The 112,568-nt window shown below is 72.4% G+C and carries 114 protein-coding genes, 4 tRNA genes, 2 pseudogenes and 1 riboswitch (2 of these 121 running past the window's edge); of the genes and pseudogenes, 19 read left to right on the forward strand and 101 right to left on the reverse strand.

Going from position 1 to position 112,568, the window contains the following annotated elements:
* Together AB0883_RS05645 and AB0883_RS05650 are read left to right on the forward strand one after the other, a co-directional pair.
* On the forward strand, positions 1-2,564 hold the 3' portion of the coding sequence (locus AB0883_RS05645) for an FtsX-like permease family protein (protein WP_366639714.1). Its footprint begins 265 nt before the window's first position; only the last 2,564 of its 2,829 coding nucleotides appear in the window; its start codon lies off the left edge, out of view; its stop codon occupies positions 2,562-2,564.
* Between the two features lie 2 nt (positions 2,565-2,566).
* Positions 2,567-3,313, forward strand: a complete 747-nt coding sequence (locus tag AB0883_RS05650) for an ABC transporter ATP-binding protein (RefSeq protein WP_366639716.1) — start codon at positions 2,567-2,569, stop codon at positions 3,311-3,313.
* 196 nt (positions 3,314-3,509) lie between these two features.
* Here AB0883_RS05650 and glmM read toward each other — a convergent pair whose 3' ends face one another.
* The 7 genes from glmM to AB0883_RS05685 form a co-directional block, all read right to left on the reverse strand.
* Positions 3,510-4,865, reverse strand: coding sequence for a phosphoglucosamine mutase (gene glmM, locus AB0883_RS05655; protein WP_366639718.1), 1,356 nt, complete (start codon positions 4,863-4,865; stop codon positions 3,510-3,512).
* Between the two features lie 110 nt (positions 4,866-4,975).
* A complete protein-coding gene (gene rpsI / locus AB0883_RS05660; RefSeq protein ID WP_121399850.1) occupies positions 4,976-5,443 on the reverse strand; it encodes a 30S ribosomal protein S9 in 468 nt (155 codons plus the stop codon).
* Between the two features lie 20 nt (positions 5,444-5,463).
* Positions 5,464-5,907, reverse strand: a complete 444-nt coding sequence (gene rplM / locus AB0883_RS05665; protein ID WP_154941857.1) for a 50S ribosomal protein L13 — start codon at positions 5,905-5,907, stop codon at positions 5,464-5,466.
* Between the two features lie 191 nt (positions 5,908-6,098).
* Positions 6,099-7,460, reverse strand: a complete 1,362-nt coding sequence (locus tag AB0883_RS05670; protein WP_366640307.1) for a nitrate/nitrite transporter — start codon at positions 7,458-7,460, stop codon at positions 6,099-6,101.
* A 152-nt stretch (positions 7,461-7,612) separates the two neighbouring features.
* On the reverse strand, positions 7,613-7,906 hold the full coding sequence (locus AB0883_RS05675; protein WP_121399853.1) for a type II toxin-antitoxin system PemK/MazF family toxin: 294 nt from the start codon (positions 7,904-7,906) through the stop codon (positions 7,613-7,615).
* Positions 7,896-8,153: a DUF6364 family protein gene (locus AB0883_RS05680; protein ID WP_366639721.1), complete on the reverse strand. Its 258-nt coding sequence runs from the start codon at positions 8,151-8,153 to the stop codon at positions 7,896-7,898. Before AB0883_RS05680 ends, AB0883_RS05675 begins: the two co-directional genes overlap by 11 nt.
* Entirely contained in the window at positions 8,150-8,899 is a 750-nt protein-coding gene (locus tag AB0883_RS05685; protein WP_366639723.1) for a methyltransferase domain-containing protein, read from the reverse strand. Before AB0883_RS05685 ends, AB0883_RS05680 begins: the two co-directional genes overlap by 4 nt.
* A gap of 148 nt (positions 8,900-9,047) precedes the next feature.
* On the opposite strand from AB0883_RS05685, the gene AB0883_RS05690 reads away from it, so the two are divergent.
* Genes AB0883_RS05690 through AB0883_RS05710 form a run of 5 tightly spaced genes read left to right on the forward strand, consistent with a single transcriptional unit; the run spans position 9,048 to position 16,671 of the window.
* Complete coding sequence (locus tag AB0883_RS05690; RefSeq protein ID WP_366639725.1) at positions 9,048-11,171, forward strand: molybdopterin oxidoreductase family protein; 2,124 nt, start codon at positions 9,048-9,050, stop codon at positions 11,169-11,171.
* Positions 11,172-11,208: 37 nt separating this feature from the next.
* Complete coding sequence (locus AB0883_RS05695) at positions 11,209-12,648, forward strand: FAD-dependent oxidoreductase (RefSeq protein ID WP_366639727.1); 1,440 nt, start codon at positions 11,209-11,211, stop codon at positions 12,646-12,648.
* Entirely contained in the window at positions 12,645-15,179 is a 2,535-nt protein-coding gene (nirB, locus tag AB0883_RS05700) for a nitrite reductase large subunit NirB (protein ID WP_366639729.1), read from the forward strand. Before AB0883_RS05695 ends, nirB begins: the two co-directional genes overlap by 4 nt.
* A gap of 58 nt (positions 15,180-15,237) precedes the next feature.
* The gene (gene nirD / locus AB0883_RS05705) at positions 15,238-15,582 is read left to right on the forward strand and encodes a nitrite reductase small subunit NirD (RefSeq protein WP_366640308.1); all 345 of its coding nucleotides are present in this window, start codon (positions 15,238-15,240) and stop codon (positions 15,580-15,582) included.
* Complete coding sequence (locus AB0883_RS05710; RefSeq protein WP_121399859.1) at positions 15,583-16,671, forward strand: uroporphyrinogen-III synthase; 1,089 nt, start codon at positions 15,583-15,585, stop codon at positions 16,669-16,671.
* Between the two features lie 27 nt (positions 16,672-16,698).
* Here the strand turns inward: AB0883_RS05710 and AB0883_RS05715 are convergent, their stop codons facing one another.
* The 4 genes from AB0883_RS05715 to AB0883_RS05730 all read right to left on the reverse strand — a co-directional run bounded on the left by AB0883_RS05715 (position 16,699) and on the right by AB0883_RS05730 (position 21,363).
* Positions 16,699-17,322: an ATP/GTP-binding protein gene (locus AB0883_RS05715; protein ID WP_088998389.1), complete on the reverse strand. Its 624-nt coding sequence runs from the start codon at positions 17,320-17,322 to the stop codon at positions 16,699-16,701.
* On the reverse strand, positions 17,303-17,668 hold the full coding sequence (locus AB0883_RS05720; RefSeq protein ID WP_091627805.1) for a DUF742 domain-containing protein: 366 nt from the start codon (positions 17,666-17,668) through the stop codon (positions 17,303-17,305). Before AB0883_RS05720 ends, AB0883_RS05715 begins: the two co-directional genes overlap by 20 nt.
* 87 nt (positions 17,669-17,755) lie before the next feature.
* Positions 17,756-18,163 (reverse strand): roadblock/LC7 domain-containing protein, encoded by a 408-nt coding sequence (locus tag AB0883_RS05725; protein ID WP_067359650.1) that lies wholly within the window; start codon positions 18,161-18,163, stop codon positions 17,756-17,758.
* On the reverse strand, positions 18,160-21,363 hold the full coding sequence (locus tag AB0883_RS05730) for a sensor histidine kinase (RefSeq protein ID WP_366639732.1): 3,204 nt from the start codon (positions 21,361-21,363) through the stop codon (positions 18,160-18,162). Before AB0883_RS05730 ends, AB0883_RS05725 begins: the two co-directional genes overlap by 4 nt.
* A 446-nt stretch (positions 21,364-21,809) precedes the next feature.
* Between AB0883_RS05730 and AB0883_RS05735 the strand changes: the two genes are divergently transcribed.
* On the forward strand, positions 21,810-22,991 hold the full coding sequence (locus tag AB0883_RS05735; RefSeq protein ID WP_366639734.1) for an ABC transporter substrate-binding protein: 1,182 nt from the start codon (positions 21,810-21,812) through the stop codon (positions 22,989-22,991).
* Positions 22,992-23,100: 109 nt separating this feature from the next.
* On the opposite strand, the gene AB0883_RS05740 is transcribed toward AB0883_RS05735, so the two are convergent.
* Positions 23,101-23,946, reverse strand: coding sequence for an ABC transporter permease (locus AB0883_RS05740; protein ID WP_366639736.1), 846 nt, complete (start codon positions 23,944-23,946; stop codon positions 23,101-23,103).
* 97 nt (positions 23,947-24,043) lie between these two features.
* Positions 24,044-25,075 (reverse strand): ABC transporter substrate-binding protein, encoded by a 1,032-nt coding sequence (locus AB0883_RS05745; protein WP_366639738.1) that lies wholly within the window; start codon positions 25,073-25,075, stop codon positions 24,044-24,046.
* 266 nt (positions 25,076-25,341) lie between these two features.
* On the opposite strand from AB0883_RS05745, the gene AB0883_RS05750 reads away from it, so the two are divergent.
* From AB0883_RS05750 to AB0883_RS05765, 4 genes are all read left to right on the forward strand, one after another.
* The gene (locus AB0883_RS05750; RefSeq protein WP_366639740.1) at positions 25,342-26,127 is read left to right on the forward strand and encodes an ABC transporter ATP-binding protein; all 786 of its coding nucleotides are present in this window, start codon (positions 25,342-25,344) and stop codon (positions 26,125-26,127) included.
* A 2-nt stretch (positions 26,128-26,129) separates the two neighbouring features.
* Positions 26,130-27,080 carry an LLM class F420-dependent oxidoreductase gene (locus AB0883_RS05755; protein WP_366640309.1) on the forward strand — a complete coding sequence of 317 codons (951 nt, stop codon included), beginning with the start codon at positions 26,130-26,132 and terminating at the stop codon, positions 27,078-27,080.
* On the forward strand, positions 27,077-27,379 hold the full coding sequence (locus AB0883_RS05760) for a cupin (protein ID WP_366639742.1): 303 nt from the start codon (positions 27,077-27,079) through the stop codon (positions 27,377-27,379). The genes AB0883_RS05755 and AB0883_RS05760 overlap by 4 nt, the downstream gene beginning before the upstream one ends.
* A 76-nt stretch (positions 27,380-27,455) precedes the next feature.
* Positions 27,456-30,029, forward strand: a complete 2,574-nt coding sequence (locus tag AB0883_RS05765) for a hypothetical protein (RefSeq protein WP_366639744.1) — start codon at positions 27,456-27,458, stop codon at positions 30,027-30,029.
* Positions 30,030-30,184: 155 nt separating this feature from the next.
* Here AB0883_RS05765 and thiC read toward each other — a convergent pair.
* From thiC to AB0883_RS05820, 11 genes and pseudogenes are all read right to left on the reverse strand, one after another.
* Positions 30,185-31,776: pseudogene (thiC, locus tag AB0883_RS05770) on the reverse strand (phosphomethylpyrimidine synthase ThiC).
* Between the two features lie 17 nt (positions 31,777-31,793).
* Positions 31,794-32,582: a bifunctional hydroxymethylpyrimidine kinase/phosphomethylpyrimidine kinase gene (thiD, locus tag AB0883_RS05775; protein WP_366639746.1), complete on the reverse strand. Its 789-nt coding sequence runs from the start codon at positions 32,580-32,582 to the stop codon at positions 31,794-31,796.
* Entirely contained in the window at positions 32,579-33,253 is a 675-nt protein-coding gene (locus AB0883_RS05780) for a thiamine phosphate synthase (RefSeq protein ID WP_366639748.1), read from the reverse strand. Before AB0883_RS05780 ends, thiD begins: the two co-directional genes overlap by 4 nt.
* Positions 33,254-33,336: 83 nt before the next feature.
* Complete coding sequence (locus AB0883_RS05785; protein ID WP_366639750.1) at positions 33,337-34,107, reverse strand: thiazole synthase; 771 nt, start codon at positions 34,105-34,107, stop codon at positions 33,337-33,339.
* 4 nt (positions 34,108-34,111) lie between these two features.
* Positions 34,112-34,312 (reverse strand): sulfur carrier protein ThiS, encoded by a 201-nt coding sequence (thiS, locus tag AB0883_RS05790; RefSeq protein ID WP_132230919.1) that lies wholly within the window; start codon positions 34,310-34,312, stop codon positions 34,112-34,114.
* Positions 34,303-35,472, reverse strand: a complete 1,170-nt coding sequence (thiO, locus tag AB0883_RS05795) for a glycine oxidase ThiO (protein ID WP_366639752.1) — start codon at positions 35,470-35,472, stop codon at positions 34,303-34,305. The genes thiS and thiO overlap by 10 nt, the downstream gene beginning before the upstream one ends.
* On the reverse strand, positions 35,466-36,092 hold the full coding sequence (gene thiE, locus AB0883_RS05800) for a thiamine phosphate synthase (RefSeq protein WP_366639754.1): 627 nt from the start codon (positions 36,090-36,092) through the stop codon (positions 35,466-35,468). Before thiE ends, thiO begins: the two co-directional genes overlap by 7 nt.
* Positions 36,087-36,195, reverse strand: a riboswitch (TPP riboswitch). Its footprint overlaps the gene before it by 6 nt.
* Positions 36,196-36,592: 397 nt before the next feature.
* A complete protein-coding gene (locus AB0883_RS05805) occupies positions 36,593-37,555 on the reverse strand; it encodes an aldo/keto reductase (protein WP_366639756.1) in 963 nt (320 codons plus the stop codon).
* 147 nt (positions 37,556-37,702) lie between these two features.
* Entirely contained in the window at positions 37,703-38,500 is a 798-nt protein-coding gene (locus AB0883_RS05810; protein WP_366639758.1) for a nucleotidyltransferase domain-containing protein, read from the reverse strand.
* Positions 38,497-40,176, reverse strand: a complete 1,680-nt coding sequence (locus AB0883_RS05815; RefSeq protein WP_366639760.1) for an ATP-binding cassette domain-containing protein — start codon at positions 40,174-40,176, stop codon at positions 38,497-38,499. The genes AB0883_RS05810 and AB0883_RS05815 overlap by 4 nt, the downstream gene beginning before the upstream one ends.
* A gap of 41 nt (positions 40,177-40,217) precedes the next feature.
* Entirely contained in the window at positions 40,218-40,823 is a 606-nt protein-coding gene (locus tag AB0883_RS05820) for a methyltransferase (protein WP_366639762.1), read from the reverse strand.
* A gap of 209 nt (positions 40,824-41,032) precedes the next feature.
* Between AB0883_RS05820 and AB0883_RS05825 the strand changes: the two genes are divergently transcribed.
* The gene (locus AB0883_RS05825) at positions 41,033-42,127 is read left to right on the forward strand and encodes a hypothetical protein (protein ID WP_366639763.1); all 1,095 of its coding nucleotides are present in this window, start codon (positions 41,033-41,035) and stop codon (positions 42,125-42,127) included.
* Between the two features lie 99 nt (positions 42,128-42,226).
* Here AB0883_RS05825 and AB0883_RS05830 read toward each other — a convergent pair whose 3' ends face one another.
* The 63 genes from AB0883_RS05830 to AB0883_RS06140 all read right to left on the reverse strand — a co-directional run bounded on the left by AB0883_RS05830 (position 42,227) and on the right by AB0883_RS06140 (position 92,516).
* Positions 42,227-43,279, reverse strand: coding sequence for a P1 family peptidase (locus AB0883_RS05830; protein ID WP_366639764.1), 1,053 nt, complete (start codon positions 43,277-43,279; stop codon positions 42,227-42,229).
* A 143-nt stretch (positions 43,280-43,422) separates the two neighbouring features.
* The gene (gene truA / locus AB0883_RS05835; protein WP_366639766.1) at positions 43,423-44,253 is read right to left on the reverse strand and encodes a tRNA pseudouridine(38-40) synthase TruA; all 831 of its coding nucleotides are present in this window, start codon (positions 44,251-44,253) and stop codon (positions 43,423-43,425) included.
* Positions 44,254-44,323: 70 nt separating this feature from the next.
* A complete protein-coding gene (gene rplQ / locus AB0883_RS05840) occupies positions 44,324-44,884 on the reverse strand; it encodes a 50S ribosomal protein L17 (RefSeq protein WP_366639767.1) in 561 nt (186 codons plus the stop codon).
* A gap of 34 nt (positions 44,885-44,918) precedes the next feature.
* Positions 44,919-45,941, reverse strand: a complete 1,023-nt coding sequence (locus AB0883_RS05845) for a DNA-directed RNA polymerase subunit alpha (protein ID WP_013735931.1) — start codon at positions 45,939-45,941, stop codon at positions 44,919-44,921.
* 98 nt (positions 45,942-46,039) lie between these two features.
* Complete coding sequence (gene rpsD / locus AB0883_RS05850) at positions 46,040-46,666, reverse strand: 30S ribosomal protein S4 (RefSeq protein WP_121399881.1); 627 nt, start codon at positions 46,664-46,666, stop codon at positions 46,040-46,042.
* 13 nt (positions 46,667-46,679) lie between these two features.
* Positions 46,680-47,087 carry a 30S ribosomal protein S11 gene (rpsK, locus tag AB0883_RS05855; protein WP_014440747.1) on the reverse strand — a complete coding sequence of 136 codons (408 nt, stop codon included), beginning with the start codon at positions 47,085-47,087 and terminating at the stop codon, positions 46,680-46,682.
* A 17-nt stretch (positions 47,088-47,104) separates the two neighbouring features.
* Positions 47,105-47,485, reverse strand: a complete 381-nt coding sequence (gene rpsM / locus AB0883_RS05860) for a 30S ribosomal protein S13 (protein WP_088998365.1) — start codon at positions 47,483-47,485, stop codon at positions 47,105-47,107.
* 262 nt (positions 47,486-47,747) lie between these two features.
* Positions 47,748-47,861, reverse strand: a complete 114-nt coding sequence (gene rpmJ, locus AB0883_RS05865; RefSeq protein ID WP_012184307.1) for a 50S ribosomal protein L36 — start codon at positions 47,859-47,861, stop codon at positions 47,748-47,750.
* 93 nt (positions 47,862-47,954) lie between these two features.
* Positions 47,955-48,176 carry a translation initiation factor IF-1 gene (gene infA, locus AB0883_RS05870; protein ID WP_007073013.1) on the reverse strand — a complete coding sequence of 74 codons (222 nt, stop codon included), beginning with the start codon at positions 48,174-48,176 and terminating at the stop codon, positions 47,955-47,957.
* Between the two features lie 228 nt (positions 48,177-48,404).
* A complete protein-coding gene (locus tag AB0883_RS05875; protein ID WP_366639770.1) occupies positions 48,405-48,941 on the reverse strand; it encodes a DUF1707 domain-containing protein in 537 nt (178 codons plus the stop codon).
* 162 nt (positions 48,942-49,103) lie between these two features.
* Complete coding sequence (gene map, locus AB0883_RS05880; RefSeq protein WP_121399883.1) at positions 49,104-49,955, reverse strand: type I methionyl aminopeptidase; 852 nt, start codon at positions 49,953-49,955, stop codon at positions 49,104-49,106.
* 93 nt (positions 49,956-50,048) lie between these two features.
* The gene (locus AB0883_RS05885; protein WP_091627746.1) at positions 50,049-50,702 is read right to left on the reverse strand and encodes an adenylate kinase; all 654 of its coding nucleotides are present in this window, start codon (positions 50,700-50,702) and stop codon (positions 50,049-50,051) included.
* Positions 50,703-52,031, reverse strand: coding sequence for a preprotein translocase subunit SecY (gene secY, locus AB0883_RS05890; protein WP_121399884.1), 1,329 nt, complete (start codon positions 52,029-52,031; stop codon positions 50,703-50,705).
* Between the two features lie 235 nt (positions 52,032-52,266).
* On the reverse strand, positions 52,267-52,710 hold the full coding sequence (rplO, locus tag AB0883_RS05895) for a 50S ribosomal protein L15 (protein ID WP_121399885.1): 444 nt from the start codon (positions 52,708-52,710) through the stop codon (positions 52,267-52,269).
* Positions 52,710-52,892 (reverse strand): 50S ribosomal protein L30, encoded by a 183-nt coding sequence (gene rpmD, locus AB0883_RS05900; protein WP_074314584.1) that lies wholly within the window; start codon positions 52,890-52,892, stop codon positions 52,710-52,712. Before rpmD ends, rplO begins: the two co-directional genes overlap by 1 nt.
* On the reverse strand, positions 52,892-53,506 hold the full coding sequence (gene rpsE, locus AB0883_RS05905; protein ID WP_007073019.1) for a 30S ribosomal protein S5: 615 nt from the start codon (positions 53,504-53,506) through the stop codon (positions 52,892-52,894). Before rpsE ends, rpmD begins: the two co-directional genes overlap by 1 nt.
* Before the next feature lie 33 nt (positions 53,507-53,539).
* Positions 53,540-53,917 (reverse strand): 50S ribosomal protein L18, encoded by a 378-nt coding sequence (gene rplR, locus AB0883_RS05910; RefSeq protein WP_172894548.1) that lies wholly within the window; start codon positions 53,915-53,917, stop codon positions 53,540-53,542.
* Positions 53,918-53,925: 8 nt separating this feature from the next.
* Complete coding sequence (gene rplF / locus AB0883_RS05915) at positions 53,926-54,468, reverse strand: 50S ribosomal protein L6 (RefSeq protein ID WP_121399887.1); 543 nt, start codon at positions 54,466-54,468, stop codon at positions 53,926-53,928.
* Between the two features lie 16 nt (positions 54,469-54,484).
* Positions 54,485-54,892 (reverse strand): 30S ribosomal protein S8, encoded by a 408-nt coding sequence (gene rpsH / locus AB0883_RS05920; RefSeq protein WP_013288624.1) that lies wholly within the window; start codon positions 54,890-54,892, stop codon positions 54,485-54,487.
* Between the two features lie 118 nt (positions 54,893-55,010).
* Positions 55,011-55,196: a type Z 30S ribosomal protein S14 gene (locus tag AB0883_RS05925; protein ID WP_088998358.1), complete on the reverse strand. Its 186-nt coding sequence runs from the start codon at positions 55,194-55,196 to the stop codon at positions 55,011-55,013.
* Between the two features lies 1 nt (position 55,197).
* Complete coding sequence (gene rplE, locus AB0883_RS05930; protein ID WP_121399888.1) at positions 55,198-55,767, reverse strand: 50S ribosomal protein L5; 570 nt, start codon at positions 55,765-55,767, stop codon at positions 55,198-55,200.
* Positions 55,767-56,087 carry a 50S ribosomal protein L24 gene (rplX, locus tag AB0883_RS05935; protein WP_172896341.1) on the reverse strand — a complete coding sequence of 107 codons (321 nt, stop codon included), beginning with the start codon at positions 56,085-56,087 and terminating at the stop codon, positions 55,767-55,769. The genes rplE and rplX overlap by 1 nt, the downstream gene beginning before the upstream one ends.
* On the reverse strand, positions 56,084-56,452 hold the full coding sequence (rplN, locus tag AB0883_RS05940) for a 50S ribosomal protein L14 (RefSeq protein ID WP_007465279.1): 369 nt from the start codon (positions 56,450-56,452) through the stop codon (positions 56,084-56,086). Before rplN ends, rplX begins: the two co-directional genes overlap by 4 nt.
* A gap of 97 nt (positions 56,453-56,549) precedes the next feature.
* Positions 56,550-56,825: a 30S ribosomal protein S17 gene (rpsQ, locus tag AB0883_RS05945; RefSeq protein WP_088998356.1), complete on the reverse strand. Its 276-nt coding sequence runs from the start codon at positions 56,823-56,825 to the stop codon at positions 56,550-56,552.
* Positions 56,822-57,058, reverse strand: a complete 237-nt coding sequence (gene rpmC, locus AB0883_RS05950; protein ID WP_007073028.1) for a 50S ribosomal protein L29 — start codon at positions 57,056-57,058, stop codon at positions 56,822-56,824. Before rpmC ends, rpsQ begins: the two co-directional genes overlap by 4 nt.
* Entirely contained in the window at positions 57,058-57,483 is a 426-nt protein-coding gene (gene rplP, locus AB0883_RS05955) for a 50S ribosomal protein L16 (protein ID WP_007465292.1), read from the reverse strand. The genes rpmC and rplP overlap by 1 nt, the downstream gene beginning before the upstream one ends.
* Positions 57,484-57,486: 3 nt before the next feature.
* Entirely contained in the window at positions 57,487-58,344 is an 858-nt protein-coding gene (gene rpsC / locus AB0883_RS05960; protein WP_088998355.1) for a 30S ribosomal protein S3, read from the reverse strand.
* A complete protein-coding gene (rplV, locus tag AB0883_RS05965) occupies positions 58,344-58,811 on the reverse strand; it encodes a 50S ribosomal protein L22 (protein WP_091627711.1) in 468 nt (155 codons plus the stop codon). Before rplV ends, rpsC begins: the two co-directional genes overlap by 1 nt.
* Before the next feature lie 40 nt (positions 58,812-58,851).
* Positions 58,852-59,133: a 30S ribosomal protein S19 gene (gene rpsS, locus AB0883_RS05970; RefSeq protein ID WP_088647003.1), complete on the reverse strand. Its 282-nt coding sequence runs from the start codon at positions 59,131-59,133 to the stop codon at positions 58,852-58,854.
* 12 nt (positions 59,134-59,145) lie between these two features.
* Positions 59,146-59,985: a 50S ribosomal protein L2 gene (rplB, locus tag AB0883_RS05975; RefSeq protein WP_088998353.1), complete on the reverse strand. Its 840-nt coding sequence runs from the start codon at positions 59,983-59,985 to the stop codon at positions 59,146-59,148.
* A 12-nt stretch (positions 59,986-59,997) separates the two neighbouring features.
* Positions 59,998-60,300 (reverse strand): 50S ribosomal protein L23, encoded by a 303-nt coding sequence (rplW, locus tag AB0883_RS05980; protein ID WP_088998352.1) that lies wholly within the window; start codon positions 60,298-60,300, stop codon positions 59,998-60,000.
* Entirely contained in the window at positions 60,297-60,947 is a 651-nt protein-coding gene (gene rplD, locus AB0883_RS05985) for a 50S ribosomal protein L4 (protein WP_101412800.1), read from the reverse strand. The genes rplW and rplD overlap by 4 nt, the downstream gene beginning before the upstream one ends.
* The gene (rplC, locus tag AB0883_RS05990; protein WP_366639777.1) at positions 60,944-61,609 is read right to left on the reverse strand and encodes a 50S ribosomal protein L3; all 666 of its coding nucleotides are present in this window, start codon (positions 61,607-61,609) and stop codon (positions 60,944-60,946) included. Before rplC ends, rplD begins: the two co-directional genes overlap by 4 nt.
* Before the next feature lie 11 nt (positions 61,610-61,620).
* Entirely contained in the window at positions 61,621-61,929 is a 309-nt protein-coding gene (gene rpsJ, locus AB0883_RS05995) for a 30S ribosomal protein S10 (protein WP_007073037.1), read from the reverse strand.
* A gap of 350 nt (positions 61,930-62,279) precedes the next feature.
* Positions 62,280-63,473, reverse strand: a complete 1,194-nt coding sequence (tuf, locus tag AB0883_RS06000; RefSeq protein WP_088998349.1) for an elongation factor Tu — start codon at positions 63,471-63,473, stop codon at positions 62,280-62,282.
* 219 nt (positions 63,474-63,692) lie between these two features.
* Positions 63,693-65,789 (reverse strand): elongation factor G, encoded by a 2,097-nt coding sequence (fusA, locus tag AB0883_RS06005; RefSeq protein ID WP_366639779.1) that lies wholly within the window; start codon positions 65,787-65,789, stop codon positions 63,693-63,695.
* A gap of 75 nt (positions 65,790-65,864) precedes the next feature.
* On the reverse strand, positions 65,865-66,335 hold the full coding sequence (gene rpsG / locus AB0883_RS06010; RefSeq protein WP_077938296.1) for a 30S ribosomal protein S7: 471 nt from the start codon (positions 66,333-66,335) through the stop codon (positions 65,865-65,867).
* Between the two features lies 1 nt (position 66,336).
* Complete coding sequence (rpsL, locus tag AB0883_RS06015) at positions 66,337-66,711, reverse strand: 30S ribosomal protein S12 (RefSeq protein WP_014440718.1); 375 nt, start codon at positions 66,709-66,711, stop codon at positions 66,337-66,339.
* 492 nt (positions 66,712-67,203) lie between these two features.
* Positions 67,204-67,551 (reverse strand): hypothetical protein, encoded by a 348-nt coding sequence (locus tag AB0883_RS06020; RefSeq protein ID WP_366639781.1) that lies wholly within the window; start codon positions 67,549-67,551, stop codon positions 67,204-67,206.
* Between the two features lie 504 nt (positions 67,552-68,055).
* Positions 68,056-68,427: a hypothetical protein gene (locus AB0883_RS06025; RefSeq protein WP_121399892.1), complete on the reverse strand. Its 372-nt coding sequence runs from the start codon at positions 68,425-68,427 to the stop codon at positions 68,056-68,058.
* A gap of 109 nt (positions 68,428-68,536) precedes the next feature.
* The gene (locus tag AB0883_RS06030; protein ID WP_358091973.1) at positions 68,537-72,424 is read right to left on the reverse strand and encodes a DNA-directed RNA polymerase subunit beta'; all 3,888 of its coding nucleotides are present in this window, start codon (positions 72,422-72,424) and stop codon (positions 68,537-68,539) included.
* 83 nt (positions 72,425-72,507) lie between these two features.
* Positions 72,508-75,939 carry a DNA-directed RNA polymerase subunit beta gene (locus AB0883_RS06035; protein WP_121399894.1) on the reverse strand — a complete coding sequence of 1,144 codons (3,432 nt, stop codon included), beginning with the start codon at positions 75,937-75,939 and terminating at the stop codon, positions 72,508-72,510.
* A gap of 569 nt (positions 75,940-76,508) precedes the next feature.
* Positions 76,509-76,898, reverse strand: a complete 390-nt coding sequence (gene rplL, locus AB0883_RS06040) for a 50S ribosomal protein L7/L12 (protein ID WP_101412803.1) — start codon at positions 76,896-76,898, stop codon at positions 76,509-76,511.
* 54 nt (positions 76,899-76,952) lie between these two features.
* On the reverse strand, positions 76,953-77,498 hold the full coding sequence (gene rplJ, locus AB0883_RS06045) for a 50S ribosomal protein L10 (RefSeq protein ID WP_121399895.1): 546 nt from the start codon (positions 77,496-77,498) through the stop codon (positions 76,953-76,955).
* A gap of 429 nt (positions 77,499-77,927) precedes the next feature.
* Complete coding sequence (locus AB0883_RS06050) at positions 77,928-78,617, reverse strand: hypothetical protein (RefSeq protein ID WP_366639784.1); 690 nt, start codon at positions 78,615-78,617, stop codon at positions 77,928-77,930.
* On the reverse strand, positions 78,614-79,468 hold the full coding sequence (locus AB0883_RS06055) for an ABC transporter ATP-binding protein (protein ID WP_366639786.1): 855 nt from the start codon (positions 79,466-79,468) through the stop codon (positions 78,614-78,616). Before AB0883_RS06055 ends, AB0883_RS06050 begins: the two co-directional genes overlap by 4 nt.
* A 76-nt stretch (positions 79,469-79,544) precedes the next feature.
* On the reverse strand, positions 79,545-80,261 hold the full coding sequence (gene rplA / locus AB0883_RS06060; RefSeq protein WP_121399897.1) for a 50S ribosomal protein L1: 717 nt from the start codon (positions 80,259-80,261) through the stop codon (positions 79,545-79,547).
* An 80-nt stretch (positions 80,262-80,341) separates the two neighbouring features.
* Positions 80,342-80,773 carry a 50S ribosomal protein L11 gene (rplK, locus tag AB0883_RS06065; protein ID WP_121399898.1) on the reverse strand — a complete coding sequence of 144 codons (432 nt, stop codon included), beginning with the start codon at positions 80,771-80,773 and terminating at the stop codon, positions 80,342-80,344.
* Positions 80,774-80,956: 183 nt separating this feature from the next.
* The gene (gene nusG / locus AB0883_RS06070; protein ID WP_357872431.1) at positions 80,957-81,679 is read right to left on the reverse strand and encodes a transcription termination/antitermination protein NusG; all 723 of its coding nucleotides are present in this window, start codon (positions 81,677-81,679) and stop codon (positions 80,957-80,959) included.
* A gap of 38 nt (positions 81,680-81,717) precedes the next feature.
* Positions 81,718-82,110, reverse strand: coding sequence for a preprotein translocase subunit SecE (gene secE, locus AB0883_RS06075; protein ID WP_366639789.1), 393 nt, complete (start codon positions 82,108-82,110; stop codon positions 81,718-81,720).
* Positions 82,111-82,323: 213 nt separating this feature from the next.
* A tRNA-Trp gene (locus AB0883_RS06080) sits at positions 82,324-82,396 on the reverse strand.
* Positions 82,397-82,524: 128 nt separating this feature from the next.
* A complete protein-coding gene (locus AB0883_RS06085; protein ID WP_132230891.1) occupies positions 82,525-82,917 on the reverse strand; it encodes a MaoC family dehydratase in 393 nt (130 codons plus the stop codon).
* Between the two features lies 1 nt (position 82,918).
* Positions 82,919-83,365 (reverse strand): MaoC family dehydratase N-terminal domain-containing protein, encoded by a 447-nt coding sequence (locus tag AB0883_RS06090; RefSeq protein WP_151453320.1) that lies wholly within the window; start codon positions 83,363-83,365, stop codon positions 82,919-82,921.
* 126 nt (positions 83,366-83,491) lie between these two features.
* Positions 83,492-83,659, reverse strand: a complete 168-nt coding sequence (gene rpmG / locus AB0883_RS06095) for a 50S ribosomal protein L33 (RefSeq protein ID WP_013288652.1) — start codon at positions 83,657-83,659, stop codon at positions 83,492-83,494.
* Between the two features lie 132 nt (positions 83,660-83,791).
* Positions 83,792-83,864 (reverse strand) — tRNA-Met (locus tag AB0883_RS06100).
* A gap of 25 nt (positions 83,865-83,889) precedes the next feature.
* Positions 83,890-83,962 (reverse strand) — tRNA-Thr (locus AB0883_RS06105).
* Between the two features lie 96 nt (positions 83,963-84,058).
* Positions 84,059-86,587, reverse strand: coding sequence for a bifunctional diguanylate cyclase/phosphodiesterase (locus AB0883_RS06110; protein ID WP_366639791.1), 2,529 nt, complete (start codon positions 86,585-86,587; stop codon positions 84,059-84,061).
* 51 nt (positions 86,588-86,638) lie between these two features.
* Positions 86,639-86,782: a hypothetical protein gene (locus AB0883_RS06115; RefSeq protein ID WP_366639793.1), complete on the reverse strand. Its 144-nt coding sequence runs from the start codon at positions 86,780-86,782 to the stop codon at positions 86,639-86,641.
* Positions 86,783-87,578: 796 nt separating this feature from the next.
* Complete coding sequence (locus AB0883_RS06120; RefSeq protein ID WP_366639795.1) at positions 87,579-90,323, reverse strand: fibronectin type III domain-containing protein; 2,745 nt, start codon at positions 90,321-90,323, stop codon at positions 87,579-87,581.
* Between the two features lie 184 nt (positions 90,324-90,507).
* On the reverse strand, positions 90,508-90,630 hold the full coding sequence (locus tag AB0883_RS06125) for a transposase (RefSeq protein WP_366639797.1): 123 nt from the start codon (positions 90,628-90,630) through the stop codon (positions 90,508-90,510).
* A gap of 281 nt (positions 90,631-90,911) precedes the next feature.
* Positions 90,912-91,640, reverse strand: coding sequence for a hypothetical protein (locus tag AB0883_RS06130; RefSeq protein WP_366639799.1), 729 nt, complete (start codon positions 91,638-91,640; stop codon positions 90,912-90,914).
* A 245-nt stretch (positions 91,641-91,885) separates the two neighbouring features.
* A complete protein-coding gene (locus AB0883_RS06135; protein ID WP_366640311.1) occupies positions 91,886-92,245 on the reverse strand; it encodes a tyrosine-type recombinase/integrase in 360 nt (119 codons plus the stop codon).
* Positions 92,246-92,432: 187 nt separating this feature from the next.
* A tRNA-Tyr gene (locus AB0883_RS06140) sits at positions 92,433-92,516 on the reverse strand.
* Positions 92,517-92,664: 148 nt separating this feature from the next.
* On the opposite strand from AB0883_RS06140, the gene AB0883_RS06145 reads away from it, so the two are divergent.
* Positions 92,665-93,159 (forward strand): YajQ family cyclic di-GMP-binding protein, encoded by a 495-nt coding sequence (locus AB0883_RS06145; protein WP_089003198.1) that lies wholly within the window; start codon positions 92,665-92,667, stop codon positions 93,157-93,159.
* A 177-nt stretch (positions 93,160-93,336) separates the two neighbouring features.
* On the opposite strand, the gene AB0883_RS06150 is transcribed toward AB0883_RS06145, so the two are convergent.
* The 8 genes from AB0883_RS06150 to AB0883_RS06185 form a co-directional block, all read right to left on the reverse strand.
* A complete protein-coding gene (locus AB0883_RS06150; protein WP_366639801.1) occupies positions 93,337-94,596 on the reverse strand; it encodes an MFS transporter in 1,260 nt (419 codons plus the stop codon).
* Positions 94,597-94,738: 142 nt separating this feature from the next.
* Positions 94,739-95,614 carry a zinc metalloprotease HtpX gene (gene htpX, locus AB0883_RS06155; RefSeq protein ID WP_366639803.1) on the reverse strand — a complete coding sequence of 292 codons (876 nt, stop codon included), beginning with the start codon at positions 95,612-95,614 and terminating at the stop codon, positions 94,739-94,741.
* Positions 95,615-95,783: 169 nt separating this feature from the next.
* Positions 95,784-97,298 carry an NADH-quinone oxidoreductase subunit N gene (locus AB0883_RS06160; RefSeq protein ID WP_366639805.1) on the reverse strand — a complete coding sequence of 505 codons (1,515 nt, stop codon included), beginning with the start codon at positions 97,296-97,298 and terminating at the stop codon, positions 95,784-95,786.
* A 102-nt stretch (positions 97,299-97,400) separates the two neighbouring features.
* Positions 97,401-98,906 carry an NADH-quinone oxidoreductase subunit M gene (locus AB0883_RS06165; protein ID WP_366639807.1) on the reverse strand — a complete coding sequence of 502 codons (1,506 nt, stop codon included), beginning with the start codon at positions 98,904-98,906 and terminating at the stop codon, positions 97,401-97,403.
* A gap of 55 nt (positions 98,907-98,961) precedes the next feature.
* Positions 98,962-100,908, reverse strand: coding sequence for an NADH-quinone oxidoreductase subunit L (locus AB0883_RS06170; protein WP_366639809.1), 1,947 nt, complete (start codon positions 100,906-100,908; stop codon positions 98,962-98,964).
* A complete protein-coding gene (gene nuoK / locus AB0883_RS06175; protein ID WP_366639811.1) occupies positions 100,905-101,228 on the reverse strand; it encodes an NADH-quinone oxidoreductase subunit NuoK in 324 nt (107 codons plus the stop codon). The genes AB0883_RS06170 and nuoK overlap by 4 nt, the downstream gene beginning before the upstream one ends.
* Complete coding sequence (locus AB0883_RS06180) at positions 101,225-101,836, reverse strand: NADH-quinone oxidoreductase subunit J (protein WP_366639813.1); 612 nt, start codon at positions 101,834-101,836, stop codon at positions 101,225-101,227. Before AB0883_RS06180 ends, nuoK begins: the two co-directional genes overlap by 4 nt.
* The gene (locus AB0883_RS06185) at positions 101,833-102,459 is read right to left on the reverse strand and encodes an NADH-quinone oxidoreductase subunit I (RefSeq protein WP_366639815.1); all 627 of its coding nucleotides are present in this window, start codon (positions 102,457-102,459) and stop codon (positions 101,833-101,835) included. The genes AB0883_RS06180 and AB0883_RS06185 overlap by 4 nt, the downstream gene beginning before the upstream one ends.
* 93 nt (positions 102,460-102,552) lie before the next feature.
* Here AB0883_RS06185 and AB0883_RS06190 point away from each other — a divergent pair, with 93 nt between their 5' ends.
* Positions 102,553-103,125, forward strand: coding sequence for a Uma2 family endonuclease (locus tag AB0883_RS06190; protein WP_366639816.1), 573 nt, complete (start codon positions 102,553-102,555; stop codon positions 103,123-103,125).
* On the opposite strand, the gene AB0883_RS06195 is transcribed toward AB0883_RS06190, so the two are convergent.
* Positions 103,106-103,540, reverse strand: coding sequence for an ester cyclase (locus AB0883_RS06195; protein WP_366639818.1), 435 nt, complete (start codon positions 103,538-103,540; stop codon positions 103,106-103,108). The genes AB0883_RS06190 and AB0883_RS06195 overlap by 20 nt on opposite strands.
* 121 nt (positions 103,541-103,661) lie before the next feature.
* Here AB0883_RS06195 and AB0883_RS06200 point away from each other — a divergent pair, with 121 nt between their 5' ends.
* Complete coding sequence (locus AB0883_RS06200; RefSeq protein WP_366639820.1) at positions 103,662-104,753, forward strand: glutathione S-transferase C-terminal domain-containing protein; 1,092 nt, start codon at positions 103,662-103,664, stop codon at positions 104,751-104,753.
* Positions 104,754-104,763: 10 nt separating this feature from the next.
* Here AB0883_RS06200 and AB0883_RS06205 read toward each other — a convergent pair whose 3' ends face one another.
* Both AB0883_RS06205 and AB0883_RS06210 read right to left on the reverse strand, forming a co-directional pair.
* Positions 104,764-105,726: a complex I subunit 1 family protein gene (locus AB0883_RS06205; RefSeq protein ID WP_366639821.1), complete on the reverse strand. Its 963-nt coding sequence runs from the start codon at positions 105,724-105,726 to the stop codon at positions 104,764-104,766.
* A gap of 332 nt (positions 105,727-106,058) precedes the next feature.
* A pseudogene (locus AB0883_RS06210) lies at positions 106,059-106,625 on the reverse strand (NADH-quinone oxidoreductase subunit C); the annotation flags it as partial.
* A gap of 353 nt (positions 106,626-106,978) precedes the next feature.
* Between AB0883_RS06210 and AB0883_RS06215 the strand changes: the two are divergent.
* On the forward strand, positions 106,979-108,025 hold the full coding sequence (locus AB0883_RS06215; protein WP_366639822.1) for a glucose 1-dehydrogenase: 1,047 nt from the start codon (positions 106,979-106,981) through the stop codon (positions 108,023-108,025).
* Between the two features lie 7 nt (positions 108,026-108,032).
* On the opposite strand, the gene AB0883_RS06220 is transcribed toward AB0883_RS06215, so the two are convergent.
* Together AB0883_RS06220 and AB0883_RS06225 are read right to left on the reverse strand one after the other, a co-directional pair.
* On the reverse strand, positions 108,033-109,349 hold the full coding sequence (locus AB0883_RS06220) for a DUF2252 domain-containing protein (RefSeq protein ID WP_366639823.1): 1,317 nt from the start codon (positions 109,347-109,349) through the stop codon (positions 108,033-108,035).
* A gap of 59 nt (positions 109,350-109,408) precedes the next feature.
* Positions 109,409-109,999 (reverse strand): NADH-quinone oxidoreductase subunit B, encoded by a 591-nt coding sequence (locus AB0883_RS06225; protein WP_132231313.1) that lies wholly within the window; start codon positions 109,997-109,999, stop codon positions 109,409-109,411.
* Between the two features lie 177 nt (positions 110,000-110,176).
* Here AB0883_RS06225 and AB0883_RS06230 point away from each other — a divergent pair, with 177 nt between their 5' ends.
* Together AB0883_RS06230 and AB0883_RS06235 are read left to right on the forward strand one after the other, a co-directional pair.
* Positions 110,177-110,743, forward strand: a complete 567-nt coding sequence (locus AB0883_RS06230) for a SigE family RNA polymerase sigma factor (RefSeq protein WP_233600117.1) — start codon at positions 110,177-110,179, stop codon at positions 110,741-110,743.
* A complete protein-coding gene (locus tag AB0883_RS06235) occupies positions 110,736-111,923 on the forward strand; it encodes a hypothetical protein (RefSeq protein ID WP_366639825.1) in 1,188 nt (395 codons plus the stop codon). The genes AB0883_RS06230 and AB0883_RS06235 overlap by 8 nt, the downstream gene beginning before the upstream one ends.
* Before the next feature lie 40 nt (positions 111,924-111,963).
* Here AB0883_RS06235 and AB0883_RS06240 read toward each other — a convergent pair whose 3' ends face one another.
* Positions 111,964-112,568, reverse strand: partial view of an aminotransferase class V-fold PLP-dependent enzyme gene (locus AB0883_RS06240; protein WP_366639827.1) — the end only. The gene runs 949 nt beyond the window's last position; 605 of the gene's 1,554 nt are visible here — the last part of the coding sequence; its start codon lies beyond the right edge, outside the window — the gene reads right to left on this strand; it ends in the stop codon at positions 111,964-111,966.

Below are 112,568 nucleotides of genomic sequence, written 5' to 3' on the forward strand. Positions count from 1 at the left end.
CCACCGCGCAGTACGACCGGGTCAAGGCGGTCACCGGGGTGGACGTCGCCGCCCCCATCGCCATGCTGGGGCACTCCACCGCCCCGGTGCCGACCCCGCTGGACCTGACCGGGGCGGTCGACCGGTCGCTCGACCGGCAGGTCATCCGCGTCGATCCCCGGTTCGTCGCCGAGCGCGGGCTCTCCGGCACGCCGGGCCGACCCCGCTTCGTGTACGTCACCACCCACCCGTTGATCTACGCCCGCGTCGACCTGCCCCACACCAGCGAAGCCACCCCCTACACCGACGGGCGCACCTACCCATGGGCCGACTCGTGCGGACCCGCGCCCCGCGAGGTGCTGCCCGACGGCCGCACCCGGGCCGTCTGCGACCCCCGGTTCGCCCTGGGCAGCCCGGGCGCGTACTCCGAGCGCGAGGAGTGGTCGCTGGTCGCCGTGCGGCTGCTCCCCGACGGCCGGTTCGAGGCCGGCGCGGGCGTCCTCGCCGACGGAGGGACGGGCCCCTCGTCCACCTCGGACCGACTGCGGATCGCGGTCCACCTGACGGTGCCGCTCCTGCTCGCCGCCGTCGACCCGGCCGCCGAGGACCGCCTCGTGGGCCTCGGCGGCGCGGTGGTCGACGGCCGGGCGCTGAACCCGGACGACACGGTGACCGTCAGGCGGGCCGGCTCGGGGGAGGTCCACACCGTGCCGGTGCTCGCGACCAGCAACTCCTTCGTCGACGAGGAGCTGCACGCCAGCTTCACGCGGCTGCCCGCGGCCCGGCCGGCCGGCGTCGGCCTCGTCGAGCTGGAGCGGGCCCTGGGGCGCGGTCCCGCGCTCCCCGCCGGCGATGCTCGCGAGGACGTCGCCACCGGCTGGCGTGCCCGGCTCGCTGCGGGCCTCTCCCCGACCGGCTGCTGCTTCGGCCAACTCCAGACGATGGTGCAGGCCGGGCCGACACGTTACGACCAACTGCCCGACGGCACGCTGCGGGTCGACGCGCTCCCGGCGGCCGACCCGACGGTGTACGGCGACCAGTTCACCTTCAACCCGTACCCGCGTCCCTGGCTGGCCGGGGACACGGGGGCGCGGTCGCTGCGCAAGGTCCCGCTGAAGACGGACAGGTCGGGCAACCCGTACCGGAGCTGGCGGGCCGTGGGGGTCTTCGACCCGGCGAAGCTGACCGGCTTCAGCGACCTCGGGCGGGTGCCACTGGAGACGTACGAGCCGCCGTCGGCGCAGGGCGCGGACGCCCGCAGCCGGGACGCCCTGGGCGGCCGTCCGCTGGAGCCGGGCGGAAACCCGGCCGGTCACCTCTCGGCCCCGCCGCTGCTGCTGACCAGCCTCGCCAGCGTGCCGAAGCTGCTCGCGGGCGGCGGCAGCCCGCAGCTCACCGCCCCGATCAGCGCGATCCGGGTCCGGGTCGCCGACGTGGGCGGCTACAGCGACCGCGCCGCCGAGCAGGTCCGGCTGGTCGCCGAGCGGATCGCCCAGGCCACCGGGCTCGACGTCGACATCACGCTCGGCTCGTCCCCCGCCCCGCAGGCCGTTGAGCTGCCCGCCGGGTCGTTCGGCCGGCCGGCGCTACGGCTGGCCGAGAACTGGTCGGCGCTCGGGGTCGCCTCGGTGATCACGAAGGCGGTGGACCGCAAGAGCGTCGCGCTCTTCGTGCTGGTGCTGGTGGTCTGCGCGCTCTTCCTCGGCAACGCGGTCGCCGCCGCCGTCCGGGACCGCCGGTCCGAGCTGGCGGTGCTCGCCTGCCTGGGCTGGCCCGCCCGGCTGATCGGCGCGCTCATCCTCGGCGAGGTCGCCGCGCTCGGGCTGGCCGCCGGGCTGCTCGCGCTGGCGCTGGCGGTCCCGCTCGGGGCCGCGCTCGGCATCGACGTGGGCTGGCGGCGGGCACTGCTGGCCGTACCGGTGGCACTGCTGCTGGCGCTGGTCGCGGGCCTGACGCCGGCCCTGCGGGCCGCGCGCGCCCACCCGGCCGCCGCGCTGCGCCCGGCGGTGGCGACGGCCCGCTGGGTACGCCGGCCGCGCACCCTGGCCGGCCTGGCCCTGGCCAACCTGGCCCGCACGCCCGGCCGCACCCTGCTCGGGGCCGGCGCGCTGGCCATCGGGGTGGCCGCGCTGACCCTGGTCGCCGCCGCCGGATACGCGTTCCGCGGTGCCATCGTCGGCAGCCTGCTCGGCGACACGGTGTCGCTGAGCGTGCGCGGCGCGGACACCATGGCCGCCATCGCGACGGTGCTGCTCGGGGCCGCCGCGGTCGCCGACGTGCTCTACCTGAACATCCGGGACCGGGCCGCCGAGCTGGCCACCCTGCGCGCGGTCGGCTGGAGCGACGCCGCGCTGGGCCGGCTGGTCGCCTACGAGGGGTTGGCCCTGGGCCTGCTCGGCGCGGTCACCGGCGCCGGCCTCGGGCTGGCCGGGGCGGCCGGGCTGGTCGGGGCCCTGCCCGGCACCCTGGTCACGGTCGCCGCGCTGGTGGCGGTGGCCGGCGTCCTGGTCACCTCGATGGCCGCCCTGGTCCCGGCCGCGCTGCTGCGCCGGCTGCCGACCGCACGACTGCTCGCGGAGGAGTGACGATGGAGACGACGGTGGGCAGCACGGTCCGGGTCGCCGGGCTGGTCCGACGCTTCGGGGCCGGCCCGCAGCAGGTGACCGCGGTCGACGACGTGTCCCTGGAGATCCCGGCCGGGGCGGTGGTGGCGTTGACCGGGCCCAGCGGCTCCGGGAAGTCGACGCTGCTGCACATGATCGGCGCGATCGAGCAGGTCGACGCCGGCACGGTCACGGTGGACGAGCTGGAGATCACCGGGCTCGGCCGCGCCGCCCTGACGCGGTACCGGCAGCGGGTGGGCTTCGTCTTCCAGCGCTACCACCTGCTACCCGCGCTGACCGCGCTGGACAACGTGATCGCGCCGGTGCTGCCCCGCCGGGGGCGGGCCGACCACGCCGCCCGCGCCCGGGAGCTGCTCGACGCGGTGGGTCTGGCCGGGCGTGAGCGGGCCCTGCCGGCCCAGCTCTCCGGCGGTCAGCAGCAGCGGGTGGCGATCGCCCGGGCGCTGATGGGCTCCCCCGGGCTGCTGCTCGCCGACGAGCCGACCGGCAACCTCGACTCGGCCACGGGCGGGCAGATCCTCGACCTCCTGCTGGACCTGCGCGACCGGCACGGCATGACGATCCTGCTCGCCACCCACGAGCGGGGGGTGGCCGCCCGGTGCGACCGGCTGATCCGCCTCGGCGACGGGCGGATCGTCGAGGACGTGGACCTCACCGACGGCGAGGATCCGGCGGCCACCTTCCGGCGCGCCGCCGGCCTGCGCCTGTAGGGCCGGTGCCGGGCGTCGGCTTCGCCCGGCGCCGTGGCCGGTGCCGGGCGTCGGCTTCGGCGGCGTCGTGGCCGGTGCCGACGTCGTCGCCGCGACGGCTCTGCGCGGGCGGCCGGCGCGGCACCCGGCCGCGGGCGCGGTCCGGGAAAGACGGCTGCCCGGGCCCGCCAGCGGCGGGCCGGGCAGCCGGGAGAAGTCAGGCGGTCGGGCTGGCGGTGCGGACCTGCTCGGCGATGCGCTCGGCCGTCTCGCGGGCGGTGCGCTCGGTGGCGGCCTCGACCATGACCCGGACCAGAGGCTCGGTGCCGGACGGGCGCAGCAGCACCCGGCCGGTCTCGCCCAGCTCCGCCTCGGCCCGCTCGACCTCGGCCCGGACCGCGGGCGCGCCCGCGCCGACCGCACGGTCGCCGACCGGAACGTTGATCAGCACCTGCGGCAGCTTGGTGACCACGGTGGCCAGCTCCGCGAGGGACTTCCCGGTGGCGGCCAGCCGGGACATCAGGTGCAGCCCCGTCAGCACGCCGTCGCCCGTGGTGGCGTACGCGGGCATGACGATGTGCCCGCTCTGCTCGCCGCCCAGCGCGAGGCCGGACGCGCGCAGCTCCTCCAGCACGTACCGGTCGCCGACCTTGGTCTCGAGGAGGCGGATGCCCTGCGCGGACATGGCCAGCCGCAGGCCGAGGTTGCTCATCACGGTGGCGACCAGGGTGTCGTCGGTGAGCGTGCCGGCCTCCCGCATGGCGAGCGCGAGGATCGCCATCACCTGGTCGCCGTCGACCTCGTCGCCGTCGGCGGTCACCGCGACGCAGCGGTCGGCGTCGCCGTCGTGCGCGATGCCCAGGTGCGCGCCGTGCTCGACCACCGCGGCCCGCAGGGCCTCGAGGTGGTTGGAGCCGCACTCGTCGTTGATGTTGAGGCCGTCCGGCTCGGCGTAGATGGCGACGACCTCGGCCCCGGCCTCCCGGTACACCACCGGCGCCACCTCGGCCGCCGCGCCGTTGGCGCAGTCGACCACGACCTTGAGGCCGTCGAGGCGGTGCGGCAGGGTGCCGATCAGGTGCTGCACGTAGTGGTCGGCGCCGTCGAGCAGGTCGTGCACCCGGCCGACGCCGGCGCCGACCGGCCGCTTCCAGGCGGTGGTGGCGTTCGCCTCGACGGCCGCCTCGATCCGCATCTCGATCTCGTCCGGCAGTTTGTGCCCGCCGGCGGCGAAGAGCTTGATCCCGTTGTCGGGCATCGGGTTGTGCGAGGCGGAGAGCATCACGCCGAGGTCGGCCTTGGCCTCGGCGGTGAGGAACGCCACGGCGGGGGTGGGCAGCACGCCCACCCGGACCACGTTGGCGCCGGCGCTGGTGAGCCCGGCGACCACTGCGGCCTCCAGCATCTCGCCACTGGCCCGGGTGTCGCGCCCGACCACGGCCAACGGGGGATGGCTCCGGTCCGACTCGGCGAGCGTGTGCGCGGCGGCGACCGCCACCGCCAGCGCCAACTCAGGCGTGAGATCCGCGTTCGCCCGCCCGCGTACGCCGTCCGTGCCGAACAACCGGCCCATACCCGCCAACCTCCGATGAAACGGTCCAGGAAAGGCGAACGGCCGGGCCACCTCCCGTCGAGGGGAGGTGGACCCGGCCGTCCGTCAGAAGTACAACGTGCAGCTGTTGATCAGCGCTTCGAGTACTGGGGAGCCTTGCGGGCCTTCTTGAGGCCGTACTTCTTGCTTTCCTTGACCCGGGCGTCCCGGGTGAGGAAGCCGGCCTTCTTCAGCGCCGGGCGGTCGTCCGGCTCGCTGACGATCAGGGCCCGGGCGATGGCCAGCCGGAGCGCGCCGGCCTGACCGGTGGTGCCGCCGCCACGCAGGTTGGCGATGACGTCGAAGGCCTCCGGCTTCTCGGCGGTGACCAGCGGGTCCTTGATCAGCTGCTGGTGCACCTTGCTCGGGAAGTAGGCCTCGAGGTCACGGCCGTTGCACGTGATCTTGCCGCTGCCGGGGACGATGCGCACCCGGACGATGGCCTCCTTGCGCCGACCCACGGTCTGGATCGGGCGGTCACCACGCGGCGCGCGGGCGACGGGCGCCGGCGCCTCGGTGGCCTCCTCGGGGGCAACCTCGGTCTCGGTGATGTCGGTCATGCTGTTTCCTTCGCCCGCGCTCACTGCGCGATCTGCTTGATCTCGAACGGCACCGGCTGCTGCGCGCCGTGCGGGTGCTCGGCACCGGCGTAGACCTTCAGCTTCTTGATGAGCTGACGGCCGAGCTTGTTGTGCGGGAGCATGCCCTTGACGGCCAGCTCGATGGCCCGCTCGGGACGCTTGGTCAGCAGCTCGTCGTAGCCGACCTGCTTCAGACCGCCCGGGTAGCCGGAGTGGCGGTAGGCGATCTTGGTCTGGCGCTTGTTGCCGGTCAGCGCGACCTTGCCCGCGTTCACGATGACGACGAAGTCGCCCGTGTCGACGTGCGGCGCGAAAGTCGGCTTGTGCTTGCCGCGCAGCAGCGTGGCGGCGTGGGTGGCCAGGCGGCCCAGCACGACATCAGAGGCGTCGATGACGTGCCACTGACGCTCGATCTCACCCGGCTTCGGGCTGTACGTACGCACAGGTATACCTTGTCTCGTCGTCGGTCTGGGGTCGCGCGCCGAGGTTACCGGGCGCGCACGAACGACCAAGCGTACCTCAGGCGGCACGCCTCTGGATGTCGTACAACAGCAGGCAACGATACCCGCCGCCCCGTCGGCAGGTCAAAACGGGGTACCGCCCCCGCCTGGCCCCCGAGGATACATGGCGGTGGTCACACCCCGGCCAGCCGGCGCGGGCCCGGGCGCAGGTAGACCAGCCAGGTCACCCCGAAACAGACCGCGTACGCGACGATGAAGGCGACGTACGCCGCGTCCGCGCTGCCCCCGGTCAGGAACGACTGCCGGAACGCGATGTTCACCAGCACCCCGCCGGAGGCCCCGACCGCCCCGGCGATGCCGATCAGCGAGCCGGTCATCCGCCCGGCCCAGCGCTGCGCCGTGGCCGCCTCCCGCCGACCGGCGTCCACCTCGGCCGTCGCCCGGGCCCGGAAGATCGCCGGGATCATTTTGTACGTCGAGCCGTTGCCGATCCCGGAGAAGACGAAGAGCGACAGGAAGCCGAGCAGGTAGAGCCCGAACGACCGCTCGCGGGCGGCGAACAGCACCAACGAGGCGCCGGCCGCCATCGCGACGAAGTTCCAGAAGGTCACCCGGGCCCCGCCGAGGCGGTCGGCGAGATGTCCGCCGACCGGCCGGATGAGCGAGCCGACCAGCGGGCCGAGGAAGGTGAGCCAGGCGGCGTCGACCGGGGTCGGGAAGCGCTCGGCGAACTGGAGCTGGAGCACCTGGCCGAAGGCGAAGCCGAAGCCGATGAACGAGCCGAAGGTGCCGATGTAGAGCAGCGACATGATCCAGGTGTGCGGGTCGCGGGCCGCCTCACGCAGCGCGCCTGGCTCGTTGCGCGCCCCGGGGATGTTGTCCAGCCCGCGCGCCGCGGCGAACGCGGCCAGCACGATCAGCGGCAGGTAGACCGCCGGCACCAGCCGGGGGTACGCGGCGCCCGCGGTCGCCAGCACCGCCAGGCCGACCAGTTGCACCGCCGGCACGCCGAGGTTGCCGCCGCCGGCGTTGAGCCCGAGCGCCCGCCCCTTGAGCCGCTGCGGATAGAAGAGGTTGATGTTCGCCATCGAGGAGGCGAAGTTGCCCCCGCCGACGCCGGTCAGGCAGGCCAGCACCATCAGGGTCGGGTAGGAGACGCCGGGCTCCAGCAGCACCGTCATCGGCACGGCCGGCACGAGCAGCAGCAGCGCGCTGACGATCGTCCAGGTCCGCCCGCCGAAGCGGGCCACGGCCAGCGTGTAGGGCAGCCGCAGCGCCGCCCCGAGGGCGGCCGGCACGGCGGTGAGCAGGAACTTCCCCGCCGGGTCGATGCCGTACTCCGGGCCGAGGAAGAGCACCATCACCGACCAGAGGCTCCACACGGAGAAGCCCACGTGCTCGGCGAAGATCGAGACCCAGAGGTTGCGGCGGGCGACCGGCGCCCCCGTCGTACGCCAGAACTCCGGGTCCTCGGGCCGCCAGTCGTCGATGCGGTGCCGGCGGCCGGCGGCGGCCGGCGGGGCGGCCTCGGCCAGGGGTGTGGTGGGGGCCAGTGTGCTCACGGCGACTCCTCCTCGTCGGGTGCGACCTGGAGGAACGCTAGGAATCGGGGGTTACCCGACGGTGCCCGTCGCGGGTCGGGCCGGAAACGGAGACCGCACCGCGGGCGGATGCTGCCGGTGAGATGTCAGAGTTCCTGGAGGATGCGCAGCGCCCGGCCGACCCGGAGCATGGTTGCGGTGTCGGCGACGTCCACGCACTCGGTGAACCACTTCTTCATCGGCGAGGAGATCCGGTCGGGCATCACCACGTACGCGCCCATCGGCACCGCCAGGGGCGAGTCGCGCAGCAGCGCCTCCTCGACCACCTCGGCCACGATCACGATCGGCACGTCGGTGGAGTTGTAGACGTCGGAGCTGATCACCAGTCCGAGCCGTTCCCGGGCGCCGTCGATGCGCCAGACCTCGCCCCTACGCAGCACGCGGGCGCCCGCCGAAGAGCAGGTCGTCGACCATGCCCACCTCGCGGGCGTCGGCGAGGGCGGCGGCTTCGAGGTCGAGCCCGGCCCGGCCGACGGCGGCGGCGTGCGCGGTGAACACCTCGCGCAGCGCCTTCTCCCGGGCCGCCCGGTCCATCCACGCCGACAGGGAGAGCCCTTCGCGCTTGGCGAACCGCCGGGCCTCCTCGATCGTCTCGTCCGAGAACGACAGGGTCACCTTGGCAGTCATGCCGTGGAGACTACCCAGCGGTATGACCGCCAGTCATCCCGTCGGCCCCGACTATTCGCGTCGGCCGCCGAACACGGCAAACCGCCACTGCTTGAAGAAGCAGTCGACGTCGACCAGGCCGGCCTCGGCCAGCCAGCGGCACTGCTCGGCGACCGGCGCCGGTCGGTCGTACGCCATCCGGCCCTCGGCGGCGGCGATCTCGTCGGCGCCGGAGCCCAGCGCGGCGATCCGCGCCAGCCACACCTCGTGGTACCGCCGGTCGAGCGCGGGGGTGGGGCCGGCGACCTGCTCGGCGTTGACGAAGACGCCGCGGGCACCAGCGCCGCCGGCACCCGCCGGTAGAGCTCGCGCTTGCCGGCGTCGTCGAGGTGGTGCACGGCCAGCGCGCTGACGACCGCGTCGTAGCGGCCGGAGGGCAGCGGGTCGGTGAGGTCAGCCAGGACCGTCCGGTGGGCGACCCCGCGGGTGCGCAGGTGGTCGGCGGCGACCGCGAGCATGGCCGGCGCGGCGTCGACCAGGGTCAGGCGGACCCCCGGCACCGCCGCGGCGAGCAGCAACGACAGCAGCCCGGTGCCCGCGCCCAGGTCCAGCACCTCGGGGGTGCGTCCCGCGGCGAGCGCGGCCCGCAGCGGCGGCGCGGCCACCTCGACGGCGGTGCCGTAGAAGGCGTCGAAGCAGGGCACCAGGCGGCGGCGGGCCTCGTCGTAGCTGCCGGCCACCGCGTCGAAGACCTCGGCGACGTCCATCGCGTGCCTCTCAAAATGTAGGACTGTTTTCCCGAATTGTAGACGCTGCGAGCCGGCCCGCCGCCCCAGTGCGGTGTGAGCGGCTCTTGACAGGACCGAAACAAACGGGACCCGGGCCGGAAATCGCCCCCCGGCACGCTTTGCCGACATGACAGACGGTGCACACGCGGCGACCGGACCGGGGCGGACGCCCCGGGAGGTGGCGACGCACTGCCCGTACTGCGCCCTCCAGTGCGGGATGACGCTGCGCGAGGAGTCCGGCCGCGCGACGGTGCTCCCCCGGCAGTTCCCCACCAACCGGGGCGGCCTCTGCCAGAAGGGCTGGACCGCCGCCGAGCTGCTCGACCACCCCGAGCGGCTGACCACCCCGCTGCTGCGGGACCCGGCCGGCGGCGGGCTGCGCCCGGCGAGCTGGGACGCCGCCCTCGACCGGATCGTCACCGGCCTGCGCACCGTCCAGCGGGGACACGGCCGCGACGCGGTGGCCGTCTTCGGCGGCGGCGGGCTCACCAACGAGAAGGCGTACGCGCTGGGGAAGTTCGCCCGGGTGGCGCTGCGCACGAGGAACATCGACTACAACGGACGGTTCTGCATGTCCTCGGCGGCGGCGGCCGGGATGCGCGCCTTCGGCATCGACCGGGGGCTGCCGTTCCCGCTGGCCGACCTGGGCCGGGCCGACACGCTGCTGCTGGTCGGCGCCAACCCGGCGGAGACCATGCCCCCGCTGGTGCGCTGGCTGACCGAGCAGCGCGAACGCGGCGGCCGGCTGATCGTGGTCGACCCCCGGGTCACCGCCACCGCCCGCCAGGCCGACCTGCACCTGCAACCCCTGCCCGGCACCGACCTGGCGGTGGCGAACGCGCTGCTGCACGTCGCGCTCACCGAGGGCTGGATCGACCGGGACTACGTGGCCGAGCGCACCAGCGGATTCGAGGCGGTCCGCCGCGCCGTGGCCGGCTGGTGGCCCGCCCGCGCCGAGGCGCTCTCCGGGGTGCCGGTGGCCGACCTGGAGGCGACCGCCCGGGCCCTCGGCACCGCCGAACGCGTGATCATCCTGACCGCGCGCGGCGCCGAGCAGCACGCCAAGGGCGTCGACACGGTCACCGGCTTCGTCAACCTGGCGCTCGCCCTCGGGCTGCCCGGCCGCCCCGGCTCCGGCTACGGCTGCCTCACCGGGCAGGGCAACGGGCAGGGCGGGCGGGAACACGGGCAGAAGGCCGACCAGCTTCCCGGCTACCGGAGGATCGACGACCCGGCCGCCCGGGAACACGTCGCCGGGGTCTGGGGGGTGCCCGCCGAGGAACTGCCCGGGCCGGGCGTGCCGGCGTACGAGCTGCTGGACTCGCTGGGCACGCCCGCCGGGCCGAAGGCGCTGCTGGTCTTCGGCTCCAATCCGGTGGTCTCCGCACCCCGGGCCGCCCGGATCGAGGGCCGGCTACGGGACCTCGACCTGCTCGTGGTCGCCGACTTCCTGCTCTCCGAGACGGCCGCGCTGGCGGACGTGGTGCTGCCCACCGCCCAGTGGGCCGAGGAGGACGGCACGATGACCAACCTGGAGGGCCGGGTGCTGCGCCGCCGCGCGCTGCGCCCGCCGCCGCCCGGCGTCCGTACCGACCTGGAGATCCTCGCCGACCTCACCGCCCGCCTCCGGGGTGGTGGCGTCGGCGCCGACGCCACCGACCCGCGGGTCGTGTTCGCGGAGCTGCGGCGGGCCTCGGCCGGCGGGATCGCCGACTACGCCGGGGTGACCTGGGAACGGATCGACGAACGCGACGGCGTCTTCTGGCCCTGCCCCGACGAGGACGGCCCGGACACGCCCCGGCTCTTCGCCGACCGCTTCCCCACCCCCGACGGGCGGGCCCGGTTCCACGCCGTGGAGCACCGGCCGGCCGCCGAGGAGGTGTGCGCCGAGTACCCGCTGCACTTCACCACCGGCCGGGTCCTCGCCCAGTACCAGTCGGGCACCCAGACCCGCCGGGTCGCCGCGCTGCGCCGGGCCGCCCCGGACGCGTTCGTCGAGCTGCACCCCGACCTGGCCGGGCGGCTGGGCATCGGCGACGGCGAGCCGGTACGGGTGGTCTCCCGGCGGGGTGAACTGCGCGCGCCGGCCCGGCTCAGCACCGCCATCCGGCCGGACACCGTCTTCGCGCCGTTCCACTGGGGCGGCGCCGCGCGGGCCAACTCGGTCACCAACGACGCCGTCGACCCGGTCTCCGGGATGCCGGAGTTCAAGATCTGCGCCGTCCGGCTGGAGAGGGTGGACGAACCATGAGCGAGCGAATCGTCCGGCAGGGCCCGGTGACGCGGCCATGAGCGAGCGCGTGGTGATCGTCGGCAACGGGATGGCCGGCTCCCGGCTGGCCGGCGAGCTGCACGCCCGGGGCGGGGACCGGAAGGTCACCGTGCTCGGCGCGGAGCCGCACCGGGCGTACAACCGGATCATGCTCTCCACGCTGCTGGCGGGCAAGATCGGCGAGCCGGACGTGGAACTGGCCGAGGCCGCCGGGCAGGGCGTCGACCTGCGTACCGGGGTGACGGTCACCGCCATCGACCGCGCCGCCGGCACGGTCCACACCGACGACGGCGACCGCGTCGCGTACGACCATCTGGTGCTCGCCACCGGCAGCCGGGCCGTGGTGCCCCCGCTGCCCGGCCTGGACGGGCCCGGGCTGCCGGAGCGGGTGGTGCCGTTCCGCACGCTTGACGACTGCCGGCGGATCCTCGCCGTGGCCGGCGGCGCGCGCAGCGCCCTGGTGCTCGGCGGCGGCCTGCTCGGGCTGGAGGCGGCCCGCGGGCTCGCCGCCCGGGGCCTCGACGTCGCGGTGGTGCATCCGGTGCCGTACCTGATGGAACGGCAGCTCGACCCGGCCGGCGCGGCCGTGCTGGCCGGCACGCTCGCGGGCCTCGGGGTGAGCACCCACCTGGCCGTCGCGGCCACCGGGGTGGTCGCGGACGCCGACGGGGTCCGCCTCGACCTGGCCGACGGCCGGTCGCTCACCGCCGACCTGCTGGTCCTCTCCTGCGGGGTACGCCCCGACACCGCCCTCGCCCGCGCGGCCGGGCTGGCCGTGGAGCGGGGCGTGCTGGTCGACGACCGGCTGCGCACCAGCGACCCGCGGATCTCGGCGGTCGGCGACTGCGCCCAGCACGACGGCGCCCTGACCGGCCTGGTCGCCCCGGCCTGGGCCCAGGCCCGGGTGGTGGCGCAGGTGCTCACCGGGGAGGACCCGCAGGCCCGCTACCGGCCCCGGCCGGCGGTGACCCGGCTCAAGGCGGCCGGCATCGACCTCGCCGCCATGGGCGACCCGGGCGACGGCGGCACCGGCGAGGAGCTGACCTTCGCCGACCCGGCCCGGGGCACCTACGCCCGGTTGCGCATCCACGACGAGCGGCTGACCGCCGCGATCCTGCTCGGCGACAACCCGGCGGTCGGCACGGTCATCCAGCTCTTCGACCGGGGCCAGCCGGTGCCGGCGGACCGGCGCTCCCTGCTGCTCGGCCGGGCGTTCGGCGCGACGGCGGGCGCGCAGGCGGCGACCCCGGCGCTGATGCCGGACGCGGCGACCGTCTGCCAGTGCAACGACGTCAGCAAGGGGGAGCTGGTGGGCTGCTGGCGTTCCGGGGCCCGGACGGTCGACGCCGTGGTCGCCGCGACCCGGGCCGGCACGGGGTGCGGCGGCTGCCGGGACGCCGTCGCCGGCATCGTCGGCTGGCTGTCCGAAGTCGATTCGGTGGAGGTGACGCGATGAACGAGCGAGGCGAGCGGGTCGGCAGGCTGGTGGTCGTCGGCAACGGCATGGTGGGGCAGCGCTTCGTCGACGCGCTGCGCGCCCGCGACCCCGAGGGGCGGTGGCGGGTCACCGTGCTCGCCGAGGAGAGCCGTCCGGCGTACGACCGGGTGCGGCTCTCGGCCTTCTTCGACGGGGTGGGCGCCGAGGAGCTGAACCTGCACACCCCCGACGACGGGGTGGAGCTGCGCCTCGGCGAGCCGGCCACGGAGATCGACCGGGAGCGGCGGCTGGTGCGTACCGCAACCGGCGAGCACCCGTACGACGCCCTGGTGCTGGCCACCGGCTCGTACGCGTTCGTGCCGCCGGTGGACGGCGCGACCCTGCCCGGGGTCTTCGTCTACCGGACGCTGGACGACCTGGAGGCGATCCGGGAGCACGCGCGGGGCCGGCGCACGGGGGCGGTGATCGGCGGCGGGCTGCTCGGGTTGGAGGCGGCGAACGCGCTGCGGCTGCTCGGGCTCGACACCAGCGTGGTGGAGTTCGCGCCCCGGCTGATGCCGGTGCAGGTGGACACGGCCGGGGGCGCGATGCTCCGCCGGTACGTCGACGAGCTGGGCGTCGCCACCCACCTGGGCGTCGCCACCACCGCGGTCCGGCCCGGCCCCGACGGCACGGTCGCCGGTTTGGAGCTGGCCGACGGGACGGTGCTCGACGCCGACCTGGTGGTGGTCGCGGCCGGCATCCGCCCCCGCGACGAGCTGGCCCGCAGCGCCGGCCTCGCCCTGGGCCCGCGCGGCGGCGTGCTGGTCGACGACGCCTGCCGTACCGCCGACGAGCGGATCTGGGCGGTCGGCGAGTGCGCGGCGGTCGACGGGACCTGCCACGGCCTGGTCGCCCCCGGGTACGCGATGGCCGAGGTGGTCGCCGACCGGCTGGTCGGCGGGGCGGCCACCTTCCCCGGCGCGGACACCGCCACCAAGCTGAAGCTGCTCGGCGTGGACGTGGCCTCGTTCGGCGACGCGCACGGCACCACGCCGGGCTGCCTCGACGTGACGTTCACCGACCCGGCCACCCGGGTCTACGCCAAGCTGGTCCTCTCCGACGACGCGCAGACCCTGCTCGGCGGGGTGCTGGTCGGCGACGCGAGCGCGTACCCGACGCTGCGGGCCAGCGTCGGCGGCCCGCTGCCCGCGCCCCCACTGGCGCTGCTCGCCCCCGCCGGCGCGGCGGGCGCGGGCGCCGGCGCGCTGCCCGCCGCCGCGCAGGTCTGCTCGTGCAACGCGGTGACCCGCGCCGACATCGACGACGCGATCGCCGGGGGCTGCGCGGACGTGCCGGCGCTGAAGGCGTGCACCCGGGCGGGCACCAGCTGCGGCTCCTGCGTGCCGATGCTCAAGCAGCTCCTCGACGCGGCCGGGGTGCGGCAGTCCACGGCGCTCTGCGAGCACTTCGACGCCGGCCGGCAGGAACTCTTCGACATCGTCCGGGTGCGCGGCATCCGCACCTTCTCGCAGCTCATCGCCGAGCACGGCCGGGGACGCGGCTGCGACATCTGCAAGCCGGTGGTCGCCTCGATCCTCGCCTCCCTCGGCTCCGGCCACGTGCTGGACGGGGAGCAGGCGTCGTTGCAGGACACCAACGACCACTTCCTGGCCAACCTGCAACGCGACGGCAGCTACTCGGTGGTGCCCCGGATCCCCGGCGGCGAGATCACCCCGGAGAAGCTCATCGTGATCGGCGAGGTGGCCCGGGACTTCCAGCTCTACACGAAGATCACCGGCGGGCAGCGGATCGACCTGTTCGGCGCGCGGGTCGAGCAGCTGCCGCAGATCTGGCGCCGGCTGGTCGACGCCGGCTTCGAGTCCGGTCACGCGTACGGCAAGGCGCTGCGCACGGTGAAGTCCTGCGTCGGCGAGACCTGGTGCCGGTACGGGGTGCAGGACTCGGTGGGGCTGGCCATCGCCCTGGAGCTGCGCTACCGGGGGCTGCGCGGCCCACACAAGATCAAGTCGGCGGTGTCGGGCTGCGCCCGCGAGTGCGCCGAGGCGCGCAGCAAGGACTTCGGCATCATCGCCACCGACACCGGCTGGAACCTCTACGTCGGCGGCAACGGCGGCTTCCGGCCCCGGCACGCCGACCTCTTCGCCACCGACCTGTCCACCGAGGCGCTGGTCCGGTTGATCGACAGGTTCCTGATGTACTACATCCGCACCGCCGACCGGCTGCAACGCACCGCCGCCTGGATCGAGGCGATGGAGGGCGGGTTGGACCACCTCCGCGCGGTGATCGTGGACGACTCGCTCGGCCTGTGCGCCGAACTCGACGCCGCGATGGCCCGGCACGTCGCCTCCTACTCGGACGAGTGGCGCGACGTGCTGGAGGACCCGGTACGGCTACGCCGGTTCGCCTCCTTCGTCAACGCCCCCGAGGTGCCCGACCCGTCCATCACGTTCGCCCTCGAACGGGGGCAACCGGTCCCCGTGGGCAGGCCGGCAACCGACGAGGGCCGGCAGCCGGTCGCGCTGGGCATGCCGGAGGTGCGGCGATGACCACCACGACGCCCCGACCGCTGGAGGTACGGCGATGACCATCACGATGACGACGACGCTGCCCGCCGCGACGCGTACCTGGACGCCGGTCTGCCCGTTCGACCGGCTGGAGCCCGAGCGGGGCGTCGCCGCGCTCGTCGGCGGCGTGCAGGTGGCCCTCTTCCGCACCGCCGACGGGCTGTTCGCCATCGACAACCTCGACCCGGTCGCCGGGGCGTACGTGCTGTCGCGCGGGATCGTCGGCAGCCGGGGCGGGGTGCCGACGGTCGCCTCGCCGCTGCACAAGCAGGTGTACGACCTGCGCACCGGGGTCTGCCTGGACCTGCCCGGCGTCGCCGTGCCCAAGCATGACGTGCGCTGCCGGGACGGTCTGGTCGAGGTGCGGCTGCGGCAGGAGGGGTGAATGCGCGACGAACTGGCGGGCTTCACCATCGGGGTGACCGCCGACCGCCGGCGGGACGAACTCGCCGCGCTGCTCCAGCGGCGGGGCGCCCGGGTGGTGATCGCCCCGGCCCTGCGGATCGTGCCGCTGGCCGACGACACCGACCTGCGGGAGGCCACCCGGGCCTGCCTCGAACGGCCGCCGGACGTCCTCATGGCCAACACCGGCATCGGCATGCGCGGCTGGTTGGAGGCGGCCGAGGGCTGGGGACTGGCCGAGCCGCTGCGCGGCGTGCTGGCCGGCGCGTACGTGGTGGCCCGGGGGCCCAAGGCGCGCGGGGCCATCCGCGCCGCCGGCCTGCACGACCAGTGGTCACCCGACTCGGAGAGCTGCGAGGAGGTGATCGAGCACCTGTGCCGGCGCGGGGTGGCCGGGCAGGTGATCGCCATGCAGCTGCACGGCGAGCGGCAGCCGGAGTGCACGCTGGCGCTGGAGGCGGCCGGGGCGACCGTGATCGAGGTGCCCGTCTACCGCTGGGCGCCGCCGACCGACCCGGCCCCGCTGCACCGGCTGATCGACCTGGTCGCCGGCCGGCTGGTCGACGCGGTCACCTTCACCTCGGCCCCGGCGGCCGAGGCGCTGCTGCGCGCCGCCGGGGACCGCTCCGACGCGGTGCTGGACGCGTTCCGGGGCGACGTGCTCGCCAGTTGCGTGGGCGCGGTCACCGCGGAGCCCCTGCTGCGGCGCGGGGTGCCGGTCAGCGCGCCGGCCAGGGCCCGCCTGGGCGCCCTGGTCCGGACCATCGTCGACGAACTGCCGCGCCGGACGGTCACCCTGAAGGTGGCCGGTCACCTGCTCACGTTGCGCGGGCACGCCGCCGTGGTCGACGGCGAACTGCGTCCGCTCGCGCCGGCGCCGATGGCGGTGCTGCGGGCACTGTGCGGTTCGCCGGGTCGGGTGCTGTCCCGGACCGCCCTGCTGCGGACGCTGCCGCGCGGCGCTGACGAGCACGCCGTGGAGATGGCGGTGGCCCGGCTGCGCGCCGGGTTGCGCGCGCCCCGGGTGGTGCAGACGGTCGTCAAGCGCGGCTACCGCCTCCGGGTCGACTGACGCGACCCGGAGGCGGTAGCCGTCCGTTCAGCCGACCGGTGCCGGGTAGCCCCGGCCGTGCTCGGCCTCCAAGCGGAGCATGGCGTGCTCCACGACGGTCACCAGCACCTGCTTGACCGCGTCCCGGTGCCGGGCGTCGGTCAGCACCAGCGGCACGTCCGGCGAGATGGCCAGCGCCTCGCGGACCTCCTCCAGCTCGTACTGCGGCGCGCCGTCGAAGCGGTTCAACGCCACGACGTACGGCAGCCTGCGGTTCTCGAAGTAGTCGAGCGGCGCGAAGGCGTCGGTGATCCGGCGGGTGTCCACCAGCACGGCCGCCCCCACCGCGCCCTTGATGATCTCGTCCCACATGAACCAGAACCGCGTCTGGCCCGGCGTGCCGAAGAGGTACAGGATCAGGTCCTCGGCCATGGTGATCCGGCCGAAGTCCATGGCGACCGTGGTGGTCTGCTTCCCCGGCACCTTGGACGGGTCGTCGATGCCGACACCGGCCGCGGTCATCACCGCCTCGGTTCTCAGCGGAGTGATCTCCGAGATCGCGCCGACCAGGGTCGTCTTGCCCACGCCGAAGCCACCCGCGACCACGATCTTCGCGGAGATGATTCCCCGGTTTCGGCGGGCCCCGGCGGGGTCATAGCCTGCGAAGTCCACTTAGCACCCTTCCAAGGATTTCCATCCGCTCCTCGAACCCCTCGGCGGGAGCGGCAGTGTGTAGCGTCAGCAGGCTCTCGGCCACCATGTCGGCGACCAGCACCCGGGTGACGCCCAGCGGCATCCGGGTGTACGCGGAGATCTCGGCCAGCGACTGCGCCCGGCCCTCACAAACGGTGGCGATGCGGTGCTTGTCGTGCCCCGCGAAGCGGGCCTCCGCAGCCTGGGTCGGGCTTGCCGTCAGGACCGCCTCCAGGGCGATGTCCATTCGAGCCTCGGTCCGGCCGCGGGTGACCGCGTACGGCCGTACCAGCGCACCACGTGGGTCCACGCGCCGTTGGTCCATCGACGATCACCTCCTCTCCCGGCCGGGCCCCTGGTCGGGCACCGGATCCTCTCGTTCCTGGCGACGCACGTCCGCGCGTCGCGCCCGCTAGGACCGCACCGCGTCCCGGGGCAGCGGCACCAGCGCCGCACCGACGCGCTCGACCAGCAGCGCCATCTCGTAACCCACCTGACCGACGTCGCAGCTGCGGGCCGCCAGCACGGCCATCGACGAGCCGTCGCTGATCGACATCAGGAACAGGTAGCCGCTGTCCATCTCGATGACCGTCTGGAGCACACCGCCGGCGCTGAACATCCGGGCGGCGCCCTCGGTCAGGCTGACCACGCCCGAGGTGATCGCCGCGAGCTGGTCCGCCCGGTCCGCGGGCAGGTCCCGCGAGGAGGCGAGCAGCAGCCCGTCGGCGGACACCGCCACCACGTGGGCGATCCCCGCCACGCTGTCGGCGAAGTTGGTGAGCAACCAACTCATGTCCTGCATGGCCGCTGGCCTGTTCATCGACTCGTCTCCTTGGTCGAGGTGCTGTTCTGGTCCGTTCCGGCCGCCCGGCCGCGCTGCACGCCGCGGTGGTAGGCCGACAACAGGCCCCGAACTTCGTCCGGGGTACGCCGGCTGCGGTCGCGGCCGCCCCGGGGCTCGATCCCGCCGGGCACGAGCTGTGCCTGCGGCTGCCGCTTGGGCAGCCCCGAGCGGGTGGTGCCGGCGGTGGCGGGGGCCGCCGCCCGGCTGGCCCGGGACCAGCCCTCGTCTGCCGCGGTCCGCCAGGCGTCCGCGTCGGTCGCGGGCGCCGCCGGGGCCGGTTCCGCGACCGGCGCCGCGGGTGGCGCGGCGGGCGGCGCCGCGGGGGGCGCCGCAGGGGGTGTGTCCGGCGTGGTGGGCCGCGCCGCAGCCGGCGGCGGGGTGTACGACGGCGGTGCCGACTGCGCGGGCGGCGGGGCGGTGTCGGTGCTGCCCGGCGTACGCGTGGGCAGTCGGGGCGCGCGGGGCTGCGCCGGTGCCGACTGGGCGGCGGCCGGCGTCCCGACGGCGGGTGCTCCGGCGCTGGGCGCCCCGGCGGCCTGCTGGGCCGCGGCCGACTGGCTGAAGTCGGGGCGGGTGAAGATGGCCGTGGCGTCGTTACCGTGCGACCGGAACCACACCGCCTCCATCTCCCGGAATATCGGTGCCTCGGCCGGCAGCTCGGCGCGCGGGGTGATCGGCGCGGCGGGAGCGGGCGGGGCGGTGGCGGCCAGGCCGGCCCCGAGGCCGCGACCGGCGCCCGGGTCGGTGCCGAAGCCGGTCTCCCGGGCGGAGCCGGCGAACCCCGCCGACAGCCCGGTGGCCGGCGAGCCGGCGATCGGGCCGACCGGCAGGACCGGCGCGCCCGGCGCCGGGGCGTCACCGCCGGGGACGCGCTTGGGCAGCGGGTCGACCGTGGGGTACGCGACGGTCGGCGTACCGACCGAGGCGCCTCCGCCGGCGAAGGCCGGCCGGGCCGGGGGCGTCGGCGGAGCGGTCGGCTGCGTCGGCGTCAGGCCACCGGCCTGCACCGGGGCCGCGGTGTCCCGCGCCTGCTCCGGGGCCTGCCACGGCGCCGGGGCGGCGGACCGCCACTGGTCGGTGAGGGTGGCCGAGGCGGTACGCCCCGCGCCGGCGGCCGGCTCGCCGAGACCGGCCGGGGTGAGCGGGTTCTGCTCGACCGCGAGCGGCTGCCGGGGCCGGGTGATCTGCTGGTCCCGGCTGTGCACGGGCGGCAGCACCACCGTCGCGGCGGGGAGCGTCACCTGGGCGACGGTGCCGCCCTCCACGTTGCGGCGCAGCTCCACCCGGATGCCGTAGCGGGAGGCCAGCCGGCTGACCACGGCCAGACCCATCAGCCGGAACGCCGCGACGTCGACGCTCGGCGGGGCGGCCAGTCGCCGGTTGAGCGAGTCGAGCTGGTCGTCGGTCAGGCCGAGGCCCCGGTCCTCGACCTGGATCAGGACGTAGTCCCGGATCCGCCGGCCGTCGGCGACCACGGTGGTGGTCGGCGGCGAGAAGCGGGTGGCGTTGTCGAGCAGCTCGGCGACGAGCCGGACCACGTCGTTGACCGCGTGCGCCGCGACCGAGATGTCGGTGTCGACGGTGCCGAACTCGATCCGGTTGTAGAGCTCCACCTCGGACTGCGCGGCCCGCAGCACGTCCACCAGGAGGGCGTCGTCGCGGCGCGGCACGGCCGAGTCGGCGCCGGCCAGGACCAGCAGGTTCTCGTCGTTGCGGCGCATCCGGGTGGCGAGGTGGTCCAGCTCGAAGAGCTGCGCGAGCCGCTTCGGGTCCTCCTCGCCGCGCTCGATCGCGTCGAGCTCGCCGATCATCCGGTCGACCAGGGTCTGACTGCGCCGGGCCAGGTTGAGGAACATCGCCGAGACGCTGGTACGCAGGGCGGCCTGCTCGGCCGCCACCCGGACCGCCTCGCGGTGTACGACGTTGAAGGCGAGCGCGACCTGGCCCACCTCGTCGCGGTTGTTGAGCTTGATCGGGTCGCGTACCTGCCGGACGATCTCCTCGACGCCGCCGTCGCCGACGTTGCCGACGTTCTGCAGCCGCTTGACCGCGTCCGGCAGGTCGTGGTTGGCCACCGAGAGGGCGCCCTCCCGCAGCCGGCGCAGCGAGTGGTTGAGCGAGCGGGCCAGCACCACGGCGAGGGTCACCGCGACGATGAGGGTCAGCAGCACCAGCGCCGTCTCGATGAAGGCCTGCCGGATGACGTCCGACCGGGCCTGGTCGGCCTGGCTGAGCAGCCGGTCCTGGAGCCGGATCTCGGCCCACCGCATGAGGTCGTTGACCGCGCCGATGGCGGCGGTGGCGTCCTGGGCGGTCACCGGCGAGGTCTGCCCGACCGAGCGGGTGATGTCGGCGGCCACCCGGTCGGCGAGGGTGACCGCGTCGCCGGAGACCGTGCTGTCGACCAGGGCGCGCTGGGTCGGGTCGGCGGCCAGCGAGAAGGCGACCAGCGCCTCCTGCTGGCTGGTCAGCGTGGCCACGAAGGAGGAGAACTGCTCCTCGTCGAGCTTGCCGGCGACGAGTGCGGTGTAGACGACCGACTGCTCCTCGGCGACGGCCGCCTTGGCGCGGGCGAACGCGGCGACCGCGCGCCGGGCGTCCGAGAGCCGCTCGTCGCCGGGCAGCTGGGCCAGCCCGTCGCCGTACGCGACCAGGTCGGTGATGATGACCCCGTAGCGGAGCGCCGCCTCGGCGACCGCCATCTGCTGGCGGTCCAGCACCTCCTGCCGGGTGCTGGCGAGCGTCTCCAGGTGCTCGTCGATGGTCGCCAGGCGCTCCTGCACGGCTGCCGGCAGGTCGTCGACCCGTCCGCGCTCCGCCCGGTACGCCTCGACCCGCTCGTCGGTGCTGCGCACCCGCAGGTTGTAGGCGTCGGCCTTCTGCTGCGGCGTCGACAGGAAGGCGGCGGCGGCCATCCGCTCGGCGTGCAGGTCCTGCGTCAGCGCGGAGACGTCGACGGAGAGCGCGGTCAACGCCTTGGCCTGGTTGGCGTCGAAGGTGTTCTCACCGATGGTGACGAGTCGGACCGTGGCCAACGCGAGCACCGCGGCGACCGGCACGACCAGGATCAGGGCGAGCTTGGAGCGGATCCGCACGTCGCGGAGCCGGGGCAGCCGACGCCGCTTCGGCTGTTCGGTGTCGCCACTCGCGGGCAGGGTCGTCGGTCCGGTGCTCACGACATCGCCTCCGTCGTTTCTTCCACGCCTGCCCCGCCGACTCGCGCCCGGTGCAGCGGACTGCGCCACACGCGGCACGGCCGCGATTTCATCAGAACTGATCCTGTTTGGGAAGTCGCGGCGGGGTAGGAAACGGTCGGACGGCTCGCATCCCGTGATCCGGTCAACTAATACCTTCAATTCTCCATGCCCGTGAACAGGGCATGTGACTCCAGAGTGGTCATCCGTGTCGTATTAGTAAGCGCTTGCAAACTTCCCGTTGCCCCACCATGTGGGATACGCGTCCCGAAACGCTTCGGGGGCTCCGCTTGACCGCGGGGCCTGGCGTTGGCAAGGTTTTGCAGGCTTCGCGCACACCGTACGGCAGACCGAACCCGTTCCTCTACTGAGGACGGACAACCCGGCGGTGACCGGGCATCGTCCCGGGCCGCATCTGGAGGACTGAGTTGACCCCCATCCGCTCCGCGACCGCCGCGGCGCTCGCATCGGCCGTGCTGGCCACCACGCTCACCGGCTGCCAGTTCGGGGCGGACGAGCAGGACACCAGTCCCATCGTCATCGCCGCGGACCTCGAACTCTCCGGCGCGGCGGCGCCCGTCGGCAAGGCGTACCAGCGGGCGCTGGAACTGAAGGTCGAGCAGCTGAACGCCTCCGGCGCGCTGAACGGCCGGAAGGTCGAGCTGAGGGTGAAGGACAACCGGTCGGACGCGAGCGAGTCGCTGCGCAACATCGGTGACTTCAGCAGCGATTCCCAAGTCAGCGCCATCATCATGGGCGGCTGCAACGAATGTGCCGTCGGCGCCGTCCGCACCATCAACGAGAAGCGAATTCCCACCATTGCGCTCGCCGCGTCCAGCGCCGTGTCCACCCCAGTCGCCGAACGACGGTACGTGTTCAAGCTCTCCCCGAACGCGGCCGACAGCGCCGCCGCCCTCGCCGGCGAGATGCGCCGCAAGGGCATCCGCAAGGCGGGCGTGCTGCACAGCGACGACGCCTACGGCCGCGAGGGGTTGACCGCGCTGCGCGCCGAGTTCGCGAAGGCCGGCGTCAAGCTGCTGCGCGAGGAGGCCGTGCGCACCACCGACACCGAGGTCGGCCAGCAGGTCAAGGACCTGGTCGGCAAGAAGCCGGACGCGCTGGTCGTGTGGACCTCGGCGGAGCAGGCGACGCTGGCCGCCAACGCCGCCCAGCAGGCCAAGTTCGAGGGGGACCTCTTCTTCGACGCGGCGGCGGCCGGCGACCTCTTCCTCGGCGCCGCGTCCCGGGCGACCGAACGCACCACGCTGGTCTTCACCCAGACCATGGTGATCGACGACGTGATCGCCACCACCCCGGCCAAGGCGGCCCGCCGCCAGTGGTTCCAGGACTACACTGCCCGCTTCGGCGGCTACAACGGTTCCTCCTCGTTCGCGGCCGACGCGGTGCAGCTCATCGCCGACGCGGAGCTGCGCTCGGGCGGCGAGCCCGGCGAGGTCGACCGCGACGGCGTCCGGGACGTGCTGGAGACGACCCAGATGGACGGCCTCTCCGGGCCGATCCGGATGACCCCGGACAACCACTCCGGCCTGATGCCGCAGGCCCTCACCACCCTGGTGGCGCGCAACGGGCGCTGGCGCCTCGCGGGCTGACCGGCCGGTCGGTGACGGAGGGGTTCCGGCGCGCGGCAGCGCGCCGGACCAGCGTGTCGGTGTGGCCCGCCGTGCCCCGGCGGGCCACACCGACCACCGTTCCAGCGGGTCAGCGGGCCGACGTGGTGGCGCGGACCCAGGGCAGGGCGAGCCGCTCGACCAGGGACAGCGCGCTGTAGAGCAGGATGCTCATCAGCGCGATCAGCACGATCGCCGCCCAGGCGGTAGCGGTGTCCCCCACGCCGTTGTACTGCAGGATCTGATAGCCCAGCCCCGGCTTGTCCGAGTAGAACTCGCCGATCACCGCGCCGATCGCGGCCAGCGGCATGGCCACCTTGAGCCCGACGAACATCTGCGGCAGCGCGGCGGGGAAGCGCACCTTGCGGAACGCCTGCCACCACGAGGCGTTCAGCGAGCGGGCCAGCTCGGCCAGGTCGTTCGGGGTGGTGGTGAGCCCGGTCGCCGTGGAGAGCACGATCGGGAAGAAGCAGAGCAGGAACACCATGGTCAGGATCGGCTTCGTACCCCAGCCGACCGAGACCACCAGCAGCGGGCCCAGGGCGATCTTCGGCACCGCGTTGACCGCCACCAGCAGCGGCGCGAACATCCGCTCGACGCGCCGGGACCCGGCCAGCGCCATCCCGATCAGCACCCCGGCGACCGCCGACAGCAGGAAACCGACCACGGTCATCGTGGTGGTGACCCCCAGCGCCGGCAGCAGCACGTCGCTCCCCGCGACCATCGCCTGCCACACCGCCTGGGGCGGGGGCAGCGACACCGGGTGCACCAGTTCCAGGCCCGACGTGACCAGCCACCAGGCGGCCAGCGTGATCACGGCGCCGAGCAGCGGCAGCCCGACGGCCGCCGGGCGTACGCCGGACCGGCGCGGGGGCGCGCCGGCGCCCGCGGGCTTCTTCCCGACGTGGCCGGACCGGGTAGCGGTCGTCTCCGTCACGGGTTCTCCTCTCCTGCCGGCCGGGCCGGCACGCGACGGGGGTGCGGCCCCGGGTCACCCCGGTGGACCGCACCCCCGTGCTCACGGTCGGCGTTCGTCAGGCCTTCGGCGCGAGGCTGAAGTCGATGATCTGGTCGGGGGTGATGTTCTGCTTGAGCGCGCCGGCGCCCTGGAGGATCGCGATGCTCTTGGCGACCCGGCCGCTGTCCAGGGTGCCGAGCTGGGTGCCGGAGTTGCTGGAGCGCACGTAGCCGGCCATGAGCTGGAGCTCGGCGGCAGCCGCGGCGGGGTTGGCGGCGTCGACGTTCTTCTTCAGCAGCTCGCCCGCCTCCTGCGGGTTGGTCAGCGCGTACTCCAGGCCCTTCATCAGGGCCGCGGTGAAGCGCTTGACCATCTCCGGCTTCTCCTTGGCGATCTTGGATGAGGTGATCAGCACGTTGCCGTAGAGGTCCTGCATCACGTTGCTGTACGGCAGCATGACGGCCTTCTGCTTGGTCACCGTCTCGATGGTGGGCTGGCCGACGACGAACTGGCCGATGCCGTCCACCGTGCCGGAGCCGAGCATGCCCATCAGGTCCTGGGCCTGGCCATTGACCCACTGCACCTTGCTGGCGTCCACGCCGGCCATCCGGGCGTACGTCGGGAAGAGGTTGCGCACGACGGAGCCCTGGGTGTCGGCGAGCTTCTTGCCCTCCAGGTCCTTCGGCGACGCGATGCCCTTGCCCTCGACCGTGGCGATGGCGGCCATGGTGCGCTGCTGGATCGCCGCGACCGCGACGAAGTCCTTGGCCTGGCCGCCACCGAGCTGGAGCAGACCGCCGGTGAGGTCGATCGGGCCGAACTGTGCCTGGCCGCTGACGATTGTCCCGATCACGGCGTTGGTGCCCTGACCCGGCTTGATGTCGACGTCGAACCCGGCCTCCTTGAAGAAGCCCTTCTCCTTCGCGACCCAGGCGTAGGAGTCACGGCCGAAGTTGCCGAACGAGGTGAGGTAGGTCACCTTCTCCAGCGCCCCGCCGCTGCCGCCCTTGGCGTCGGCGCCGGAGTCCGAGTCGCCGCTGCACCCGGAGACCAGGGCGAGGGCGGTGGCCAGCGCAGCGGCAGCGACCGTACGGGTCAGCCTTCTCATCAGTGCACCATGTCCTTTCCGACCGGAGCGGCGCGCCGCCGCCGGAGGGGTTGTCTGGCGGGCCGGCTGAGGGGTTGAGCCGGCACCAACCGTCGTGAGGGGACTCTTAGCTGGCACAGCGTACGAGAAACCGACCCCTACAATGCCAGGCGTATGGGTTTCGTTACGGAAAAATCCTCGCGTCCACCCCGGACGACATGTTGTCCACACGAGGCGGTTACCCTGGGCCGCGATCGCTGATCCCCGACTCAGGGAGGCCGCCGGAGATGATCCAGCTTTCCGGGGTGTCCCGCACCTTCGACGGTCGCAGCGGCCGCGTCGAGGCGCTGCGCGGCATCGACCTCGACGTGGCGGCGGGTGAGTTCGTCGCCGTACTCGGCCGCTCCGGTTGCGGCAAGTCCACGCTGCTGCGCCTGATCGCCGGCCTGCTCCCCGTGAGCGAGGGCAGGATCACCGTGGCCGGTACGCCGATCACCAAGCCGCGCCGGGACATCGCGATGCTCTTCCAGCGACCCGCCCTGCTTCCCTGGCGCACGGTCCTGGACAACGTCCTGCTCCCGGTGGAGATGTTCGGCTGGAAGCGGGCCAAGCACCGCGACCGGGCCCGGGAGCTGCTGGACCTCGCCGGGCTGGCCGGCTTCGAGAAGCGGCTGCCGCACGAACTCTCCGGCGGCATGCAGCAGCGGGTCTCGCTGTGCCGGTCGCTCATCGGCGAGCCCCGGGTGATGCTGATGGACGAGCCGTTCTCCGCGCTCGACGCGCTCACCCGCGAGGAGCTCTCCGGCGAGCTGCAACGCGTGCACATGACGTCCGGGGCCACCGTCGTCTTCGTCACCCACTCGATCGACGAGGCGGTGCTGCTCGCCGACCGGGTGGTCGTACTCAGCCCCCGCCCCGGCCGGATCCGCAAGGTCGTCGACGTCAACATCCCGCGACCGCGCACCCTCGGCCGCAACGCGCACCTGGCGGACGTCGCGCGGGTCAGCGCCGACCTGCACGAACTCCTCATGGAGCGGGACCTGCCGGCGACAGCCGGCGCGGAGGGACGATGAGCATGCGGGTCACCGTCTTCACGGAACCGCACCGGGGCGCCAGCTACGACGACCAGCTCCGCTTCGCCCGGCTGGCCGAGGACGGCGGCTTCGAGGGCTTCCTCCGCGCCGACCACTACCAGGCGATGGGGGACGAGGCCGCGCTGCCCGGCCCGACCGACGCCTGGCTGACGCTGGCCGCGCTGGCCCGGGAGACCAGCCGGATCCGGCTCGGCACCCTGGTCACCTCCGCCACCTTCCGGCTGCCCGGCCCGCTGGCCGTCATGGTGGCCCAGGTGGACCAGATGAGCGGCGGCCGGGTCGAGCTCGGCATCGGCGCCGGCTGGTACGAGCGGGAGCACGTCTCCTACGGCATCCCGTTCCCCGGCATCGGCGAGCGCTTCGACCGGCTGGCCGAGCAGCTGGAGATCATCACCGGGCTGTGGCGGACGCCGCCGGGCGAGACGTACAGCTTCACTGGCGACCACTACCGGCTGCTGGAGGCCCCCGCGCTGCCGAAGCCGGTGCAGGTGCCCGGCCCGCCGGTCATCGTCGGCGGCCGCGGCCCGAAGCGCACCCCCGACCTCGCCGCCCGGTTCGCCGACGAGTTCAACATGCCGTTCAAGACCGTCGCGGAGACCGCCGCCGCGTACGAGCGGGTGCGTGAGGCCTGTGACCGGGCCGGCCGGGCCGAGTCGGGACGCGCCCCGCTCACCCTCTCCGCCGGCATCCTGGTGGCGATCGGTCGCACCGACGCCGAGGCGCACCGCCGCGCCGCCCCGCTGCACGTCAAGAGCGCACTGCCGCCCGAGGACCCGGTGGTCGGCTCGCCCGCGCAGCTCGTCGACCGGATCGGCGAGTTCGCCGCGATCGGCGCCACCCGGGTGCACCTGCGGCTGATCGACTTCGCCGACCTCGACCACCTGGAACTCATCGCCGCCGAGGTGCTCCCCCGACTGGATGCAACCCGATGACCGACGAGCACCGCGAACTCGGCCCGGTGGGCCAGGAGATCGTGTACGAGAACGACCGGGTCCGGGTCTGGCACATCCGCCTGGAGCCGGGCGAGCGGCAGCCGCTGCACCGGCACGACCACCCGTACCTCGTGGTGGCGATCCAGGGGGCGAAGAACGTCGTACAGACGATCGACGGCACCCTCATCGACGCCGACGAGCCGACCGGCGGGGTGGTCTACCGGGACCCGGGGGCCGTGCACATGCTGACCAACGTGGGCGACACGACGTACCTGGCCAGGCTGGTCGAACTGAAGTAACCGCCGGCCGGCGGGTCGCCCCCCGCCTGCGGCGCGCCGGTGGCGGCCTGGTCAACAGGTGCGTAACGTGCCGGACATGGCCTTTCGGACCTGGGGCAGACTGCTGCTCACCGCGCTCGGGGTGAGCCTGCTGGCCGGGGCCGGTCAGCTCGGCATCGCCTTCGGCTTCGGCATCGTCCGGCTCTCCGGCACCTTCACCGGCGCCACCGTCAACCAGTGGCCGGCCCAGCTCGTCTGGGCGGGCTGGTTCGCGGCGAACGCCGCCGTGATGGGCGCGGTGCTCACCGAGCGCCTGGCCCGCCGGGACGGAGGGCTGGCCGGCACCGGGCGCCTGCTCGCCGTCGCCGGCGCCGCCGCGCTGGGCGCCACCGTCGTCGCGCCGCTCTGCATGCAGCCGGCCAGGGCGGCCGAACTCGTCTCGGTGGACCCGGTCTGGGCCGTCGGCATCTGCGCGGTCCTCGGTGCCCTGGTCGGCGCGGGCGCCGCCCTCGCCGTACTGCTCCAGCCGCCGGTGGGATGGAACGTGGCGGCGATCGCCGGCGCGATCTGGCTGCTGGCCCTGGTCTCGGTGGCGCCGTCGCTGGTCTCGACCGGGCCGCTGGACACCGTACGACTGGGGGTGCTGGAGCCGGCGTCCCTCGACGCCGGCGCGGCGCAGGGGCTGGCCCTGGTGGTCCTGCCGCTGGTGGCGCTGCTGGCCGGCGCGGCGACCGGCGGGCTGGCCCGGTGGCGGGGTCATCCGCCGCTGGTCAGCGGCGCGACGGGGGTGGCGGGACCGGTGCTGGTCGCGTTCGCCTACCTGACCGCCGGCCCGGGCGACACCGCCGACCGCTACCAACTCACGCCGTACTACGCGGCGCTGCTCGCGGTGGCCGCCGGCGCGCTCGGGTCGGCCGCGGCAGCGCTGCTGCGCTGGCCGCTCGTCGCGCGCACCGCCCCCACCGGGGCCATCGAGCCGACCGACATCCTCCGGCCGCTGCCCACCGGCCCGGCCCTCCCGCGGACCCCGGCGTCCACCGGCGGCGACGAGCCGGAGACGGTCGACCTGGCCGGCGCCGCCCCGGTCGTCGGCGACCAGGCGGGCGGTACGGGCTCCGGCGCGGTCGTCGCCGCCAGCGGTGACGGCCCGGCGCCCCGGGTCGTTCCGCCGCACTGGGACTGGCCCGCCGACGGAGGGACCGTCCCGGCTCCCGCCGCCGATGCCCGGACGGACGCGGGTCCCGGGTGGACGGCCGAGTCGCCGGCCTCGGCTCCCGGCGGCCTGCCCACAGTCGACCGTCCGCTCGAACCGGAGCCCACCCCCACGCAGGACAGCACCGACGAGCACGTCCCGACCACGTCGGTCGCACCGGTCGTCCCGGCCGCCCCGGTCGCCGACGAAGTACCGCCAGCCGGGAAGACGACGCCCGACGCGCAGCCCGACGCGCAGGTGACGCCCGCTGGCGTGCCGACCGCGGGACCGGCGCCCGCCGGACAGCCGAGCGAGGGAGCGAGGCCCGGCGCGCAGCCCGCCGCGGCGGCGACGCTCGGCGCGCAGCTCGGCGCGGCGGCGACGCCCGCGGGACAGCCGGCAGAAGCGGTCGCCGAACAGCAGGCCGTCCCGAGCGCGCCCAAGCCCCGCCGCACCCGTAAGCCCCGGTCGACGCGTCAGCCCGCCGGCACGGTGGCACCGGAGGCTGCGGGTCCGACGCCCGAGGCCACGGGCAACCCGGTGACCGGGCCCACCGCGCCGGTCACGGCGGTGTCGTCGCCATCCCCGGACGCCCCCGCCGCGCTCGACACCACGACCAGCACCCGGCCCGGTCCCCCGGCCGAAGCCACGCCCGACACCACGACCGGCCCCCAGCCCGGCCCCACGACCGAAGCCGGGTCCGACACCACGACCGGCCCCGAAGCCGGCCCCACGGCCGAAGCCGGGTCCGACACCACGACCGGCCCCGAAGCCGGCCCCACGGCCGAAGCCGGGTCCGACACCACGACCGGCCCCGAAGCCGGCCCCACCGCCGAAGCCGGGCCCGGCAGCACGGCCGGAGGGGCCCCCGGCGGGTCGGGGTCGGACGGCAGCGGCCCTCGCGCGGTACCGCTCTTCGCGGCGGACGGCGAGGCGGCTCCCGGCCGGGCCGTCGAGCCGGACGCCGGCACCGCGCCCCCGCCCGCCCCGGCGTGGCCGGCACCGCCCCGGCCCCAGGCCGACGGCACCGCCGAGGCGGCACCGCCGGCCGCAGAACCCGCGCCCGACGTAACGCCCCGACCCCGCCACCGGGCCCCGATGCCCGACCTGGCCCGGGCCGCGAACTGGGAGGCGCTCGCCACCGCACGACAGGGCGGCCCCGTCCCGGCGCCCGCCGAGCCCGCGCCGGAGAACGGCGTCCCCGCCGCCCGGGCGGAGGCACCGTCGCCCGGCTCCCCGTCGCCCGCCGAGGCCGAGCAGCCCACCGGGCGGAATCGGGGCAGGCTGGGCCTGTTCCGCCGTAACCGGCCCCGGGCCGAGGACGCCTCGGCCGACCGGGAGTCCGAGCCGCTGCCGGCGCAGGACGAGGAGTACGTGGACTGGGTCACCGGCCTGAGCAAGCCGGTCCCGGACAACGAACCCGAGCAGGAGAGCGGCCGGCGGTCGTTGCGCTCCACCGGCCGCCACCACCGCGACTGACCCGACCGGCCCACGCCCGCCCCGCCCCGGACGACCGGAGCCGGGGCGGGCGTCCGCCGTTGCGAACCTCCGCTTTCCTGAACATCCGCCCTCCGGGCGCCGACCCCGGACGGGCGGCTCGGACGGGCGCCGGCTCGGACGCGCGGTCGCGCTGCTCAGGCGAGCGGCAGGTAGACCCGGCCGCCGGAGGAGAGGAACTCCTCCGACTTGTCCTTCATGCCGCGCGCCGCGTACTCCTTCAGCTCCTGGGTGATCTTCATGGAGCAGAACTTCGGGCCGCACATCGAGCAGAAGTGGGCGGTCTTCGCCGGCTCCGCCGGCAGCGTCGCGTCGTGGTACGAGCGCGCGGTCTCCGGGTCCAGCGACAGGTTGAACTGGTCCTCCCAGCGGAACTCGAACCGCGCCTTGGACAGCGCGTCGTCCCACGCCTGCGCGCCCGGGTGCCCCTTGGCCAGGTCGGCGGCGTGCGCCGCGATCTTGTACGCGATCACGCCGGCCTTCACGTCGTCGCGGTCCGGCAGCCCCAGGTGCTCCTTCGGGGTCACGTAGCAGAGCATCGCGGTGCCGAACATGCCGATCATCGCGGCGCCGATCGCCGACGTGATGTGGTCGTACGCGGGGGCGATGTCGGTGGTCAGCGGGCCGAGGGTGTAGAACGGCGCCTCGTGGCACCACTCCTGCTGGAGGTCCACGTTCTCCTTGATCTTGTGCATCGGCACGTGGCCGGGGCCCTCGATCATCACCTGCACGTCGTGCTCCCAGGCGACCTTCGTCAGCTCGCCCAGCGTGCGCAGCTCGGCGAACTGCGCGGCGTCGTTGGCGTCGGCGATCGAGCCGGGGCGCAGCCCGTCGCCGAGCGAGAATGTCACGTCGTAGCGGGCCAGGATCTCGCACAGCTCGGCGAAGTTCGTGTAGAGGAAGTTCTCCTCGTGGTGCGCCAGGCACCAGGCCGCCATGATCGAGCCACCCCGCGACACGATCCCGGTCACCCGGTCCACCGCCAGCGGCACGTACGGCAGCAGCACCCCGCGTGCACCGTCATGTAGTCGACGCCCTGCTCGGCCTGCTCGACGACGGTCTCCCGGAACACCTCCCAGCTCAGCTTCACCGGGTCGCCGCCGACCTTCTCCAGCGCCTGGTAGATCGGCACGGTGCCGATCGGCACCGGCGAGTTCCGCACGATCGCCTCGCGCGTCTCGTGGATCCGCTTCCCCGTCGACAGGTCCATCACCGTGTCCGCGCCCCACCGGGTCGCCCAGGTCAGCTTCTCCACCTCCTCGGCCACCGACGAGGTGACCGCCGAGGTGCCGATGTTGGCGTTCACCTTGACCAGGAACGCCTTGCCGATGATCGCCGGCTCGCACTCCGGGTGGTTGACGTTGAGCGGCAGCACGGCCCGCCCGGCGGCGATCTCGTCCCGGACGAACTCCGGCGCCATCCCCTCCCGGACCGCCACGAACTCCATCTCCGGCGTCACCACGCCGGCCCGGGCGTACGCGAGCTGGGTGGGGCGGCGCCCGCCCGTCCCGGCGAGCGGGGTGCCCGCGCCCCGCACCGGTGCGACGTCGCCGCGCTCGGCGATCCACCCTCCGCGCAGCGGCGGGAGCCCGACCTCCGGATCGGAGCCGGGTCCCGAGGTGTCGTAGAGCCGCAGCGGCGGGTTGTCACCGGTCAGTTCCACCTCGGCGAACGGCACCCGCACGTCCGGCCGGGACCCCTCCACGTACACCTTGCGACGTGCCTGCATGACAGCCTCCCTGGTGATCAAGCGGACCAGCCGAAGTGGTCCAGCGGGCCGCGTCCCGCGCCCAGCTCCCAGTCCCGCGCGCCGGTCAGCGCGCGGAGGACGTACTCCTTGGCGGCGGCGACCGCCGTCGGCACCGGGTCGCCGAGCGCCAGCCGCACGGCGATCGCCGCCGAGAACGAGCACCCGGTGCCGTGGTTGTGCCGGGTGTCGACCCGCGGCGCGCGGAGCAGGGTGGTGACGCCGCCGCCGTACAGCACGTCGACCGCCTCGCCGTCGGCGTCCACGTCGCCGCCGGTCACCACCACGTGCGCCGGGCCGCCGGCCGCCAGCGCCTCGGCGGCGGCCACCATCTCCTCGACCGTGGTCACCGGGCGTCCGGTGATGGCGGCGGCCTCCGCGCAGTTCGGCGTCGCCACCTGCGCGTACGGCAGCAGCCGCTCGACGGCGGCGACCACGCCCAGCCGGTGCCCGCTGGTGGCGACGAGCACCGGGTCGACGACGAGGTGCGGCAGCCGGCCGTCCTTCGCGGCGCCCGCCACCGCGTCGGCGACCGCCGGGGTGCCGAGCACACCCGTCTTGACGGCGCGGACGGTGAAGTCGGCGAGCACGCTGTCGAGCTGCTCGGTGACCGTGCGCGGCGGCAGCGGCAGCACGGCGTCGACGCCCCTCGTGTTCTGCGCGGTGACCGCGGTGAGCACGCTGGTGCCGTACGCGCCGAGGGCCGCGAAGACCTTCAGGTCGGCCTGGATGCCGGCACCCGCGCCGGAGTCGGAGCCGGCGATGGTGAGGACGGTCGTCGGGGTCATCGTTCCTCTTCCGTGGTGGCAGGCGGGAGCCTGGGCCGGGCCTGCGCGGTGGCGGTTGCCGTGGCGGTGGCTGCCGTGAGGGCGGCTGCTGCCGCCTCGGGGTCGTCGGCGCGCATGACGGCACCGAGCACGGCCACCCCCACGGCTCCCGCGTCGACGCAGGCGGCGACCTGGTCCGGGCTGTGCACTCCGCCGAGCGCCAGGATCGGCACGGCGCTGGCCGCGATCAGCTTCCTGAGCCCGTCCGGGCGCAGGGGTGGCCCGTAGCCGGGCTTGGTGCTGGTCGGGTAGACGGGCGAGAGGGTGGCGTAGTCCTCCGTGGTCAGTCGCGCCAGCTCCGCCCGGTCGTGGCAGGAGCGGCCCACCAGGCCGTAGCGCGGCGGCGGGTACGGCCCCGCCGACGGCAGGTGCACGGCGTCGCCGCCGAGCGGGTCGGGGCCGGCGACGACCAGGGTGCCGCCCACCTCGGCGAGGATCGCGCGCAGCTCGGCGGCGAGGGCGACGCGTTCGGCCCGGGGCAGGTCCTTCTCCCGCAGCACCACCCACCGCACTCCCCCGGCGACCGCCCCCGCCACGACGTCGACCAACGACCGCCGCGCCTGCCACCGGTCCGTCAACAGCACGACGCCGGCCGGCCCGCCCGAGATCTTGGCGGGAAACGGCCCCTCCAAGGGCCCTTCCGTGCCAAGATCCGCAGCCACAGCCGCAGCCGGAATCGGTGCCGAAGCCGCAAGAGCGGGACCGGGGCTGGCGGTCACAGGTCCGGCCGTCCCTCGTCCGGGGTGGAGGCGAGCGCGTGGAAGCGCCGTGCGATCCGGCCGGCCCCGTACGCGAGCCGGCCCGCCTCGACCGCGTACCGCATGGCGGTGGCCATCGCCACCGGGTCGGCGGCGCGGGTGACCGCGCTGGCGAGCAGCACCGCGTCGCAGCCCAGCTCCATGGCCAGCGCGGCGTCCGAGGCGGTGCCGATGCCGGCGTCCAGGATCACCGGCACGTCGACGCCCTGCCGGATCAGCCGGATGTGGTGCGGGTTCGACACGCCCAGCCCGGAGCCGATCGGCGCGCCCGCCGGCATCACCGCGGCGCAGCCGACGTCGGCCAGCCGGCGTGCCAGGATCGGGTCGTCCGACGTGTACGGCAAGACCACGAACCCGTCGTCGACGAGTTCCTCGGCGGCGCGCAGCAGCTCCACCCCGTCGGGCAGCAGCGTGCGCTCGTCGCCGATCACCTCCAGCTTCACCCAGTCGGTGCCGAACGCCTCCCGGGCCAGGTGCGCCACCTTCACCGCCTCGCCCGCGGTGTAGCAGCCGGCGGTGTTCGGCAGCAGCCGCACGCCGCAGCGGTCCAGCAGGTCCAGCAGCCCGCCGGCGGTACCGGGGGCGGTGTCGACGCGGCGCAGGGCCAGGGTGACCAGTTCGGTGCCGGAGGCGCGGACGGCGTCCTCCAGCACGCGCAGGTTGGCCGCGCCGCCGGTGCCGAGGATCAGCCGGGACGTGAAGCTCACGCCACCCAGGTCGAAGCTCACCGCGTCACCCGCCCTGGGCGGCGCTGAGCACCTCGACGCGGTCGCCGTCGCGCAGCACGGTCGCCGGCCAGCCCGTACGCGGCACCACCTCCCCGTTGACCGCGACGGCGAGGCCGCGCTGCTGGTCGGTGACCGCGCGGACCAGGTCCGCCACGGTCGAGCCGCCGGGCAGGCTGCGCCCGGCGCCGTTCACCGTCAGTTCCACGTGTGCTCCTTCTCGGGTGCGAACGGGTCGTGACCGGACGGGTCGTGACCGGACGGGTCGTGACCGGACCGGGCGTCGACGGTCGGGGGCGGCGCGAACCGGGCCGGGGCGAAGGGGGCGAGCAGCGGGTCCGTGGCACCCGTGACGACCAGCTCGGCGATCAGGTCGGCGGTGACCGGGGTGAGCACGATGCCGTGCCGGTGGTGCCCGGTGGCGGCGAGCACGCCGGGCCGGCCGGGCAGCAGGCCGAGGATCGGGGCGTTGTCGGGGGTGCCGGGACGCAGGCCGGCGAGGGTCTCGACCAGGTCGTACTCGGCCAGCTCGGGCAGCAGGTCGACGGCGGCGCGCAGCAGGCGCAGCACCGCCCCGGCGGACACGTCGGTGTCGGAGCGCTCCTCGACGGTCGCGCCCACCACCACCTCCCCGTCGTCGCGGGGCACGAGGTAGACGTGCTCGCCGTCGGCGTACCCCCGGATGACGTGCCGGAAGCCCGGCGCGCCGCCGCCCGGCGCGCGGAGCCGGACCACCTGCCCCTTCACCGGCCGCACCGGCAGCCCCGTCAGGGCCGCCGCGCCGCAGCCGGCCGCGACCACCGTGACGTCGGTGTCCAGGTCGGACAGGGAGCGCACGGCGGCGGGGACCAGCGTGGCGCCGGCCCGCTCGGCGGCCGTGCGCAGCGCGGGCACCAACCGGCGCGGGTCGACCTGGTGGTCCGTGGCGGCGAGCGCGCCGCCACGCACCCGGGGCGCCAGCGCCGGCTCGCGGTCCCGCAGCGCCGACGGGCGCAGCGGCGTCACCGGCAGCCCGATCCCCTGCTGGTACGCCCACAGCCGGCGCGCCTCGGCCAGGTCGTCGGCGGTGAGCCCGACCATCAGCGTGCCCTCGGTCCGGTAGCCGACGTCCAGACCGGTGGCGGCGGTCAGCTCGGCGGCGAACGCCGGCCAGCGGGCGGCGGAGGCGGTCAGCAGCCCGGTCAGCTCGTGCTCGCCGAAGTACGCCTCGGCGACCGGGGCGAGCATCCCGGCGGCGACGTGGGACGCGCCGGATCCCGGGGCGGCGTCGTGCACGACGACGCGCAGTCCGCGCTGCGCGCAGCGCCAGGCGATCGCCAGCCCGACCGGTCCCGCCCCCACCACGGCGACGTCCGGTCGGTTCAGCACCCCAGTGCTCCCAGCAGCTCCGCCGTCGCCCGGGCCGGATCCGCCGCCCCGGAGAGGGCCCCCACCACCGCCACCCCGTACGCCCCGGCGGCCAGCAGCGCGGGCACCCTCGCGGCGGTCACGCCGCCGATCGCGACGACCGGCACGTCCACGGCGTCGGCGACGGCGCGTACCCCGGCCGGGCCGATCGGCGCCGGCAGCCCCGTCTTCGTACTGGTGGCGTGGCAGGGGCCCACGCCCAGGTAGCTGGCCCCGGCGGCGACCGCCTCGGCGGCCGTCCCCGGCTCCCGGGCGGTCGCGCCGAGCACGGCGGTCGCGCCGAGCACCCGGCGGGCCGCCCCGACCGGCAGGTCGTCCGCGCCGACGTGCCCACCGGCGGCGCCCACGGCCAGCGCCACGTGCAGCCGGTCGTTCACCAGGCAGGTGGCGTCGTACCGGTCGCAGAGCGCGACCACCCGGCGGGCCAGGTCGTACGCCTCCCGGTCCGTGGCGTCGTCCTCCACGCGGACCTGCACGACCAGTTCCGCGCGGGCCACCGGGAGGGCGGCCCGCAGCACGGCGAGCGGATCCCGCCCGGGTCGGGTGTCGGTGATGAGATGCAGTCGCCCGAGGGACGGCACGGCAACACTCCTCCCTGCGCCGGCATTACCCGGATCAGGTTCGACGGTCGGGGGCTCACAGCCCCCCTCTCAGCCCGGTGTACCGGGCTCCCGTGGGTCACTTGCGGGTGTCACCGTACGACGGATCGCCGGATCCGCCAAGGTCGAGCTGCGGATTTCACACCGACCGCCCGAACCCCGCGGACGGGGCGGCGCGTGACCGTCCCGTCACGCGATGCTGTCCGGATGCCCTCTGCCGCCGGGTACCGCCCCGCCTCGCCTTCCTGCCGTTCCGGGCCAGCACCGCCATCGCGGAAGGGCAGCTGCCACATGCCGTGCACGAGGCGACCCGGCGGTCGGTGGAACGTGGTGGGTGTTTCCGGTGCCGGGTGACACCCATGGCGTTCCACCGAGCCTCGCGCCGGCGCGGGTTGGGGTGCCGCGCACAGCGCACCGCCCCCGGTGCCGCGATGCTGCGGTGCCGGGGGCGGGACGGGGCCAGGGGGTGGTGCCGACGTGGCTCAGAGGGCGGCGCGCAGGGCTTCGAGGTCCTCGTCGGTGGGTTGCCAGGTGCCCGCCTCCGCGTTGGCGCGTACCTGCTCGGGCGTGGTGGCGCCGGCGATCACCGAGGTCACCGCGGGCTGGGCGGCCAGCCCGCCGATCGCCACCTGGAGCATCGACAGCCCCCGCTCGGCGGCGTACGCCTCGATCGCCTCGATGGTGTCCCAGTCGGCGGCGGCGAGTCGCTGGGCGTACCGGCCGCCACCGGCGAGGCGGCTGCCGGCCGGCGGGGCCTCGTTGCGCTTGTACTTGCCGGTGAGCAGCCCGTTGGCCAGCGGGAAGAACGGCAGCAGCCCGAGGCCGAAGCGCTCGCACGCCGGCACCACCTCGGCCTCGACGCCGCGCTCCAGCAGGCTGTAGTGGTTCTGTGCGCTGATGAACCGGGACCGGCCGTTCGACGAGGCCACCCAGTCCGCGTCGGCGATCTGCCAGCCGGCGAAGTTGGAGTTGCCCAGGTAGCGGACCTTGCCGGCCCGGACGAGGTCGTCGAGCGCGGCGAGCGTCTCGTCGATCGGGGTGCCCGGGTCGGGCTCGTGCATCTGGTACAGGTCGATGTGGTCGGTGCCGAGCCGGCGCAGCGACGCCTCCACCGCCCGGGCGATGTAGCGACGGGCGCCCCGGGCGCCGAAGTCGGGGCCGTTCATGCCGTTCATGTCCATGCCGAACTTGGTGGCCACCACGACGTCGTCGCGCCGGCCCTTGAGCGCCTGGCCCAGCAGTTCCTCGGAGCCGCCCTGCGGCTCCCCGTAGATGTCGGCGGTGTCGAAGAAGTTGATTCCGGCGTCGAGCGCGGCGTCGACCACCGCCCGGGTGCCGTCGAGGTCGAGCTTGCGGCCGAAGTTGTTGCAGCCGATGCCGACCACGGACACCACGAGCCCGGAGTCGCCCAACCGGCGGTAGGTCATCTCAGTCACGAGATCCACCCTATGCCGGGCGTCGGGCGCACGCCGCCGACCACGAAGGCACCACACGCACGGACCGCGAAGCCGAACCAGGCCCCGCGGACCGCGAGACCCACGCAGGAACCACGCGCACCGACGGCGGAGCCGTCCGGCGTACGTCGCGGACCGTCAGTCGAGCACGTCGGCGACGAGCCGGCGGGCGGCGGCGAGCGTGCCGGCCAGTTCGTCCGGCGTGTGCCCGACCGCGCCGAGCAGCGCCTGCGCCCGCCGGGCGAAGTCGGGCGGCGCGCCGGGCAGCCGCCCCGCGGCGGCGATCATGCCCTTCTCGTTGACCAGCCACCGCCCCGCCCGCGCGTGCAGCACCTGGGCGAGTACGCCGATCGCCCGGAACAGGCAGCCGGCCACGTACCCGCCGTCGCCGGCCACGGCGGCCTTGGCCGCGCCGTCGACCAGGAACCGGGCCTCCCACCCGCCGGCCGTCAGGGCGTCGGCCAGGGCCGGCGGGTACGCGCGGGTCTCCTCGCGCAGCGCGGTCAGCTCACCGGTCGGGTCGCCGAGCACGCGGCAGAGCGCCACCTCGCCCGCGTAGGCGGACGAGTAGAAACCGAGCGGGTGCCCGGCCTGCACGCCGATCTCGTACCGGCCGGCCCGGCAGTCGGCCCAGATCCGGTGCACCCGGTCGAGGTCGCGGTAGATCCAGTCGACCGCCGCCCCGCCGATCCGCAGCCAGCCGCCGCCGTCTACCCACGGCCCCCAGCCGCCGGGCGGGGTCAGCTCGACCCGCGCGTCGGCGACGGTCGCGGCGACGGCCCGCAGCCCCGGCACATCCAACTCGCCCCGGTAGTAGAGGCCGAGGTCCCAGTCGGAGTCGGGCCGGTGCTCGCCCCGGGCCCGGCTGCCGCCTAGGGCGACGGCGACGACCCCGCCGACCGCGCAGAGGCGGTCGGCCAGGTCGGCGGGGATCACGCCACGTCCCAGACCGGTTCCGGGGTCTCCACCACCTCGTTGTCGCCCCGGAAGAGCACGAACCGGTCGAAGGAGCGGGTGAACCAGCGGTCGTGGGTCACCGCCACCACGGTCCCCTCGAACGCCGTCAGCCCGGCCTCCAGCGCCTCCGCCGAGGCCAGGTCGAGGTTGTCGGTGGGCTCGTCGAGCAGCAGCAGCGTCGCGCCGGACAGCTCCAGCAGCAGCACCAGGAAACGCGCCTGCTGGCCGCCGGAGAGGGTGCCGAAGCGCTGGTCGCCCTGCCCCGCCAGCTCGTACCGGCTCAGCGCCGCCATCGCGGCGTGCCGGTCCATGCCGGCGCGGTGCTCGTCGCCCCGCCAGAGGATCTCGACGAGGGTCTTCCCCATCAGCTCCGGCCGGTCGTGGGTCTGCGAGAAGTGCCCCGGACGCACCCGCGCGCCGAGCCGGGCCACCCCGTCGTGCGCCACCGGCGCGAGCGCGGCGGCCCCGTCCACCGGGCCGTTGGCGGGGTCGGGGTCGGTGCCGCCCCGGGCGAGCAGCCGCAGGAAGTGCGACTTGCCCGTCCCGTTGGCGCCGAGCACCGCGACCCGGTCGCCGTACCAGATCTCCAGGTCGAACGGGAAGGTCAGGCCGTCGAGCTCCAGCTGCTCGCAGATCACCGCGCGCTTGCCGGTCCGCCCGCCGGTGAGCTGCATCCGGATGTCCTGGTCCTTCGGCGGTACGGGCGGCGGCCCGGCCTCCTCGAACTTGCGCAACCGGGTCTGCGCGGCCTGGTAGCGCGACGCCATCCCGTCGTTGTACGCGGCCTTCTGCTTGTACATCAGCATCAGCTCGCGCAGCTTCTGGTGCTCCTCGTCCCACCGCTTGCGCAGCTCGTCGAGGCGGGCGTGCCGGGCCACCCGCGCGGAGTGCCAGCTGGCGAAGCCACCCGGGTGCACCCAGGCGCTGCCGCCCTCCACGGCGACCACCCGGTCGGCGGTGTGGGCCAGCAGCTCCCGGTCGTGCGAGACGTAGAGCACCGACTTGGTCGACTCGCGCAGCCGCCCTTCCAGCCAACGCTTGCCGGGCACGTCGAGGAAGTTGTCCGGCTCGTCGAGGAGCAGCACCTCGTCGGGACCGCGCAGCAGCAGTTCGAGGGCGAAGCGCTTCTGCTGACCGCCGGAGAGGGTCCGGACGGGCCGTTCCCGGGCGCTCTCCCACGGCAGGCCGAGCACGATGGTGGCGACCGTGTCGAAGAGCACCTCGGCGTCGTACCCGCCGACCTCGCCCCAGGCCGCGAGCGCGTCCGCGTACGCCAGCTGGGCCTTGCCGGCGGCGGTGCTGTACTTGCCGCGGACCTCGGCGGCGCGCATGGCCCCCTCGGTCTCGACCAGCCGGCGGCCGGCGTCGCGCAGCGCGGGCGGGGCCAGCGACAGGGCCAGGTCGGCCAGCGTCGACTCGTCGCCGATCATCCCGATGAACTGGCGCATCACGCCCAGCCCGCCGGAGCGCGCGATCGCGCCGGTCTTCACCGGCAGGTCGCCGGCGACCATCCGCAGCAACGTCGTCTTGCCCGCGCCGTTCGGCCCGACCAGGGCCACCTTGGCGCCCTCCCCGACCCGGAACGACACGTCGGAGAAGAGTTCCCGGCCGTCGGGAAGGATGTGCCCGACCGCTGCCACGTCCACGTATCCCACGTCGGCATCCTGCCCGAGCACGGGCCGGACGGCCCAACCATTTACCGGGTGACCCGCAGCACCCGGTAGCCCTTCTGGCTGGCGTGGCGCCCCACCTGCCAGCCCTGCTCGACCAGCCAGCGCTGCAACGAGTCCCCGCCGAGGTAGCGGGCCACCACCAGCCAGGCGACGCCGTCCGGGGCGAGACGGGGCAGCCAGCGCAGCAGGATCCCGTGCAGCTCGTCCTTGCCGACGTGGATCGGGGGGTTGGACCAGATCTCCGCCAAGCTCAGATCGGCGGGTACGTCGTCGGGCGCGGCGACGCGCACCCGGTCGGCCGCGCCGACCCGCGCCGCGTTGGCCGCGGTGAGTTCGCGGGCCCGTTCGTTGACGTCGACGGCCCACACGGTCGCCGACGGCGCGGAGCTGGCGAGCACGCAGGTTATCGGGCCGAAGCCGCAGCCGAGGTCGAGCAGGGCGCCGGTGGTCTCGGCGGACGGCAGCTCGGCCTTGCGCAGCAGCACCGCCGTGCCGGGGTCGAGGCGGGCAGCGGAGAAGACGCCGGCGGAGGACGCCAGGGCGTAGTCGCGGCCGGCGACGGAGAACTCGACCTCGCGCGGGCTGGCGGCGGTCGTGGGTTCAGCGGTGAAGTAGTGTTCGCCGGTCACGCCGGCAATTCTCGCACCGCCACCGGCCACCCCGGCGCGGGCCCGGCACGGCGGCGTCGGCACGGCACGGCCGCGCGGAGCCGGCGCGGGTGTCCAGCACGGGACGAAACGACTCCGCCCACAATTTCCGATTATTAGCACCTAAAGGGACAATGCCTCCTACTCTGGGCGGCATGGTGTATCGGTACGAGTCCGATGAGGACGCATTCATGGAGTACCCGGAGCCCGGGTCCGACGGGTCGGTGCTCGGTGCCGGTCCGCCTCCCCCAGCCGGCCCCTCCCCGTCCCGCTTCCCGACGCCGTCGCTGCCCCGCGCCAGCCGGGTCGCGCTGCCCTCCGCCGCGCCGGAGCCGGTCCGCGCCGCGGCGCGGGTGTCGCCGCCGCCGCCCGCCCACGTGCGGGCACCCGTCGAGGCGCAGTCGCCGGCCCAGCCGCCCGCACCGGTCGAGCCGCCGCCGGTCCAGCCGCCCATGCCGGTCGAGCCGCCACCGCCCGTCGAACCGCCGATGTCGGCCGGGCGGTCGCAGCGGGGTGGCGGCGGCCGGTGGTGGCAGGTCGTGGTCGGCGGCGCGGCCGTCCTCGCGCTGCTCGCGCTCTGCGGCCTCGGCGCCGCCGCGCTGCTGGCCGAGCGCGACGGGACGCCGCAGACCGCGCCCACGTCCCAACCGGAGACGGCCGAGTCCGCCGACGTCGAGGCGCAGGCCCTCGACTCGCGGGACACCGACCAGGCGCCGCTGACCGCCAAGGAGCTCTTCCCCGGCAAGCAGCTCGTCGTCGCCGACGGGGAGCCCGCCTACAAGGTGCTGAAGAGTCAGTCCAGCGCCAGCTGCGCGGTGGCGGCCACCGGGGAGGTCGCCGACCTGCTGGTCCGCCTCGGCTGCACCCAGGTGGTCCGGGCCACGCTGCGGACGCCCGACGGCGCCCACCTCGTCACCACCGGGTTGTTCAACCTGACCGACCGGGCCAACGCCGAACGCGCCCGGGACCGGATCCGGCTGCTGCTCGACGAGCGGGAGGGCCGCTTCCGGGGCATGGCGGCCGACGAGGACAGCGCGGCGATCGCCACCGCGCCGGCCCGCGTCGGCTGGCAGGTGCGGGGCCACTACCTCGCGTACGCGGTGGTCGCCCGCAGCGACGGCGAGACGATCAGGTCCGGCGACACGAAGGCCCGGGAGATCCTCTTCGACATGATCGAGCTGCACCTCAACCGGGGCGTGCTGGAGCGCCGGGCGGACGGCGGCACGGCCGGCCAGCCGACCGACGAGGACGCGGGCGACACCGGCACGCAGGACGGGAGCGACTGACCGGGTCGCGACGGCGGGAGGCGAGCCCGCCGACGTGAGTGAGGGAACGGGTACGTGGGCCACGGCCGCGTACCCGTTCCGCGCGTCACCGCCGGCCGCTCAGGTCCGCAGCGCGACCCGGTGGGCCCGCAGCAGGTCGAGCATCCGGTCGTGCGGCACCGCGTACCTGACGCGTCCCCTGACGCCGACGGTGGTGCGCGCCATGAACAGCGAGTTCAGCAGTGCCTCCTCCACGGCCTCCAGCACCGCCGCGAAGACCGGCTCCAGGTCGGACTCCGGCGCCGTCGGTGCCTGCGTGTCGGCGGTGGAGAACGCCAGGGCGTAGTCGCCGCTGCCGCCGGCGAAGTCCGAGCCGACGCGCGCCATGGCGAAGATGGCCCGGCGGGCGACGCGACCCAGCTGCCGCGCGTCGAGGCGGCCGTCCGTGGCGACCACGATGACGCAGGAGTTTCCCGGGTGCTCGGGCCGGCCGGGGCGCGACAAGGTCGGCACCCCCACCTGCTCGGGCCGGATCGGCACCCCGGACACCTGGAGCACGCCGGAGAAGTTGGACTGCACCAGCACGCCGACGGTGACGGTGCCACGGGACGTCGTGGCGAGCCGCGAGGACGTCCCGATGCCGGCCTTGAAGCCGAGGGCCGCCGTGCCCGTACCGGCGCCGACGGCGCCCTCCGCCGGCAGTCCACCGCGGGCCTCCGCCAGCGCGCCGAGGACGTGCTCCGCCCGCACCGGCCGCGCCCGGATGTCGGACAGGAACCCGTCGTTGGTCTCCGCCACCACCGGGTTCAGCGACTCGACCGTCTCCCGACCCGGCTGCCGGAGCATGTACGTGACCAGCGCGTCCGCGGCCCGGAACGTCGACAGCGTCGCGGTCAGCACCACGGGGGTCTCGATCTCGCCCAACTCGGCCACCTGGGTCGAACCGACCATCTTGCCGTGCCCGTTGCCCACGAACAGCCCCGCCGGCAGCGACCGGCGGGCGGTCAGCTGGTCCGGGACGACCGCCGTCACCCCGCTGCGGATGCTGTCCCCGTCGACCAGCGTCGTGTGGCCCACCCGTACGCCGGGCACGTCGGTGACGGCGTTCAGCGGTCCCGTCGGCAGCGTCCCGACGACGATGCCGAGGTCACGCCCACGGCGAGGCTCCTGCACGGCTTCCACTCCCTGACGGTCGACGGTGCTCTGCCGGGGCCGGGCGCGCGGGGCCCGCCGGGCGACCGCCCCGGACCCGGCGCAGCCGCCCACTCCGGCCCGAGGATCCGGCAGCCGGCGGTCGGGAGGCAAGCCCCGGGCGGTCAGCCCTCCACGGGTACGCGCAGCCGGCGGGTCGCCTCGGCGCGGTGGGCGTACTCGGCCGGGTCCTCGGGGTAGCCGACGGCGACCAGGGTGAGCCCGTGCGCCGGCGCCACGGTCACCTCGCTGGAGCGTTCCCGGCGGGTCAGCAGGCTGCCCGGCCACTCGACCGGCCGGCGCCCGTCCCCGGCGACCAGCATCGCGCCGACGAGGCTGCGCACCATCGCCTGGCAGAACGCGTCGGCCTGCACGGTGGCCACGAGGATCCCGTCCGGGTCCCGCCGCCAGTCCAGCCGGGTCACCTCGCGCAGCGTCGTGGCGTGCTCCTTGCGCCGGCAGTACGCGGCGAAGTCGTGCTCCCCCACCAGGCCCGCCGCGGCGGCGTTCAGCGCGGCCAGGTCCAGCGGCTTCGGCCAGGCCAGGATCTCGTGCCGGCGCAGCGGCTCGGCGCCCCACGGCGCGTCGGTCACGCGGTACTCGTAGCGGCGGAAGGTGGCCGAGAACCGGGCGTCGAAGTCGGCGGGCACCTCGGCCATCGCGCGTACCCGGACGTCGGTGGGGAGCAGCCGGGCCAGTCGGCGCAGCAGCCGTCCCCCGTGCTCCCGCCACACGGCGGTCGGCAGGTCGACGTGGCAGACCTGCCCGGTGGCGTGCACCCCGGCGTCGGTGCGGCCCGCCACGGTCAGGCCGGTCGCCGTACCCGCGCCGAGGACCAGGTCGAGGGTCTCCACGAGCACCCCGGCGACCGTGCGCCGGGTGGGCTGGGCGGCCCAGCCGGAGAAGCCCGACCCGTCGTACGCGACGTCCAGCCGCAGCCGGGTGCGCTCGTCCACTCGTACCTCCGCCTCACGGGGTCGGGCCCGGCACCCCACGAGGGGGTGCCGGGCCCGACGGTGGCCTGGATCAGGCCTTGTCGTTCTCGCCGGCCTCGTCGCTGTCCTCGCGGGCGGCGGCGGTGTCGCCGGACGCCGACACGGGCGCCTCGGCGTCCTGGTCGCCCGAGTTCGACTTCGGGGCCTCCTCGGCCGGGGCGAGCGCCTCGACCTTGTCCTGCTGCGCGGCCTTGCGGGCGGCGGTCTTCTTGTTCGCCTTCGGCTCGGCGACCTGAAGCTCCTCGACAAGCTCGATGATCGCCATCGGCGCGTTGTCACCCTTGCGCGGACCGGTCTTCACGATCCGGGTGTAGCCACCGTTGCGGGTGGCGAACCGCGGCGCGATCTGGTCGAACAGGGAGTAGACCACGTCCTTGTCCTTGACGACGCCCAGCACCCGCCGGCGGGACGCCAGGTCGCCACGCTTGGCCTTGGTGATGAGCTGCTCGGCCAGCGGACGCAGCCGCCGGGCCTTCGTCTCGGTGGTCTTGATCTTGCCGTGCTGGAACAGCGCAGTGGCCAGGTTGGCCAGCATCAGCCGCTCGTGCGCGGGGCTGCCGCCGAGGCGGGGGCCCTTGGTGGGCGTGGGCATGCTTGGTGCTCCTCAGGTGTGGCGGCAGCGCGGACTAGAGCTGCTCGGTCTCGCGATAGTCGTCGGTGTCGTAGTCGGCCTCGCCGAAGGCGTCCACGACGTGCGCCGGGTCGAAGTTCGGGGCCGAGTCCTTCAGCCCCAGACCCATCCCGGCGAGCTTCATCTTGACCTCGTCGATCGACTTCTGACCGAAGTTGCGGATGTCGAGGAGGTCGGCCTCGGTGCGCCCGATGAGCTCACCAACGGAGTTGATGCCCTCGCGCTTGAGGCAGTTGTAGGAGCGGACGGTCAGGTCCAGCTCCTCGATCGGCAGCGCCAGGTCGGCCGCGAGCTGGGCGTCCTGCGGGGACGGCCCGATGTCGATGCCCTCGGCGGTCTCGTCCAGCTCCCGGGCCAGACCGAACAGCTCCACCAGCGTCGAGCCGGCGGAGGCCAGCGCGGTACGCGGGCCCATCGACGGCTTGGTCTCGACGTCGATGATCAGCCGGTCGAAGTCGGTCCGCTGCTCGACACGGGTCGCCTCGACGCGGTACGTCACCTTCAGCACCGGCGAGTAGATCGAGTCGACCGGGATCCGGCCGATCTCGGCGCCGGCCTGCTTGTTCTGCGCCGCCGTGACGTAGCCGCGACCCCGCTCGACGGTCAGCTCCATGTCGAGCCGGCCCTTGCCGTTGAGGGTGGCGAGCTTCAGGTCCGGGTTGTGCACCGAGACACCGGCCGGCGGCTGGATGTCGCCCGCCGTCACGTCGCCCGGGCCCTGCTTGCGCAGGTACATGCTGACCGGCTCGTCGTGCTCGGAGCTGACGCACAGCTCCTTGATGTTCATGACGAGCTCGACCACGTCCTCCTTGACACCGGGGATCGTGGTGAACTCGTGCAGCACGCCGTCGATCTTGATCGAGGTGACCGCCGCACCCGGGATCGACGACAGCAGCGTGCGCCGCAGCGAGTTGCCCAGGGTGTAGCCGAAGCCCGGCTCCAGCGGCTCGATGGTGAACCGGGACCGGGTCTCGTTGATCGACTCCTCGGAGAGAGTCGGTCGCTGGCTGATGAGCATGTCTTCTCTTCTCTTCCGGGGCGCCCGCCATATGACGCCCACGACAAACTGTTCCGGTGGCCCGCCCCCGAAGGGCGGGCCACCGCAACGAGCTCCGACTACTTGGAGTAGAGCTCGACGATCAGCTGCTCCTGGACCTGCGTGTCGATGACCTGACGGGCCGGGAGCGAGTGCACGAGCACCTTCATCTGGCTGGGGATAGCCTCCAGCCACGCCGGAACCGACTTCGAGCCGGCCTCGGCCTGCGCCACGATGAACGGGGTGAGCTCCTTGCTCTTGCCCCGGACCTCGATGATGTCGTGCTCCTTGACGCGGTACGACGGGATGTCGACCTTCTTGCCGTTCACGTTGAAGTGACCGTGCTTGACGAGCTGGCGGGCCATGTCCCGGGACTTGGCGTAGCCGGCCCGGTAGACCACGTTGTCCAGCCGCGACTCGAGGATCTGCAGGAGGACCTCGCCGGTCTTGGCCTTCTTGCCCACGGCCTCCTCGTAGTAGCCGCGGAACTGCTTCTCCAGCACGCCGTACACGCGGCGGGCCTTCTGCTTCTCACGGAGCTGGAGCAGGTACTCCGTCTCCTTCGTGCGGCCGCGGCCGTGCTGCCCGGGCGGGAACGGCCGGGACTCGAACGGGCACTTCGGGCCATCGCACTTGCTGCCCTTGAGGAACAGCTTCATCTTCTCCCGCCGGCAACGGCGGCAGTCAGCACCGGTGTAACGAGCCATCTCTCTCTACCTCTCAGACCCGACGACGCTTGGGCGGACGGCATCCGTTGTGCGGCTGCGGCGTGACGTCGGAGATCTGTCCGACCTCGAGCCCGGCGGCCTGCAGCGAACGGATGGCGGTCTCCCGGCCGGAGCCGGGGCCCTTGACGAACACGTCGACCTTGCGCATGCCGTGCTCCATCGCCCGACGCGCGGCGGCCTCGGCGGCCAGCTGCGCGGCGAACGGGGTCGACTTGCGGGAGCCCTTGAAGCCCACCTGGCCCGAGGAGGCCCAGGAGATGACCGCACCGGTCGGGTCGGTGATCGACACGATGGTGTTGTTGAAGGTGCTCTTGATGTGCGCCTGCCCGTGGGCGACGTTCTTGCGTTCCTTGCGCCGGACCTTCTTGACGGCGGCTCCGGCACGAGCCTTCGGTGGCATAAGTCTGTGCGCTCCTATTACTTCTTGCCGGGCTTCTTCTTGCCGGCGACGGTCCGCTTCGGGCCCTTGCGGGTCCGCGCGTTGGTCTTGGTCCGCTGGCCACGCACGGGCAGGCCCCGGCGGTGCCGGATGCCGGCGTAGCAGCCGATCTCGACCTTGCGGCGGATGTCAGCGGCGACCTCGCGGCGCAGGTCGCCTTCAACCTTGTAGTTGCCCTCGATGTGGTTGCGGAGCTGGACCAGCTCCTCGTCCGTGAGGTCCCGGACGCGCTTGTCCGGCGAGATGCCGGTGGCAGAGAGCGTCTCCAGGGCCCGGGTGCGACCCACGCCGAAGATGTAGGTGAGCGCGATCTCCATCCGCTTCTCGCGGGGGAGGTCGACGCCGACTAGACGTGCCATGTGCGGGCGTACTCCTCGTGATGTTCTGGCGGAGGTGTGGACCCGTCCCACCCCGCTACCGACCGTTCCGCCACCGGCGTCGTGCGCCGGCGACCGGGTCGGTCGCTGCCCGAGCGGGCCCCGGCCTCCGACCGGGGGTCAACCACGATGAGGTACGCGACGCGCACCGCCCGCGGCTGGGACGAGCATGTGATTCGTTGTCTGGATCTGCGGCCCGGACCGATTTCGACCGACCGTTGTCACACGGTCGGCCGGAACTGGTTCAGCCCTGGCGCTGCTTGTGGCGCGGGTCGGTGCAGATGACCATGACCCGGCCGTGCCGACGGATGACCCGGCACTTGTTGCAGATCCTCTTGACGCTCGGCTTGACCTTCACGGTTGCCTTACTTCCCATCTGGCCCGACGACGCGCCGAGGCGCGACACCGGACGTCGAAGACGGACACGGGGACGTCCCGGCCGCCGTCAGGCTTACTTGTAGCGGTAGACGATGCGCCCGCGGGTCAGGTCGTACGGCGAGAGTTCGACGACGACCCGGTCCTCCGGCAGGATGCGGATGTAGTGCTGCCGCATCTTGCCGCTGATGTGAGCCAGCACCTTGTGGCCGTTCGCGAGCTCCACCCGGAACATGGCGTTCGGCAGGGGCTCGATGACCCGACCCTCGATCTCGATGGCTCCGTCTTTTTTCGGCATGTCCTCCGCTGTCCTGACGTCGGTTACTCCGGACGGCCCACAACGTCTTACACGGGCCACCGATCAAGATCAGATTGCCCGCGCCAGCCGCGGCTCCGGCTCCCACCGAAGCGCAGGGTGGGCATGCCGGAGTGGACGCTGTGCGCCGATCAGAAAGTGTACGCCCGCCTGCGGGCCGTCGCCAAACCGGCCGGGAATCGGTGCGTCGAACCGGACGGAAAGGGCCATTCAGGCCTCGACGTCGGCCCCGTCGCGCCGGCCTTCCGGCTGAGCCGCCGGCAGCCCCCGCTGCGCGGCCCGCCGCCGCGGCTCCCCGCCGACGAGGCCGGCGACCGTACGCACCACGAGCACCCCTCCCCACGGCCCGGCCACCCAGACGGGCCAGAAGTAGAGCAGATCCGTGGCGAGCGCGGACGTCACCGCCCACACGGTCACCACGATCGCGACCACCCGAAGGTACGGCAGCCACACCTCGGCCAGCCACCGGGCCGTCGCGGACGAGATCGCCGACGGCCGGACAGCCTCCGGCGGCGACGGGACGGTCTCCGGCCGCGTGGCGAGCTCCGACACCGCCGGGACGGCCGGCACCGGCAGGTCCACCACCAGCGCGTCCAACTCGCCGTACGTGCGCGAGGCGTACGCCCGTTGCAACCGCTCGTCGTACTCGTGCAGGTCCAGCCGGCCCTCGTCGACGGCCACCCGCAGCCGCTCCGCCACCGCCTGGCGGTCGGCGTCGGCGGCCCGCATCCCGTCGCGTCCCTGCATGCCCGCAAGCATGCCACCGCCCCACCAGCCGCTGCCCCTCCCGCCGCTCGGGGCCCGAGGCGCGGGCGGAGCCCGGCCGGGCACCCTGGGGGCGGCTGGTGCGCGCCTCAGCGGGTGGAAGGACGGGATGCGGGCAGCACCTGCGGGACGCTGCCGCGGGGCTCAGCGGGCCGGCGAGTCCGCGGGCTGCCGGGAGGTGACCAGCTCGCCCAGGCGGGCGCGCCCGCCGTCCGGCGCGGTCAGCACCCAGACGCCGTCCGGGAGCAGCGCCATCGTGTGCTCGACGTGCACCGCCATCGACCGGTCCCGGGTGATCACGGTCCAGCCGTCGGAGAGCTCGACCGTCCGGGGCGAGCCCATCGTGATCATCGGCTCGATCGCCAGCGCCATGCCCGGCACCAGGCGGGGGCCCTTGCCCGGCCGCCCGTGGTTGAGCACGTGCGGGTCCTGGTGCATCTCGGTGCCGATGCCGTGCCCGCCGTAGCCGTCGACGATGCCGTACCGCCCGCCCTTGCGGACCGCGTCCTCCACGGCGTGCGAGATGTCGGTGAGCCGGCCCTTGCCGCTGGCCGCGCCGCGGGCGGCCGCGGCGATGCCCGCCCACATGGCGTCCTCGGCCACTGCGGCCATCTTCAGCAGCGCCGGTTCGACCTCGCCCACGCCGACGGTGATGGCGGCGTCGCCGTGCCACCCGTCGAGCACCGCACCGCAGTCGATGGAGATCAGGTCGCCGTCGCGGAGCACCTGCTGCGCCGACGGGATGGCGTGCACGACCTGCTCGTTGACGGACGAGCAGATCGACGCGGGAAAGCCGTGGTAGCCCTTGAAGGAGGGGACGGCACCGGCCTCGCGGATGGTCGACTCGGCGATCGCGTCCAGGTCGGCGGTGCTGACCCCGGGGGCGACCGCCTCCCGCATCCGACGCAGCGCCTCGGCGACCACCAGCCCGGCGGCCCGCATCTTCTCGATCTGGTCAGGGGTCTTCAGCTGGATGTCCAGCTGGGGACGACGCATGGAGCCGTTACCTTTCGTTGCCGATGCCGAAGAGCGGGGCACGTCAGACGTACCCCGCTCTTCGCACTCTATCCGCCGGAAACCGGCGGGACGTCAGCCGCCGTACGACCGCAGGGCGTCGATGGCGCGGACGGTGACGTCCTCCACCGGGCCGGTGGCGTCGATGCCCACCAGCTTGCCCTGGGCGCCGTAGTAGTCGACAAGCGGCGCGGTCTTGTCCGCGTACTCGCGCAGGCGGGTGGCGATGGTTTCCGGCTTGTCGTCGTCGCGCTGGAACAGCTCGGCGCCACACCGGTCGCAGATGCCCTCACGCGAGGTGGCGTCGAACTCGACGTGCCAGATCTTGCCGCAGCCCCGGCAGGTACGCCGACCGGAGAGCCGCCGGATCACCTCGTCGTCGTCGACGACCAGCTCCAGCACCAGGTCCAGCGCGGTGCCCAGGTCGGCGAGGAGCTTGTCCAGCGCGGCGGCCTGCGGCGTCGTACGCGGGAAGCCGTCGAGCAGGAAGCCCTCGGAGGCGTCCGGCTCGGCGAGCCGGTCCCGCACCATGTTGATGGTGACCTCGTCGGGCACCAGCTCGCCGGCGTCCATGTAGCGCTTCGCCTCGACGCCGAGCGGGGTGCCCTGCGAGACGTTCGACCGGAAGATGTCGCCGGTCGAGATCTTCGGAACCGAGAGGTGCGCGGCGATGAACTCGGCCTGCGTGCCCTTGCCCGCCCCCGGCGGACCAACCAGAACGAGTCTCATCTACCGCAGGAACCCTTCGTAGTTCCGCTGCATGAGTTGGCTCTCGATCTGCTTCGTGGTCTCCAGACCGACGCCGACCATGATCAGCACAGCGGTGCCGCCGAACGGGAAGTTCAGGTACTGCTGCTTGTCCAGCCAGATGAAGAAGAAGTTCGGCAGGATCGAGATGATGCCCAGGTAGAGGGCGCCCGGCAGCGTGATCCGGCTGAGGATGAAGTCGAGGTAGTCGGCGGTCGGCTTGCCGGGGCGGATACCCGGCACGAAGCCGCCGTACTTCTTCATGTTGTCCGCGACCTCGGTCGGGTTGAACGTGATCGAGACGTAGAAGTACGTGAAGAAGATGATCAGCAGGAAGTAGACCGCGATGTAGATCGGGCTGGTCGGGTCCACCAGGTTGTTCTGGATCCACGCCTGCGTCTTGCCCGGGTTGTTCTGGTCGAAGAACTGCAGCGCCAGCTGGGGCAGGTAGAGCAGCGAGGAACCGAAGATGACGGGGATGACACCCGCCTGGTTGACCTTCAGCGGGATGTAGGTCGAGGTGCCGCCGTACATCCGCCGGCCGATCATGCGCTTGGCGTACTGCACCGGGATCCGGCGCTGCGCCTGCTCGATGAAGGTGACCGCGGTGATGACCACCAGGACCAGCGCGATGACGAGCAGGAACTTGCCCCAGCCGCCGGTCTGCTTGATCTGCCAGCCCTCGCTGGGGAGCCGGGCGGCGATCGAGGTGAAGATCAGGACGGACATGCCGTTGCCGACGCCCCGGTCGGTGATCAGCTCACCGAGCCACATCACCACGCCGGTGCCGGCGGTCATCGTCATGACCAGGAGGCTCAGCGTCAGCCAGTCCGGGATGCCGGTCCCCTCGGGGATGATCGGGAACTGGTCGCACTGGTTGTTGAAGAGCTGCCCGGAGCGGGCCAGCGCCACGAACGCCGACGCCTGGAGGACACCCAGGCCCAGGGTCAGGTAGCGGGTGTACTGGGTGATCTTCGCCTGGCCGGCCTGGCCCTCCTTGCGGAGCTGCTCCAGCCGGGGGATCACCACGGTCAGCAGCTGCAGGATGATCGACGCTGTGATGTAGGGCATGATGCCCAGCGCGAAGACCGAGAGCTGCAGCAGCGCGCCGCCGGAGAAGAGGTTGAGCAGGTTCATCACGCCCGTGGAGCCGTTCTCCATGGCGTCGATGCACTTCTGGACGTTGCCGTACGAGACACCCGGGCTGGGCAGCGTCGCCCCGAGCCGGTAGACCGCGATGATGCCTACTGTGAACAGCAGCTTCTTGCGCAGGTCAGGCGTACGGAACGCACTGAGAAAGGCGGACAGCAACTTCTTCCTCCTGCGCGAGGCGGGCCGCCGGTGATCCCTGGCGGGGCGGGTTGGGTGCCGGGCGAGTGCCCGATATCCATGGCTGGGAAGGGACTCTAACAGCCCGATCCCCGTCCGGGCAGATGTGCCCGGCTACATAAACCGAATCCGATGTTACCCGGCGCACACATGCCAGGCAGACCATGGCGCCCGCCCAGTTTCGACAACTGAGCGGGCGCCACGGGTCGTGCAGCCCTTACAGCTCGGTGACGGAGCCACCGGCGGCGGTGATCTTCTCCTTGGCCGACGCGCTGAACGCGTGCGCCGACACCTGGAGAGCGACCCCGCCCAGGTCCCCGGTGCCGAGGACCTTGACCGGGTGGCCCTTGCGGACCGCGCCGGCCTCGACCAGCTCGAGCGGGCCGACCTGGCCGCCGTTCGGGAACAGCTCGGCGAGCCGGTCCAGGTTGACCACCTGGAAGACCACCTTGAACTTGTTCTTGAAGCCCTTCATCTTCGGCAGGCGCATGTGGATGGGCATCTGCCCACCCTCGAACGCCGCCGAGATGTTCTTGCGGGCCTTGGAACCCTTGGTACCGCGACCGGCGGTCTTGCCCTTGGAGCCCTCACCGCGACCCACGCGGGTCTTCGCGGTCTTGGCACCGGGCGCCGGGCGCAGGTGGTGGACCTTGATCGTCATTACTCGACCTCCTCGACCTTCACGAGGTGGTTGACCGTGAAGATCATGCCGCGGATCTCCGGACGGTCCTCCTTGACCACCACGTCGTTGATCCGCTTGAGACCGAGCGAACGCAGCGAGTCACGCTGGTTCTGCTTGGTCCCGATCCCGGACCGGACCTGGGTGACCTTCAGGCGAGCCATCAGGAAGCCACCCCCGCCCGCGACGCCAGCATGGCGGCCGGCGCGACGTCCTCGACCGGCAGGCCACGACGGGCGGCGACGGCCTCGGGGGACTCGAGCCCCTTCAGCGCCGCCACGGTGGCGTGCACGATGTTGATCGGGTTCGACGAACCGAGGCTCTTGGAGAGCACGTCGTGGATACCCGCGCACTCCAGCACGGCACGTACCGGACCACCGGCGATGACACCCGTACCGGCGGAAGCCGGCTTGAGCAGCACCACACCGGCCGCGGCCTCACCCGTCACCGGGTGCGGGATCGACGAGGCGATCCGCGGCACCTTGAAGAAGTGCTTCTTGGCCTCCTCGACACCCTTGGCGATCGCCGCGGGCACCTCCTTGGCCTTTCCGTAGCCCACACCGACGGTGCCGTCGCCGTCGCCCACGATCACCAGGGCGGTGAAGCTGAAGCGACGACCACCCTTCACGACCTTGGCGACGCGGTTGATCGCGACGACCCGCTCGAGGTGCGGGGTCTTCTCGACGGGCGCGTTTCCGCGGCCGCCCTCACGGCGGTTGTCGCGGCGACCACCCTCGTTGCCACCGGACCCGCCGCCACGGCGCTGTTGACCTGGCATCAGCAGCCTTCCTTCTCTCTCGTGACGGGGTTTCTAGAACTCGAGCCCGGCTTCGCGGGCGGCGTCGGCAAGCGCGGCGACCCGCCCCGCGTACCGGTTGCCACCGCGGTCGAAGACGACCTTGGAGACGCCGGCGGCCTTGGCCCGCTCGGCGAGCAGGGCGCCGACCTTGCCGGCCAGGGCGCTCTTGTCGCCCTCCGCGCCCCGCAGCGAGGCGTCCAGGGTCGAGGCCGACGCCAGGGTGTGACCCTTGGTGTCGTCCACGATCTGGGCGACGATGTGCCGCAGGGAGCGGGTGACCACGAGGCGGGGACGCTCGGCGGTGCCGCTGACGTTCTTGCGGACCCGGAAGTGCCGGCGCGCACGCCCGACGGCACGCTTGGCGGCGACGCCGCGGCGGCGCTTGAGCAGCGTGGCGCTCACTTCTTACCTGCCTTTCCAGCCTTGCGGCGGATGACCTCGCCCTGGTACTTCACGCCCTTGCCCTTGTAGGGCTCCGGCGGGCGGATCTTCCGGATGTTGGCGGCAACCTCACCGACGAGCTGCTTGTCGATGCCGGCCACGTGGAACAGCGTCGGCTTCTCCACCGTGAAGGTGATGCCGGCGGGCGCCGCCACGTGCACCGGGTGCGAGAACCCGAGCGCGAACTCCAGGTCCTGGCCCTTGGCGGTCACGCGGTAACCGGTGCCGGCGATCTCCAGGCTCTTGCGGTAGCCCTCGGTGACGCCGACGATCATGTTGGCGACCAGGGTACGGCTGAGGCCGTGCAGTTCCTTGGCCTTGCGCTCGTCGTTCGGGCGGTTGACGTTCAGCTGCCCGTCCTCGGCCCGGTCGATCGTGATCGGCTCGGCCAGGGTGTGCGAGAGCTCGCCCTTCGGGCCCTTGACCTTGACGGTCTGCCCGTCGATCGTGATGTCGACGCCGGCTGGCACCGGGATCGACTTACGTCCAATACGCGACATTTCTACCTGTCTCCCGTTACCAGACGAAGGCGAGGACTTCCCCGCCAACGCTCCGCTTGCGGGCCTGCCGGTCGGTGAGCAGCCCCTGGGACGTCGAAATGATCGCCACGCCCAGCCCGCCGAGCACCCGCGGGAGCCCGTCCGACTTGGCGTAAACCCGCAGACCGGGCTTGGACACTCGCTTGATGCCGGCCAGGCTCCGCTCCCGGTTCTGGCCGTACTTCAGCTCGACGACCAGTCGCTTGCCGACGGCGCCCTCCTCGGGCTCCTCGACCGACCAGGTGGCGATGTAGCCCTCGGCCTTGAGGACCTCGGCGATGTTCGCCTTGATCTTCGAGTAGGGCATCGTCACCCGGTCGTGGTACGCCTGGTTGGCGTTACGCAGACGCGTGAGCATGTCTGCGATCGGGTCGGTCATCGTCATGGATTTCGTCAGCCTTTCTCGCCGGGGTTCCCGGGGCCTTCCGCCCCGGGCCTACGGCGAAGAGCAATACGTGATCGGTGCAAGGGGCCCCGGCCTCGCGGCCGGGACGCGGTCGCCCTTACCAGGAAGCCTTGGACACGCCCGGCAGCTCACCGCGGTGGGCCATCTCCCGGATGCAGACCCGGCAGAGACCGAACTTGCGGTAGACCGCCTTGGGACGCCCGCACCGCTGGCAGCGGGTGTACGCGCGAACCGAGAACTTCGGCTTCGCGGCCGCCTTGTGGATCAGCGCCTTCTTGGCCATCTCAGTTCTCCTTGAACGGGAAGCCCAGGAGCTTGAGCAGCGCCCGGCCCTCGTCGTCGGTCGTGGCGGTCGTGACCACCGTGATGTCCATGCCCCGCTGCCGATCGATCTTGTCCTGGTCGATCTCGTGGAACACCGACTGCTCGGTCAGACCGAACGTGTAGTTGCCGTGCCCGTCGAGCTTGCGCCCGTCCAGGCCCCGGAAGTCGCGGATACGCGGCAGCGCGATCGACAGCAGCCGGTCCAGGAACTCCCACATCCGGTCGCCGCGGAGGGTCACCTTCGCGCCGATCGGCATGCCCTCGCGGAGCTTGAACTGCGCGATGGACTTGGTCGCCCGCCGCACCTGCGGCTTCTGGCCGGTGATGGTGGCCAGGTCCCGGACGGCGCCGTCGATCAGCTTGGCGTCCCGGGCGGCCTCGCCGACACCCATGTTGACGACGATCTTGACCAGCCGCGGCACCTGCATGGGGTTGCCGTACTTGTGCTGCTCCTGCAGCTGCGCCACGATCTCGTTGCGGTACCGCTCCTTGAGGCGCGGCGTGGTCTTGGTTTCGGTAGCCGTGGTCATCACAGGTCCTTACCGGTGCTACGCGCGATGCGGACCTTCTGGCCGTTTTCGTCGATCCGGTAACCGACGCGGGTCGGCTTGCCGTCGGAGTCCAGGACCTGCACGTTCGAGACGTGGATCGGGGCCTCCTGGGTGACGATGCCACCGGTCTTGGCGCCACGCTGAGTGGTGCTGATGCGGGTGTGCTTCTTGACCCGGTTCACGCCCTCGACCAGGACCTTGTCCTGCCGCGGGTAGGCCGCGATGACCTTGCCCTTGGCACCCTTGTCCTTGCCGGCGATGACGACGACCGTGTCGCCCTTCTTGACCTTCACGGTCACAACACCTCCGGCGCGAGAGAGATGATCTTCATGAACCGCTTGTCCCGCAGCTCCCGACCCACCGGGCCGAAGATACGGGTACCGCGCGGGTCCCCGCCGTCCTTGATGATGACGGCGGCGTTCTCGTCGAAGCGGATGTACGAACCGTCCGGCCGCCGCCTCTCCTTGGCGGTGCGAACGACGACGGCCTTGACGACGTCGCCCTTCTTCACACCGGCACCTGGGATCGCGTCCTTGACGGTGGCCACGATGACGTCGCCGATGCTCGCGTAGCGCCGACCGGAGCCACCGAGAACCCGGATGCACAGGATCTCCCGGGCACCCGTGTTGTCGGCGACGCGCAGTCGCGACTCCTGCTGAATCACGTCTATCTCCTATGTCTGCCGGTTCTCCGGTCGCGCACGGCGGCCGGAGCCTGGCGGAACCCGCGCCCGACTGACGCCGGGCGAGCTCGAGCCTTCGCTACTTGGCCTTTTCCAGGATCTCCACGAGCCGCCACCGCTTCGTGGCGGACAGCGGCCGGGTCTCCATGATCAGGACCCGGTCGCCGATGCCGGCGGTGTTCTGCTCGTCGTGCACCTTCAACTTGCTGGTACGGCGCATGATCTTGCCGTACAGCGCGTGCTTGACCCGGTCCTCGACCTCGACGACGACGGTCTTTTCCATCTTGTCGCTGACCACGAGGCCCTCACGCACCTTGCGGCGGGCCCGCGCGGCGGCGGTGGTGTTCTCGCTCATGATGCAGTCACCTCAGTCGGCGCGGCCGAGAGACCCAGCTCGCGCTCACGCATGATCGTGTAGATCCGGGCGATCTCCCGACGGATGACCTGCAGCCGCCGGTTGTTGTCCAGCTGGCCGGTCGCGGCCTGCACGCGGAGGTTGAACAGCTCCGCCTTGGCCTCGCGCAGCTTCGTGACCAGCTCCTCCTCGGAGAGCTCACGCAGCTCGGAGGCCTTAACGCCCGCTGCCATCAGGATTCACCCACTTCGCGCGTAACAATGCGGCACTTCATCGGGAGCTTGTGGATCGCGCGACGCATCGCCTCTCGCGCGATCTGCTCGTTGGGGAAGGACATCTCGAAGAGAACCCGCCCCGGCTTGACGTTGGCGACCCACCACTCGGGCGAACCCTTACCGGAACCCATCCGGGTTTCCGCCGGCTTCTTGGTGAGAGCCTGGTCCGGGAAGATCGTGATCCAGACCTTGCCACCACGCTTGATGTGGCGGGTCATCGCGATACGCGCCGACTCGATCTGGCGGTTCGTCACGTACGCCGGCTCGAGAGCCTGGATCCCGAACTCGCCGAACACCACCCGGTTACCACCCTTGGACGCGCCACTGCGGTCCGGGTGGTGCGGCTTGCGGAAGCCCTTCGGGGGCTTGCGCGGCATCAGCATCTGTCAGCCCTCCTGCTGCGTTTCTGCCGCGGCGGCGACGGCGGCGGGATCCACCGCGTCCCCACTCGGCGTCTCGGCCTGCTGCGCGATGGTCGTCGCGGCGGCGGCCCGGCCGGCCTCGGTACCGCCGGCGGTCGTGCCGGACGAGCCGGACCGGCCACGGCGCGGCCGCTCGGGGCGGTCGCCACGGTCACGGCGCGGACGCGACGGCGCCTCGGCCGGAGTCTCCCGACCCGGCACCGCGTCGCCCTTGTAGATCCAGACCTTCACGCCGATCCGGCCGAAGCTCGTACGGGCCTCGAAGAAGCCGTACTCGATGTTGGCCCGCAGCGTGTGCAGCGGGACCCGGCCCTCGCGGTAGAACTCGGTCCGGCTCATCTCGGCGCCGCCGAGACGACCCGAGACCTGGACCCGGATGCCCTTGCAGACCGGGTTCTTCATCGCGGACTGCATGGCCTTGCGCATCGCCCGACGGAAGCTGACCCGGCTGGAGAGCTGCTCGGCCACACCCTGTGCGACGAGCTGCGCGTCCGACTCGGGGTTCTTCACCTCGATGATGTTCAGCTGGACCTGCTTGCCGGTCAGCTTCTCGAGCTCGCCGCGGATCCGGTCGGCCTCCGCGCCCTTACGGCCGATGACGATGCCCGGCCGGGCGGTGTGGATGTCGACGCGGACCCGGTCCCGGGTGCGCTCGATGTCGACCTTGGAGATGCCGGCGCGCTCGAGGCCCTTGGACATCATGCGGCGGATCTTGACGTCCTCGCCGATGTAGTCCTTGTAGAGCTTGTCCGCGAACCAGCGGGACTTCCAGTCGGTCGAGATGCCGAGCCGGAACCCGTGCGGGTGAACCTTCTGACCCATTACTCGGCGCCCTCCGTCTTGCTCTGCGTCTCGGCCGTCTCGGCCGGCTCCGCCTGCTTCGCCGGGGCCGCCTTCTTCGCGGCCGCCTTCTTCGGCGCGGCCGGCGCCACCGCCTCGACCGCGACGGTGATGTGGCAGGTGCGCTTGCGGATCCGGTACGCCCGGCCCTGCGCCCGCGGCTGGAACCGCTTCATGGTCGGGCCCTCGTCCACGAACGCCTCGCTGACGAGCAGCGCGTCGGGGTCCAGCCGCTCGTTGTTCTCCGCGTTGGCGATCGCGCTAGCGAGCACCTTGTACACCTGCTCGCTCGCAGCCTGCGGCGCGAACTGCAGCACCGTGAGCGCCTCCTTCGCGGGCAGGCCGCGGACGAGGTTGACCACCCGGCGCGCCTTCATCGGCGAGATGCGCACGTGCCGCGCAACCGCCCGCGCGCCCGGAAGCACCGGAGCGTCGCCCTTTCCTGGCATCGCTGTAACCCCTTGTTCCTCTATCCGTATGCCCGCGGCGTCAGCGCCGACGGCTCTTCCGGTCGTCCTTCTCGTGACCCTTGAACGTGCGGGTCAGCGCGAACTCGCCGAGCTTGTGCCCGACCATCGCCTCAGTCACGAACACGGGGACGTGCTTGCGTCCGTCGTGCACGGCGATCGTGTGGCCCAGCATCTCGGGGATGATCGTCGAGCGCCGCGACCAGGTCTTGATGACGTTCTTCGAGCCCTTGTCGTTCTGCGTCTCCACCTTCTTGAGCAGGTGGTCGTCGATGAACGGGCCCTTCTTCAGGCTGCGAGGCATGTCTTATCTCCCTCAGCCGCGCTTACGCGTGGCGTAGCGGCGGCGGACGATCAGCCGGTCACTCGGCTGGCCCTTACGACGGGTGCGGCCCTCGGGCTTACCCTGCGGGTTGACCGGGTGGCGACCACCGGAGGTCTTACCCTCACCACCACCGTGCGGGTGGTCGACCGGGTTCATGGCGACACCACGGACGGTCGGGCGCTTGCCCTTCCAGCGCATGCGGCCGGCCTTGCCCCAGTTGATGTTCGACTGGTCGGCGTTGCCGATTTCGCCGATGCTGGCGCGGCAGCGGACGTCGACCCGCCGGATCTCGCCGGACGGCATGCGCAGGGTCGCGTAGACGCCCTCACGGCCGAGCAGCTGGATGCCGACGCCGGCCGAGCGGGCCAGCTTGGCGCCGCCGCCCGGACGCAGCTCCACGTTGTGGATCGTGGTACCGACCGGGATGTTGCGCAGCGGCAGGTTGTTGCCCGGCTTGATGTCGGCACCGGGACCCGACTCGACGCGGTCGCCCTGCTTCAGGTCCTTCGGCGCGATGATGTAGCGCTTCTCGCCGTCGGCGTAGTGCAGCAGCGCGATGCGCGCGGTGCGGTTCGGGTCGTACTCGATGTGGGCGACCTTCGCCGGCACGCCGTCCTTGTCGACCCGCTTGAAGTCGATCAGACGGTACTGGCGCTTGTGACCGCCACCGTGGTGCCGCGTGGTGATCCGGCCGTGGGCGTTACGCCCGCCCTTCTTCGGCAGCGGAGCCAGCAGCGACTTCTCGGGCGTCGACCGGGTGATCTCAGCGAAGTCGGCGACGCTGGAGCCACGCCGGCCCGGCGTCGTCGGCTTGTACTTACGGATAGCCATTGTCTACACCCCTCAGCTGACCGGGCCGCCGAAGGCCTCGATACGGTCACCGTCAGCCAGCTTCACGATCGCCCGCTTGGTGGCCTTACGCTGCCCGAAACCGGTCTTGGTCCGCTTGCGCTTGCCCTGGCGGTTGAGCGTGTTGACCGTCAGGACGCGGACGTCGAAGATCTGCTGGATCGCGATCTTGATCTCGGTCTTGTTCGCGTCCGGGTGCACCAGGAAGGTGTACCAGTTGCGGTTCAGCTCGCTGTAGCTCTTCTCCGAGACGACCGGCGCCACGATGATGTCGCGCGGGTCGGCGATCGTGCTCACTTGCCACCCTCCTCGGTGGTCTCGGCGGGAACACCCAGGAACTCGTCCAGGGCGTCCTTGGTGAAGACCACGTCGTCGGCCACCAGCACGTCGTACGTGTTGAGCTGGCCGGCCTCGATCAGGTGCACCCGCGGCTCGTTGCGCAGCGACACCCAGTTCAGCTCGTCGGTGCTGCTCAGCACGACCAGGACCCGGCGGGCCTCGGTCAGCTTCGCCAGCGTGGCCAGGGCGGCCTTGGTCGACGGCTTCTCGCCCGAGACGAACGCCTCGACGACGTGCACCTGCCCGGCGCGGGCCCGGTCGGAGAGGGCGCCACGCAGGGCGGCGGCCTTCATCTTCTTCGGGGTCCGCTGGCTGTAGTCGCGCGGCACGGGGCCGTGCACGACGCCACCGCCGGCGAACTGCGGCGCGCGGATCGAGCCCTGCCGGGCGCGACCGGTGCCCTTCTGCTTGTACGGCTTCTTGCCGCCACCGGCGACCTCGCCGCGGGTCTTGACCTTGTGCGTGCCCTGCCGGGCCGCCGCGAGCTGAGCCACCACGACCTGGTGCATCAGCGCGACGTTGGCCTGGACGTCGAAGATGTCGGCGGGCAGCTCGACGGAGCCGCTCTTGGAGCCTTCGACGGTGAGGACGTCAACGGTGGTCACTTGGCCGCACCGCCCTTCTTCGCCTTGGTCTTGGCCGCGGTACGGACCAGGACCAGCGCGCCCTTGGGGCCGGGAATGGCGCCACGGACGAGCAGGAGGTTGTTCTCGGTGTCGACCGCCTGGACGGTCAGGTTCTGGACGGTGTAGCGCACGCCACCCATCCGGCCGGCCATCCGGGTGCCCTTGAAGACACGACCCGGGGTGGCGCAGGCGCCGATGGAGCCCGGCGAGCGGTGCTTGCGCTCGACACCGTGGCTGGCGCGCAGACCGTGGAAGCCGTGCCGCTTCATCGGGCCGGCGTAGCCCTTGCCCTTGGTCTTGCCGGTCACGTCGATCGACATGCCCGCCGGGAACTGCTCGACCGTGACCTCCTGGCCCAGCGAGTAGTCGGCGGCATCGCTCGTGCGCAGCTCGACGATGTGGCGACGCGGCGCGACGTCGGCCTTCGCGTAGTGCCCGCTGATCGGCTTCTTGACCTTGCGCGGGTCGATCGTGCCGTACGCCAGCTGGACCGCGGAGTAACCGTCCTTGTCGGCGCTACGAACCTGGCTGATGACGCACGGGCCGGCCTCGACCACGGTCACCGGGACAACACGGTTGTTGTCCCAGACCTGGGTCATGCCGAGCTTTGCGCCCAGGATCCCCTTGACTTGCCTGTCCATTTGTCCGGTCCCTACAGCTTGATCTCGATGTCGACGCCAGCCGGCAGGTCGAGGCGCATGAGCGAGTCGACCGTCTTCGGGGTCGGGTCGATGATGTCGATCAGCCGCTTGTGCGTGCGCATCTCGAAGTGCTCGCGCGAGTCCTTGTACTTGTGCGGCGAGCGGATAACGCAGAAACGGTTGATCTCCGTGGGCAGCGGCACCGGGCCCGCGACCTGCGCCCCGGTACGCGTCACCGTCTCGACGATCTTCCGAGCCGAGGAGTCGACGACCTCGTGGTCATAGGCCTTGAGCCGGATGCGGATCTTCTGTCCCGCCATGGTGGCTTCTGTTCCTTCTCTCGATGCCGCTGTGTTGCGGGCGCCTGTACCGGCTGGCACAGGCCCACTTCGCCGACCCCCGCGGTCGGGCGTGTCGCGCCCTCGGGCCAGGCTCCGCCCCGGGACTCCGGAGCGACTCTGACCGCGCGGTGGGTCAAGGCGCCGATCGCACTACCGCGACCTGAACGCCGTGCGAGGGTGGTTGGCGGACTGGCCGCCAACCACCCTACGCTCGACTGCTCTGCCACCCGGAGGTTCAGCGAAAGCCGAACACAGGCAGCGAACTGTCGTTACGCAACCTGACTAGTATGCCGCACGACCGGCGGCGGGTCTAATCGGGGTTACCTAGCTCACTTGATGATCTTGGTGACGAACCCGGCGCCGACGGTGCGGCCACCCTCGCGGATCGCGAACTTGAGGTTCTCCTCCATGGCGATGGGCTGGATCAGCTTCACCGTCATGGTGGTGTTGTCACCCGGCATGACCATCTCGGTGCCCTCGGGGAGGGTGACGACACCGGTGACGTCCGTGGTCCGGAAGTAGAACTGCGGACGGTAGTTCTGGAAGAACGGGGTGTGCCGGCCGCCCTCCTCCTTGGAGAGGATGTAGACCGTCGCCTCGAACTCCGTGTGCGGGGTCGTGGTGCCCGGCTTGATGACGACCATGCCGCGCTCGACGTCCTCGCGCTTGATGCCACGCAGCAGCAGACCGACGTTCTCGCCCGCGCGGGCCTCGTCGAGCAGCTTGCGGAACATCTCGATGCCGGTGCAGGTGGTCTTCATCGACTTCTCGCGGATGCCGACGATCTCCACCTCCTCGTTCGGCTTGAGCACGCCACGCTCGGCGCGGCCCGTGACGACCGTGCCACGACCGGTGATCGTGAAGACGTCCTCGATCGGCATGAGGAACGGCTTCTCGGTCTCGCGCTCCGGCTGCGGGATCGCGGTGTCGACCGCGGTCATCAGGTCCAGCAGCTTGCCGGTCCACTCGGGGTCACCCTCGAGGGCCTTCAGCGCGGAGACCCGGACGACCGGCAGGTCGTCACCCGGGTAGTCCTGGTTCGACAGCAGCTCACGAACCTCGAGCTCGACGAGCTCCAGGAGCTCCTCGTCGTCGACCATGTCGCTCTTGTTGAGCGCCACGACGATGTACGGCACGCCGACCTGGCGGGCCAGCAGCACGTGCTCGCGGGTCTGCGGCATCGGGCCGTCGGTCGCCGCGACCACCAGGATCGCGCCGTCCATCTGGGCGGCACCGGTGATCATGTTCTTGATGTAGTCGGCGTGACCGGGGCAGTCGACGTGCGCGTAGTGCCGCGCCTCGGTCTGGTACTCGACGTGCGCGATGGAGATCGTGATGCCGCGGGCCTTCTCCTCCGGCGCCTTGTCGATCTCGTCGAACGGCGTGTACGGGTTCAGGTCCGGGTACTGGTCGTGCAGGACCTTGGTGATGGCCGCCGTCAGCGTCGTCTTACCGTGGTCGATGTGACCAATGGTGCCGATGTTGACGTGCGGCTTAGTCCGCTCGAACTTCGCCTTCGCCACTGGGTCCTCCTGTGGACTTCTTGGTTCGTTCGCCCCGGCGCGCCGGTCGGCGCTTAGGACTCTGTCGACAGCCTTTCCGGCCTGACGGCCGGAGAGCTTTGGTGGGTTCTGCGGCGATGAAGCCTACAGGCCCGGTCTCACGCATCCCGACCGAGGTGGCCGCGGGCGGGGAGCACCCTCCCGCGACCGCCCCGGATCATCGATCACTTCAGGTGAGGGTCACTCACCCGTCGCCTTGGCGATGATCTCCTTCGCGACCGAGGACGGGACCTCGGCGTAGGAGTCGAACTGCATGCTGTAGCTAGCCCGGCCCTGGGTCTTCGACCGCAGGTCGCCGACGTAGCCGAACATCTCCGACAACGGCACCAGAGCCTTGACGACGCGGGCGCCGCTGCGCTCCTCCATCGCCTGGATGATGCCGCGGCGGGAGTTGAGGTCGCCGATGACGTCACCCATGTTCTCCTCAGGAGTGGTGACCTCAACGGCCATCATCGGCTCGAGGAGCGCGGGGTCGGCCTTGCGGGCCGCCTCCTTCATCGCCATCGAGCCGGCGATCTTGAATGCCATTTCCGACGAGTCGACCTCGTGGTACTGACCGTCCACCAGGGTGAGCTTGACGCCCACCAGGGGGAAGCCGGCGAGGATGCCGTACTGCATGGCGTCCTGCGCGCCCGCGTCCACCGACGGGATGAACTCCCGGGGGATGCGGCCACCGGTCACCGCGTTGGCGAACTCGTAGGTCGGGGCGTCGTTGCCCAGCGGCAGCGGCTCCAGGCTGATGATCACCCGGGCGTACTGGCCGGAACCACCGGTCTGCTTCTTGTGGGTGTACTCGACCTTCTCCACCTTGCGGCGGATGGTCTCGCGGTACGCCACCTGCGGCTTGCCGATGTTGGCCTCGACGTTGAACTCGCGGCGCATCCGGTCGACCAGGATGTCCAGGTGCAGCTCGCCCATGCCGGAGATGACCGTCTGGCCGGTCTGGTCGTCCAGCTTGACGCGGAAGGTCGGGTCCTCCTCGGCCAGCCGCTGGATGGCGGTGCTGAGCTTCTCCTGGTCGGCCTTGGTCTTCGGCTCGATGGCGACCTCGATGACCGGCTCCGGGAAGGTCATCGACTCCAGGATGACCGGGTTCGCCGGGTCGCACAGCGTGTCACCGGTGGTGGTCTGCTTCAGACCCTGCACCGCGATGATGTCGCCAGCCTGGGCCGAGCTGCGCTCTTCCCGCTTGTTGGCGTGCATCTGGTAGATCTTGCCGATCCGCTCCTTGCGGTCCTTGGTGGAGTTGACCACCTGGGATCCGGACTCGAGCGTGCCGGAGTAGATCCGGACGTAGGTGAGCTTGCCGAGGTGCTTGTCCGTCTGGATCTTGAAGGCGAGGCCCGAGAACGGCTCCGACTTGGACGGCTTGCGCTGCAGCGGCGTCTCGCCGTCGGTGGCCGTGCCCTCGATCGCCGGGATGTCCAGCGGCGACGGCAGGTACGCGACGACCGCGTCGAGCATCGGCTGGATGCCCTTGTTCTTGAAGGCGGTGCCGGTGAGGACCGGGTTGGCCTTGCCGTCGATGGTGGCCCGGCGGATGGCGGCCTTGATCTCCTCGACGGAGATCTCCTCGCCCTCCAGGTACTTCTCCATCACCGCGTCGTCGACGTCGGCCAGGGTTTCCATCAGCTTCTCGCGCCACTCGGCGGCGGAGTCGGCGAGGTCGGCCGGGATCTCCTCGATCGCGTAGTCCTCACCCTTCTGCGTCTCGCCGCGCCAGGTGAGGGCCCGCATCTCGACCAGGTCGACCACGCCGATGAAGTCGGACTCGGCGCCGATCGGGATCTGGAGGACCAGCGGGGTGGCGTTGAGCCGGTCGATCATCATCTGCACGCAGCGGAAGAAGTCGGCACCGGTCCGGTCGAGCTTGTTGACGAAGCACATCCGGGGGACGTTGTACTTGTCCGCCTGCCGCCAGACGTTCTCCGTCTGCGGCTCCACGCCGGCGACACCGTCGTAGACCGCTACCGCGCCGTCCAGCACCCGCAGCGACCGCTCGACCTCGACCGTGAAGTCGACGTGGCCGGGCGTGTCGATGATCTGGATCGTGTGGCCCTTCCACTCACACTTGGTAGCAGCGGAGGTGATGGTGATACCACGCTCCTGCTCCTGCTCCATCCAGTCCATGACGGCACCGCCCTCGTGGACCTCACCGATCTTGTACGTGATGCCGGTGTAGAACAGGATCCGCTCGGTGGTGGTGGTCTTACCGGCATCGATGTGGGCCATGATGCCGATGTTGCGTACGTTGGCGAGCGCGTCTGCGGCGGCCACTTCAATCCCTACTTATCGTCGTCTCGACACAACTGGTGGCGGTTCCGGCGCCACGAGGGCGCCGGAACCAGGGTGTTACCAGCGGTAGTGCGCGAAGGCCTTGTTGGACTCGGCCATCTTGTGCGTGTCCTCGCGCCGCTTGACGGCGGCACCGAGGCCGTTGCTCGCGTCCAGCAGCTCGTTCATCAGCCGCTCGATCATGGTCTTCTCGCGACGTGCGCGGGAGTAGGTGACCAGCCAGCGCAGGCCCAGGGTGGTCGCCCGGGCGGGGCGGACCTCGACCGGGACCTGGTAGGTGGCGCCACCGACGCGGCGGCTGCGCACCTCGAGGGTCGGCTTGACGTTGTCCATCGCCCGCTTGAGGGTGACGACCGGGTCGGTGCCGGACTTCTCGCGGCAGCCCTCGAGGGCGGCGTAGACGATGCGCTCGGCGAGCTGACGCTTACCGCGCAGGAGGATCTTGTTCACCAACTGGGTGACCAGCGGCGAGTTGTACACCGGGTCAGCGACCAGCGGCTTCCGCGGAGCGGGTCCCTTACGCGGCATGTCAGCTCTTCTCCTTCTTCGCGCCGTAACGGCTGCGCGCCTGCTTGCGGTTGCGGACACCCTGGGTGTCCAGCGAACCGCGGACGATCTTGTAACGCACGCCGGGGAGGTCCTTCACCCGGCCGCCGCGGACGAGCACGATCGAGTGCTCCTGCAGGTTGTGGCCGACGCCCGGGATGTAGGCGGTCACCTCGATCTGGCTGCTGAGCTTGACACGAGCGACCTTGCGCAGCGCCGAGTTCGGCTTCTTCGGGGTGGTGGTGTACACGCGGGTGCACACGCCGCGCCGCTGAGGGGAACCCTTCAGCGCCGGGGTCTTGGTCTTACTCGTCTTAGCCTGGCGGCCCTTTCGGACCAGCTGCTGGATCGTGGGCACCGGGTTTCTCCGCTCCCTTCGGCCGCCTGGTGGCGGCCGCACCGTCTGCCGTAGCCGACCTGATGGTCGACTCTCCTACATTCCGACCAGGGCCACCTCGCGATGGTCCCGGCACCCGCGGTCGGGCGTGTCGCCCAGCTCACGGCCCCGCCGCCGACGCTCGCGCGTGCCGACGGGGTCTTGCACCGGCGCACGGCAGGCCGCGCGCCGGATCTTTGGCTTTGTCGTGCTCCCACGCGATCTCCGGCTCACCGGATCCAGCGCACGCACGAGTTGCCCGGGCTTGCCCGGGCACAAGGGGAAAGAGTACCTACCACAACCGCACAGGTCAAAACGGAGCGGCCGGCGGAGCGTCCACCGCCTGCCGATCGAACCCGTCGCGCCTACCCGCCCGTGGTGGGCACCTACGGATCCAAGTGTACCGGCTTCCCCACGGAGCGGCCCGTCGACCCCGTCACGGCCGCCGTCACGTCCCACGGCCGGGCGCGGGCGTCACCCGAGCGTCAGCAGCAACGCCAGCCCCAGGCCGAGCAGGCTGAGCAGCAGCCCCGCCCCGCCACAGCCGACCCCGGCCATCGCCAGGCCCCGCCCGGTGAACCGGACCGCCGGCGGGGCGGCCGGGCGGCGGATCTGCCGCATCCCCAGCAGGCCGGCCACGACGGCGCCCGCGCCGGCCAGCACACCCAGCACGGTGAAGGCGCCGGCCGCCCAGGCGCCGCCCACGCCGCCGACCGCGCCGATACAGATCACCAGCATCGCGACCAGCGTCGAGACGATCCCGGCCACCAGCGAACCCACGGCCAGGCCGGAGGTGACCGGCGGCACGTCGAGGTGCACCACCCCGAAGGGCGTGCCCGCGACCGGGTCGACCCGCTTCGGCGGCCGGGCGGCCTCGCGCGGTGGCGGGGGCGGGGCGAGCGGGCCCGGACCCCAGCCCGGAGCCGGCGACGGGCCCGTTCCCGCGGGCGAGCTCCCCCACAGGGACGCCGACGACGGGCCCGGGTCCCCACCGCCGGGCGAGGCACCCCAGGGCGACGCCGACGACGGGCCCGGGTCCCCTCCCCCGGCCGGGGGGCTCCAGGGCGACGCCGGCGGCGGGTACCCCGGCGCGACGGACGCGGTGCCCGCGTCGGGTCGCGCCCACTGCGGCCCGCCGGGCGGGGCGTCGGGATTCGTGGCGGGGGGCGCCACGGGATCGCCGCCCGGGTAGCGCGCCGGTTCCGTCACGGGTCCTCCTGTCGACGTCTCGGCGTCCACCGCCGCGCGACGGACACCGGGCCAGGCTACCGCCGCCGGCCCCACGGCCCGCGCCCGGCGCGGGACCCGTTCCCCTCGGGCGGCCGGTCAGTCCATGTTCGGTGCGAAGTCCTGCCCGTATGGCGTGTCGGCGAGCCGGACCACCCCGAGCACCACCGCGGCCACCACGCTGACGGCGACGAGCACCAGGCCCGTCCAGGCCAGCCGCTCCCCCCGCCGCAGCCAGGCCGCGCCGGTCAGGAAACCCCCCGAGGCGTACGCCTCCCGGCGCGCCTGGCGGGCGAGCTGGAGCGCCACCGTGGCCGGCACCACGCCGCCGATGAACAGGCCGGTCAACGCGCCGATCAGGCCGAGTGCGAAGACCGCCCGTGCCTTGGTGGCCCGGGCCGGGTCCGGGTCGAGCGGATGGCGGGGCAGCCCCGGCTGGGCGACGGGCGCCTGCCCGGGTGCGGTCGTCATGCCTCCATCATGCCCCGGCCCGCTGCGCCGCGGCGCCCGCACGGGCCACCCGGCGCCGCGACACGACGAGGCCCCCGGCGCGTGCCGGGGGCCTCGTCGATCGTGCTGCTTAGCGGTACGACCCGAAGTCGAAGTCGTCCAGCGGAACCGCCTGGCCGCTGGCCGGCCCGAAGCCGTAGTCGGTCTCCGGGTAGCCGGTCATCGAGTAGACCTTGGCCTTCGCCTCCTCGGTCGGCTCGACCCGGACGTTGCGGTACTTGCTGATGCCCGTACCGGCCGGGATGAGCTTACCGATGATCACGTTCTCCTTGAGGCCGACGAGCGAGTCGCTGCGCGAGTTGATCGCCGCGTCGGTCAGCACCCGGGTGGTCTCCTGGAAGGAGGCCGCCGAGAGCCAGGAGTCGGTGGCCAGCGAGGCCTTGGTGATACCCATCAGCACCGGACGGCCGGCGGCGGGCTCGCCGCCCTCGGAGACGAGTCGGCGGTTCTCCGACTCGAACAGCGCCCGGTCGACCAGCACGCCCGGCAGGAACTCGGTCGAGCCGGAGTCGATGACCGTCACCCGCTTGAGCATCTGGCGGATGATGATCTCGATGTGCTTGTCGTGGATGAGCACACCCTGCGAGCGGTAGACCTCCTGGACCTCACTGGTCAGGTGGACCTGGACCGCCCGCGGACCCATGATCCGCAGCAGCTCGTGCGGGTCGATGGTGCCCTCGGTCAGCTTCTCGCCGACCGCGACGTGACCGCCGTCGTGGGTCCGCAGCCGGACCCGCTTGGAGATCTTGTCGTAGACGATCTCGTCGCTGCCGTCGTCCGGCACCACGATGATCTTCCGCGAGCGCTCGCCGTCCTCGATCCGGATCCGACCCGGGGTGTCGGCGATGGGCGCCTTGCCCTTCGGGACCCGGGCCTCGAAGATCTCCTGGACACGGGGCAGACCCTGGGTGATGTCCTCACCCGCGACACCACCGGTGTGGAAGGTACGCATCGTCAGCTGCGTACCCGGCTCACCGATCGACTGGGCGGCGATGATGCCGACCGCCTCGCCGACGTCCACGGTCTTGCCGGTCGGCAGCGAGCGGCCGTAGCACGCACCGCAGACGCCCAGCTTCGACTCGCAGGTGAGCACGCTGCGCACCCGGACCGTCTCCACCCCGGCGGCGACGATCTTGTCGACCAGGATCGAGTTGATGTCCTGACCCCGCTCGGCGACGACGACGCCGTCCGGTCCCTTGATGTCGTCGGCCAGCGTCCGCGCGTGCACGCTGGTCTCGGCGTGCTCGTGCACGACCAGCTTGCCGTCGAGCCGCTCGCCGATCTGCATCGGGATGGCGCGGTCGGTGCCGCAGTCCTCCTCGCGGATGATGACGTCCTGCGAGACGTCCACCAGACGACGGGTCAGGTAACCCGAGTCGGCGGTACGCAGGGCGGTGTCCGCGAGACCCTTACGGGCACCGTGCGTGGAGATGAAGTACTCCAGCACGGACAGACCCTCCCGGTAGCTGGCCTTGATCGGCCGCGGGATGATCTCGCCCTTCGGGTTGGCCACCAGACCACGGATCGCCGCGATCTGCCGGAGCTGGAGGAGGTTACCGCGGGCACCCGAGTTGATCATCTTCCACAGCGGGTTCTCCTGCGGCAGGGCGGTGTCCATCTCCTTGGCGACCTCGTTGGTCGCCTTGGTCCAGATCTGGATGAGCTCGCCGCGACGCTCCTCCGGGGTCATCAGACCGCGCTGGTACTGCTTGTCGATCTGGTCGGCTTCCTTCTCGTACCGCTCCAGGATCTCCCGCTTGCGCGGCGGGGCGATGACGTCCTCCATGCCGATCGTCACGCCGGACCAGGTGGCCCAGTGGAAGCCGGCCTCCTTGAGCCCGTCCAGGGTGGCGGCCAGCGCCACCTTGGGGAAGCGCTCGGCGAGGTCGTTGACGATCGCGGAGAGCTGACCCTTGCGGATCTCGTAGTTCACGAAGCGGTAGCCCTGCGGCAGCGTCTCGTTGAACAGCACCCGGCCGAGGGTCGTCTCCACGGTCAGCGGCTCGCCCTCGACCCAGCCCTCCGGGGCGGTCCACGCCTCGGCGCCGGCACCGTTGTCGACCCCGACCACGCCACGCAGGCGGATCTTCACCGGGGCCTGGAGGTGCAGCTCGCCGTTGTCGTACGCCATCCGCGCCTCGGCGTCCGAGCTGAACGCCCGGCCCTCGCCCTTCTCGCCCGCCGTGAGGTGGGTGAGGTGGTAGAGGCCGATGACCATGTCCTGGGTGGGCATGGTGACGGGCTTGCCGTCGGCCGGCTTGAGGATGTTGTTCGACGACAGCATCAGGATCCGCGCCTCGGCCTGGGCCTCGGCCGACAGCGGCACGTGCACCGCCATCTGGTCACCGTCGAAGTCGGCGTTGAACGCGGTGCAGACCAGCGGGTGGATCTGGATGGCCTTGCCCTCGACGAGCTGCGGCTCGAAGGCCTGGATGCCCAGGCGGTGCAGGGTCGGCGCACGGTTCAGCAGCACCGGGTGCTCGCCGATGACCTCTTCCAGCACGTCCCACACGACCGGCCGCTGCCGCTCGACCATCCGCTTGGCGGACTTGATGTTCTGCGCGTGGTTGAGGTCGACCAGCCGCTTCATCACGAACGGCTTGAACAGCTCCAGCGCCATCTGCTTGGGCAGGCCGCACTGGTGCAGCTTGAGCTTCGGGCCGACGACGATGACGGAACGGCCGGAGTAGTCGACGCGCTTGCCGAGCAGGTTCTGCCGGAACCGGCCCTGCTTGCCCTTGAGCATGTCGGAGAGCGACTTCAGCGGGCGGTTGCCCGGCCCGGTGACCGGCCGGCCGCGGCGGCCGTTGTCGAACAGCGCGTCGACGGCCTCCTGGAGCATCCGCTTCTCGTTGTTGACGATGATCTCGGGCGCGCCGAGGTCGATCAGCCGCTTGAGGCGGTTGTTCCGGTTGATCACGCGGCGGTACAGGTCGTTCAGGTCGGAGGTCGCGAAGCGGCCACCGTCGAGCTGCACCATCGGGCGCAGGTCCGGCGGGATGACCGGCACGCAGTCGAGCACCATGCCGAGCGGCGAGTTGCGGGTGTTCAGGAACGCCGCGACGACCTTGAGCCGCTTGAGCGCCCGGATCTTCCGCTGCCCCTTGCCGGAACGGATCGTCTCGCGCAGGTTCTCGGCCTCGGCGTCGAGGTCCATGTTCTGGACCAGCGCCTTGATGGCCTCGGCGCCCATGCCGCCGGTGAAGTACTCGCCGAACCGGTCCCGCAGCTCGCGGTAGAGCAGTTCGTCGGTGACGAGCTGCTTCGGCTCCAGCTTGCGGAAGGTGTCCAGCACCTCGTCCAGGCGGTCGATCTCGCGCTGGGCCCGGTCGCGGATCTGGCGCATCTCGCGCTCTCCGCCCTCCTTGACCTTGCGCCGGACGTCCGCCTTGGCACCCTCGGCCTCCAGCTCGGCCAGGTCGGCCTCGAGCTTGGTGGCCCGCTTCTCGATCTCCGAGTCGCGGCTGTTCTCGGCCTGCCGCTTCTCGGCCAGGATCTCGTTCTCGATCGTCGAGAGGTCACGGTGACGCGACTCGGCGTCCACGCTCGTCACGACGTACGATGCGAAGTAGATGATCTTTTCGAGGTCCTTGGGGGCCAGGTCCAGCAGGTAGCCCAGCCGGCTCGGCACGCCCTTGAAGTACCAGATGTGGGTCACCGGCGCGGCGAGCTCGATGTGCCCCATCCGCTCACGGCGGACCTTCGACCGGGTCACCTCGACGCCGCAGCGCTCGCAGATGATGCCCTTGAACCGGACCCGCTTGTACTTACCGCAGTAGCACTCCCAGTCCCGCTGCGGACCGAAGATCTTCTCGCAGAAGAGCCCGTCCTTTTCCGGCTTCAGGGTGCGGTAGTTGATCGTCTCAGGCTTCTTGACCTCACCGTGCGACCACTGACGGATGTCGTCGGCGGTGGCGAGGCCGATGCGCAGCTCGTCGAAGAAGTTGACGTCGAGCACTATGTCCCCTATGTCGTCGTCTGTACTGCTAGCTAGTGGGTGGGGTCGGGAGCCGGCGGCGAGCCGACTCCCGACCGCTCACCTCAGACCTCTTCGACCGAGCTCGGCTCGCGCCGGGACAGGTCGATGCCCAGCTCCTCCGCGGCGCGGAACACCTCGTCGTCGGTCTCGCGCATCTCCAGGGCCACGCCGTCGCTGGACAGCACCTCAACGTTGAGGCACAGCGACTGCAGCTCCTTGAGCAGCACCTTGAACGACTCCGGGATGCCCGGCTCCGGGATGTTCTCGCCCTTGACGATGGCCTCGTAGACCTTGACCCGGCCGAGGACGTCGTCGGACTTGATGGTCAACAGCTCCTGCAGGGCGTACGCGGCGCCGTACGCCTGCATCGCCCAGCACTCCATCTCGCCGAAGCGCTGGCCGCCGAACTGCGCCTTACCACCCAGCGGCTGCTGCGTGATCATCGAGTACGGACCGGTCGACCGGGCGTGGATCTTGTCGTCGACCAGGTGGTTGAGCTTCAGGATGTAGATGTAGCCGACCGCGATCGGGTCCGGCAGCGGCTCGCCGGAGCGGCCGTCGAACAGCTGCGCCTTGCCGCTGGAACCGATGAGCTGCTTGCCGTCCCGGTTGGGCAGGGTCGACGACAGCAGGCCGGAGATCTCCTCCTCGCGGGCACCGTCGAAGACCGGCGTGGCCACGTTGGTGTCCGGCTCCGACTCGTGCGCCTCGATGGAGCGCAGCTGGCGCTTCCACTCGGCGTCGTCGCCGTCGACGCTCCACCCCGTCTTCGCCACCCAGCCGAGGTGCGTCTCCAGCACCTGGCCGATGTTCATCCGGGACGGCACACCCAGCGGGTTGAGCACGATGTCGACCGGCGTGCCGTCCTCCAGGAACGGCATGTCCTCGATCGGCAGGATCTTGGAGATGACGCCCTTGTTGCCGTGCCGGCCGGCGAGCTTGTCACCGTCCTGGATCTTCCGCTTCTGGGCGACGTAGACCCGGACCAGCTCGTTGACGCCCGGCGGCAGCTCGTCGCCGTCCTCGCGGGAGAAGGTACGCACACCGATGACCGTGCCGGTCTCGCCGTGCGGCACCTTCAGCGAGGTGTCGCGGACCTCGCGCGCCTTCTCACCGAAGATCGCGCGGAGCAGCCGCTCCTCCGGGGTCAGCTCGGTCTCGCCCTTGGGCGTGACCTTGCCGACCAGGATGTCGCCGGGGACGACCTCGGCGCCGATCCGGATGATGCCGCGCTCGTCGAGGTCGGCGAGCATCTCCTCGCTGACGTTCGGGATGTCGCGGGTGATCTCCTCCGGGCCGAGCTTGGTGTCCCGGGCGTCGACCTCGTGCTCCTCGATGTGGATCGAGGTGAGCACGTCCTGCTGCACGAGGCGCTGCGACAGGATGATCGCGTCCTCGTAGTTGTGGCCCTCCCAGCACATGAACGCCACCAGCAGGTTGCGCCCGAGCGCCATCTCGCCCTCGTCGGTGCACGGACCATCGGCGATGACCTGGCCGGCCTCGACGCGGTCGCCCTCGAAGACGACCGGCTTCTGGTTGACGCAGGAGCCGGCGTTGGAGCGGCGGAACTTGTGCAGCAGGTACGTGCGGCGGTGGCCGTCGTCCTGGTGGATGGTGATGTAGTCGGCGCAGAGGTCCTCGATGACGCCGCCCACCTCGGCGACGACCACGTCACCGGCGTCGACCGCGGCACGGTACTCCATGCCGGTGCCGACGAGCGGGGACTCGGCCTTGACCAGCGGCACCGCCTGGCGCTGCATGTTCGCGCCCATCAGCGCCCGGTTGGCGTCGTCGTGCTCGAGGAACGGGATCATCGCGGTCGCGACCGAGGTCATCTGCCGCGGCGACACGTCCATGTAGTCGACGGCGCTCGGCACCACGTCCTCGGTCTCGCCGCCCTTACGACGGCACAGGACCCGGTCCTCGGCGAACGTGCCGTCGGCCTTCAGCGGCGCGTTGGCCTGCGCCTTGACGAACCGGTCCTCCTCGTCCGCGGTCAGGTAGTCGATCTGGTCGGTGACCCGACCGTCGACGACCTTCCGGTACGGCGTCTCGATGAAGCCGAACGGGTTGACCCGGGCGAAGGTGGACAGCGCGCCGATCAGACCGATGTTCGGGCCTTCCGGCGTCTCGATCGGGCACATCCGGCCGTAGTGGGACGGGTGCACGTCGCGGACCTCGAAGCCGGCCCGCTCCCGGGACAGACCACCCGGGCCGAGCGCGCTCAGCCGGCGCCGGTGGGTCAGGCCCGCCAGCGGGTTGGTCTGGTCCATGAACTGGGACAGCTGCGAGGTGCCGAAGAACTCCTTGATCGCCGCCACCACCGGGCGGATGTTGATCAGGGTCTGCGGCGTGATCGCCTCGACGTCCTGGGTGGTCATCCGCTCACGGACGACGCGCTCCATCCGGGACAGACCGACCCGGACCTGGTTCTGGATCAGCTCACCCACGGTACGCAGGCGCCGGTTGCCGAAGTGGTCGATGTCGTCGGCCTCGTAGCCGTCCTCACCGGCGTGCAGCCGGCAGAGGTACTCCACGGTGGCGACGATGTCGTCCTCGGTCAGGGTGCCGGTCGTGATCGGCACCTCCAGCTCGAGCTTCTTGTTGAACTTGTAACGACCGACCTTGGCGACGTCGTACCGCTTCGGGTTGAAGAAGAGGTTGTCGAGCAGGGTCTGGGCGTTCTCCCGGGTCGGCGGCTCGCCAGGGCGGAGCTTCCGGTAGATGTCGAGCAACGCCTCGTCCGCGCCGGCGATGTGGTCCTTCTCGAGCGTGGTCATCATCAGCTCGGACCAGCCGAACCGCTCGCGGATGCGCTCGGCGGACCAACCGACGGCCTTGAGCAGGACGGTGACGGCCTGCCGGCGCTTGCGGTCGATGCGGACGCCGACCGTGTCGCGCTTGTCGATGTCGAACTCCAGCCAGGCGCCCCGGCTGGGAATGACCTTGACGCTGGTGAGGTCGCGGTCGGAGGTCTTGTCCGGCTGCTTGTCGAAGTAGACGCCCGGGGACCGGACGAGCTGGCTGACGACGACGCGCTCGGTGCCGTTGATGATGAAGGTGCCCTTCGGCGTCATCATCGGGAAGTCACCCATGAACACCGTCTGGCTCTTGATCTCGCCGGTGGTGTTGTTGGTGAACTCCGCGGTCACGAACAGCGGGGCGCAGTAGGTCAGGTCCTTCTCCTTGCACTCCTCGATCGAGGCCTTGACCTCGTCGAAGCGCGGAGCCGAGAAGGAGAGCGACATGGTGCCGGAGAAGTCCTCAATGGGACTGATCTCGTCGAGGATCTCCGCGAGACCCGAGCGTGCGTGCGGGTCGTCCGCCGACCGGCCCTGCCAAGCCTCGTTGCCGACGAGCCAGTCGAAGGACTCGTTCTGGATGGCGAGGAGGTTGGGGACCTCGAGGTGTTCGGTGATCCTGCCGAATGAAACTCGGCGGGGAGCGAATGCGCTCGACGTACGACTGGTCTTCGCAGGGCGGGAAGCTGCCAAGATGCGTCCTTCCGAGGACCGGTGCTGCAGAACGGCTGGTACGCGTGCACTCCAATGACCCCACCAGAAATATCCGTAAACGGACATTTCCGAGCAGGGGTCAAGTCGGAAGGCAGCGCAAACTAGCAGTGTAGCCGAGAGGCTAACCGCTGTCCAGCCCAACCCGCAGGTCGTCGCGGAACGTGCCTCGGGACCCCTGACCAGGGTCTCACCGGGCCGCTCGGAACGCGACGTTCCTGCCGGGCCGCTCAGGTGCCGCGGCCGATGGTGTCGCCGCTGCCATTACCCAAGTGGTGGCCGTTGCAAGCGCGGAAGGTCTTGCTGTGTCAGCGTGCCTGTCAGCCCGGGGCCGCGTCAAGGCCCGGCATCCGGGTCGCCGCTTCTTTCCCACCGACGGGCTACCCACGGGCCCCGGTCGCCGACCGTTGCGGGGCGCGGACGCCCTGCTCACCGCGCTGTCGCCGGATCCACCAAGACGGCGGGCGGCGATCCAGTGTCGGATCACCGCCCGCCGTGACGCGGTGTGCCCCGGCTCACCGAGCCGGACGCGCGCCTGGTGGTACGTCAGGTCACTTGAGGGTGACCTTGGCGCCCTCGCCCTCGAGCTTGGCCTTGGCCTTGTCGGCGGTCTCCTTGTTGGCCTTCTCCAGGACGGCCTTCGGAGCGGCCTCGACCAGGTCCTTGGCCTCCTTGAGGCCCAGGCCGGTCAGCTCACGCACGACCTTGATGACCTGGATCTTCTTGCCGCCGTCAGCCTCGAGGATGACGTCGAACTCGTCCTTCTCCGGCTCGGCCTCGGCCGCAGCGGCACCGGCACCCGGGCCGGCAACCATCATCGCGGCCGGAGCGGCGGCGGTGACCTCGAAGGTCTCCTCGAACTGCTTCACGAACTCGGAGAGCTCGATCAGCGTCATCTCCTTGAACGCGTCGAGCAGCTCGTCGGTGCTGAGCTTCGCCATGTCTGGCGTCCTTTCCTGAATCTGTTAGGTAAGAACTGGGTGCGCCGCGGGGCCTCAGGCCGCCTCGGCGCCCTCCTTCTCGCGCTTCTCCTGCAGGGCGGCCGCCAGACGGGCGGTCTTCGACAGCGGGGCCTGGAACAGGGCCGCGGCCTTGCTCAGGTTGCCCTTCATCGCGCCGGCCAGCTTGGCCAGCAGCACCTCACGGGACTCCAGGTCGGCGAGCTTCGTGACCTCGGCCGCGGTAATGGCCCTGCCCTCGAAGACACCGCCCTTGATGACGAGCTTCGGGTTGGCCTTCGCGAAGTCGCGAAGCCCCTTCGCCGCCTCGACGACGTCGCCCGAAACGAAAGTCAGCGCGGTAGGACCGGAGAACATCTCGTCGAGGCCGGAGATGCCAGCGTCGGTCGCGGCACGCTTCGCGAGCGTGTTCTTCGCAACCGTGTAGCTGGTCTCCTTGCCGAGCGAGCGCCGCAGCTGGGTGAGCTGGGAAACCGTCAGACCGCGGTACTCGGTCAGCACCGTGGCGCCCGCGTTGCGGAAGCTCTCGGTCAGCTCAGCGACGGCCGTGGCCTTGTCGGCCCGGATCGGCTTGTCCGCCATGTCCCTCCTCTCTCGTTACTCGAGGCCGGTCACCGTCGTCGGCCGGAGCTTTCGACGGGGGCGCAGGTGCCACGACAACGAGAAAGGCCCCGGCGCAGGGCGCACGGGGCGAGGGCCGGCACACGGACACGGTCGGCGGACCATGCTCAGCACCGATTTTCGCTTACCGCCCTGCGCGGGTCGCCCGTAGTCGCGGGACCTTCGACCGTGCCGGGGCACGGTGACCAGCGGTCTCTGGGTGGAACTTCGCGGCCAAGGTTACGCGAGGAGCCCCGCGACCACCAAATCGCCCCCCGGTGGGCCGGGTCACTCCCCCGCGCCCCGAGGAGCCGGAGGCCCTGGCCGCACGACGGTCGCGGCGCGCCGTCGGTCTCGCCGCACCGGGTTCCGCCGGAGCGCGTGCGGGCGACGCCGGAGGCGGGCGCGGGTTCAGGGCCGGTGGCGCCGCCGCCACAGGTACGCCGCAGCCGCCGCCGCGCTCCAGGCGGCGGCCCAGGCGGTGAGCAGGCCCACCGTCGACGCGGCCAGGCCGTCGGCGGCGGCCCGCGCGGTCGCCATCACCGGCGGCGCCAGCCACGGCGCCACCGAGCCGCTCAGGCCGAGGACGACCGCGCCGACCCCGCCGAGCGCGAGTACCGCGACGCCGTAGCCGGCGCTGCCCGTGCAGGCGCGGCTGGCCAGCGCCCCGAGCGCCACCGCCGCGGGTACGGCCAGCAGGTGCGCCCACAGCCCGACGGCGATCCCCACCGGCACCGACCGGTCGCCCGGCTCCACCGGGCCGGTGACCCCGCCGACCAGCCACGGGAAGACCAGCGCGACGGCCACCGTGCCGAGCCCGGCCACGCCGGCCGCCAGCAGCCCGGCCAGTCGCTCCCGGCGCACCCCGACGAGCACCTGCGCCAGCCGGCGCTGCACGTCCGGCTCGACGTCCAGCAGCACCTTCGTCTGCCAGGCGAGCACCGGGAAGAGCACCACCGCCGAGACGCCGTAGGCCTCCCCCGGCTGGGCCCGGCCGCCGCCGTAGAGGACGCCGAGGGCCACCAGGCCGGCCAGCAGCGGGGCCAGCGCCCGTCCCGTACGCAGGAAGCCCGCCAGCCGCAGCCGGAGCAGTGCGGTCACCGCGGCCCCCCGGTGGTCCCGCCCGTGGCCTCGGGCGCCCGGGCGACGGGCGGCGCGCCGGGGTCCACGGTCTCCGCCGGCGGTCCGGCGGCGCCGTCCGGGGCGACCGCGCCGGGCCGCGCGGGCCGGCGTACGCGAAGGATCCGGTGCCCCTCGGCGCGCAGCCGGGCGACGGTGCCGTCGACCCGCGCCACGGGGACCGCGACCTCGACCACCGCCAGCGCCGCGTCCGCCGACGGGGCGGCCTCGGTGACCGTGCCGTCCGCCACCGTCCAGCGGCGGGCACCGGGCAACCGGGCGATCTCGCCCCGGTGGTCGCTGACCAGCACCGACCCGCCCGCCGCCGCCACCTCGTCGATCAGCTCGGGCACGAGGTCCCGGGTCGCGGCGTCGAGTCCCTCCCACGGCTCGTCGAGCACCAGCAGGCCGGGCGGACGCAGCATCGCCTGGGCCAGGCCGACCTTCTGCGCGGTGCCCTTGGACAGCTCCGGCAGGCGGACCCGGCGGAACCCGGACAGGCCCAGCCGGGAGGTCCAGTGCTCGACGGCGTGGCCGGCGGCCGCCGGGTCGAGGCCGGCGACACGTCCCATGGCGGTCAGGTAGTGCTCGACGGTGAAGGGCTGGTCGGCCGGGAAGCGCTCCGGGACCCACCCGACGTGCCGGGGTCGACCGGTGACCCGCCCCCGGCTCGGTTGCAGCACCCCGGCCGCCACCTGGAGCAGGGTCGACTTGCCCACGCCGTTGCGGCCGAGGACGACCACGACCTCACCGGGGCCGATCCGCACCGCGGCCTCCCGCAGCACCCACGGGCCCCGCCGCCGGTAACGCAGCCAGACGTTCTCCAGGCGCACCGGCCGAGCATGCCACAACCGACACGGAACGGGGCGCCGCCACGATGTGGCGACGCCCCGTCACGGGTGCGGGTGCTCAGCCCTCGGCCGAGGCCTCCTGGAGGTTCTTCACCACGTTGGGGTCGACCGGGACGCCCGGGCCCATGGTGGTGGTCAGGGTGACCTTCTTGAGGTACTTGCCCTTCGCGGCGGACGGCTTGGCCCGCAGGACCTCGTCGAGGACCGCCGCGTAGTTGTCGATCAGCTGGGTCTCGGAGAACGAGGCCTTGCCGATGATCAGGTGCAGGTTGGAGTGCTTGTCCACCCGGAAGGTGATCTTACCGCCCTTGATGTCCGAGACGGCCTTGGTGACGTCCATGGTCACCGTGCCGGTCTTCGGGTTCGGCATGAGACCGCGCGGGCCCAGGATCCGCGCGATCCGGCCGATCTTGGCCATCTGGTCCGGCGTGGCGATCGCCGCGTCGAAGTCGAGCCAACCGCCCTGGATCCGGGCGACCAGCTCGTCGGTGCCCACCTCGTCCGCACCGGCGGCGGCGGCCTCCTCGGCCTTCGCGCCGGCCGCGAAGACGATCACGCGGGCGGTCTTGCCGGTGCCGTGCGGCAGGTTGACCACGCCACGGACCATCTGGTCCGCCTTGCGGGGGTCGACGCCGAGGCGCATGGCGACCTCGACCGTGGCGTCGAACTTGGCGGTGGTGGTGTCCTTGGCCAGCTTCACGGCCTCGGCGGGGGTGTAGAGCTTCGACCGGTCGATGACCTCGGCGGCCTTGCGGTAGCTCTTGCTGCGCTGCATCTTCTGGTACTCCTGTGGTCTATGGCGGGCCGCGACTTCCCGCGCGCCCTCCCACGAACTGGATCTGGCGGTGACCGAGGTCAGTCGGTGACGTTGAGGCCCATCGACCGGGCGGTGCCGGCGATGATCTTCTCAGCCTGGTCGATGTCGTTGGCGTTGAGGTCGGCCATCTTCTTCTCGGCGATCTCACGCACCTGGGCGCGGCTGACGGAGCCGACCTTCTCCTTGTGCGGGACGCCCGAGCCCTTCTGCACGCCGGCGGCCTTGATCAGCAGCCGGGCGGCGGGCGGGGTCTTCAGCACGAAGGTGAAGCTGCGGTCCTCGTAGACGCTGATCTCGGCGGGGACGATGTCGCCCCGCTGGGACTCGGTCTGCGCGTTGTAGGACTTGCAGAACTCCATGATGTTCACGCCGTGCTGGCCGAGCGCGGGGCCGACCGGCGGCGCCGGAGTGGCCTGGCCCGCCGGCAGCTGAAGCGTGAAAGTCTTGACGAGCTTCTTCTTCGGAGGCATGTCTCTTCCTGGGGCTTGAAACTGGGAAAGGTGCCGGCCGCAGGCGCGCACGGTCAGCGCGATGCGACAGCGGCGACGTTCTAGAGTAGCGCAGCGTCCCGCCGCCGCCTGCGCCGAGGTCGGGCGGGGGGCGGAACAGGTACGCCGGCGGCGGGCCGCTGCCCACCGCCGGCGCTCCCGACGTCAGATCTTGGCGACCTGGTTGAAGTTCAGCTCCACCGGCGTCTCGCGACCGAAGATCGACACCAGCACCTTGAGCTTCTGCTGGTCGGCGTTGATCTCACTGATCGTCGCCGGCAGCGAGGCGAAGGCGCCGTCGGTGACGGTGACCGAGTCGCCGACCTCGAAGTCGAGGACCTTGATCTCGGGCTTGGCCTTCTTCTGCTCGGTCTCGATGGCCGGCGCCAGCCACTTCAGCACCTCGTCGAGGGAGAGCGGGGCCGGACGGTCGGCCCGGTCCGTTGCGCCCACGAAGCCGGTGACGCCCGGCGTGTTGCGCACGCAGGAGTAGGACTCGGCGGTCAGCTCCATCCGGACCAGGATGTAGCCCGGGAAGACCTTGGCCTGGATCTGCGACCGCTTCCCGTTCTTGACCTCCACCTCTTCCCGGGTCGGCACCTCGACCTGGTAGATGTAGTCCTCCATGTCGAGGCTCGTGATCCGGGTCTCGAGGTTGGTCTTGACCTTGTTCTCGTAGCCGGCGTACGAGTGCACCACGTACCAGTCGCCCGGCGCGTAGCGCAGCTTCTGCCGCAGCTCGGCGACCGGGTCGTAGTCCTCGTCCGGCGCGGGCTCGGTGGTGGGGAACTCCGGCTCGCTGGCGGCCTCGACCGACTCGTCACCAGCCGCCGTCGCCACCGTGGACTGCTCGTCCGTGGTCTCGGCGGTCTCGTCGTACTCAGGCACGCTCGCTCACTTCCGTCACTATCGGCTCAGTCGGCCGGTCAGCTGGGGTTGCCGAAGACCCACAGCACGCCCTTCGCGAAGGCGAAGTCAAGGCCGGCCACGATCGTCAGCATCACCGTGACGAAGGCGACCACCACGGCCGTGTAGGTCAGCAGCTCCTTGCGGGTCGGCCAGATGACCTTACGCAGTTCGGCCACGACCTCGCGGATGAATCGGGCGATGCGGCCGAACAGGCCCACCCGATCGGTTTCCGCCTTGGTCTTCGGTCGGCTGTCCGCCGAATCCGCCTTCGCCCGCGAACGCGTCGCGGTGCCGCCGCGGGATACCGGCTCCTCGGCGTCGGTGGCGTCGTCGTCGGCCACGTCGTCGACGACCTCGTCGTGCAGACGGTCGTCGCCGGCGTCCTCGCCGCGCCGCTTCTTGTCGGCCACTTCGCCCTCCGTCGCGGGATGTCGGGTCGCACGCTGTCGGGCGTGCGCGGCGCTTGGTCACGCCGGCCGGACCAACCGTCCCGCGACGGGCCGCGGCCGGCGGATCAGCCGGGAGGGCCCGAATGCCTCGGAGCCACCCCGCCGATGCCACCACCACGGGCCGGACGCCGCCGTACGGCGGCGCGACCCACGGGAACGGTCAGGCCTGAGGCGCAGGGGTGACAGGACTTGAACCTGCAGCCTGCGGTTTTGGAGACCGCTGCTCTGCCAATTGAGCTACACCCCTGTGCGGCAATGCTCGCCCCGCCCGGTCACGCACGACCGTGCAGGGGTTACTTGCCCCACGGCGGACCAGTGTACGGGTAGCGGCACCACTTTCCCAACCGGTCTGCCCTTCGCGCGTCGGGAGCCTGGTCAGCGGGCCGTCCGGACGGTCGCCCGAGCCTGCGAGAGCACCTTCTCGCCCCGGCAGACGGCGGTCACGTCGAGCCTGGTCAGCCCGTCCTCGGTGACCTCCCGGACCACGGCCGTGACCTCGATCTCGGTGCCCTCGTCGTCGTCCGGGACGACCACCGGCCGGGTGAAGCGGACGTTGTAGTCGACGATCGCGTCGGGCGCCCCGGCCCACTCCGCCACCGCGCGCCCGACCAGCGCCATGGTGAACATGCCGTGGGCGATCACGCCCGGCAGACCCACCTTCGTGGCGGTCCGGTCGTTCCAGTGGATCGGGTTGAAGTCCCCCGAGGCGCCGGCGTAGCGGACCAGGTCCGCGCGCGTCACCCGGAACGTCCTGGCTGGCAGTTCCATCTCAGCCCTCCCCGCGTACGACGAGCTTCGACCAGACGGTCACGACCGGCTCGCCGGCCGGGGTGGCCACCTCGGTGCGGGTGGTCAGGAAGCCGTGCCCGCCACGGCTGCTGACGTCGTCGATGACGCTGACGCAGACCAGCTCGTCCCCCGCCACCACCGGCCGGGCGTAGGCGAAGCGCTGGTCGCCGTGGACGACACGGCTGTAGTCGACACCGAGGGCCGGGTCGTCGATGATCTGCTGGTTGGCCGCCATCGTGAGCACGATGGGGAAGGTCGGCGGGGCGACCACGTCCGGGTGGCCGAGCGCACGGGCGGCCTCCGGGTCGTGGTGGGCCGGATCGGCGGCGCCGATCGCCGTGGCGAACTCGCGGATCTTTTCTCTGCCCACCTGGTAGGGGGCGGTCGGCGGATACGTCCGGCCGACGAAGGACGGGTCCAGGGACATGCCGCGAACCTACACGCAAACGCCGATCGCCGATCCGTACGGTCGGCGGCGGCCGGAGCCGCGCCGTCCCTACGGACCGGCGATCGGGAAGTGCCTGAGGACCGGGCCGGCGGTGCCGGCCGTGGGTCAGCGGGTCTCGCGGTGGACCGTGTGCTTGCCGTCCCGCGGGCAGAACTTCTTCAGCTCGATGCGGTCGGGGTCGTTACGGCGGTTCTTGCGCGTGATGTAGTTGCGCTCCTTGCACTCCACACACGCCAAAGTGATCTTCGGCCGGACATCGGTCGCCTTCGCCACGGCGGAGTGCCTTCCTCGCTACGGGTAACAACTACGGCGCATCAGCCTACGCGCTGACGGCGCGGACATGCAAAGTGGGCGCCAGTGGCGCCCATCCCACCGACCGCCGGGAGCTGGCCCGGTGGACGAGAGTAGCGGTGGCCGGACTTGAACCGGCGACACAGCGATTATGAGCCGCTTGCTCTACCATCTGAGCTACACCGCCGTGGCGGGTCCAGCCGGACCCTCTGAGCCCCCTTACGGAATCGAACCGTAGACCTTCTCCTTACCATGGAGACGCTCTGCCGACTGAGCTAAGGGGGCCTGCGCGATCTCCCCGGGGGGTGACGCGCAGGGGATACATTACACGGCCCTGCGGCGGAGATGAAATCGGATCCCCCACCGGGTCGTTTCCGCAGGTCAGGGCACGGCCCGCAGCCGGGGCAGCTCCCCCGGGGAGATCGTCTCCGGGTCCACCTGGGCACCGAACCAGGCCTCCAGGCGCTCGTACGGCAACGGGCGGCTGAACAGGAAGCCCTGGCCGATCTCGCAGCCGATGTCCTGGAGTAGCTCCAGGGTCAGCTCGCTCTCCACGCCCTCGGCGACCACGGCCAGGCCGAACTGCTGGGAGAGCGTGACGACCGCGTTGACGATCGCCAGGTCGCCCGGGTCCGTCGCCATGCCCTGCACGAAGGAGCGGTCGACCTTCACCTCGTGCACCGGCAGGCGGCGCAGGTGGGCCAGGGACGAGTCGCCGGTGCCGAAGTCGTCCACCGACAGCCGTACGCCGAGGTCCCGCAGCCGCCGCAGGGTCGGGATGGGCCGGTCGGTGCCGTCCAGCACCCCGGCCTCCTTGATCTCCAGCGTGAGTAGCTGCGGCGGTACGCCGTACTCGTCGAGCAGCTCCTTGACGCGGGCCGGGAAGTGCTGGTCGGTGAGCGTACGCGCGGAGAGGTTGACCGCGACGGCGAGCGGCTGGCCGGCGTGCGTCCAGTCCCGGCTTCGCCGCAGCCCCTCGCGGAGCACGAACTCGGTGAACCGGCCGAGCTGGCCGGTGTGCTCGGCCACCGCGACGAAGTCCTCCGGGGCGACCGTGCCGTGCGCCGGGTGCGCCCAGCGGGCCAGGCACTCCACGCCGACCAGCCGGCGGTCGCGCAGCGTCACCTTGGGCTGGAAGTAGACCTCCAGCTCGTCGGCGTCCAGCGCGCGCCGCAGGTCGCCGGCGAGGCCGAGCCGCCGCAGCGACCGCGACTCCAGCGTCGGGCTGAACAGCTGCACGCTGCCCGGCACGGACTTGGCCGCCGTCGCCGCCAGGTCCACCCGCTGCAACAGGGAGACCGCGTCGCTGCCGTGGTCGGGGTACACGGCGACCCCGACCGCCGTGTCCACGTCCAGGGTGAGCGCGTCGAAGACCATCTCGTCGCGGATCTGCTCGCGCAGCTGCGCGGCCAGCTCCATCGCCGCCTCGGCGCTCTCCAGGCGCAGCGTCACCAGGAACTCGTCCCCGCCGGCACGCCCGACCAGGGCCGACGAGGGTACGCAGGAACGCAGCCGGTTCGCGACCTCCACCAGGACCTTGTCGCCGGCGGCGTGCCCGAGCGACTCGTTGACCTGGCGCAGCCGGTCGACGTCGAACAGCAGCAGGGCCACCACCTCGCCGGGCGCCCGGATCTTGACGGCCTCCTCCAGCGCGCCCGTGATCCGCCGCCGGTTGGGCAGCCTGGTCAGCGTGTCGTGGCTGGCGTCGTGCCGGAGCCGGTCGACCAGCCGCGAGTTCTCCAAGGCCACCGCCGCGTGCGCCGCCACCGTCTCGAAGAGAGGCACGTCCGTGCGGACGAAGTAGTTGCTGTCCCCCAGCCGGTTGGCCACCTCCAGCGTCCCGATGACCGCCTGACCGGACCGCAGTGGCAGGACGATCACGTCCTTGACCCGGTGCGTCGAGAGCGGGGCGCGCAGGTCGCCGTCGGTCGTCAGTCCCCGGCCGACGGCCACGGTGCGGCCCTCGTCCCGGGCCCGTTCCCGCAGGGCGGCCGGGGTCTTCGCGAAGTCGAGCAGACCGGGGGCGTCGTTGCGCGCGGTCAGCAGCACCTCGGGGTGCCTGCCCTGGGCGGGCAGCCAGAGCGTGGCGTACTCCGCCTGCATGAGCGCCCGCACGCGGCCCAGGAGGGCGTCGGGCAGCGTGCCGTACTCGCCGCTCTCGCTGACCGCGCGGCTCAGCTCGTACATGTCGGTGAGGGTGCGGTGCTGCCGGAAGAACTGCGCGTACGCCCGGTAGACGAAGGCCAGCGCGACGAGCAGCGCCCCCAGCAGCAGCAACGACCACCAGGTGGTCGCGATGAGGATGAGGACGATGATGCCGATGGCGATATTGATCATCGCTGCCAGGAGGCCCGGCATCGACTGTCGGATCGCGCCCCGCCCCGCCTGCCAGCCCTGCAACAGCGTGTGCACGCCGGCGACCGAGGCCATGCTCAGCAGGTTCACCATGCTGGCCGCGAAGAACAGTTTGAGCCAGGTGGCCGGGCCGACATCCTCGACGGGCGGCAGGGCCTGGAGCACGAGGACGGCCAGGGACGAACCCGCGGCCGCGCGGCCCACGTTGAACCAGAACTTCGTCGGGCCGAACCGGTGCCTGAGGTGCGACACGGCCGACGCGACCGTGTAGATCATGACAACCGTCAGCGGTTCGACGAGATAGAACGCCAGGACCAGTGGGATCTCGGTCAGCGTCACGCCGAGGGACTGCCGCCGAACGGTGAAGTTCAGTACCGGGATCCCGGCGGCCACCATGGCCACGAGAAGTGGCAGCGCGAGCGACCACCCGCCGAACGGCTGCGGCGCGACCAGGCCGACCACCGTTGTACAGACGATGGCCATCAGGGCCAACGGTCCGGTGATCAGCCACGCGTATTCAGTCGAGCGGGGGCCGGTGGGGCCACGACCCGCCATCCCGTGCCCCCTTACCGGCCCGCCGGTGTCACGTCATCGAGCGGTGGTCACTCAACGAGGCGCGGGCATGTTCCAGATGATGTCGGCGGTCTGGAAGTCTCCGGATCCCTGGAGGTCACCGACCAGGACGCCGCTCGCGAGAACGGCGAGCGCGAAAAGCGAGCCAAGCAGCCGGCCGAGCTTTCGACGAGACATGGTTGCTCCTGCAGGGGAAGTGTCACGGGGATGGTGGAGGTTCCACGATCGTGCCACAAGGCAGGTACCCAGAAAAGCGGTGCGCGTACCGCCGGGCCGAGCGTCGACGACGTTCCGCCGTTCGGCCTAGCGGCCACCCCGACAGAGCCCTGATCACGGGGCTGAGCGGGCACTGTGCACTTCGCACATTGCGGATTGCGACCTTCCACGCAATTCGGGGAAGGTCGGGAGTCCGGGTGCACCCGCCTTCACCGTGGGTGACCTCCTGCCCAGGAGGAGGCCCGACCGGACATCGACCACCATACTCGTTCTGCGCCAGCATGCCACAGCTTCTGCCGGCGGCCCGACAAACCTCTTGCGCGGACGGGACAGGCACCGGCCGCCCCGCCCGGCCGAGGGGAGCCAGGGGAACCGGCGGGCACGGTGCTGGCGATCGCGTCGCGGGCGTCGTCGCAGACCGCCCCGGTGGCGCCGTCGTGAGCCCATCCCACCGGGAGCCGAATGCGATGGTGCTGCTCGGTGGCCCGCCGGTACTGTCCGGGGTCGCCGTGGAACCGAGCGGTGAGGTCGAGACGGGCAGCGGCGGCGAACGACGGTGCTGTGGCGCCCCACGGGACAGCGGGAACTCGGCCTCGTTCGCGAGACGGGTTGGTGCAGTTAGGCCGGCACTCCCGCCGGACCGAACGCACCTCTCAACGGCTGGGCGCAGCCCAGATTCAGTCAGACGGACGCCAACGGCCCCTTGATCAACATCCCTGCTGGTCAGGGGCCGTTAGCGCTCCTGGCGGTAGAGGATTCAGTGGACCTCGAAGCTGTGGGTGTCGCTGTAGCTGGCCAGGTGGTCGATGTCGGGCGGCATGTGAACCCGGTAGTCGTGGGTGCCCTTCGCGGAGGGCTGGATGGTGAACGAGTAGGCGCCGGTCCACGACAACTCCGTGCTGTTCACCGTGGACCAGCTTCCGTCCACGTAACGCTCCAGGCGCACCGTCTTGCCTGGATGGGCCGGGGACACGCTGCCCGACAGGGTGACCGAGCCGCCGAGGGGGACGGACGTCTTCGACAGCGTGGCAGTGACGGTGGTCTTCACCCAGACCGTCGTGAAGCTGCTCTCCGAACCCAGGTCGGCCGTCGAGCCGCGGTACTGCCACTTGTAGTCCAGCCCCCACGAGGGCTTGTGGCTGTAGCTCACCTCGCCCGAGCTGTCAGTGGTCGACGTGGTGATCAACGTCCACTGGCTGGTGCCCTTACGCCTGCCGTAGAGCCGCATCGGAGCGTTCGCGACACCCGCACCGGTGTCCGCGCGGACTGCCGCGCCCGACACCGTCACCGCCGACCCGTGCGCCAGCGACGTGGCGCTGGCCGCGATCGTGGTCGTGCTGCCGACCAGGGTCAGACTCGGCGCGGCCGACAGCTTGCCGCTGCTGTCCTTGACCCACACCGCGAACGTGTACGTCGTACCCGGCATCAACCCCGTCGCCGTGACGCTGCTGCCCGTGCCCCCGTACACCGCCGTGCCGGCGGTTGGTGACGACGGCGCCGTCGGGCCCGTGGCACTTCGCACGATCACCTGGTCCAGATCGGTGATCGACGGCAGCGTCCAGGACAGCGTGGCCGAGCCGACACCACCGGTCGCCTTGAAGTTCGACACCGTCGGCGGGCCCTCGACGGTGAAGCCGTACGTGGTGACCATGGAGGCGGTGCGGTCGGCCGTGAAGCTGCGGACGCTCAGGACGTACCTGTCGGCGGCCGGCGGCGTCCAGGTCACCGCCGCGCTGCCATCGGCCTCGGCGGCAACGGTGCCGCTGCCCGCGGCAGACCCGTTGCTGACCCACCACTGGTACGAGGTCGAGCCGGGCATGCGCGGCGTGAAGCTGAAGGTGCCCGGGGCGAGGTGACCGCTGCCGGTCGCCGGGAAGTCGGTCGAGGCCACCCGGGGCCCATCCGTCACGGTCCAGGTCACGCCGTCCGACTCCGTCTGCACGCCGGCGGCGTTGCGGGCGATGACGGTGACGGCCTTGTAGCCACTTCTGGTCGGGGTGAAGCTGAAGGTGGCGGTGCCGTCGGCGGCCGGCTTGACGACCTGGCTGCTGGCCTCGTCGTAGTGGAGCGTCGCCACGTAGTCGACCACGTCGGCCATCCGGCTGCGGGCCGTGAAGGTCGCCGGCGTGCCCAGGTCGGTGCCGCCGGTGCGGGTCACCGTCGGTGCCGCTCCGTCGACGGAGATCGGTTGCCAGCGCGGATGGGAGAGGGTGCCGTCGGCGCTCCGGCTCTGGATCCGCAGGCCGGCGACGCCGGTCTCGGTGGCCGTCCAGGTCAGGTCGGCGGTGCCGTCCGGCCGGGCCGGAACGGTGATCTTCTCGATCGGCCGCTGCTCCAGGCTCGAGTATTCCGCCCAGTAGACGTACGCCTCAACGTTCGGCATCCGGGGCGCGAGGCGGAAGGTGAGCGACGACCCGATGACCACGCTGCCGCGCGTGTCCCCGGTGAGCGTCGGGCCGTTGTCGACGATGAACCGGTAGGCGCGGTCCGCGTGCGCCGTTCCGTCGCGCGTGACGCTGTGCACGTAGAGGGTCTGCCAGCCGCCGCGCGTCGGAGCGATCATGACCGTCGCCTTTCCGGCAGCGTCCGCGGGCACGGTTCCCGATGGCCCGCCCTCGTCGATCCGCCATGCGAACGACGCTGTGCCGGCGACCGTGGCGGTGAACTCGAACGCGCCGGGCACGCCGACGTTGTAATCGAGGTCCGGAGTCAGGTCCTGGTACGCGGCAGAGAAGACCGACGGCCGGGTCTCCTTGACGTAGAACTCGTGGTAGGCCGACTCTGACGAGTTGCCGGCCCGGTCGATGGCGTGGACGGTGAGCGAGTGGTGGCCGGCAGCTCGCGGGCTCCAGCGGACGGTTGCCGGCCCGCCGAGCCCTTCGGCGTTCACCGTGCCCTCCACGGTGCCTTCCGACAGCTCGCCCGAGTAGAACCGGTAACGGTAGCTGACGGTGTCCGCGGAGACCGGGGCCAGCGCGAACACGCCGGGGACGCCGATCGCGCCGCTGGCGTTGTCCCAACTGCCTGCGGGATATTCGGCAGAGGTGACGGTCGGTGCCGGGCCGCCGCTGCGGTCGACGGTGAAATGGCACGTGTCGCTCCACGCCGACGCTGCCGCGCCGTCGAGGACCCGCACCCGCCAGGCGTACGTGACGCCGTCGAGCTGCTTCGCCTCGTCCTCGAGCTGGACGTAGACCTCGTTGCTCTGCTCGCCGACGGTGCGGAGCCACTGCTGCGGGTGCTCCGGGTCGGCCACGTCCCACACCTGGAAGTCGGCTTCAAGGTGGGGACCCGCACCCGTACGGTCGAAGGTGCCCCGCAGCACGACGGCCTGAGCGTCGTTGAGCCTGGCCGGGCTCAGGTACGGCCCCGGTTGGACGGTGGCGCACGCCTGACCGGCGGTCTTGAGGTCGGTGGGTGCGCCCGCGGCCGCGGCGGCCGGGGCCGCGGTGAGCCCCACGATCGTTCCGCAGCCGAGTGTCGAGGCCATGATCAGCGCCATGACACGCTGACGAGCGCGCGGAGCGTTACGCACGTGGTCTCCCCCATGATTGACGGGCAGCGATTATCAGCCGCGAAGAGGATCGCATGCCGCCGCGACGGAGGGGTGCCCCGGAGCCGTTGCCCGGCAAGCAGATACGCCCCGTCGCATCGGAGAAGGGCTGCGGCGTGGTCAGCACCTGCTTCTAGGTGCCATCGTGTTGCCACCTGCGGAACGACGCGCACACCGCCGACCAGGACGCGTACTGCGGTGGCACATCCCGCCACGGAGCGCCCACCCGGATCCGCCACCGAATCCCGTCGGCCACTGCCGGCTACTCCACAACGACGGTCGACCCGGCTACTTACGCGCAGTAAGCAACGGCTCCAGCACCGCCCACTGTGCATCGGTCAGGTCGAGCCACCTACGCGAGGCCGAGTACGAGCAACCCTCCCAGCGAGAGGACTCGAACCTCTGCAGCTTTCGCGACGGACTTACAGGGCGTCTGCGATCTTGGTAGCTACAGGCGGACTGAGCTGCGGCTTCGCCTCCGCCATCCATTCGCTGGCACTCGACCGCCCACCATTTGCCCACGCCCACGCCACCAGCTCAGTAGAGGAGCCTGCGGGCCCCCGCGACGATCCCCAACAGGATGGCGATTCCCCAGACGACGTTCCGGCCCGTGGCCTCGAAGATCAGGTAGGCGATCTGCGCTACCAGGAAGATCGAACTCAGTACCAGGTCCACGAGGAGCAACACGAGCGTCATCGCCAGACGCATCAGGAACCAAACGAACCCAAGCCCGCACCACTTGTCGATGGTCGAGTCGTCGTAGGCCCAGCGGGTCAACACGAAGGGCTTGTAGAGCGAAGATTCCCAGCCCTTGCTCCACTTGGCGTCCGTCTTGCCCCAGAAGGAGTCGCCGCCCTCCTTCACCGCCGCCTGATCCACTCGTTTGAACTGGACCTTCTTGACCGCACCTCCGGTGATGTCGATCAGAACTTGACCATTTTCTACCTGGATGGTGGTGGTGCCGTTCACGACCACCGTCAGTTGATCGCGTCCAGATTGGACCTTGAACACCCTGTCAAACCCGGTCTTACCCTTCTTGCGGTCGCGAAGCAGGACGTAGATCGTGCTTCCGTCCCGCGGCGGAAGGGAGTACTGAGCGCCGATCGAGAACTCTCCGATCGGGGTAACAAAGCTCGTCTCACCTTCGACAGCAACACCATCGGGCCCTACCGTCAGCGATACCGGCAACAGGACGGGCTTGTAGCGAACCTTGCCCTCTGTTTCCGGATCGCAGCCGGCAAGGACCAGGAGCAGAAGCAGAAGCATCACCCACACGGCACGGTCGCGAGGTGGACGGGCTGAGACAGTCCACGCGCCTGACAGACGAGGTGTTGGCAGTACCCGCCTGATGGCGAGATCTTCCTTCAATGTCCACCGTCCGCTTGACCCACGCCTTCTGGCATCGAGCCAGCTACAGCCAGTCGCCACATGATTACGAGTTTCCCGTAGGTGGTCAAGCCTCTCCTCGCAGGTGACCCAGGGCAGTAAATCGATCTTGCTGACCCCATTCGTCAACCCAGCCCGTCGCCGATCTTGTCGTTCATGGTGTCGTCTCCCCCGTCGATGCAGTTGGCATAGACGCGGAGCAGGGCGGCGACGCCGTGGCCCAGGCGCCGGGCGACCTCGGTGGGCGGGACGCCGGCATTCAGCCAGAGCGAGGCCGCCGCGTGACGCAGGTCGTAGGGCCTGCGGACGGGCGGCGAGGCGACCTGAGATTCGGTCAGGGCCTTCTCGCGGGCGAGCTTCCACCATCGGTCGTACACCGACTCGGAGAGCGGGCCGCCGTGCAGGCTGCGGAAGAACCGACCGTCCGGCCCAACGCCGTGATTCTCGACGTGCGCGCACAGCAGCTCGACGAGCCGAGGCGGAATGGGATCGTCCTGGTTTCCTGCCGGCCCGTGCTTGAGGCCGCGCCGCTCACGGCCTCAGAGGCAAGATCGACCTGCCCACCATCTGCCCACAACCAGTCGTCAACGGCTGGACGCAGCCGGACTCGGCCAGACAAACGACAACGGCCCCCGATCAGCATTCCTGCTGGTCAGGGGCCGTTGGTGCTCCTGGTGGCGGGTAGAGGATTCGAACCTCTGTAGCTTTCGCGACGGATTTACAGTCCGCTCCCATTGGCCGCTCGGGCAACCCGCCAGGGCACCCCACCGCGTCGCAACGCGGCAGCGGAAGCAAGGATAGCGGCTCCCCCCGGCACCGGCGCAACCGGGTACCGTCAGGGGGTCGTACCGCTGGTCAGCGGGGGACGAAGGACCACAGACCGCCGGACAGCAGGAGCATGAGCATGGCAGCGAACCCGTCGTTCGACATCGTGAGCAAGGTCGACCGCCAGGAGGTCGACAACGCTCTCCGCCAGGCGGAGAAGGAGCTCGCGACGCGGTTCGACTTCCGGGGCACCGGCGCCGAGATCTCCTGGTCGGGCGAGGAGGCGATCAGCCTCCAGGCGGAGACCGAGGAGCGGGTGCGGGCGGCGCTGGAGGTCTTCAAGGAGAAGGTCATCAAGCGGAACATCTCGCTGAAGTCGCTGGACGCCGGCGACCCCCGCTCGTCGGGCAAGATCTTCAAGATCGACTGCAAGGTGATCCAGGGCATCGACTCGGACAAGGCCAAGGCGATCAGCAAGAAGATCCGCGACGAGGGCCCGAAGGGCGTCCAGGCCCAGATCCAGGGCGACCAGCTTCGGGTCACCGGCAAGAAGAGGGACGACCTCCAGGCCGTCATCGCGCTGCTCAAGGGCGAGGACTTCGGCGTCGCCCTCCAGTTCACCAACTACCGCTGACTGGGTCCGGGCGGCCCCGCCACTGCGGGGCCGCCCGGGTCAACGGGAGAAGACGAGCAGCAGCACCACCGTCAGGATCGCGCTGATGAGCAGCGAGCCGAGGCAGCCCACCCGGTTCGAGAAGAAGACGAACATGACCGGGTGGTACCCCGCCAAGGCGGCGGGAACCCCGGGGCGTCAGGCCGGCAGCAGCTCTTCGGTGCGTACCGCCGTGGCCTCCGCGCGGGAGATGGGCCCGGCGGGCAGGGCCGCGACCCCGGCCCCGACGGCGACCGCGGCCCCGGCGAAGACGAACGCCCAGGGCACCCCGCCGGCGTGGTCGACGATCAGGCCGGCCACCGCGCCGCCGGCGGCGCTGGCCCCCACCGACATGGTCACCACCCAGGTGTACGCCTCGTTCAGCATGCTGGTCGGGGAGATCCGGCCGACCAGGGTGTTCTCCAGGGTGAGCGCGGGCGCGATCGTGGCGCCCCCGATCACCAGGGCGGTGCCCAGCGCCACGGGGGTGGGCATCACCGCGAAGACGGCGAAGCTGGCGGCCACCGCGCCGAGCAGCAGCGAGAACTGCCGGGTCATGTTCCGGGCCGGCTTGCGGACGCCGAACCAGAAACCGCCCACGGCGCTGCCGACGCCCCAGACGGCCAGCAGCACCCCGGCGAGGCTGTCGGGGTCGTCGGAGGTGTAGGCGGTGGCGAACGCCGGCACGGTCACGCCGGCCGCGCCGAAGGCGATGCCCAGGCTGGCGACGCAGAGCAGCAGTGCCGGGAAGCCGGGCACGCGCAGCGGGCCGAGCCCTCTGGTCTGGTGCTCGCGCGGGTGCGGCCGCCAGCCGCGCATGACCCGGCCGAGGGCCACCGCCATGGTGCCGACCAGGGTCACCACGGCCGAACCGACCAGGGCGGCCCCGGCGTCGGCGAACAGGATGAAGCCGGCGACCAGCAGCGGACCGAGCACGAAGACGATCTCGAAGAGCGTGGTCTCGGCGGCGAGGGCGGTGTTGCGCAGGTGCCACCGGCCGGACGACGGCGAGGTCAGCTCGTTCCAGGCGCCCCGGATCGCGGCGGTCAGCGGCGGGTAGGTGGCGCCGGCGACCCCGGAGGCCACGAAGACCAGCGTCAGGCTGCCGGCGTCGGAGCGGGCGGACCAGAGCAGGCCGAGCAGGGCGAACGGGTGGGCGACGGCGGTGCCGACGAGCACCGGGGTGGGGCCGATCCGGTCGGCGATCCGGCCGGCCACGGGGCTGAGCGCGGCACCGGAGAGGGCGTAGATGCCCCCGGCGACGGCCGCCAGCGAGTAGCGGCCGGTGACCTGCTCGACGACCAGCAGCAGCGCCAGCGGCGTCATGCCGATCCCGAGCCTGCCGAGGATGCCGGTGAGCAGCAGCATCGGCGCTCCGGGGATCCGCCAGACGCCCAGGTACTGGCGCAGTGCGGCCACGATCGACCTCCAGGGGATGTAACGAGCGGGGAACCTTTCGACCCTAACGCCGCCGGAGGCGTGGAAGGAACGGTTAACGCGCTCACACGGCGTTCCGCCCGTGTCCGGCGGACCGGACACGGGCGGAGAGGTGATCAGCGCCTCAGCGCTGGAACTGCACGGGGCCGCTGTTCGCGGCCATCCGCTCCAGCCGGGCGACCCGCTCCTCCATCTTCGGGTGGGTGGAGAAGAGCGCCGCCACGCCGCCGCCCTTGAACGGGTTGGCGATCATGAGGTGGGCGGTGCTGGTGAGCTGCCCCTGGGCCGGCAGCGGCCGGCGCTGGGCGCCCAGGTGGATCTTCCGCAGGGCACTGGCCAGGGCCAGCGGGTCCTTCGTGAGGCGGGCGCCGGAGTCGTCCGCCTGGAACTCCCGGCTGCGGCTGATCGCCAGCTGGATGACGGTGGCCGCGATCGGCCCCAGGATGATGGTGAGCAGCAGCACGGCCGGGTTCGGGGAGTCCTCGTCGTCGCCCCCGCCCAGCGGGATGAACCAGGCGATGTTCGCCAGCATGGTGATGATGCCGGCCAGACCGGCCGCCACGCTGGAGATGAGGATGTCCCGGTTGTAGACGTGCGACAGCTCGTGCCCGATCACGCCCCGCAGCTCACGGTAGTCGAGGATCTCGGTGATCCCCTGGGTGACGCAGACGGCCGCGTGCTGCGGGTTCCGCCCGGTGGCGAACGCGTTGGGCTGCGACGTCGGGCTCACGTAGAGGCGCGGCATCGGCTGCCCGGCCTCGGTGGCCAGCTCGCGGACCATCCGGTACAGCTCGGGGAACTCTGCCTCGCTGACCGGTTGCGCCCGCATCGAGCGCAGCGCGAGCTTGTCGGAGTAGAAGTAGGTGACGCCGTTCATGAGCAGCGAGACGACGACGGCGATGACCAGGCCGCCACTGCCGCCGAACCAGTAGCCCACCGCCAGGATCAGCGAGGTGAGCAGGCCGAGCAGCGCGGCGGTCTTCAGACGGTTGTGGTGCACGATCACTCCTTCGGTGCAGCACGGATCGCGCGGGATCCGCTGACCGGTTCAACAACCCGGTACCCGTCAACCATCCGTCTCATGGCTGAGAGTTGCCTGAGATGTCCGGAGTGCCCGCAGGGACTACCGCCCCGGAAGGCGGGTAGGCCGCCCCGAGGAGCTTGCCGCGTCAGCGGGCGGCGACGTCGAGCACGAGCTGCGGGGCGAGGCCCAGCACCAGCGCCGCGACCGTCGCCACGGCCAGCACCACGCCGACCGTCCGGGCCCGCACGGGGACCACGGCCGTGGTGGCGCCGGGCCCGACGCCCGGCGCGGCGGACCCGCCCACCGGGGCCGCCGGCGCGGCCCACAGGGTGGCGGTGAGGCGCAGGTAGTAGGCGAGGCCGATCACCGCGTTCACGGCCACCACCACGGCGAGCCAGCCCGCGCCGCCGTCCAGCAGCGAACGGACCACGGTCACCTTGGCGAAGAGGCCGGCCAGTCCCGGCGGCAGGCCGGCGAGCCCGACCAGCGCCAGCCCGAGCGCCGCCGCCCGCCACGGGTGCCGCCGGGCCGCCCCACGCAGGTCGTCGACCGTGCCGCCGTCCGCGCCCGCCGGGCGCAACGCCACCACGGCCGCGAAGGCCGCCAGCTCCAGCACCACGAAGAAGACGGCGTACGCGACGGCGGCCGCGTACGCGGCGGTGCGGGCGTCGGCGGTGCGACCCGAGGCCAGCGCCAGCGCGCCCAGCGGGGCGAGGATGTAGCCGGCCTGGGCGACCGAGGACCAGGCGAGCAGCCGGACCGTACGCCGCTGACGCAGCGCCACCAGGTTGCCGACGGTCATCGTCAGCACCGCGAGCAGGGCGAGCACGGGGCCGGTCACGTCGGCCGGCAGCGCGTGCTGCACCACGGCGAGCAGGGCCACCACGCCGCCCAGCTTGGAGGCGGTGGACAGGTACGCCGCCACCGGCAGCGGCGCGCCGTCGTAGGCGGCCGGCGCCCAGGCGTGGAACGGCACCGCCGCCACCTTGAACGCCAGCCCCAGCACCACCAGCGCCACGGCGGCCGTGGTGAGCGGCAGGTCCAGCAGGTCCGTCCGGTCGGCGAGGATCGCGCCGATCCGGCCCAGGTGCAGCCCGCCGGTGGCCGCGTAGAGCAGCGCCGCCCCGAGCAGCGTGAGCGTGGTGGCGACCACGCTGACCACGAAGAAGGTGACGGCCGCCTCGGCGCTGGCCAGGCTGTCCCGGCGCAGCCCGACGAGGACGTACAGCGGGAGGGTGAGGGTCTCCAGCGCCACGATCAGGGTGATCAGGTCGCCGGCCGCGCCGAGCACCACGCCGCCCGTCATCGAGCAGGCGAGCAGGAAGCAGTACTCCCCCGCCGGCGACTGCCCCGCCCGCAGCAGCGGGCCGGACAGCGCGAGCACGCCGAGGGTCAGCAGCGCGACGACGACGGCGACCAGGGCGGCCCGGCCGCCGAAGACGTACGAGCAGTCGGGGCCGACGCAGAACGTCCGGCGCTCGCCCCCGGCGCCGACCAGGACCGCGCCCAGCGCCGTGGCCGCCGCGCCGACCGCGGCCGTCGTCAGCGTGACCCGGTGACGGGCCACCAGCAGGTCGGCGAGTAGCACCAGCACGGCCGTGCCGGCGGCCAGGTACGCCGGGAGCAGCGCCACGTTGTCGACGCTCTGCACCACGCTCATGCCGGCACTCCGCTCCGCTGCGTGCCGCCACGAGACACCAGAGCGCTGAGCCCCATGATTCGCTCGCTCTCCTCGCTCATGCCGGCACTCCGCTCCGCTCGCTCACCGCAGCACCTCCACGAGGGCGTCGACGGGGGCCTCGGCGACGCCGAGCACCAGGGTCGGGGCCAGCCCGACCGCGAGGGCGAGCAGCACCAGCGGCGCCCATGCGACCAGTTCCGCGCCGGCCAGGCCGGGGGTCAGCCGCCCGACCGCCGGGCTGGGCCGCCCGTGCGTCACCCGGCGCAGCAGCCGCAGCAGGTACGCGGCGGTGAGCGCCCCGCCGATCGCCGCCAGCACGCCCAGGGTGGTCCAGAGCGCCCCGCCCACCTCCACGGCGGCGACCACGGCGAACGCCTCGCCCCAGAAGCCGGCCAGCCCAGGCAGGCCGAGCGAGGCGACGGCGGCGAAGCCGAGCAGCCCGGCGAGCCGGGGAGCGGTCTCCCGCAGCCCGGACAGCTCGTCCAGCGACCCGGTGTGCGTACGGTCCTTGATGGCGCCGGCGAGGAAGAAGAGCAGGCCGGTGATCACCCCGTGCGCGACGTTGCCGATCAGGGCCGCCTGGATGCCGGTGGTGGTGAGCGTGGCGACCCCGAGCAGCACGAAGCCCATGTGCCCGACGCTGGAGTACGCGATCAGCCGCTTCAGCTCCCGCTGCGCGAGGCAGACCAGCGACCCGACCAGGATCGCCGCCACCGCCAGCACGCCGACCACCGGGGCGGCCCAGCGGGCGCCCTCCGGCGCCACCCCGACCGCGATCCGGACCAGCCCGTACGTGCCCATCTTGAGCAGCACCCCGGCGAGGACCACGCTGCCGACGGTGGGCGCCTGCGTGTGCGCGTCGGGCAGCCAGGAGTGCAGCGGCCAGAGCGGGCTCTTCACCGCGAAGGCCAACGCGAGCAGCGTGAACGCCGCGAGCTGGGTGCCCCGGGACAGGCCCGTGCCGCCGGTGAGCGCCACCACGTCGGCCGTCCCGGCGGCGGCCACCACCACGTAGACGCCGACCAGCAGCAGCACCGAGCCGAACAGCGTGTAGAGGGCGAACTTCGCCGCCGCCCGCCGCCGGTCCGCGCCGCCCCAGCCGGCGATGATGGCGTACATGGGGAGCAGGACGACCTCGAAGAAGACGAAGAAGAGCACGAGGTCGAGGGCGAGGAAGGTGCCGAGGATGCCGACCTCGACGACCAGCAGCAGGGCCACCAGCGCCCGCCCGCTGCCGCCGTCGGGCACCTTCCACAGGGTGTAGGCGCAGCAGAGCAGGGTGAGCAGGGCGGTCAGCACGACCAGCGGCCACGAGATGCCGTCCACCCCGAGGTGGAAGCGCAGGTCGAGGCCGGGCACCCAGGGCAGGTCGAGCCGGTGCCACGGGCGCACGGCGGGGGCGTCTGCCGCGTAGGTGGTCCAGCCGCGGTCGCCGAGGAAGAGCAGCGCGGCGGCCACCAGGGTCAGCGCGGCGAAGACCGTGCCGACCGCCCGGGCCGCGCGGTCCCGGGGCGTCGCCGCCACCGCCAGCGCGCCGAGCGCCGGCAGCGCCAGCACCGCCACCAGCAGGAACTCCCCCGTGGTCACAGCGTCACCTCAGTTCGCGACTGCGGGGCTCGCAAAACCGGCTCACTCCTCGCGCTCACGGGACCACTCCGATCACGACGGCCGTCAGGCCGATCAGCAGCGCCCCGGCCAGCACGCCGACCGCCGCGCGCGGCAGCGCCGCGCGGTGCAGCGCCGCCAGGCCGCCGCCGAGGCCGAGCGCGGCCCGGCCGCTGCCCTCGACCGCGCCGTCCACCACGACCTCGTCGGCGGTACGCGTCGCGCGCGCCAGCGCCTTCGTCGGGCGTACGACCAGGGCACGCTGGGCGTCGTCGAGCCGGAACGCGGCGGCGAAGACCGGCCGCAGCGGACCCAGCGCGGTCGCCGGGTCGGCGACCGGGTCCCGCCGCCAGCGCAGCCAGGCGAGCCCCGCCCCGGCGGCCAGCAGCGCCAGTGGCAGCAGCAGCTCCGGGCCGACGTGGATCAGCAGGTGCTCCCCGGCCGGCGCGCCGGAGGTGGGCGTCAGCAGCAGCCGGCGGGCGAAGCCCTGGACGAAACCGGCGAGGCCGAGCAGGGCGGCCGGCACGGCGAGCAGCAGCAGCGGCCAGCGCATCACGGCGGGCGGGTCGTGCGGATGGGCCAACGGCATCCGCGCCTCGCCGAGGAAGGTGCGCAGCAGCAGGCGGGTGGCGTACCAGGCGGTGACCGCGACGCCGACCAGCCCGGCCAGCCAGACCAGCCAGCCGACCCAGGCCGGGGCCGGACCGGTCCCGTGCAGGGCGGCCTCCTGGGCGACGGTCAGCACGCCGTCCTTGCTCCAGAAGCCCGACAGCGGCGGCACCCCCGCCAGGGCGCCCAGCCCGACGACCGTGCACCAGAAGGTGACCGGCATGCCCCGGCGCAGCCCGCCCATCCGGGACATCAGCGTGGTGCCCACCGCGTGGATCACCGCGCCGGCGGCGAGGAAGAGCAGCGCCTTGAAGGCGGCGTGGGTGAGCAGGTGGAACAGCGCGGCCGGCGGCGAGCCGACCGCGAGCGCGCCCGTCATGTAGCCGATCTGCGAGACCGTCGACCAGGCCAGCACGCGCTTGAGGTCGTCCTGGGCGGTGGCGGCGAACGCGCCGAGCAGCAGAGTCACCGACGCCATCACGCCGAGCACGGCCAGCGCCACCGGGGTCGCCTCGAACAGCGGGTAGAGCCGGGTCACCGCGTACACGCCGGCGGCGACCATCGTGGCGGCGTGGATCAGCGCCGAGATCGGCGTCGGGCCGGCCATCGCGTCCGGCAGCCAGGTGTGCAGCGGGAACTGGGCGCTCTTGCCGGCCACCCCGGCCAGCAGCAGCAGGCAGGCGGCGGTCAGCGTGCCGGTGGCGTGGTCGTGGGCGAGCACGTCGGCGATCCGGAAGCTGCCGGCCGAGACGCCGAGCAGCGCGATGCCGAGCAGGAAACCGACGTCGCCGACCCGGGTCACCAGGAACGCCTTCATCGCGGCGGCCGGCGCCTCCGGCAGCCGGCGGTCGTGGGCGATGAGCAGGTAGGAGCAGATGCCCATCACCTCCCAGCCGACCAGCAGCAGGATCAGGTCGCCGGCGACCACCACCAGCAGCATGGCGGCGGTGAAGAGGCTGATCTGCGCCGCGTACGGCGCGTAGCGGTGGTCGGTGTCGACGTCGTCGTGCGGGCCCCGGCGCAGGTAGCCGATCGAGTAGACCTGCACGGCCAGCGCCACCGCGGCCACCGCGACGGCGACCAGCGCGGCGGCGGAGTCCAGCCGCACCCCGAGGCTGACCGTCAGCCCGCCCAGGTCCACCCAGGTCGTGGACGCCTCGGCGGGCCGGTCGAGGGTGACCAGCAGGGCGACGGCGAGCACCAGCGCACCGGCCGCACCGGCCACGCCGAGCGCGATCGCCACCCGCCGGGCCCGGTCCTCCCCGGTCCGGGCCCCGTCGGCGGCGCGCGGGGCCGGCGGCAGCAGCAGGCCGAGCAGACCCGCCACCAGCGGTACGGCCGGCAGCAGCACGCCGAGCAGGGTGGTCGTGCTCACCGTTCCCCCTCCGGGCGCTCGGTCAGCGGCACCTCGTCGACGGCGACGGTGGCCCGCAGCCGGTAGAGCTGGAGCACGATCGCCAGGCCCACCCCGATCTCGGCGGCGGCCAGCACGATCACGAAGAGCGCGAAGACCTGCCCGCCGTGCGGCAGGTGCGCGCGCACGGTCGTGTCGGCGGTGACCAGGATCAGGTTGACCGCGTTGAGCATCAGCTCGACGGCCATCAGCACCAGCACCGCGTTGCGCCGGCGCAGCACGCCGTAGACGCCGAGGCCGAACAGCAGCGCGGCGGTGACGTACGGGATGACGGGTCTCACCGCGACCGCCCGCCGTCGTCGTCCGGACCTGCGCCGGCGACGGCCGCGCCCGACCGTCCGGTGCCCGGTCCGCCGGTGCGGGACCGGTCGGTGCCCGGCCCACCGGTCCTCGGCCGGCCGATGTCGGGGCGGGAGATCACGATCGCGCCGACCAGGGCGGACAGCAGCAGCACCGAGAGCACCTCGAAGGGGAGCACCCAGCTGCGGAAGATCTGGTCGCCCAGGCGTTCCGCGGTGCCCGCCTCGGGCAGCTCCACGGCCGTCCACCGGTACGCGTCGACCAGCAGGGCGGCCAGCCCGAGCCCGGTGCCGCCGCCGACCAGCGCCGCCGCCCAGCCGGGCCGGTCCAGGTCGTCGGAGGCGCCGATCGGGGCGCGGGTGAGCATCACCGCGAAGAGCAGCAGCACCACCACCGCGCCGACGTAGATCAGCACCTGCACCCAGGCCACCAGCTCGGCGGTGAGCACCAGGTACATCCCGGCCAGCGCGCCGAGGCAGAGCACCAGGTAGAGGCCGGCCCGGACCAGGTGCCGGGTGGCCACCACCAGCACCCCCGAACCGACCGCCAGCGCGCCGAGGGCGAGCAGCAGCACGTCCGCACCGGTCATGCGCCGGCCTCGGGCTCGGGGCGTACGGGCGGGGCGGCGGGACGGGCGGCGGGCGCGGCCGGGACCGCGGCCTTGCGCGCGGCGGCGGTCTCCTCCTTCGCCGGCTCACCGTGCGGGTCGTGCGCGGGCGGCGGCGGCACGGTGCCCATCCACTGCCCCAGGTGGTCCTTGTCGTGCAGCAGGTCCTTGATGTCGTACTCGGCGTATTCGAACTCCGGCGACCAGTAGAGGGCGTCGAAGGGACAGACCTCCACGCAGATGCCGCAGTACATGCAGAGCGAGAAGTCGATGTCGAACTTGTCGAGCACGTTGCGCTGGCGGGGGCGGGCGGCGCCGGGCACCGCCACCTCCTCCTTGTGCGAGTCGATGTAGATGCACCAGTCCGGACACTCGCGGGCGCAGAGCATGCAGACCGTGCAGTTCTCCTCCAGCAGCGCGATCACCCCGCGCGAGCGGGGCGGCAGCTCGGGGGCGACGTCCGGGTACTGCTGGGTGGTCGAGCGGCGCGTCATCGTCTTCAACGTGACCGCGAGCCCCTTCACCAGGCCCGAGCCCGGCAGGCCACGGTCTCCGCCGGCGCCGCCCGGCTCGCTGCGCTCGCTGCGGTCGGTCATGCCGACCATCCTGCCCTGTGGCCGCGGCGCGCGCGACCACCACCCGGGGTCTGCCGGCGGTACCGTGAGGCGGGGAGAACGACGCACCGGAAAGGGCTCGCCATGACCGCCGCGCTGCAGGGCGACTGTCCGCCGCCGGGCGGGTGGACGGTCGACGACCTCGACCGCCTGCCCGACGACGGCCGCCGCCACGAACTCCTGGACGGAAACCTCATCGTGTCGCCCTCCCCCACGCGACTCCACCAGTCCATCGCACTGATGCTCGGTGCGGCTCTCCAGGAGAGCTGCCCCGCCGACCTCGACGTCACGCAGGGCGTCGAGGTGCGGCTCTCCCGCACCCGGGCCTTCATCCCCGACGTGCTGGTCACCGAGCTGGACGCGGCCTCGCGCAACCCCTCGCACTACCGGCCCCACGAGGTGATGCTGGTGGTCGAGATCGTCTCCGAGGGGTCGCGCAGCATCGACCGGGTGCTCAAGCCCGCGCTCTACGCCGAGGCCGACATCCCCTACTTCTGGCGGATCGAGACCGAGTCGGGGATCGTCGTGCACGTCCACAAGCTCGACCCGGCCAAGCGGGTCTACGTCGAGCAGGCCCGGATGACCGACGGGATCCTCGTGCCCGAGCCGTGGGAGATCGACATCCCGCTCGGCAGGATCACGCCCCGGTCCCGCTGAGCCCACCGGGCGCGGGCGGGAGCATCTCGACGCCCAACTGCTGGAGGAGCTGGAACAGCTCGTTGCAGCTCCACACGTCGACGATCCGGCCCGCGTCGTCGAAACGCAGGAAGCTCGCCCCCGAGTAGCTGACCACCTGCCCGGTCGGCGGCACCGGGCCGAACGGCCCGGCCTGGGTGCCCGCCGCCCGCCAGTGCACCGCCACCCGGTCCCCGGCGGCCACCACGTCCACGAGCTTGTAGCGCAGGTCCGGGAAGGCGGCGCGGCGCTCCCGGTGCCACGCCAGCGTCGCCTCCGGACCGGCCCCGCCCAGCCCCGGGCACTCCGGCGACACCAGCTCGTACGCCGACTCCTCCCGCGCGCCGTTCCACACGTCGGCGATGAAGCGTCGGGCCGCCGCCTCCACATCGATCATCGCGGCAGCCTAACCGCCGGCCGGGGCCGAGCTTGGGCGGCGGAGTCGGCACTCGGCGCGCCCGAGGGCGGCGCAGCCGCCATGATGGGACGAGCGACGGGCGACGGCGGAGGGGTGGGGCATGGGCGGCACGACCGAAGGCGGCACGACGGCTGACGCGGGAGGCACCGCCACCAGCGGCGACGAGGTGCTGATGCGGACCGGCGGCAGGTACGTCGAGCCGGGCCGCGAGTTCACCCGGGACCAGCGCTACATCGCCACCCGGATCACGGCCGACGCCCGCGACGGTTGGCCGGTGGAGCCCGGCCGGTACCGACTGGCGGTCAGCCGCGCCTGCCCCTGGGCGAACCGGCTGATCATCGTCCGGCGGCTGCTCGGGCTGGAGGACGCGATCTCGCTGGCGGTGGCCGGCCCGACCCACGACAAGCGGAGCTGGACGTTCGACCTCGACCCGGGCGGGCGCGACCCGGTGCTCGGCATCGAGCGGCTGGCCGAGGCGTACTTCGCCCGGTTCCCCGGCTACGAGCGGGGCATCACCGTGCCGGCGATCGTGGACGTGCCGACCGGGCAGGTGGTCACCAACGACTTCGGGCGGATGAGCCTCGACCTGTCCACCGAGTGGACGGCGTACCACCGCGACGGGGCGCCCGACCTCTACCCGGAGCGGCTGCGCGACGAGATCGACGAGGTGAGCGCGCTGCTGTTCCGGGACGTCAACAACGGCGTCTACCGGTGCGGCTTCGCCGGCGACCAGGCGGCGTACGAGAAGGCGTACCACCGGCTGTTCGATCGACTGGACTGGCTGGGCGAGCGGCTGTCCGGGCAGCGTTACCTGGTCGGGGACACCATCACCGAGGCGGACATCCGGCTGTTCACCACGCTGGTCCGCTTCGACCCGGTCTACCACGGGCACTTCAAGTGCAACCGGAGCAAGCTGACCGAGATGCCGGTGCTCTGGGCGTACGCCCGGGACCTGTTCCAGACGCCGGGCTTCGGCGACACGGTCGACTTCGACCACATCAAGCGGCACTACTACGAGGTGCACCGCGACATCAACCCGACCGGGATCGTGCCGCTCGGCCCCGACCTGGCGAACTGGCTGACCCCGCACGGCCGGGAGTCCCTCGGTGGCCGTCCCTTCGGCGACGGCACCCCGCCCCCGCCGCCCCCGCCCGCCGAGCGCGTCGACCCCGCCCACACCCCGCTGCGCTGACCGCGCGGCCCTACAGCGCGACGCGGACGGCGGCGGTGAGGACCAGCTGGCCCAGGGAGACGGGGACCAGGACCAGCCAGCAGAGGCGCTGGAGCTGGTCCTCGCGCAGGCGGGGGTAGGACACCCGGAGCCAGATGATCAGGAACGAGACGGCGAAGACCTTCAGCAGGGTCCACAGCCAGCCGAGCTGCGCGTCGGCGAACGGGCCCTGCCAGCCGCCGAGGAAGAGCACGGTGGTGAGCGCGGCGATCACCACGATGCCGACGTACTCGGCGAGCAGGAAGAACGCGAACCGCAGGCCCGTGTACTCCGTCATGTAGCCGAAGACCAGCTCGGAGTCGGCCACCGGCATGTCGAACGGCGGGCGGCGGATCTCGGCGAGCCCGGCGAAGAAGAAGACGACCATGGCGGGGGCCTGCCAGAGCAGCCACCACGGCTGCCACGCCTCGACGATGCCGGAGAGGCTGAGCGTGCCGGCCGCCATCGCCACCGACGCGGCGGCCAGCACCAGCGGCAGCTCGTAGCCGAGCAGCTGGGCCGCCCCGCGCAGGCCGCCGAGGAGGCTGTACTTGTTGGCCGACGCCCACGCCGACATCAGCACCGCCACGACGCCGACGCCCACGACGGCCAGCACGAAGAACAGGCCGATGTCCAGCGGCTGCCCGACCAGGTCGTCCGGGCCGAGCGGGATCACCAGCAGGACCAGCAGGTAGGGCACGAGGGCGACCGCCGGGGCGAGCCGGAAGACCGCCCGGTCCGCCTCCCGGGGCGTGACGTCCTCCTTCTGCACGAACTTCACGCCGTCGGCGACGAGCTGGGCCCAGCCGTGGAAGCCGCCCGCGTACATCGGGCCGAGCCGGCCCTGCATGTGCGCCATCACCTTGTGCTCGGCCTGCCCGACCAGCAGCGGCAGGGTGAGGAAGGCGACGAGCACGCCCCCCACCCGGATGACCAGCTCCAACCACAGTGGCATCAGGGCGTACCTCCGTCGTCGCCGGAACCCTCCGACGCGGCCGGCCCCTCCGGTGCGGGCCGGTCCGCCGGCGGGCCGGAGCGGGTCGGCCGGCCGCCGGGCGCGGCGGCCGGCGGAGCGGCGTCGGCGGGCCGGGTGGCCGCCGGGTCGGCGGGTCCGGTAGCCGCCGGGTCGGCGGGTGCCGGGCCGTCGGCGGTGGCGGCGGGCCGGGCGGTACGGGGTGGGCGGGCCCCCGGGGCCGGCCGGGCGGGCCGCTCCCGGGCCGGGCGGGCCGGGGTGCCGCCGCGCGGCCCCTCCCCGACCCCGCCCGCGCCGGCAGGCGTCGGCGTCGTCCCCCACTCCCCCGGCGCGGGTACGCCCGGCGGGCGGATCGGCCGACGCCCGCCGCCGGCCTCGGACTCGCCCGGTTCCTTCGCGCCCGGCCAGGGCTTCGCCACCCGGGAGGCGAGCACGAACTCCTTGCGCAGCGGGTGCCCCTCGAACTCGGGCGGCAGCAGCAGCGGCGCCAGCCCGGCGTGGCCGGGAAAGTCGATGCCGAACATCTCGTGCGTCTCCCGCTCGTGCCAGCTGGCACCCGGGTAGACGTCGACCACCGAGGCGACCGCCGGCGCGTCCCGGGGCACCCGGGTGCGCAGCAGCAGCCCGTGCCGGCGGGTGGTCGACCAGAGGTGCGCCACCACGTCGAAGCCGCCGGCGAGCTCGTCGACGGCGGAGAGCCAGTCGAAGTAGTCGCAGGCCAGCTCGGCGTCGTCGCGGGCCGCACGGAGCGCGTCCGGCCAGCTCGCCGGCGGTACGTCGACGGTGGCGCGGGCGTGCGCCTGGCCGCCGGAGACCGACGGGGTCACCTCGGCGGGCGCGAGCAGCGCCACCATCCGCTGCCCGACCTCTTCCGGAGTCATGCCGCTGATCCTAGGTGCTGCCCCGCGCCCCCCACCCAACCGAACGCCCCACCCACCCCGGCCACCACCCTTGCGGCGCCCACCCCCACTCCCCACCCGGGACGCCCCCACCCGGTCGATCATGCAGTGGTGGTGCCCGGTTCAACCCGGTGCGCCACCTTCGCCCCCCACCACAACTGCATGATCGCGGGCGCGGAGAGGTGGGGGTGGGACCGGGTGCGGGGAGATGGGTGCGGGCGGGCGGGCGGCGGCGGGTGGCGGGAGTAGGGCGCGGGTGGGGACTCGGGGGGTGGGGTTTGGAGGATCTGAGCGCTTTGGCGGCGGGGGGACGGGCGGCGGGGAAGGATGAGGTCGTGCGCGCTGTGACTGTCAACCCGGGTGTCGCCGACTCCCTGCGCCTGGTCGACGACCATCCGGAGCCGCCGCCCGAGGAGGGCGCGATCCTGGTCGAGGCGCTGGCGGTGGGGATCTGCGGCACCGACCACGAGATCATCGCCGGCGAGTACGGCGAGGCGCCGCCCGGCGCGGACCGGCTGGTGCTGGGGCACGAGTCGCTGGGCCGGGTGCTGGAGGACCCGTCGGGCACGCTGCAACCCGGCGACCTGGTGGCGGGCGTCGTCCGGCACCCCGACCCGGTGCCCTGCCCGAACTGCGCGGTCGGCGAGTGGGACATGTGCCGCAACGGTCGGTTCACCGAGCACGGCATCAAGGCCCTGCCCGGCTTCGCCCGGGACCGCTGGCGGCTGCAACCCCGGTTCGCCGTTGGGCTGGACCGGGCCCTCGCCTCGGTCGGCATGCTGCTGGAGCCGACCAGCGTGGTGGCGAAGGCGTGGGAGCACATCGAGCGCATCGGTGCCCGCGCCGAGTGGCAGCCGCAGACCGTACTGGTCACCGGGGCCGGGCCGATCGGCCTGCTGGCCGCGCTGCTGGCCACGCAGCGCGGGCTCGCCGTGCACGTGCTGGACCGCAACACCACCGGGCCGAAGCCGGACCTGGTCCGGGCGCTCGGGGCGACCTACCACACCGTGCCCGTCAGCGAGCTGGACTTCGAGCCCGACGTGGTGCTGGAGTGCACCGGGGCGCCGGTCGTCGTCCTCGACGTGATGTACAAGGCCGCGCCGACCGGCATCGTCTGCCTGACCGGCGTCTCCAGCGGCGGGCGGACCATCGACCTCGACGCCGGGGCGCTCAACCGCGCGCTCGTGCTGGAGAACAACGTGGTGTTCGGCTCGGTGAACGCCAACCGCCGGCACTGGGACCTCGCCGCCACGGCGCTGGCCCGCGCCGACCGGTCGTGGCTCGACTCGCTGATCACCCGCCGGGTGCCGGTGGAGGCGTACGCCGAGGCGTACACCTCCGAACCGGACGACATCAAGGTGGTGCTGGAGTTCGGTTCCTGACGAACGCTCAGAGGCCGGGCAGCCGGCCGTTGCGGAACAGGTCGACGAAGAGCTGGTGGTCCTGCCGGGCGCGGACGCCGTACGCGTGGGCGAAGTCGACCAGGTGCGCCACGAAGCCCGCCTCGTCGGCGTCCACCGCCGCGACGATCGCCTCCTCGGTGGAGTAGTCGACCAGGTCGTGACTCGACTCGTCGTCGGCCACCGAGTGCATCCGGGCGACCGCCCGGCCCAGGTCGGCCAGCACGCCGGCCAGCTCCTCCGGCTCGTTCACGTCGGCCCAGTCGAGATCGGCCGCGTACGGGGAGACCTCGGCGACGAGCTGGCCGGCCCCGTCCAGCTCGGTGAAGCCCAGCCACGGGTCGGCGTGCGCCTGGAGCGCGCGCTGCGACTCGGCGGTGCGGTGCCCCTGGTGCTGGAAGTAGCCCGCGACCGTCTCGTCGGCGATGTGCCGGGCCACCGCCGGCACCTGGGCCTGCTTCATGTAGATGACGACGTCGTTCTCCAGCGCCTGGGTGTGCCCTTCGAGCAGCAGGTTGTACGACGGCAGCCCGGCCGAGCCGATGCCCACCCCCTTGCGCAGCACCACGTCCTTGATCTGCGTGGCGACGGGACGGAACCGGGCGGAGGAGGCGGGCAGCGTGCCGAGGTAGTCCTCGAACGCGGCGCAGACCCGCGCCCGGGTCTCGGCGTCGATCTCGAAGACGCCGTCGCCCAGTGAGAACCGGCGTTCGTAGTTGTCGATGGTGGTCTGCGTGGCGAGCAGGTCGACCCGGGTGTTGAGCCGCGCCTGCTGGAGCACCCGGCGGAGCACCCCGTCGGCGTTGTCCAGGGTGATCGAGCCGATCGCGTCGTCGCCACCGGCGGCGATGGCGCGCAGCTCGGTCAGGTACGACCCCGCGAAGCCGGCGACCAGGTCGCTGATCGCCCGGTCCGAGAGCGCCTTGGCGTAGCCGAGCAGGGCCACGCTGGCCGCCAGCCGCTTCAGGTCCCAGCTGAACGGCCCCACGTACGCCTCGTCGAAGTCGTTGACGTTGAACACGAGCTGCCCGGACGCGTTCATGTACGTGCCGAAGTTCTCCGCGTGCAGGTCGCCGTGGATCCACACCCGGCTGGTCCGGTCGTCGAGGAACCGGTCGTCGGCGAAGTCGCCGACCTGGTCGGCGTAGAAGAGCGAGGCGCTGCCCCGGTAGAAGGCGAACGGCGACGCGGCCATCTTGCGGAACTTGCGCCGGAAGGCGGCCGGGTCGAGGGCCATCGACGCGCCGAACTCCTCGGTGAGCACGTCGACGATGTGGGCGGAACGCTGGTCGGCGGAGTGGTTCATGGTGCGCAGGCTAGCCCCCGCCGACCAACCGGGGCCCTCGTCCGACCGGACGGTACGGCTCAGGGGGTGGGCGGGCGGACCGGCGGGGCGGTCAGCGACTCCGCCGAGCGCGGGAGCACGCCGGTGGAGCCGGCGTCGGCCGGCGGGGCGTCGACCGGCGGGGCGAGCGCGTCCGGCCGGGGCACGCCGCCGATGCCGGACTGCTCGGCGGCGATCTTCTCCTGGAGGCGCAGGATGCCGTGCAGCAGCGCCTCGGGCCGGGGCGGGCAGCCGGGCACGTAGACGTCGACCGGGATGAGCTGGTCGACGCCCTTGGTCACCGAGTACGAATCCCAGTAGGGGCCGCCGCAGTTGGAGCACGCGCCGAACGAGATGACGTACTTCGGCTCGGGCATCTGGTCGTAGAGCCGCTTGATCGCGGGGGCCATCTTGTCGGTGACCGTCCCGGAGACGACCATGAGGTCGGCCTGCCGGGGACCGTGCGCGAACGGGATCACGCCCAGCCGCATGAAGTCGTGCCGGCCCATGCTGGTGGCGATGAACTCGATCGCGCAGCAGGCCAGGCCGAAGTTGAAGACCCAGAGCGAGTAGCGGCGGCCCCAGTTCAGCACGAACCGGATCGGCTCACCGAGCACTCCCGGCACCTGCACGACCGCCCCCTTCCCGAGCACCGCCACCAGTCAACCACAGCCCGCGGCGGCACCGGTCGACCCGTCGGCGGCCCCGTCCCGGCGTCGGATCCACGACCGCGCCAGCCGCAACCGGCCGCGGCTCGGTGGAGTGTTACCGCCGCCAGACGCCCTGGGTGGCTCGAACGGGGAGGGACAGTGACAGTGACGATGGGGGCCCGCGCCAACGAACCACCTCCGACGGTCGACGCGCCGGCCGGCGGGGGCGGGGCGGCGATCACCTTCGACGACTTCTACCACGCGCACTTCCGGAGCGTGACCGCGCAGCTCTGCGCGTACACCGGAGACCTGGGCCAGGCCCAGGACCTGGCGCAGGAGGCGTTCTGCCGGGCGCTCGCCCGGTGGGACCGGTTGGTCCGCTACGACGACCCGGTGGCCTGGATCCGGCGGGTGGCCTGGAACCTCGCCCGCAGCCGGTGGCGCCGGCTGCGTACCGCCCGCAGCCACCTGCTGCGGCAGCGGCGGGTGGAGACGCAGGTGCCGGGCCCGACGCCGGACCGGGTGGCCATCGACAGGGCGCTCGCGGCGCTGCCCGAGAAACACCGCCGGGCCGTCGTCCTGCACTACCTCGCCGACATGTCCGTCGCCCAGATCGCCGTCCAGGAGGGGGTGGCCGAGGGAACGGTCAAGTCGTGGCTGCACCGGGGCCGCGCCGTCCTGGCCACCCTGCTCGACGAGAACCCGGAGGGAGTCGGTCATGCCTGAGCAGGACCCGCTGCGGGCGCGCTTCGCCGCGTACCGCGGAGACGTGACGGACCGGATCGACGGTCCGGGCCCGGACGCGGCCCGGCGTACGCTGCGGCGTCGCCGCCGCGCCACCGTCGCGACCGGGGCGCTCGCCGTCGCGCTGGTGGTGGCCCCGATCGCCGCCGTCGCGGCGCTGCGGGAGACCTCCCCGCCGGGACCGCCGGCGGCCACGCCGACGGCCGGCCCGACCTGGTCCCCGTCGCCCGAACCCTCGCCCGACGCGTCGCGGTCACCGTCGGCACCGACCGCGCCGGACGGCCGGATCACCGGGCGGCAGCTGCGCGCCGCCACGCTCGACCTGCCGGCGTGGGCCGGCCGCAACTGCGCCGACACCACGCGCATCACCCTGCTGCCGGCCACCACGACGGAGGTGGACCGGCCGTACCTGATCAGCGTCACGCACGGCGACGTCGACGCCGACGGCGCCACCGAGACGCTGGCCCTGCTCGGCTGCCGCATCGGCGAGGCGTCGGCGAAGCAGGTGGTCGCCTTCGACCGGGACGCCGCCGGGCGGATCGTCACGCTGGGGCGGGTGGCCCGGACGCACGAGAAGGGTGACGGCGGCTTCGAGGACGTCCGCGCCGTCGCCGTGGCCGACGGGAAGGTCCGCGTCCAGGTCGCCGACATCCAGCCCTGTTGCAGCATCCCGGCGTACTGGGTGCGACAGCAGTGGCGGACGTACGGCTGGGACGGCGAGCGGTTCGCCCAGACCGGCGGTCCGACCACCTGGGGCCGGGACCCCCGCCTCACCGACCTCGCGATCTCCGCCGGGCCGTTCGTCGTCGGACCGGCGGACGAGCGCGGCCGGTCCCAGGGCACGGTGACGTTGACCGTGACCAACCGGGGCCCCCTCGACGCGGACCGCGTCGCCTTTCGACACATGGAGGCCTTCGGCACGCCCGACGGCGGCGACTGGGACCGGTGCGAGCCGCCCCGCGAACAGCCGGAGTGGCCGTCGTGCCTGACCGAGGGGGTGCCGGCCGGGGAGCGCCGGAGCTGGACCTTCCGCTTCCGCCTCGGGCCCGAGGGCCTCGACGCGGATCCGTCGGTCTGGCTGGTCCACTACGGCACCGACCACCGCTACTGGCCGGACCTGACCCCCGGGGACAACCAGGTCGACGTCCGCGTGGACAGGTGATCCGGCGGCGGCGTCCACCCGGCGGGGTGGACGCCGCCGCTCACCAGGTGGGACGTTGCAGCAGGCCGACGAACTCCACCAGCAGGCGTTCCCGCAGCGCCGGCGGCGCGGCGTCGAGCAGGGTGTTCACCACCGCCATCCGCCCCGGCGGCGCACCCACGGGACCGGCGTCGTCGTCGGGACCGGCGGGGCCGGCCGCTCCGGCGGAACCGGCCGCGTCTGCGGGGGTGGGGCCGGTCAGGCCCAGGCCGGCGGCCAGGCCCGCGACCAGTTCCGGGGTGAGCGCGTCGGGGGTGAGCGTGGTCGCGAGGGCGAGCAGCTCGGCGGGGAGCGCCACCGGCCCGGCGGCCCGGGTGGCGGCCACGGCGTCGGCCAGGTCCGGGCCGAACTCGGTCACCCGCGGCGCCACCGCCGCGGTCACCGTCAGGTGCACGCTCGGCGGCAGGTCGGCGTACGACAGCTGGGGCTGGGTGTGCCAGCCCCGGGCGGCCAGCTCGTCGACCAGCACGAAGAGGTCGAGGCCCGGATCGGTGGCGGTGAAGCAGACGACGGTCGACTCCGGCTCGGCCATCAGCCGCAGCCCGTCGACCGCGCGTACGGCGTCGGCGAGGCCGGCGACGGCGTCCCGCGTGGCCGCCGCGAGCC

The sequence above is a fragment of the Micromonospora sp. NPDC047812 genome (assembly GCF_040704175.1).
In the GTDB taxonomy this organism is placed as follows: domain Bacteria; phylum Actinomycetota; class Actinomycetes; order Mycobacteriales; family Micromonosporaceae; genus Micromonospora.

Coding starts and splice junctions, on each gene's coding strand:
- AB0883_RS05650 (WP_366639716.1), top strand. CDS start 2,567: ATGGAGACGACGGTGGGCAGCACGGTCCGGGTCGCCGGGCTGGTCCGA.
- glmM (WP_366639718.1), bottom strand. CDS start 4,865: ATGGGCCGGTTGTTCGGCACGGACGGCGTACGCGGGCGGGCGAACGCG.
- rpsI (WP_121399850.1), bottom strand. CDS start 5,443: ATGACCGACATCACCGAGACCGAGGTTGCCCCCGAGGAGGCCACCGAG.
- AB0883_RS05680 (WP_366639721.1), bottom strand. CDS start 8,153: ATGACTGCCAAGGTGACCCTGTCGTTCTCGGACGAGACGATCGAGGAG.
- AB0883_RS05685 (WP_366639723.1), bottom strand. CDS start 8,899: ATGGACGTCGCCGAGGTCTTCGACGCGGTGGCCGGCAGCTACGACGAG.
- AB0883_RS05690 (WP_366639725.1), top strand. CDS start 9,048: ATGACAGACGGTGCACACGCGGCGACCGGACCGGGGCGGACGCCCCGG.
- AB0883_RS05695 (WP_366639727.1), top strand. CDS start 11,209: ATGAGCGAGCGCGTGGTGATCGTCGGCAACGGGATGGCCGGCTCCCGG.
- nirB (WP_366639729.1), top strand. CDS start 12,645: ATGAACGAGCGAGGCGAGCGGGTCGGCAGGCTGGTGGTCGTCGGCAAC.
- AB0883_RS05710 (WP_121399859.1), top strand. CDS start 15,583: ATGCGCGACGAACTGGCGGGCTTCACCATCGGGGTGACCGCCGACCGC.
- AB0883_RS05720 (WP_091627805.1), bottom strand. CDS start 17,668: ATGGACCAACGGCGCGTGGACCCACGTGGTGCGCTGGTACGGCCGTAC.
- AB0883_RS05725 (WP_067359650.1), bottom strand. CDS start 18,163: ATGAACAGGCCAGCGGCCATGCAGGACATGAGTTGGTTGCTCACCAAC.
- AB0883_RS05745 (WP_366639738.1), bottom strand. CDS start 25,075: ATGAGAAGGCTGACCCGTACGGTCGCTGCCGCTGCGCTGGCCACCGCC.
- AB0883_RS05750 (WP_366639740.1), top strand. CDS start 25,342: ATGATCCAGCTTTCCGGGGTGTCCCGCACCTTCGACGGTCGCAGCGGC.
- AB0883_RS05755 (WP_366640309.1), top strand. CDS start 26,130: ATGCGGGTCACCGTCTTCACGGAACCGCACCGGGGCGCCAGCTACGAC.
- AB0883_RS05760 (WP_366639742.1), top strand. CDS start 27,077: ATGACCGACGAGCACCGCGAACTCGGCCCGGTGGGCCAGGAGATCGTG.
- AB0883_RS05765 (WP_366639744.1), top strand. CDS start 27,456: ATGGCCTTTCGGACCTGGGGCAGACTGCTGCTCACCGCGCTCGGGGTG.
- thiD (WP_366639746.1), bottom strand. CDS start 32,582: ATGACCCCGACGACCGTCCTCACCATCGCCGGCTCCGACTCCGGCGCG.
- AB0883_RS05825 (WP_366639763.1), top strand. CDS start 41,033: ATGGAGTACCCGGAGCCCGGGTCCGACGGGTCGGTGCTCGGTGCCGGT.
- rplQ (WP_366639767.1), bottom strand. CDS start 44,884: ATGCCCACGCCCACCAAGGGCCCCCGCCTCGGCGGCAGCCCCGCGCAC.
- AB0883_RS05845 (WP_013735931.1), bottom strand. CDS start 45,941: ATGCTCATCAGCCAGCGACCGACTCTCTCCGAGGAGTCGATCAACGAG.
- rpsD (WP_121399881.1), bottom strand. CDS start 46,666: ATGGCTCGTTACACCGGTGCTGACTGCCGCCGTTGCCGGCGGGAGAAG.
- rpsK (WP_014440747.1), bottom strand. CDS start 47,087: ATGCCACCGAAGGCTCGTGCCGGAGCCGCCGTCAAGAAGGTCCGGCGC.
- rpsM (WP_088998365.1), bottom strand. CDS start 47,485: ATGGCACGTCTAGTCGGCGTCGACCTCCCCCGCGAGAAGCGGATGGAG.
- infA (WP_007073013.1), bottom strand. CDS start 48,176: ATGCCGAAAAAAGACGGAGCCATCGAGATCGAGGGTCGGGTCATCGAG.
- AB0883_RS05875 (WP_366639770.1), bottom strand. CDS start 48,941: ATGCAGGGACGCGACGGGATGCGGGCCGCCGACGCCGACCGCCAGGCG.
- map (WP_121399883.1), bottom strand. CDS start 49,955: ATGCGTCGTCCCCAGCTGGACATCCAGCTGAAGACCCCTGACCAGATC.
- AB0883_RS05885 (WP_091627746.1), bottom strand. CDS start 50,702: ATGAGACTCGTTCTGGTTGGTCCGCCGGGGGCGGGCAAGGGCACGCAG.
- rplO (WP_121399885.1), bottom strand. CDS start 52,710: ATGACGATCAAGGTCCACCACCTGCGCCCGGCGCCCGGTGCCAAGACC.
- rpmD (WP_074314584.1), bottom strand. CDS start 52,892: ATGGCTCGCCTGAAGGTCACCCAGGTCCGGTCCGGGATCGGGACCAAG.
- rpsE (WP_007073019.1), bottom strand. CDS start 53,506: ATGCCAGGTCAACAGCGCCGTGGCGGCGGGTCCGGTGGCAACGAGGGT.
- rplF (WP_121399887.1), bottom strand. CDS start 54,468: ATGTCGCGTATTGGACGTAAGTCGATCCCGGTGCCAGCCGGCGTCGAC.
- rpsH (WP_013288624.1), bottom strand. CDS start 54,892: ATGACGATGACCGACCCGATCGCAGACATGCTCACGCGTCTGCGTAAC.
- AB0883_RS05925 (WP_088998358.1), bottom strand. CDS start 55,196: ATGGCCAAGAAGGCGCTGATCCACAAGGCGGCCGCGAAGCCGAAGTTC.
- rplE (WP_121399888.1), bottom strand. CDS start 55,767: ATGACCACGGCTACCGAAACCAAGACCACGCCGCGCCTCAAGGAGCGG.
- rpsQ (WP_088998356.1), bottom strand. CDS start 56,825: ATGAGCGAGAACACCACCGCCGCCGCGCGGGCCCGCCGCAAGGTGCGT.
- rpmC (WP_007073028.1), bottom strand. CDS start 57,058: ATGGCAGCGGGCGTTAAGGCCTCCGAGCTGCGTGAGCTCTCCGAGGAG.
- rplP (WP_007465292.1), bottom strand. CDS start 57,483: ATGCTGATGCCGCGCAAGCCCCCGAAGGGCTTCCGCAAGCCGCACCAC.
- rpsC (WP_088998355.1), bottom strand. CDS start 58,344: ATGGGTCAGAAGGTTCACCCGCACGGGTTCCGGCTCGGCATCTCGACC.
- rplV (WP_091627711.1), bottom strand. CDS start 58,811: ATGCCAGGAAAGGGCGACGCTCCGGTGCTTCCGGGCGCGCGGGCGGTT.
- rpsS (WP_088647003.1), bottom strand. CDS start 59,133: ATGCCTCGCAGCCTGAAGAAGGGCCCGTTCATCGACGACCACCTGCTC.
- rplB (WP_088998353.1), bottom strand. CDS start 59,985: ATGGCTATCCGTAAGTACAAGCCGACGACGCCGGGCCGGCGTGGCTCC.
- rplC (WP_366639777.1), bottom strand. CDS start 61,609: ATGGACAGGCAAGTCAAGGGGATCCTGGGCGCAAAGCTCGGCATGACC.
- rpsJ (WP_007073037.1), bottom strand. CDS start 61,929: ATGGCGGGACAGAAGATCCGCATCCGGCTCAAGGCCTATGACCACGAG.
- rpsG (WP_077938296.1), bottom strand. CDS start 66,335: ATGCCGCGTAAGGGACCCGCTCCGCGGAAGCCGCTGGTCGCTGACCCG.
- AB0883_RS06025 (WP_121399892.1), bottom strand. CDS start 68,427: ATGACGACCGCACCCGGGCAGGCGCCCGTCGCCCAGCCGGGGCTGCCC.
- rplL (WP_101412803.1), bottom strand. CDS start 76,898: ATGGCGAAGCTCAGCACCGACGAGCTGCTCGACGCGTTCAAGGAGATG.
- rplJ (WP_121399895.1), bottom strand. CDS start 77,498: ATGGCGGACAAGCCGATCCGGGCCGACAAGGCCACGGCCGTCGCTGAG.
- rplA (WP_121399897.1), bottom strand. CDS start 80,261: ATGCAGCGCAGCAAGAGCTACCGCAAGGCCGCCGAGGTCATCGACCGG.
- rplK (WP_121399898.1), bottom strand. CDS start 80,773: ATGCCTCCGAAGAAGAAGCTCGTCAAGACTTTCACGCTTCAGCTGCCG.
- AB0883_RS06085 (WP_132230891.1), bottom strand. CDS start 82,917: ATGGAACTGCCAGCCAGGACGTTCCGGGTGACGCGCGCGGACCTGGTC.
- AB0883_RS06090 (WP_151453320.1), bottom strand. CDS start 83,365: ATGTCCCTGGACCCGTCCTTCGTCGGCCGGACGTATCCGCCGACCGCC.
- AB0883_RS06110 (WP_366639791.1), bottom strand. CDS start 86,587: ATGGCGGGTCGTGGCCCCACCGGCCCCCGCTCGACTGAATACGCGTGG.
- AB0883_RS06115 (WP_366639793.1), bottom strand. CDS start 86,782: ATGTCTCGTCGAAAGCTCGGCCGGCTGCTTGGCTCGCTTTTCGCGCTC.
- AB0883_RS06120 (WP_366639795.1), bottom strand. CDS start 90,323: ATGGCGCTGATCATGGCCTCGACACTCGGCTGCGGAACGATCGTGGGG.
- AB0883_RS06130 (WP_366639799.1), bottom strand. CDS start 91,640: ATGCTTCTGCTTCTGCTCCTGGTCCTTGCCGGCTGCGATCCGGAAACA.
- AB0883_RS06145 (WP_089003198.1), top strand. CDS start 92,665: ATGGCAGCGAACCCGTCGTTCGACATCGTGAGCAAGGTCGACCGCCAG.
- AB0883_RS06160 (WP_366639805.1), bottom strand. CDS start 97,298: ATGAGCGTGGTGCAGAGCGTCGACAACGTGGCGCTGCTCCCGGCGTAC.
- AB0883_RS06180 (WP_366639813.1), bottom strand. CDS start 101,836: ATGACCGGTGCGGACGTGCTGCTGCTCGCCCTCGGCGCGCTGGCGGTC.
- AB0883_RS06185 (WP_366639815.1), bottom strand. CDS start 102,459: ATGGTCGGCATGACCGACCGCAGCGAGCGCAGCGAGCCGGGCGGCGCC.
- AB0883_RS06190 (WP_366639816.1), top strand. CDS start 102,553: ATGACCGCCGCGCTGCAGGGCGACTGTCCGCCGCCGGGCGGGTGGACG.
- AB0883_RS06195 (WP_366639818.1), bottom strand. CDS start 103,540: ATGATCGATGTGGAGGCGGCGGCCCGACGCTTCATCGCCGACGTGTGG.
- AB0883_RS06200 (WP_366639820.1), top strand. CDS start 103,662: ATGGGCGGCACGACCGAAGGCGGCACGACGGCTGACGCGGGAGGCACC.
- AB0883_RS06205 (WP_366639821.1), bottom strand. CDS start 105,726: ATGCCACTGTGGTTGGAGCTGGTCATCCGGGTGGGGGGCGTGCTCGTC.
- AB0883_RS06220 (WP_366639823.1), bottom strand. CDS start 109,349: ATGAACCACTCCGCCGACCAGCGTTCCGCCCACATCGTCGACGTGCTC.
- AB0883_RS06235 (WP_366639825.1), top strand. CDS start 110,736: ATGCCTGAGCAGGACCCGCTGCGGGCGCGCTTCGCCGCGTACCGCGGA.